We start from the raw sequence: 115,343 nt of genomic DNA on the forward strand, positions 1-115,343 counted from the left end.
TTACCGGTTGCGGTAGAAAGCCAGGTATTTTGCGCTGACAAATAACACCACTGCAGCGGCCACGGCCAACTCGATTCTCGCCAGGTATGACAGTTCCAGGATCAGGGTATCGGCCTGGGTGTGGGCAGCCAGCCAATCATGGGTTTTAAACAGGGCTGTGGCACCAATGACCATGGGAAAGGTAAAAGCTGCAAAACCCGGGCTGAAGGGCAGCCGCAGCAAATGGAAGAAGGCCAGATAGATGATGCTGGTCATCAGCAATGCCAGAGTCAGCAAGAGACCTACTATCACCACCGAAGGCTCCGGGATAAGACTCAGGTAACCTGCAAGAGACAGGCTGGCAGGCGCTGCGAGAATGGCCAGGGTTGGCTGGGCGGCCTGGGGGACGGCAGCGCGAAAGATAAGCCGGTACAACATCAGTGGCAGCATCACAAGGTAAGCCAGCATACCAAACCACAGCAGAGCCTCTGCCAGCACTCTTGGACCATGGGGAGGAAAGGCCACCGCCGCTACTATGATGCCAATGGGGGGCACGAACCAGCTGGGTACCATGCTATCCAGTGAAAAGTTGCGGGAACGGTGATAACAAAAGATGGCCAAAAATCCCAAATGTATGGCTACCGCCAACAGCCACAGGATTTCACCCGCGCCGGGAAAGTAATTGCCAACACAGCGGGATACCACCATCCAACCCATGGCATAGGTCGGGATAACACTGCCAAGCACTGGGTGGGCCAGCTCCTCGGCAAGGATTTTAGGGTGAAGGATAAATTTGAGGGTCAGCGCCATCAACAATATGGCGCCTGTTACGCTGCCCCAGAGCTGGGCCATTCCCTGTGCCGAAGGCAGGACATTCTCCAGCGTCCAACCCAGACTGGCAATAGCCAATGCCAGGCCACCAAGTGGGCTTGGCAATTTTGCGGCGCCTGCATGGATGCGTTTGGGCAGCCCTGCGTCAAAGGCTTGCGGTGTTGAGTTGGTTGGTATGGATTGCCTGTTCATATTGCACTCCTCATAAACAGTCAGTACCTGCATCTGGGTAAAGACAGTTTATGGCGGGGCCTTTGGTAATCATATTTGAATGTAATTATTCAAAAGATAAATTTTACTTAACCTTGCAACAGAGCAGGGTGTGGCCCAGACCAATATTGTGCTTCTGCCAGCCTATTGTGAGCCCGGACTCCGTCAGCAGCTGTTCAAACACGCTGGAGTGGTACATACGGCTGTTGCCATTGGCGATGGCGGTAAAGTACAGACTGGTGGCATTCACACAGTAAGCTGAGGCTTCGTTGGGCTGCTTATCCCAAAAGGTTTCCAGAATATAGAGTCGGCTATCTTTGCTCATGGCCTTGCGGGTATGAGCGAGCACGGAGCGGATTTGCGCTTCGCTGAAACAATCGAGAAACTGGCTCATCCAGTACAGATCTGCACCTTCCACGAAGCGTGGTGATTCGGTGAGCAAGTCAACCGGATGAAAGTCGATTCGCTCGCCAAAACCTGTCTCCCTGCAGGCATCTTGGGCCAAGGCCAGTTGCTGTGGCAAATCCATGATGGTGACTTTGAGGTCGGCCTGATAATGACAACAGGCTCTGGCCCATTTGCCGGTGTTGCCGCCGATATCGACCAGATGCGCAGGCTTATCTGCCAATACCAGAGGCAACAGGCTGTCGAAGGCGTGGTCTGAATAGAAATGATCGAAGGCAAACCAGCTTTCTTTGGCCGCTGAGGGCAGCGAAGACAGCGCCGGATACAGGGTGTCCCAATCGCCAAACTGGCTCAGTCCGGCAGGATTGCCGCTCAGTAATGACTCTTCCAGCTTAAACATGCCCTGATAACAGATATGATGCACAAACTCGAGGTTGGTCCGGCTCATGCCATCGTGCAGCAAAAAGTGGCCGGTTTTGTCCAGTTGATATGTGTCTTCTTCCCGCCACAGCAGGCCCATACTGAGGCCCATGTCCAGCAAGACACCCAGGGCGTAATGCGACAGGGGGGCGCCTGCGGCGCTCAGCATCTGGTGTATTTCGTTTGCGCTCGCGCCACTCGCCGTATCTATGACGTCGAGCACCCCAAAACGCAGCAGGCAGCGCGCTACCTGAAAGCTGATAGGGGCAAAAGCGATTTTTTGTGCTTCAAATTTGGCGTCGAATGCATGCAGTGCTTTTGGCTTGGAATAGAAAGACATAGCTTGGCCCTGAATTCAAAAAGGCCAGTTGTATCAGGCTTTGGCGGCCTGACTTATGATCTACGCCAAGGCTTGGGTGAAAAAGCCCGGACAGGCGCAGCAGCGATGCCGATTGTGGGTGCCAGCTCAAATCCTGGCAACAAAAAAGCGCCCGGAGGCGCTCTTTGATGTGTTCAGGGCAATCAGCACTGACTGAGGGCATAACCACCGGCCACATGGGCGATGGCGCTGAAACCAAAGCGCTCGAGCGCCCGTGCCGCGACCAGTGAGCGGCTGCCACTTCGGCAAATCAGTACCAACGGCTTGCTGCGTGCACCGGGCTCCCGGGCGACGAACCCAGCCAGACGGGTGAGGGGAACGTTCACACAGCGGCTTTCACGGTGGGAGAGCTGATACTCGTGGGGCTCGCGAATATCCAATACCAGGGCCTCGGGATTGCTGCAAAGCAGCTGCTCCAGGGTGTCGGCACTGTATTCTTCAACCCCTTTGGCCTGTTGGCATTGGCCGTAGGCGCCGCACATGATGGTCTCACCCTGTACGTCTTCCAGGGTGGCATCCATGGCATCTTTACGGGCAACAAAAGCGGCCTCATCCACCCCACCTGTGAGTGCCTCGTTAAGCAGCGCTGATTGCTTAAGCTCCACGCCAAAGTTGGTAAAGAAATCGTTGTGATAATCATGGGACGACAGCAGCAGGTTCTGATCACCCAGTACCCGGTACAGGCGCTTGAGCGTATGGAAGAGTGCGGCGCTGGAAGAAGAGGGGAAGTTGCTGCGGCCAATGCTGCCCGGCAACACGGTATCCCCGACAAAGGCAAACTGCGGCGCGTCTGTCTCGTCCAGCATGATAAAGCTGTGGCTGTCATCTGTGTGACCCGGGCTTGGCAGTGATACCAGGGTCTTATTGCCAACAACCAGACTCTTTACCTGTTCGCCCCGCCACATCTGGCCTTTGCTGCTCACAGGCCAACCGAGATGGTCGCACTCTTCAGTCAGTCCCAGGTCAGCTGTCAGTTCGGTGCGTATGCTCTGATGGTCGCCATGGCCATGGGTGTCCAGTACCGCCAGGACTTTCAGTTCCTGACAACGAACCAGATTGAGCAAACGCTTTTTCAGGGCGGGCAGCGGGTCGACAATCAGGGTTTCACGGCTGTCTTTGTCGGTATACACCCAGCAGCAGGCGCCGTCGTCTTTAAACTGCACCAGACCTTGCAGCGGCTCGCGATCTGCTTCGCTGCTGCGGGTGTCGCGGGTGAGCAAACAGGAATGGGTCAGGGACGATGCGGCAGCCACGATACGCTCGCAGGCGGCAACCAGCTCGGCCTCTGTCATGGCCGGTCCGAAGGAGAGGCGAATGGCCGACTCACTCTGCCAACGGGGTAATCCCATGGCATCCAGCACAAAACTGCGGGTGACTTTAGAGCTGCAGGCAGAGCCCGAACTGACGCGGATCCCGGCGGCATCAAAGAGATCCATGATTTCCTTGCTGGAAAATCCCGGAATAGCAAAGTTCAGGGTGGTTGGTACCGTGTTGTCGAGGCTGTGGTTCAGTGTCACTTCACCGAAGGCTTGCTTAAGTGCCGCAAGAAGCTTGAGGCGATAGCCTTTGAGCGTCTCTTTGGACTCAAAGCGCTCCGGGGCATCACCATTGAGCATGTCCAGCACTACCTTAAGCGCCGCCATGGCCGGCAGGTTTTCGGTGCCTGAACGCAAGCCGCCTTCCTGACCACCACCGGCGATAAAGGGTGTAAAGGGAGCGCCATCGCGAATATAGAGCATGCCAATGCCTTTGGGGGCATAGAGTTTATGGCCACTGAAGGGCGCGTAGTCAATGCCGCTGCTGGCCAAATCGATAGCGAGTTTCCCGAGGGCCTGTACGCAGTCGACCATCCAGAATACCGCGGGATTGGCCTGCCTGATGCAGCGCGAAAGGGCATCCAGGTCCTGATATACACCGGTTTCGTTGTTCACGGCCATGGTGCAGATAAGCAGCGCGTCGGGCGCCTTTTCACGGATAAACGCCATATCCAGACGACCTTCAGCATCCACCGGAATGGCAAGCACATCGGCGTTCAGTCCAAGCACCTTGTTCCAGTGTTTGAGGGATTCGGGAACGGCCTTGTGCTCTGTAGCGCCATACAGCAAACAGGCGCCTGCCGCGACGCCCTTGTCTCTGGCCGCTACCAATGCCGACAAGATGGCGGTTTGAATGCCTTCGGTTGCACCGCTGGTGAATACCAGTTTGCCAGTACCTGAACCCAGCTGCTTACGGGCCGCGGCGCGGGTTTGCTCCATCAGGGCTTTGGCCTGCAAACCTGTGATGTGGCTGCTGGAAGGGTTGCCGTAGATATGCTCCATGGCATCCATGGCAGCTTTGGCGGCGGCGGGTAATACGGGGGTGGTGGCGTTGGCGTCAAGGTAGATCAGCGGCTGTGACTGGCTCATGGCTTTTTCTGTGCTCGTGTTGAATTGTTATAATTATTGGTTATAAGAAATTCTGATGGATTATATTAGCAGTTTTTAGTGTAACGACAAGATGCCTGCTGGAAATTGGTATAAGCCTCGGCACAGATGCACATCGACAGCCAATCACGCCAACGGTTGCCCCATCATCGGGATGCCAGCTGGCTTTATCACTCAAAACAGGAATTTAATGCAGGCAGCAAAGGTGATAGCTTTAAGGGCAAAGGCGGTCAGGCCTAACGTCAGGAAGCGCGAATGTTACAACCCTTACTCTATATTGGCCGGCAAGCGAGTCGCAGTGATGGCCAGGCCCGCAGAATTGCCATTCTGGAAGCCACCCTTAAGTTGATAGTGGCTGAGGGGATCCGTGGTGTGCGTCACCGGGCGGTGGCCTCATTGGCACAGGTGCCACTGGCGTCAACCACATATTATTTCAGTGATATCAAAGAATTGATCCACGATGCCCTGACATTCCACGTGGAGAAAACCATGGCGGCCAATCTGGCGCTGGAAAAACAGAGTTTTGCGGCACTGGGAGATTTCAACGCGGCCTGTCTTAAGGACCGCAGCCGCCGTGCGAAACTGGTGACCATGTTGAGTGGCTTTGTCTGCGAACATATCAAGAGTCATGCGAAAGACAGGGAAGGACGGTTACTTGAACTGGCTTTCCATGAAGAGGCGCTGCGTAATCCGGCGCTGGCCCAGGCGATTGTGGCGCTCGATGATGCGATTTTCGGCCCCATGATGGGCTTTTTCAGCCAAATCGGTGCCAGTGCACCGCGGGCGCTGGCGTGTCAGATGCTGGGACTTATCAGACTCTTGGAGTATCGCTACACGGTGCGGCCATGGGATGAAGTTGAGTGCCAGAGCGCAGTCACTTCTCTGCTTGAATCCCAATTTGCCGCTGTTTCAAGTTAAAGCCCGAATGTGAAAAGCCCGCCCCCAAATTATTGGGGACGGGCTTTTGTGGGTATGGGCTGCTGATTCAGCAACCCATGGCAAGCTGTTTTGACTTTTATACTGTTTACTGCACGTTTTCCTGGTCGCCAAACTGACCCTGGAACAGTACAGAAGACAGGTAACGCTCGGCAGCCGATGGCAGCACAACCACGATGTTTTTGTCTGCAAACTCGGGCAGGGCAGCGATACGGTTGGCGGCAACCACAGCCGCACCGGAGGAAATACCCACCAGAATGCCTTCTTCTTTCATCAGACGATGGGCCATTTCAATGGCATCTTCGTTGCTGACGGTCTCAACCCGGTCGACCAGTTCAAGGTCAAGGTTGCCCGGAATAAAACCGGCACCAATGCCCTGAATTTTGTGTGGACCTGGCTGAACAGGCTGACCTGACAGGGTTTGGCTGATCACCGGCGAATCGGCCGGCTCAACTGCCACAGATACTATGGCCTTGCCCTGGGTCTTTTTGATGTAACGGCTCACACCTGTGATGGTGCCACCGGTACCCACACCGGCCACAACCACGTCTACCGCACCGTCGGTATCATTCCAGATCTCGGGGCCAGTGGTTTTCTCGTGGATTTCCGGGTTGGCTGGGTTGTCAAACTGCTGCAGCAGAACGTATTTCTCTGGGGCAGACTGACGGATTTCTTCGGCCTTTTCGATAGCCCCTTTCATGCCTTTGGCGCCTTCGGTCAATACCAGGTTGGCACCCAGCGCCTTGAGCAGCTTACGGCGCTCCAGGCTCATGGTGTTGGGCATGGTCAGGGTCAGCTTGTAACCCCGGGCTGCTGCCACGTAGGCCAGCGCAATACCAGTGTTACCGGACGTCGGTTCGATGAGTTCCTTGTCTTTGGTCAGCACGCCACGCTTTTCGGCATCCCAAATCATGTTGGCGCCGATACGGCACTTTACAGAGAAGCTGGGGTTACGGGCTTCAACCTTGGCCAGCACCTTGCCGTTGCTGACGCGGTTCAAACGCACCAGAGGGGTATTGCCAATCGTGTATGAATTGTCTTCAAAGATTTTGCTCATGGGAATGCAGCTCCTGTGACTTTATCGCATTTAAGCATAATCGCTGTGACGCCATTGAGAAGTGATTCTTTGTTCTTCGTTATTTCATTTAGTTATTAAAGCATTCCCTTTTATTCATAATGTCTGATTTGTTCGGCAATTGAATGTGATAACCTCGAAACAATAACAAGAGAGTTGTCATCCAAGGGTGTACAACCGCCGGACACAAGCATGACAGAGCCGCAAGCCAATCACACAGGCACCTTGCCCGGTGGCAAGGACCCGCGCACCATCATTACGCCCCACGCCTTCAGTGTGAATGAAGGCCTGCTCTACACGCCCCTGGCATCCCCCCTGAAACGGGCCCTCGCCATCAGCATCGATGGTTTGGTGATTTCCGTGCTTGCCGAGGAAGCGGGTGTAGTGTTTGTGCTTCTGGTATTGCTCGCTTCCTTATTGAATAAACGCCTCGCCCGCATTGGCCGTTATGCCAAGCTTGCCATTTATCTCCTGATGACGCTGGTGTTGGTCTATGTGGTGTCCGATAACATTCAAAACCGGGGACAGGACGTTACTGGTACCGGGACGTCTCAGACGGATGCGTTGTCGGCGACCCAACTCCTGACACTGCTGCCTGCCACCACCGCGCTTGCGCTTTGCGACAACCCAAGCTGCGCCGCGGAGCAAGCCGAGGTGCTTGCAACCAAACTGGCGGCGTCTTCTCTCTCCCGGGAAGAGGCCGAAGCACTGCTTTATGGCACTCTGGACGAAGTCTCACTCACCGATGCCGAGCGTACGGCATTGAAAGCAAGGCTTTCAGCGCATTTAACTCATCTGCCTGAACGCCGCGCCGGGATTGATGAGCCTGACATTCCCACGGCTACCCTGTCACCCGCCGCCGCTGATACGGCACAGACTGACGATACGCCCCTCGCCAACGAGAAGGTGTCTTATGGGCGTGATGGCGAAAACAAGCTGCCTGACCATACTTTCAAAAGTGCTGAGGCACCTTCCATGGGCAATTACAGCCTCATTGAATGGGTAAAAGGCATTTTGAACGATCTGGGTCTCGGATTCGGTTGGGCCGCGTTCTACTTCACTGTGTTTACGGCCTGGTTTGATGGCCAGACACTGGGCAAAAAACTCCTTGGGATCCGGGTGATTTCGTTGGATGGCTCCAAGCTGGGACTCTGGGCTGCTTTTGGTCGCTATGGTGGCTATGGCGCCGGGTTTGCCACCGGACTATTGGGTTTTTTGCAGGTGTGTTGGGATGCAAACCGACAGGCCATTCAGGACAAAATATCGTCTACCGTGGTGATTGATTTAACCAAACCACGGCAGATCCCGGATTCAGAAGGAAACCTAACATGACTCAGTCAATCGCTATTACCGGCACCGGCGTTTTTACGCCGCCGGAGGGAATAGACAATGATGCCCTGGTGGCCAGTTTTAACGCCTATGTCGACCTCTTTAACCGTGAACATGAAGGCCAGATAGATCTTGGTCACATCGAGCCGCTGGCCTATTCCTCCAGCGAATTTATTGAAAAGGCCTCCGGGATTAAGCACCGCTATGTGATGGTGAAAGACGGTATTCTGGATCCTGAAATCATGATGCCGCTTATTCCCGAGCGGCCAGCGGATGCCCTGTCACTGCAGGGCGAAATGGGGGTATTGGCGGCTCAGGAGGCACTGGCCAATGCCGGCTTACAGCCATCAGACATAGATTTGGTGATAGTGGCCTGCGCCTATACCCAAAGAGCTTACCCGGCCATGGCCATTGAAATACAGCAGGCCCTTGGCACATCGGGCTTTGGCTTTGATATGCAGGTGGCTTGCAGTTCTGCCACCTTTGGCCTGGCCGCAGCCAAGGGCTTGATTGCCCAGGGAAGCGCCCGGCGCGCCCTGGTCATTTGCCCCGAAATCTGCTCGGCCCAGGTGAACTATCGCGATCGCGACAGCCATTTCATTTTTGGCGATGTGGCAACGGCCATGGTGGTCGAGCCTTTGGCCGGCAGTCGCAGCCATCAAAGTTTCGAAATTATGGGGCATCGCTGTGTGACCGAGTATTCCAACAATATCCGCAGCAACTTTGGCTTTCTCAATCGCTGCGATCCGGCCACCGCCTATGACGCCGACAAGCTGTTCCATCAGCAGGGCCGAAAAGTGTTCAAAGAACTCTTACCCATGATCTATAGTCATCTTGATAGCCAATTTGCAGCGTCAGGCTTGACGCCAGAGGCGATGAAGCGTCTGTGGCTGCATCAGGCCAACATCAATATGAACCAGTTTGTAGTGAAAAAACTGCTTGGGGATAACGTGAGTGCAGACACGGCGCCTGTGGTGCTGGACCGTTATGCCAATACCGCGTCAGCCGGATCGGTCATCGCACTGCATCAGTACAGAGAAGGGCTTGATACTGGCGATCTTGGGCTTTTATGTTCCTTCGGCGCCGGTTATTCCATTGGCAGCTTTATTTTAAAGACAGTTTGAGGAGTTCTGGCTTTGAGAATTTTGTTAGTCGAGGACAGTAATATCGTCGTCAGGTTACTCAGACACATGTTGACTCAACTACATGATTGCACTGTTGACGTCGCCCCAAATTTGGCAGAAGCAAGGGAGTTGCTTGAGCAAAATACTTACTTTGCGGCGGTAACCGATCTGAACTTGCCTGATGCGCCCAATGGTGAAAGCGTCGAGTTGGTTCTTGGTCATGGCACGCCCTGTATTGTGCTCACCGGCAGTTTGGATGCCAAGCAGCGCAAGAAACTGCTGCATATGGGCATTGTAGACTACGTATATAAAGAAAATCGCTTTAGTTATGAGTATGTTGTCAAACTTATAGGAACCCTTGAACGCAATCGCAATACCAAGGTTCTGATTGCAGATGACTCGCTTGTCAGCAGGAGATTTGTTCGAAATTTACTGGAGTTGCACCTGTTTGAGGTGCTGGAAGCCGAAGACGGCCTCAAAGCCTTGGAGGTTTTGCAACGCGTACCCGGGATCCGCTTGTTGATAGCCGATTACAACATGCCGGGTATCGACGGTTTCGAGCTTATTCTGCGGGTGAGGGAAAAGTATGCCCGTGAGGACATGGCCATTATTGGCCTGTCCAATGACACCGATGAGACTCTCACCGCCCGCTTTATCAAAAATGGCGCCAATGACTTTCTGCAAAAGCCTTTCGTACATGAAGAGTTTCACTGCCGGGTCAGCAATACGCTTGAATCCCTGGAGATGATACGCAAGCTATGGGAGCAGGCTAACCTTGATTACCTTACCGGCGTGCACACCCGCCGTTATTTCTTCGATAAACTCAATCCCAGTTTGCAAACCTTCGTGAAGCAGGGGACTTGTCTGTCAATTGCGATGATGGATATCGATTTCTTCAAAAGAGTAAATGATACCCATGGACACGATATTGGCGATGAGGTTCTTAAAGAGTTTGCCCGCAGAATGCATGAAGCCTTTGGGCAACATTTCACCCTGGCGAGATTGGGCGGGGAGGAGTTTGTCGTTGCCATGAAAGGGCTGGATAAACAAAAGGCTCAGTCATTGATGGAGGGATTTCGTGCTAATGTGGAAGCCATTCCTTTTCAGTTTGGTGAGTTGAGTCTCATGCTCACAGTCAGTATCGGGGTGGCAGAGCTGGGAAATGAAACCTTGGACAGCCTGATGAAAAGGGCCGATATGGCGCTGTACGAAGCCAAGTCCCAAGGACGCAACCAGACAAGGGTTGCGCCCTGACTCTCTATGAATTGCATTACAAAATAAAGGCGTAGCTGAGTTTCATAAACAGGGTTTGCTCGGTGCGGTTTAAGCCGGGGTAATCATCATCTGCCCGCATACCATCGGCATAACCGAGATAAAACACACTGAGCGGATTGAGTTTATAGCCATACAGCAGCTCTGTGCCCAAATCTTTGCTGAGGTTGTCGGGGTTGCTGTAGAGGTACAGGCCCGGGTCGCGGCGGATATGGGTGTAGATCCCCGAAAACCGAATAAAGCTTTCCACACTCAGTTGCCAATTGATGCGGACATCCGTGAGGTTGGCGGTGATAAGCCGTCCTTCGTCCACATCAAGGGCATAGTAAGCGTGGCTTGCCTCAAACACCAGACCGTCGGTCAGCTTGAGCTCAAGCTCGCCACTGGCCCGTAAACTGGTGCCGGGGCGGTTGTTTTGCAGGTCTATCTCATCGCCCCAGGATGCCGCCAAGCCGCCGCCAGCCCAGGAAAGCGGATAAGCGCTGGCCTCAGCCCAGAAGCGGGTTTCGTCAAACAACGTGGTATTGCCGTCAATGGCGAGGGAGCTGGCATCGAGGCGGCGCCCCACCTTTTCCCGGGTTAACCAGCCACCGCCTACCCAGCTTTGCCAGCCACCTTCAGCCGAGAGCCAGCCTTCCAGCTCCTGCTCGATTTTCTCGCCATTCTGGTTCTGGGTCATGTCCCAGTCGCCACCCAGTTCCACTTCGTTAAACCAGCTGTCGCTGGGGTACCAGATATAGCCGCCACCCAGCACGGCTTTACGTTGGTCGACCTTTTCGATAAAGCCGAGATCGGCACGAAAATCCTCACCCACCGACTCGTAATCGGCCTTGAGGTAGTAGTTGCGGGTAGCATGCTTATAGCCAAGCCGGTACATCTCGCCGCGAAATGCACCGTCTTTGTGGGTTCGCAGCACCTGTTCATTGAGTTCGCAGTCGTTGAGATTGCAGGTATCCGCCGGCAGACAATCGTCAGCCGAGTTACAAAAGTCCCAATAAAAATCTTCAGGATACAGGGTGTCTGAGCTGGCAAACTGGCCGATAAAGGTGTCCTGGGCCGTTGGCTGGTATTTGATATCCGCCGACATCACCAGGTTATGATAATCGTCGCTGCGTTTGCCGGTGATGACAGCGCCTACGGCAAGCCGCTCGCTGCTGGTGTAGAGATAGCGGCCGGCAAGGTTGTGGCTCTCGCTGTCGATATTGGCAACCGATGACCCCAGATTTCCGGGCACCAGAAAGTGGCTGCCGCTGTCGTTGGCACCCAAAAAGGCGAAGGTGTGCGCTTCCGTCTTGTGGGTAAATTTCACCCCGTAGTCCGGGTCGACCAGGTTACGGGTATGCAGCAGCGAGACCTGTGAGTCGAAATACTCTTTGTTATCGAGGAAAAATGAGCGTTTTTCATCGAAAAACAAGGCGAAACTCGAGTTCACATCCAACTGGCCTGCATCGGCCTCAACCTGTGAAAAATCCGGGTTCAGGGTGGCATTGAGCAAGGACGAAGGGCTTAAGGCCCAGCGAACATCCACGCCCACATCCACATCCTGCTCATCCTGCCACTCACTGCCGGGGGCTTGCCCGCGATCCCTGTGGCCCTTGGCCACCAGAGAGGGCGTCACCTGAAGCCCCTTGCCAAGGTTAACTGTCCCCAAACCACTGGCCACTCCGAGCTGGCACAACTGACAGCTGTTTTGCCGCGAAATGGCATGGGTAGACAGTCTGTGCTCAGCGTCTCTGGGGTGGAAACGGATAAGCTCAAATCCCCAGGTTTTGTCACCCGGGCTGTCGTCAAAATTCAGTTGTGACAGCGGGATGGCCACCTCCACCTGATAACCTGTATCGGTCACACGTCCGGCACTTTGCCAGATGCCGTCCCAGGCTGCACTCTCGGTTTTGTTCAGCTCATTTTCGATGGAGTCGAGTTGTACTCCCAGCGGGTTAATAAAAAACTGGTAGGCCAGGCGGGCATTGTTAAAGGTATCCAGCTTGATGCCCACCATATCATCGCCCCAGATATCGTCTCTGGGTCTTAAGTGCGCCCGGATCTGCTGAGGATTTGGATCGTCAGCCTTGAATGCCACGTACAAAGTGGAGTCTGTGGCATAGACCCATGCCTGGGTTTGCACCCTGGCCGGGGTATTTTCTGCCGGGCGGGTTTCGAATGCGAGATAAGTACTGGCCGCCTGCTGCCACACATCATCGCTGATGTCACCGTCAATCTGTGCCTGGGCGACAAGGGAGGGAATGCGGATATCAAATTGGCTGGCACTGCCCGCCAGACTGAGTTGGGGCGATAAGGCACACAGCAGCGCCATCCCGGCGGCGGAGAAATGGGTGAGTTTCATTATGTTAGTTCTTGTAATTGTAATGATATTTTTTGTCGCAGAGTTTACACCAGTCCTGCTGCCCGGGTGAGGGGGATTTGTTACAAAGTCTGAACAGGTAAAATAAAACGCCCGCGTGCTGCGGGCGTCGTTTGCGGCTGAGCTTACCGTGTTACTCAGGGGCGATATGGGGATGGCGGTAGGCTTCGCGGTAACGGTCAACCCACATGGCGGTGGCGCCACAAATGGCCACCGGCATCACGATAAAATTCACCACAGGGATCATCGAAAACAGGGTGACTGCCGCACCAAAACTCATGCTGGTGCCCTTGGTTTGACGCAGGGCAAAACGCATGTCGTTAAAAGGCACCTTGTGGTTATCGAAGGGATAGTCGCAGTACTGAATCGCCATCATCCAACTGCTGAACAAAAACCACAGCACCGGGGCGACGGTTTGCCCAACCAGCGGCACCCAAAACAGCAGTAAAAACAAGATTGCGCGGGGCAGATAATATTTAAGTTTCAGCCATTCACGGCCAAGGATCCTCGGCAGGTCCTTGATTAAATCTTGGGTTGAGCCCGTGTACAGTGGTTTGCCGGTAAGCAGCTGCTCCACCTTTTCAGCCAAGAGGCCATTGAAGGGGGCGGCAAGCCAGTTCATAACAGAGCTGAAAATAAAGGCCATCACCACCAACATGGTCAACACTGCCAGGGGCCACAGCAAAAAGTTCAGCCAGGACAGGTATTCAGGAAGTTGGCCGCTGATATAGGCAAAAAGCTGCTCCAGCTGGCCAAAAGCCACATAAAAGGCACCGGCAAACAGCAAGAGGTTAATCATCAGCGGAATAAAAACAAAGGTTCGCAGGCCGGGGCGGCGGATAAGTTGGAAGCCTTCCATAAAGTAGTTAAACCCACTCTTGGCCTGGCGGGCGGATTCCCGGGTAGATGAAAGCGACGGTCGTGACATAAGGGGCTTTGCTCCAAACGTTTGTGTTTGCAGGCATTGTCAGCCAAGGCCTGCCAAGGTTGCAAGGTTGAAATTGTGGCGAAATACGTCCAGCTCGGCCACGGGTCATCGCATTGGCCTGTGTTTGTGTGGCCTGGCCCTCCTTTAGGGTGATAAAAACGTTACAAATTCAAATGGGCTTTGGTAAAGTTGGCAGCAAACAACAGGAATGAAGGCTCCCGCCCATCGGCGGGGCAATTTTATCATCGGCGCTACGGCTGTTTTGTCAGCCCCTGAAGCGATTTGACTGGCATTATGAGACTGAAACAAATAAAACTTGCTGGCTTCAAGTCGTTTGTCGATCCCACCAGGATCCCATTCCCCAATCCCTTAACGGCCATCATAGGCCCCAACGGCTGCGGCAAGTCCAATGTGATTGATGCCGTGCGCTGGGTGCTGGGCGAAAGCTCTGCCAAGCATCTTCGCGGCGACTCCATGACCGACGTTATCTTCAATGGCTCAAGTGCCCGCAGACCCGTGTCAGTTGCCGGAGTGGAACTGGTATTCGATAACCGGGAGGGGCGCCTTGGCGGCCAGTACGCCAGCTATGAAGAAATCGCGGTAAAGCGTCAGGTCAGTCGCGATGGCGAGTCGTTGTATTTTCTCAACGGCCAGAAGTGTCGCCGCAAGGACATCACCGATCTCTTTATGGGTACCGGTCTTGGGCCGCGAAGCTACGCCATTATCGAACAGGGCATGATTTCCCGACTGATTGAATCCCGGCCGCAGGAACTTAGGGTCTTTATCGAAGAGGCCGCCGGGATTTCCCGCTATAAAGAGCGGCGCCGTGACACCGAAAACCGCATCCGCCATACCCGCGAAAACCTGGAGCGTCTGGGCGATATTCGTCTGGAGCTGGGTAAACAGCTGGACAAACTTGCGGTGCAGGCCGAGGCCGCCAAACGCTATCGTGAATACAAACAGGCTGAACGGAGCACCCATGCCGAGCTGCTGGTGATGCGCTATCAGGAAATCTGTCAACAGGCCGAATCCCTTGGCCGCGAAATCGCGCAGCAGGAATTTTTATATCAGGGTGCCAAAACCTCGCTGGAAACCACCGCCGCCAGACTCGACGAGCAAAAGTTTTTGCTGGCTGGCCTGGTGGATGAAGAGCAGGATACCCTCGAGGCCTACTATCTGGCCGGTACGGAAGTGGCGCGCCTCGAACAGCAGCTGTCTCATTTGGAAGAGCGCAGTCACAGTCTGCGAAGTCGGGGCGCCAGCCTTGCCGACGAGATAGCGGCGCTCATGGCCACACGGGATACGTTGGAGGCATCGCGGCTTGAAGCGTCCGATAAGCTTGTCGGGCAAGAGGATGCGTTACTGGAGCTCGAAGAGACCCAGGAGGCATGGAGCCAGAGCGCTGAAGAAGCCGATGAGGTACTTGAGCAACTTAAAGATGCCCAGACCCTGGCAGAGCGCCGACATGCCGAGGCGAAGGCCAACCGTGAACTGACCGTCCAGCGGCTCATCCACCTTAAACAGGTCAGCCAAGAAAAGGCGCAGTCGCTGTCGGGATACCGCCAGCAACAACAGGCAGGGGGCGATGATGACGCAGAGGCCACAGCGCCGCCGTCGCCGCAAATTCTTACCCCTGTGATGGCCAAATTCGAGAGCGCCAAAGCGGCCGAGGCCCAGGTCAAGGCTGCGCTTACGGAGTGCGAGCAGGCCCTTGCACAGTGCCGTGGCCAGCAGAGCGAGGCTCAGGGGCGTTTTTCTGTACTCTCAAGGCTGCTCGAAAAAGACAAAGGTAACCAGGACCCGGCAGGACGTGGAGTGGCCAAACTCTGGCAGCGCCTCGATGTATCGGCGGGTTGGGAGACGGCTGCAGAGCTGCTGCTTGGGCATCTTCTGGAGCAGCCTTTGGCGGATAATACGGCCTGTGGCGAAGAGGCTTCCCAAGGCCTGGGATTTCGGTGTCAGGAAAGGGGCGACTGGGGCATCATGCAGGCGCCGGTCAATCTTGCGCCCTGGCTTGATGGTATTGGCTTTGCCGAGAGTTTTAATGAGGCTTTGGAACGCCTGGTCGGAACGGCTGACAGCACACTTTTCGCCACCAAAGATGGTTATCTGGTGGGCCATGGATTTGTACTGCAAAAACACGGTGCAGGTACCGACAAGGTGGCGCTTAAAGCCGAAGCCGAGGCGCTTGAGGCTCGCATTGGTCTTATAGAGGCAGAACTTGCTGAACTTGAGCGGGCGGTGACAGAGCAGCGAGATGCCCTGAACCTTGCCCGTATTCACCGTGAAGCTGTTGAAGCCGAACTCTATGAGGCCAAACAGGTTCTGGCGCGGCAGCAAACCCTGTGGGAGGCCAGTGTCGCCCATCAGGCCCAGCGCGCCAAACAACGTGCTTTCATCGATGAACAGATTCAGCGTTTGACCCAACAACACGAGCAGGCTTTGCTTGAGCTCGAAGTGGCAGACGAAGCCCTGATGCAGCAGGAAGAAGCATTGGAGCAGGCAGCCGATGCCCTGGCTGAGGCCCGCGAGCGGCTTATCCCAGCCAGACGCCTGGCTGAAGAGCGGCGTGCCTCGGTCGCAAACATCGAAAAATCGGTAGAAGTGGCAAAAGCAACACGTGCCGAACTCGCCACGTCTCTCGCCCTTATCACCCAGCAACTGACGTCGGGACAGGAGCAACTGTCAAAATTATTGACGCAAAAAGCGACCCTGGACGCCGAACTTAAAGCCCAGTCTGAGCACAGTGGGGACGCCGACCGTGACGCCTTGTCGGTGAAATTGCGGGAGCAGCTTGCCACTCAGCAGACAAGGCAAACGGCGCTGGCCGAAAACCGTAGCCGACAGGCGCAGGTTCAGGAACAGATAGATGCTTTACTATTGAAGCAAAAACAAGAAGTTGGCAAGATAGACCACTTGACTCATACCCTCGAATCGTTAAAGCTACGACGGGAAGGTTTAAAGGGGCAGGGCGACACCCAACTTGGGCAGTTGGCCGAGGCCAATATACGCCTCAATGAAGTGTTGCCAAGCGTACCTTCCGATGCCTCTGTGGAAGAGTGGCAGCAACGTTTGGAGAAGCTTCGCAGTAAAATCAGTCGCTTGGGCGCCATAAATTTGGCGGCGATTGAAGAGTACGATGAGGCAAAGGCGCGCAAGGATTATTTGGACGAGCAGGACAGGGATCTTGAGCAGGCACTGGAAAGTCTTGAAGAGGCTATCCGGAAGATTGACCGGGAAACCCGCAGCCGTTTCAAAGCGACCTTTGAGCAGGTCAATGCCGATCTCGGTACCTTGTTCCCCAAGGTGTTTGGCGGCGGCAGCGCTTATCTTGCGCTCACCGACAATGATTTACTGGAAACCGGCGTGACCATTATGGCGAGGCCACCCGGGAAAAAGAACTCCACAATTCACCTGCTATCGGGTGGTGAAAAGGCGCTGACCGCTTTATCATTGGTGTTCGCAATTTTCAGGTTGAATCCAGCCCCTTTTTGTATGCTCGACGAGGTCGATGCACCGCTGGATGATGCCAACGTTGACCGATTCTGCCGGCTGCTGCAGGAAATGTCGGCCAGCGTGCAGTTTATATACATCAGCCACAATAAGATAACCATGGAAATGGCTGATCAGTTGGTAGGTGTGACCATGCATGAGCCCGGCGTATCCCGCATCGTTGCGGTGGACATCGAAGAAGCCGTGGCCATGGCACACACGGAATGAATTCAGGAAAGACAGGGTATCCAATGGAAGATTTACAACTGGTTTTGTTTGTGCTTGGCGCCATCGCGATCGTGGCGGTGCTTGTGCATGGTTTTTGGTCTATCAGAAAACAGCAGCCCAGAGCCATTAAAGAACAACCCAGAACCCCCTACGCCATGTCTCCCGGGCGTCGTGATGCCGAAGGCTTTGACGCCGATGGCATAGGTGAAGTCAGGGTACGTAAACTGGCGCCGGACGATACAAAGCCAGAGGCTGCCAAAACGCCACACAATGATGCCTTTTCCCTGTCTGACGAGCCCAAGGTACGCCGTGTCAAAGAGCGTCATGAGCCTGTGATGGACACGCATCGTGCGGCTGCGCCAAGCCATGCAAACCATGACAACCGCGCCCATGTCGAGCCGGCGTCGCCCGCCGCCAGGCAGGTGCAGTTGGGGCTGCTGGATGACTTGGATCAGGAGCCTTCCCCGGAAGACTTGTATGAGGATCTGAACGACTTTGATGACGGCTACGATGCTGAGTATGACCCCTATGATAATCAGCAGTCGTCTGTGAGTCGTCCCGAGGCCGCGCAGGCTGCTGTCACTCAGGCTCAAACAACTCAGGCTCAGACCCAGGCCCAGGCCCAGGTAAAGACAGAAGAACCGCTGCCGGACCCCCGAGATGTGCTTGTGCTGCACGTTGTGGCCCGTGAAGGCCTGGTGCTGGCCGGTGCAGAATTGCTGCCATGCCTGCTTGAGCTGAATTTCAAATACGGTGATATGGAGATCTTTCACCGTCACGAAGATAACGCAGGTAACGGCAAGGTGCTGTTTTCGCTGGCAAATATGCTTAAGCCCGGCACCTTTGACCCCGACACCATGGAGCAGTTCAATACCCACGGCATAGTGCTGTTTATGACTCTGCCTTGCCACGGTGAAGCTGTGATGAATTTTTCCTTGATGCTGAACTCCGCCTGCCAGCTGGCGGACGACCTCGATGCGCTGGTACTCGATGGTCAGCGCCAACTCTGGAGCGATGCCACCAAGGCACAGTATCTCGCCCGAATTCGCGCCAGTGCATAACAAGTTATTGATTTACAAAGTGGGGCCGCATGAGCGGCCCCGCGCATTTCCAAGGTACCATCATGCAAGTCAAAGCCGAAATTCAACGTCTTACCGCTGAAATCAATCGCCACAACATTGCCTATTATGTGCAGGATGCACCCAGCATTCCCGATGCGGAATACGACAGGCTGATGAACCAGCTCAAAGCGCTGGAAGCCGAGCATCCGGAGCTTGCCGAGCCCGACTCGCCAACCCAGCGAGTGGGCGGGGCTGCACTCGATAAGTTCGAGCAGGTCAGCCACCTGAAACCCATGCTGAGCCTGGATAATGCCTTTAACGAAGACGACTTTGCTGCCTTTGATAAGCGGCTCACCGACAAGGTGGGCCCTCAGATCTACTGCGCCGAACCCAAACTCGACGGTCTGGCGGTAAGCCTTATATACCGCAATGGCCTGCTTGAGCGCGCCGCCACCCGCGGTGATGGCGCCGTGGGGGAAGACATCAGCGTCAATGTGCGCACCATCAAGTCGGTGCCATTGAGATTGCAGGGCGATGATATTCCGGCGCTTGTGGAAGTACGTGGCGAAGTCTTTATGCCAAGGGCTGCATTTGAGGCACTGAACGACAGGGCCCGTGCCAGAGGTGACAAACTCTTTGTTAACCCACGCAACGCAGCCGCCGGTAGCCTGCGTCAGCTCGACAGCAAGATAACCGCTGAGCGATCGCTGGCCTTTTATGCCTATGCCCTCGGCGTAGTGCAGGACGACAATGGCGACGATTTGGCGCTTGCCGGCACCCATAAAGGGCAGCTCGAACGCCTGTCGGCCTTTGGCCTGCCAGTGAGTAAAGAGGTCAAACTCTGTGAAGGCCTTGCTGAGGTCATGGCCTATTACGCCGATATCCTCAAGCGCCGCGATGAGCTGGCGTTTGAAATCGATGGCGTGGTTATCAAGGTAAACGATATCGGGGCGCAGCAGCAGCTCGGCTTTGTGGCCCGTGCGCCGCGCTGGGCCATTGCCTTTAAGTTTCCCGCACAGGAAGAAATGACCCTGCTGGAAGGCGTTGACTTTCAGGTGGGCCGCACCGGCGCTGTGACCCCGGTCGCCCGCTTAAAACCCGTGTTTGTGGGGGGCGTGACCGTGTCCAACGCTACCTTGCACAATGGTGATGAAATTGCCCGTCTCGGGGTGAAGATTGGCGATACCGTGATTATTCGCCGCGCCGGCGATGTGATCCCGCAGATTGTGGCCGTGGTGCCGGAGCGCCGCCCCGAGAACGCGCAGGACATTCTGTTCCCCGACAATTGCCCCGTGTGCGGTTCACTGGTGGAGCGGATTGAAGGCGAGGCGGTGGCACGCTGCAGCGGTGGGCTTTTCTGTGAGGCCCAGCGCCGTGAAGCCATCAAGCACTTTGCCTCCCGCAAGGCCATGTATATCGATGGCATGGGCGACAAGGTGGTTGAGCAGCTTATCGATAAAGAGCTGGTGGAAAGCCCGGCGGATCTCTTCAAGCTCAATGTGTCCAAGCTGACGATGCTTGAGCGTATGGGCACCAAGTCGGCCACTAATCTGGTCGCCGCCATTGAAGAAGCCAAAACTACCACCTTACCCAAGTTCCTGTATGCACTGGGTATTCGGGAAGTAGGGGAGGCGACCGCTGCCAACCTGGCAAAGCATTTTCTCACCCTGGATGCCATCAAGGATGCCGATGTTGACGCCCTGATGCAGGTAGAAGATGTGGGCACAGTGGTGGCTCAGCACGTGGCACACTTTTTTGCTCAGCCCCATAACCTTGAAGTGATAGATGCGCTTATTGCGGCCGGCGTGAACTGGCCTGCCATCGAAAAGCCCTCGGCGGATGCGCAGCCGCTTCTGGGCCAGACCTGGGTACTCACTGGTACTCTCACCAGTCTTAGCCGAACCGAAGCCAAGGCAAAACTCGAAGCCCTGGGGGCCAAGGTGGCGGGCAGCGTGTCCAAGAACACCCACTGCGTGGTGGCAGGGGAAGCTGCGGGCTCCAAGCTCGCCAAGGCCCAGGAGCTGGGTATCCCGGTATTGGATGAAGCAGGCCTGGTTGAGCTGATAGGTCTCTAATCTGCTTTAAAAACTTATCCAGTTGAAAAAACGTCAACTTCAGGTTGGCGTTTTTTTGTTGCCCGAATCAAGTAAATAAAATATACAATATCCTGCAACATAAATATAACAACCGGAGAAGACACATGCACTCATCCAGATCTATCATCGCCGCCAGTTTGCTGCTGGCACTCACCAGCACGGTTTCCTACGCCAAGGGCCGCCCCGGTACCAATCCCACCGAACCTGCCGATCCCGATGTGGTGTTGCCTGTCCGTGTGGCTTGCAGCGCCACTATCAATTTGTGGGCACAGGATATGACTGACCCGCAAGTTGCCGATACCTGCGCGCAGCTGTCAGCGCAGGAAACTGATTTCCACCAGAGGATGCAAACCTTTGGCGTGCCGGTAGCCGACGATTACAACGATAGCCTGCGGGTGGTGGTATTCGATGATTACACCCAATACGACAAATACGGCTATGAGCTTTTCAATATCAACACCAACAATGGCGGGATCTATATTGAGGGCAATCCGGCGGATGTGAACAATCAGGCGAGCTTCTACGCCCACGAAGCCGACTGGCTCAGACCTGAGTTTGAAATATGGAACCTGCGCCACGAATATATTCACTATTTGGATGGACGATTCGTGAGCTATGGCGGTTTTAATTTTTACCCCGGCAAGATGGTTTGGTGGTCTGAAGGCTTGGCCGAGTATCTGTCTCAGGGTACAGATAATGCGACTGCGGTAAATTTGGCAATCAATACCCGCGTAAGCCGCCGTCCTACCCTGTCCACCATCTTCTCCACCAGCTATCGCGACGGCACCGACAGAGTATATCGCTGGAGCTATCTGGCCATTCGCTTCCTGTTTGAAAATCATCAGGCGGAAGTGTTGGCGATGACCGAGCACCTTAAAAACAATAACTTTGCCGGCTATGAGGCCGCGTTGAACGATTTTTCAGCCAACTATCAGAGCGAGTTCGCCAACTGGCTAAATGGTCTGGCACCGCAAAAAGTCACCAGCCGTGACAGCAAGCGTGAAGAAATGCTGCAGCGCCATGCCGAGCGTCATGGCCGCAATCAGTAAGCCTGAAACTGTGGCAGCTGCTGCACACCTGTAACCTAATCAAGAAAGGTCCGCTTCGGCGGGCCTTTCTTATTCGAGGGGCTTGAATCGAGCCCTTGTCGCCCCCAATTCAACACAAAGCCATTACCGGACCATGAGTTGCTTAAGTTCGAACATATCCGCTGGGTCGATGAAAAGGGCCATATCAAACCACCACTGGGGCTGTATTTGCTGCTGACGTTTCTTGCCCGCGGCTGGGTGGTGTTTGTGGCGTCGTTGACTCAGTTCAGCGACAGGGCAGGCCTGGTGCGGCTGTTTTACCCACACAAGGAAAGTTTTTTGCTGGCCCTCGCGACCGGGTTTGGGGCTTTGCTGTGTTATGGACTGATTATCCTTGAGCGTAAGGCGCGGCCGGACTGGGCGATGAGCCTCTTCAGCCATTTGAAATGGCTGCTGTGGCCCTTGCTGGTGTTGGATGCCGCGATGCTCTGTGCCCGTTTGTTTTCCAGCGGCTTTTTATTTTCATGGACGGCGGCAGCCGATGCGGTACTGATTTTCTGGTTCGCCATTTACCTGCATAAATCCAGCCATTTAAGACTCTATCTGGCAGACTGGAAGCGTCCTGTCATTCATCAATGAGTGGCTTGTCCAGGGGCCTGTTGACCAAGCACCCGTTACCTGCTCAGCAGGTACGTAAAGATTCACAGGCGTTTTATGTATCGCAGATTCAGTCCGGGGCTGATGCAGCTTGATAGAGTGCGCTGAAAAAAAAAGCGCTGCCGGGGCAGCGCCAACATCTGAGGGCTGATAAGCCGAAACCTACCTTCGCCCCTTGACCAACAAAAGGAATGTAACCTGAGTCACAGGCGTGAACCTGTGGTCAGGGACAATTGACAGCAACACAATCCACCGCGGGGCTCGGGGTGTGCAACACCGCAGTGACAGTATCATTATGAATAAAGTGGATAATGTATACAATATGTAAATGCTGAAAACAATTCAACCAGAGTCGCTGGTGTCAAATAATGCTCCATTGGCCGTAAACTTGGCATATAAATATTTGCCTTATGCAGAATATGGATTTACGCTTTTAATTCATAGGATTGGCGCGCTGTAAACTGCCATTCCGTCACCGAGGTTTTTATACCCCTCTTCGGAGGCTTTGATTGGCCAAAAGCAACCCCATCTCCATTCCGGTCTCAGAACTCAGATTGGGACTCACAGTAAAGCTGCCGCTGTCCTGGACGGAGCACCCGTTTCTTATCAATCGAATTGAATTGAAAGAACAGGCCCAGATAGAAATGATCCGTGGCCTGAAAGTACAGCATGTGTTGGTACTGGCCGGGGCCGAGCTGCTGGATGAAGATGTGCCCAAAGAAGAAGTGCCAATCGAAGATGATGGCTTTGACGAAGACATGCCTGAGCGGGATGTTAAGCGGGAGGCGAGAGTCGCAATACGTAAAAGCCAGAAGCGTTTTTTGGACTGTGTTAACGAAAGCCGAAGCCTGGTGGGGAAACTTGGCAGCGACCCCGAAGGGGCTTATCGATTGTCTGCGACCCTGGTTGAGCAGATGCTGGAACACTTGTTTGAGCAAGAGGCTGCTTATCTCGCGCTCGTGAGTGCAGGTGAGCAAGGCGCGTCGGTTACCCAACATGGGATCAGCGTGGCAGTGTTGTCGCTGATCATTGCCAAAAGCATGGATATGCCCAAAAAGGACATGCGAGATATCGCCCTGGGTGCGCTGCTGCACGACATAGGTAAGCTCAGGGTACCTGACAACATCCGCCGAAAGCGGGGGCCGCTCACCACGCAGGAAATCAACTTTATGAACCAGCATCCCAATTATGGTCATGAGATGCTGAGCCGAAATGGCCTGTTTCCAGAAGAGGTGCTGCACATTATTCGTCATCATCACGAATTTATTGATGGTACAGGTTTTCCTGATGGTCTTAGCGCGAAAAAAATACCAAGAACCACGCAAATCGTGGCACTGGCCAATGATTTTGAAGATCAAATGACCAGTCACAGTATTGCCTCGCCCCAGGTTGCACTGGGCTATTTATTCAAACACAGAGTAGGCAAACACGACGAGGCCCTGATTTCTACTCTGGTGAAGGTCCTCGGCATTTATCCGCCCGGCACCCTGGTTCACCTCACCGACGGCTCTTTGGGCAAGGTGATGATGACCACACGGGAAGTAAAGCAGCCTCAGGTGTGGGCGTGCAATGCTGCCGGGGGCGATCCCGGACTCAGAATATTGATGAATGAAGACGTCAGTATCGACAGGGTTATCAAAATCGAAGAGCTTTCCGAAGCTGCGATTCGGGTGTTACAGGCCGATGCGCCCATCAGCTATTATTTTGCCGCGCTGGAAGCTTGAGTTTTCTGCACAGGTGCGTATTCTGAATCCCTCATGTAGCCTTACTGGGATTGACCTGTTACTTCATGTTTGATTTTAAAACCATTTCTATTATCGGCTGTGGCTGGTTCGGCTTACCACTCGCCAGGCTTCTCAAGAGTAAGGGCCTCACGGTTAAAGGGTGCAAACGTACTCCTGCGGGAGTGGACGTACTCACACAGGCAGGCATTGAAGGCTATTGTGTGGATTTGGACCAGGATGCAGCTCTGCCTGAAGGACTCCTCGATGCCGATGTGCTGGTGATTAACCTGCCTCCCGGCCTTCGCCGTGGTGATACAAGTTACCTTGAGCGTCTCGTCAAATTGAGGGATGCCATAAAAACGCCTCCCAAACGATTGATTTTTATCAGCTCTACAGGGGTTTATCCTGATCTTCCCCAACTGCTTGATGAAAAAGACAGCGGTGCACATTCGCCCACAGCCGCAATCTTGCTGGGCGCTGAAGCCCTGTTTGCCGGCTTTGACACTACTGTGGTGCGCTTTGCCGGACTGGTGGGGCCTTTGCGCCATCCGGGGCGCTTTTTTGCCGGTAAACAAGACATAGCAGGTGGTGCTGTGCCGGTTAACCTGGTGCATCTAACGGATTGCATTGACGGTGTCACTGCCCTCATCTTCGCCGATAAAGTGGCAAGTTGTTATAACCTGTGTGCACCTCAGCACCCCGCCAAGGCCGAGTTTTACCGAATGGCCGCACAGGCTGCCGGCTATGAGTTACCAGAGTTCATTGCCGATGACGACACCGACGGCAAGCTTATCGACGGCAGCTTGATTTGTCGCTTGCACGGTTTTGTCTATTCGTACCCCGATCCTCTGGCGATGCTCAATGCGCCGGGTGCGTTTTAATTGGTTAAAGGAGATTGTCCATGAAAGCTTCCTTGAAACTGTTGGGCCTCCTTGGCAGTTTGCTGCTGTCGTTGTCCTCCATGGCGACCACCTTTGAAGAAGGAAAGGACTACGTCAGGGTAGAGGGGTTCAATGAGAGCCACACACCTGTGCTGAGGGAGTTTTTCTCTTATAACTGCCCTCATTGTTACCGGATGGACCACACCATCGAAGAAACCGTGGGTTTGGTCGCCAACGAGGTTCGTTTCGAGCGAACACCGGTCGGGGCAGGGCGCAAACCCTGGCAAATGAGTCAGCTGGCATATTATCTGGCACAAACCTTCAAGGTGACCGCGCAGACCCACGGTGCCATTTTCAAGCAGGTGCAACAGGTCGCGCCGTTTCAGTCTGAAGCCGATGTGAAGCAGTTTTTTGTGTCCCAAGGGCTTAAGGCCGATGAACTGGATAAGGCATTGGCGTCATCCGACCGCAAGCTTGCCATGATGACCTTTGATACAGAAACACAGCTGTCGGGGATCCGTGGTGTGCCAAGCCTGCTCGTGAATGGCAAATACATGCTGAACATACAGGGACGCAGCAGCAGCGAAATAGCCGAGCTGGTGCAATACCTGGTCAAACAGTAAAAATACGCTGTAGAAGAAACGCCCGGCACTGCCGGGCGTTTTGCTTTGTTAGACCTAGGTCGGAATGGACGTGATAAATACGAATTGATGTATCGCGTTAGATTTTATTCAAGCTGTTGTTATTAAATTAAAATTTCTATTTTAGATGCGATAAGCAATCATCACTTAGACTAAGGTCGTGATTGAGGTCACACTCCGCCTTGTTAGATTAACCCTGACTTAACTTAATTATTACAAACACAGGGGAGTCACAACAATGGCATTCGAAAGCAACGAAAAGGCTCAAGGTTACTGGCGCGAGAATCTTCGCCTGGTGATCAGCCTGCTGGCAGTGTGGTTTGTCGTATCTTACGGATTCGGCATTCTGTTGGTGGATGTGCTCAATCAAATTACCTTCATGGGTTTCAAACTGGGATTCTGGTTTGCTCAGCAGGGTTCCATGTACGTGTTCGTGGCGTTGATTTTTATCTACGCAGCCAAGGCGAATGCACTCGATAAAAAATATAACGTTCACGAAGACTGAGGAGCACGGCAATGGATGTTAAAACTCTGACATACCTGATTGTGGGGCTCTCATTTGCCCTCTATATAGGTATCGCAATCTGGTCCAGGGCTGGATCGACCAAAGAATTCTACGTGGCTGGTGGCGGTGTGCCTCCTGTGATGAACGGTATGGCCACTGCGGCCGACTGGATGTCTGCAGCATCATTTATCTCTCTGGCGGGTATCGTGTCCTTCGTCGGCTACGATGGCTCTGTATACCTGATGGGTTGGACCGGTGGCTATGTGCTGCTCGCGCTCTGTATGGCCCCCTACCTGCGTAAATTCGGCAAGTTTACCGTGCCTGACTTTATCGGTGAGCGCTATTACTCTCAGGCGGCGCGCACTGTCGCCGTGGTGTGTGCCATCTTTATCTGCTTTACCTATATCGCGGGTCAGATGCGCGGCGTGGGTGTGGTGTTCTCACGCTTCCTTGAAGTGGAAGTCGATACCGGCGTCTACATCGGTATGGCAGTGGTATTCTTCTACGCCGTGCTCGGCGGCATGAAAGGTATCACCTACACCCAGGTGGCCCAGTACTGCGTGCTTATCTTCGCCTTTATGGTGCCCGCCATCTTCATCTCTGTGATGATGACAGGTCACGTTATTCCTCAGCTGGGTTTCGGTGCTGAGCTGATTGATGCGGCAGGTAACGGTACTGGCGTGTATCTGCTTGATAAGTTGGACGGCTTGTCCACCGAACTTGGCTTCTCACAGTACACCGAAGGCTCAAAGAGCATGATAGACGTGTTTGCTATCACTGCGGCCCTGATGGTGGGTACTGCTGGTCTGCCACACGTTATCGTACGCTTCTTCACTGTACCTAAAGTAAAAGATGCCCGTTCAAGTGCCGGTTGGGCGCTGGTGTTCATCGCAATCATGTACACCACTGTGCCTGCGCTGGCTGCTTTCTCCCGCGTGAATATGATTGAAACCATTAACGGTCCAGATGCCACTGGTGTGGCGTATGAAACCGCACCTGGTTGGATCAAAAACTGGGAAAAGACCGGTCTTATCAAGTGGGACGACAAGAACGGCGATGGCAAGATGTACTACACCAAGGGCGATGCCAACGAGATGAACATCGACCGTGACATCATGGTGTTGGCGACCCCTGAAATTGCCAATCTGCCAGCCTGGGTAATTGCTCTGGTGGCGGCCGGTGGTTTGGCTGCGGCCTTGTCTACTTCTGCGGGTCTCTTGCTGGTTATTTCAACGTCAGTGTCCCACGACTTGATGAAGAAAGGCTTTGCTCCCAATATCTCGGATAAACAGGAGCTGCTGTATGCCCGTATTGCCGCGGCTGTAGGTATCGTGATTGCCGGATATTTCGGTATCAACCCACCCGGATTCGTGGCAGCGGTTGTTGCGTTTGCCTTCGGTCTGGCTGCGTCGTCACTGTTCCCCGCCATCGTAATGGGTATCTTCTCCAAGAAGATGAACAAAGAAGGCGCCATCGCCGGTATGGTGGTTGGTCTGGGCTTTACTGCGGCTTACATTGTGTACTTCAAGTTCGTAAACCCAGCGGCTAACGTACCTGCCAACTGGCTGTTCGGGATCTCCCCTGAAGGTATCGGGATGATTGGTATGCTGATTAACTTCGGTGTCGCCGTGATTGTGGCCAAGCTGACGTCAGCCGTGCCTGTCCATGTGGAAGAGATGGTTGAAGGTATCCGCTTCCCTAAAGGTGCCGGTGGTGCTCAGGATCACTGATAACACCCAGAAGGGTTAACAAAAAACGGCGCTCATGCGCCGTTTTTCTTTTGAGAATCCCGCTTTTACTTAGGTCGAATGGTGACATTGAGAGCGGCTGCCTTATAGTGGAACCAAGACAAGATGCGTAATGCACTAAGCGGATGATTTGTATGGATGCCAGCGAAATTCAGCCCCTGACCCAGTTTCTCAGGCAATTGGTGCCCTTTGACTCTTTGCCGGAGGCATCTTTGCTGGCCAGTGTGCGGCATCTGAGTGTGGCTTATTACAGTAAATCCATGGGACATGTTCCCCTGGATGAATCCCATCCAAGGCTTTATATCGTCCGCAGTGGTGCCTTTGAGGTGCGTGATGAAGAGGGCGAATTGGTAGATCGCCTGGGGGAAGGGGACTTTTTTGGCTTCCCTTCGCTGCTTTCCGGTGAAGCCATTTCCAACAAGGTGGCCATTCTGGAAGACGGACTGGTGTATCAACTCAGTCCAGATATGTTCAACAACTTACGGCAGGAAAGTCGCGACTTTGACCGCTTTTTTAATCGCGCCTTTGCCAAACGCTTGCGCCATCAGGGCAGATTCAAAGCCAAGGAACTCACCACCACGAGCCGCATCAGTTCGCTGATGACGGGCTCGCCGCTCACCATAGATTGCAGTCACAGCATACGCCAGGCGGCGATGATGATGCGCGACGCCAGGGTATCGTCGTTGCTGGTGACTGATAATCACAAACTCTGCGGCATTCTTACCGACAGAGATTTGCGTAACCGGGTTTTGGCCGAAGGTTTTGACGGCACATTGCCGGTGCATCAGGCCATGACCCGAAATCCGGTAACCATAGGCGCAGGTGCTTTGGTATTCGAGGCCATGCTTGCCATGAGTGAGCGCAATATCCACCATTTGCCCGTGCTTGAGGGCGAGATGCCGGTGGGGGTGATATCCAGCACCGATATTTTAAGGAGTCAGGGCTCGCAGCCTTTGATGCTGATTGGTGAGATTGAACGGCAAAAGGATGTGGCCAGTCTGATTGGAGTGAGTAAAAAAATCCCCGAATTACTTCAGAGCCTTATCAGTGCCGATGCCCGTGCAGAAGAAATTGGCCGGGTACTGACATCGGTTACGGATGCGCTGACCAGAAGGTTGATACTGCTGAATCAGCAGATTTTGGGACAGGCTCCCATGGCGTTTTGCTGGCTCGCCTTTGGCTCTCAGGGGCGTCAGGATCAGGCTGCCTGCTCCGATCAGGATAACGGATTGCTGCTTGCCGGTGAGCCTGATGAGCATGCCGCCGGCTATTTTGAGGCGCTGAGCCGCGCCGTGTGCAGTGGTCTTGATGAGTGCGGATACCGCTTTTGTCCCGGTGATATCATGGCGCAAAATCCCAAATGGCGTATGTCACTTGAGCGCTGGCAGAAGGTGTTTGAGCACTGGGTTAAGGCTCCCGAACCCAAGGCCTTGATGCACGCATCGATATTTTTCGATATGAGGCCTGTGTTTGGGCCTCAGAGCCTGTTCGATGCTTTGCAGGACAAGGTGCTTGCCGGAACCAGGGACAATGACATCTTTCTCGCCGGCATGGCGGGAAACAGCCTCACTGAAGCGCCGCCTTTAGGGTTCTTTCGTAAATTTGTACTCGAGCGGGATGGAACGGAAGTCAAAGGCATTGATTTAAAACACAAAGGCAACGCCCTGATTAATGACATCGCCCGTGTATATGCCCTCTCGGCCGGCATTAAGGAAGTGAATACCGCCAAACGTATTCGGGCCCTGATGGAGCTGGGGGTGATTGGCCGAAAAGACGCGCTTAACCTCGCCGATGCCCATGAATTTATTGCCCATATGCGACTTGCCAACCAGGGTGTGCAATACCGGCAGGGGCAGGAAATCACTAACTATCTCAAGCCGCAGCAGCTGTCTTCCCTGGTGCGCCACCAATTAAGAGACGCCTTCAAGGTCGTGCATGATGCCCAGTCGGGGCTCAGGCTTAAATTTATGCGGAGCTTTTAATGGTTTCCCGGGCTTTTTTGCGCCCGCGCCTGTGGTGGCGCAGCCGTACCATAGAGGATAGTCTTGCCCGCGCCTTGGTCGACAGCCAAAGAGCGCTCCTGAGTGTTACAGCAGAGGCAGCTCCCATGCTGGCCCTTGATTTGGAAATGACCGGGCTTGACCCGGGGCGGGATCAGATCCTGGCCATCGGCGTTGTGCCCATCGACGGCGGGGTTATCCAGCTCCAGGACGCCGAGTCGATATTGGTGGAAATTCGGGGCAGCGTCGGACAAAGCGCGGTTATTCACGGGATCACCGACAGGGAGCTTCACAATGCGCTGCCGCTGGCCGAGGCCATGAACTGGCTGATGCAAAAAATGAGCGGCAGAATCCTGGTGGCCCACCATGCACCTTTGGATCTGGCGTTTATCCGCGCCAATATGAATCGCAGCCTGGGAATGAGCATGCCATTGCTTGCCATAGATACCCTGGCAATTGAGCGAAAAAGGCTGCTGCGGGTGCATGAAGTCATTCAGGAGGGGAGCCTTCGACTAGGCGCCAGTCGGCAAAGGTACGGCTTACCGGTTTACGATGCCCACAATGCACTGACCGATGCCCTGTCTTGTGCTGAACTCTTGCTGGCACAGCTTGCTGCTATCGGCGGCGCACGAACCTGTATTGCTGAGCTGGTCACCTTCTGCGATTAGTCATATTCATTTACAGATTTTCATTCTGTTTTTAGCGGCTTTGGTTCTACTCTTCAGTCAATGTCTATTCCCTTGGGAGCGCTTATGCCTTTACCCCTTCTCTGGATTGGTGGCGCCGCACTCGGCGCGTTGGCGTTGGCAGACGCCCGGGAGTCACGTCGACGCTTGCAGTATCAACGTGCCAGAGGCCAGACGGCTATCGAACATGGTGAAAAATCGGTGGTGCTATCGCCGAGTACCTGGCAAACAGGGGGCAAGCAAAGTACCCCGGTGCCCGGCGCTTTGATGTGTTGCCATGTGTTTGGCGTGATTGAACATACCGGTATTTACCTTGGTGATGGTCTGATTGCTGAGCTGCACGGCAGCGGCCTTATCCGCGCGGTTTCGGCAGAGCGGTTTCTCCATGGCCGCACTGGGAGCCGCATTTTTGTGGCGGCAGACGCCAATCATCGGCCACTGGCACACGAAATGGCCACCGAAAGAGCGGCCATGGCACTGTTTCAGTACCGGGATTACGACCTGCTCGAAAATAATTGCCATCGCTTTGTGTGGCATTGCATCAGCGGCGATGAAAGGGAAATAAAAGGCTTTGGCGAGCTGAATCAACTGGTGGCGGCTTTTTATGGCAAAGCCATCTATTGGGATGAGGCCAGGCTCTCTTATCCACGGGAATGAGCTATTCATGGCTGATACTGCAAGGTGCTTTCAAGCCAAATAGCCCCAGCATGGGTTACCGGGGGATTGGCGGTTTAAAACATCATGGGTTGCGGCGGTTATCTACACAGGCTTTCGATGCAATATCCAAATAGCAAAAAGCCACCCGAAGGTGGCTTTTTTAAATACCGCTTTTACTTGCAGAAGTAGTTCACGGCGCGGCTCACCAGCTCAATGCCGGTTTGGTCGCAGGGCGGCAGCTCGGCATCGCTGATGTTCACCGGCGTTATCCGCTCGCCCCATTTCAGTAGCAATGCCGCTGATGTCAGGCCTGCACCAAACGCGCAGGAAAGTATGGTGTCATTGGGCTTGATAAGGCCTTTTTCCAATGCGTCGCAAATGGCAATTGGAATGGTCGCCGCCGACGTGTTGCCGTAGTTGGCAATATTCACGAAGGCTTTTTCTTTCGGAATGCGCATTTTGCTGACCAGGGTATCGATAATGCGCTCGTTGGCCTGATGGGGGATAACCAAATCCACCGCATCCTTGTCTACGCTACATTTTTCCAGTACCTGGGCACTCAACTTACCCATACCGTTGATGGCACGCTTGAAGATTTCCTGGCCGTCAAACTGGATGTAAAAGTCCAGCGATTCTGCGCTGAATCTGTCCATGGCAGTACCAAAGCCAGCCTTGAGGATATCGCGGCCATCGGGGTCGTTATTGAGCTCATAGCCCAATACGCCGCCGGGAACGTCGCTGGCTTCCACTACCACGGCACCTGCGCCGTCACCGAAGAGTACAGCCGTTTCGCGGCGTGACCAGTCCAAATAGAAGGTCAGACGCTCGGCACCTATCACCAGTACTTTTTTGCACTGGCCGCTTTTGATTTGCGAGCTGGCAAGGCCAAGGCCATACAGGAAACCTGAGCAGGCGGCATTGATGTCGAAGGCTGCGCAGCGCGCGCCCACATTGGCCTGCACGGTGGAGGCAATGTTGGGGATCAGGGTATCCGGGCTCGCGGTGGCCAGAATAATCATGTCAAGTTCACTGCCATCAATACCGGCGGCGGCCAGGGCGCGCTGGGCGGCAACAGTGGCAAGCTCTGAGGTATTGACGTGGCTGATGTGGCGCTGACTGATCCCGGTTCTTGGCTTGATCCACTCATCTGAAGTGTCGATGAAGGTGGCGAGATCATGGTTGGTCAGCACGGCTGGGGGAACACATTTGCCCCAGCCGGTAATGGTGGCGTACTGCATTGATAATTCTCTCAAACAAAAAAGGCAGTGCCTTGGGACTGCCTTATATATCCGACAACAGTGCTCGGGATGAGAGCCTGTTGTCTTTTATCATTTGACCTGTTCGGCAACCAGATCGCGAATGGACTCTGCCGCGTGCAGAATGTGCTCGCGCAGCAGAACTACGGCCTTGTCGGTTTGTTTCTGCTTGCAATAAGTCAGCAGATCTCTGTGGTCTTGCTCGGCCCGCGGGATCCCGCCGGTCAGCAACAACTGCAGCCGGATATAACGGTCACAATTGGTATTTAAACCGTGAACCACTTCCAGTGTGTGTGGACGGTTGGCAGCCTGATACAGCGTAGTATGGAATTTGGTGTTGAGCTCGGCCCAGCTTCCAACGGCATCTTCCTGTTTAAAGGCAGATTCCAGTTGTTCCAGCACTTTCTCGGCCTGGATCAGGTCTTCATCTTGCAGATTCGGGATGGCTTTTGCAAGCAGATCTGTTTCAATCAGCGCCCTGAGTTCAAACAATTCGGTCACCTGTGCGACAGACAGCTCGGTAGCGGTGGCACCTTTGTGGGCCTCAAACTTCACCAAGCCTTCGGCTTCCAATTGCAACAGGGCTTCCCGGACAGGAATACGGCTCACGTTGAGCTCTTCGGCCAATGCGCTCTGGCGCAAGGGTTCTCCGGCAGCAATTTCCCCCGAGAGAATCTTCTCTCTGAGAACTTCTACCACGACCTGAGTGCGAGTTTTATGGACGATAGGCGTGTGTCGACTCATTTTTTATTCTTTATACCAAGACATTTTGATCGCCTAAGATTAACGCCAACTCAGGCATAAATAAAGGGAAACCATGGGTTTCCCTTCATCAATTTGCTCAATTTTCCGGTAGTTTAGAACATCATCAATCGGCTTGAACACCCTTTCAGGTCATCCGGTAACAGTGAGTCCGGCATATTTTGGTAACAAAGTGGGCGCATAAAGCGTTTCATCGCTTCGGTTCCCACCGATGTGGAGCGGCTGTCGGTACTGGCAGGGTAGGGGCCGCCGTGGTTCATGGCCCGGGCCACTTCAACCCCCGTGGGCATTTGATTGAACATGATGCGTCCCACTTTAAAGGCCAAACGCGTCACTATGTCACTGAAGTCGGCGACTTCGGATTCCAGCCCATGAACGCTGGCTGTCAGTTGCCCCGGCAGGCATTTCACCAGCTCAAACATCTCATTCTTTGTTTCACAAATCGCCACCAGAGCGAAGGGGCCAAAGACTTCTTCGAGCAGTTCGGGTTGCTTAGTTAAGGCGCTTGCCGCAATGCTGGCAATCATCGGCCGGCTTTGGTGCGCCGCTTCGGCCGCTTGCCCCTGAGCAATCACATTCACTTTTGGCACCACGGCACTGACGGCCTGATTAAAAGCATGGCAGATCCCGGCGCTTAACATGGCAGAGGCACTCTGACGGCTGGCAATATCCGATAAGGCCGCAAGATAGCTCTCAAGCCCCGGGCCTTTGATGGCGATGACAAGTCCCGGGCTTGTACAAAACTGCCCATGGCCCATCATCATGGAATTGACCTGTGCTTCGGCGAGGGCAGGCGCGTCCTTTGCCAGTTTGCCGGGCAGCAATAGTTGTGGGTTAACCGAACCCAGCTCGCCGTAAAAGGGAATGGGCTCGGGGCGCAGAGCGCAGCGGTCAGCAAGAAGGCGTCCGACCTTAAGAGACCCGGTAAAACCCACCGCTTTTACCAGCGGATGTTCAACCAGCGCCACCGACAGCGCGGGCTCGCTTCCCTGGATAAGTGAAAAGAGCCCCTTTGGCATACCGGTCAGGTCAATGGCTCTTGCCATTGCCCGAGCCACCCACTCGCTGGTGCCCGGATGGGACGGATGGCCCTTGACGATGACGGCGCAGCCCGCCGCCAGTGCAGACGCGGTGTCGCCACCGGCGGTGGAAAACGCCAGCGGGAAATTGGAGGCGCCAAACACGGCAACGACTCCCAGGGGCAGCTGGCCCAATTTTAACTCTGGCTTGGGCAGCGGCTGACGAGCCGGATTGGCTTTGTCCATCAAAAGCGGGGAATAGGGTTCACGAAGGACGCTGGCAAAGAGCCGCAGCTGGCCTGTGGAGCGGCCAAGTTCGCCCTTAAGGCGCGCCTCAGGCAGACCGGATTCCAGCATGGCGCAGGCAACAATGGCATCGCCGTCCCGTTCTATTTCGCTTGCCATTGTCTCCAGCAGGGTTGCCTTTTGGTCGGCAGACGTTTGCTGGAATTCCCAGAAGGCGGCTTCTGCGGCAATGGCCGCAGCTTCAACCTCAATAACTGTGCCCTGAGAGAACTCGCCGGGCAGTACCTTGTTGGTGCTGGGGTTGAAACGGGAAAAGGTGGACTCACTTCGTTGCCATTCATGGGCAATAAAATGCCGGCCACAGAGGTCGGTGGTCATAACGACTCCTTTCAAATATCTGGCTTGAGTAACCGGTTACACGACCTGGAACCCAAATGCGTAGGGGTCTGCGTCATCCACTGTGATGGCGTTTTGGCCAAACACACGGGCCCAGCCCTGAATACTGGGGCGGATTGCATCGTAGTCGCCCACCTTGGTGGCAGACTCGATGCGGCCGATAAACTGGCTGCCAATGATGCTCTCATGGGTATAGCTGTCGCCCACCTTGAGTTTGCCGCGGGCATAAAGCTGCGCGAGGCGGGCGCTGGTGCCTGTGCCGCAGGGAGAGCGGTCGATGGCCTTATCGCCATAAAACACTGCGTTGGCGCCATCTGACCCTTCACTGATGGTGTCGCCGGTCCAGAGCACATGGCTTACACCCCGCACTGTGGGGTCGTTGGGATGAATGCAGCTCAGGGTGTCGTGGGCCACCTGGCGCACAATCGGGCTCCAGCGCAGAATGTCCGCGGCGCTCCAGTGGCGCAGGCCAGGGAAGTTTTCCTGCGGGTCGACAATCACGTAGTAATTACCGCCGTAGGACACATCGACCTTGAGGGTGCCAAGACCGGGGATATCCAGAATCGCATCTTTGTGGGCCAGATAGGCAGGCACATTATAGATGCGTACCCAATCGACCTTGGCGCCGGTTTGCTGATAGTCAATTTCTATTTGCCCGGCGGGCACATCCAGCACCAGCTTGCCCGGGGTACGGGGCTTCAGCAGGCCGGTTTCGATGGCGGCCGTGATGGTGCCTATGGTGCCGTGGCCGCACATGGGCAGGCAGCCGCTGGTTTCAATAAACAGGATGGCGGCATCGGCGTTGTCTGAGCAAGGTGGGTACAGGAACGAACCCGACATCATGTCGTGGCCCCGGGGCTCGAACATCAATGCCTTGCGGATCCAGTCGTGGTTGGCGAGGAAGTCCTGGCGTTTTTCACTCATGGTGCGGCCCCGAAGGTGCGGGTGGCCACTGGTGACCAACCGTACTGGGTTACCGCAGGTATGAGCATCGACGCAGAAAAATGTACCTTTCATCATAGTCGTAGAGCTCCGGTAATCTTGTTCTTATCGCTCTTGGCTTATCAGTCCAGATTGTATTTGGACAAATCGATGCGGCTGGCCATGGCTTCACCCACGACTTTCTCAACGTAGGCTCGCTCATCGCCAATCAGCGTCATACGTGGCATGCGTACCTGTTCACTGCCCCGGCCGGCCAGCTGCTCGGCAAGCTTGATGCACTGGACCAAGGTTGGAATGGTATCGAGGCGCAGCAGCGGCATAAACCAGCGATAGATTTCACGGGCTTCTTCGATGCGACCGGCGCGTGCGAGCTTGTAAAGGGTGACCGACTCACGGGGGAACACGTTGGTCAGGCCGGAAATCCAACCGGTGGCACCCAGCAACAAGGATTCCAGTGCAATGTCATCCACACCGCAAAACAGGGTGAAACGATCGCCAAATCGGCTTTGCAACTCGGTGAGGCGGCGGGTATCTGTGGTGGACTCTTTAATGGCCACTATGTTTGGCTCATTGGCGAGAGTTGCGGTCATTTCCAGATTAATATCAACGCCATAGCTGACTGGGTTGTTATAAATCATGATGGGCAGTTTGGTGGCGCGGGCAACCATCTGATAGTGGGTCAGCACTTCGCGGTCGGTACCACGGTACACCACAGCGGGCAGCAGCATGACCCCATCCACACCAATGGCTTCCACATCCTGCACATACTGTATGGCTAACTGGGCGGTGTTTTCGGTACAACCGGCTATCACGGGGATACGGCCAGCCACGGTTTCGACAGTGTGTTTCAGGAAGGCGCGTTTTTCTTCGGCACTCAAAGAGGCGTTTTCACCTATGGTTCCCAGGGCGATGATGCCGTTGATCCCATCGGTGATCAGCTGCTCCAACATCCGGGTGTTGGAGGCGAAGTTGATAGAGCCATCCGCATTGAATTGGGTAGAAATCGCTGGATATACGCCTTGCCAGTTCACTTTCATTTTTAAACCTCAAAATAGTCTTGTTTTTATGTAACGCCGTCCGCTTTCTTAACGCGGACACAGTATGCGCTCGGCATTGCGTAAAGTTATAGTATATTGTATACAATAATGCAATCGAGAAAACATCAGATTTCAGATTATTTGAATCTCTGTCGCTCGTCACTATATATTGCATACATTATTACAATAGGAAGTCGTCAGATGGGACCCGTTCAGTTAAGCCCTGAATTACTTAGCCAATTTCGCCGGATCACCACCCTGGATGCCCACACGGAAGGAGAGCCTCTGAGGATTATTACCTCGGGTTACCCCGACGTGCCCGGGGACACCATATTGGAAAAACGTCAGTTTTTAACGACGCACCTCGATGAGTATCGCCAGCTGTTGATGTTTGAACCCCGAGGCCATGCAGACATGTATGGTGCACTCCTCACCGAGCCTGTGTCTGAACACGCCGACTTTGGCGTACTGTTTTTGCACAACGAGGGGTATTCCAGTATGTGTGGCCATGCGGTGTTGGCTCTTGCCACCGTTCTGTGTCAAACCGGTGCCATCGCCTTCGAAGGCAACCGCGCCGAAATAGGCATAGATGCGCCGGCAGGCTTTATCCGTGCCTTTGCTGAAAAAGACACAAATGGCCGCATTCAGGCCAGCTTTTTAAACGTGCCATCCTGGGCGGAGGCGCTGGATTTATCCATCGACGTGCCCGGAATTGGTAAAGTGAAGTTCGATATCGGCTTTGGCGGGGCTTATTATGCTTATGTGGACGCCGATGCCCTGGGGCTGGATTGCAGCGCAGATAACCTGAATCAACTGATTGATTGGGGGCGACGGATTAAGCAGGCGGTTATGGCGTCTTACCCCATTAAGCACCCCCTTGATGAAGACCTGAGCTTTTTATATGGCACTATCTTTACCTCAAAGCACACCGCGCTTATCGAGGCTCATTCGCGCCATGTGTGTATTTTTGCCGATGGTGAGGTAGACCGTTCCCCCACAGGAACCGGCGTCGCCGGGCGCATTGCCTTGCTGCGGGCCAAAGGGGAGGTCGGGCTGGCAGAGTCTTTGACCATTGAGAGTATTGTCGGCGGTAAAATGCAGGTCGAAGCCCTGGAGCAGATAGACTTTCACGGCAAGGATGCGCTGATCCCAAAGGTCTCCGGCCGGGCCTTTATGACCGGACAACACACGTTTTTGCTGCATCCTGACGATATTTTTCAAACCGGCTTTTTACTGCGTTGAGGGCAAGCATGTGGACACTGATTCAATAAAACAAGCAAACCCGATATCCGCCGGGTCAGGCGCGATGCAGGTAATAGTCATAGGTGCAGGTGTTGTTGGGCTTGCCAATGCAGTGGCATTAGCCCGAAGGGGCTTTCAGGTGACAGTGATGGATAAAGAAGGGGTTGCTGCCGGGGCGTCCTTTGGTAATGCCGGGCATTTCGCCACAGAGCAGGTATTTCCTCTGGCCGATCCGTCCCTTTTACCCAAGCTGCCGAGAATGCTGCTCGACCCCCTGGGGCCTTTTCGCATTCGTCCGGCTTACTTTCACCGGGCCTTACCCTGGTTTATTCGCTTTGTCGTCAATATGTTGCCTGCAAGGCGCAAACGCAATGGAGAAGCCATCAAAGCGCTCAATGCCCGCTCGATGGCGTCCACCAGAGACCTGTTGACGTTTTGCGGCCGGGCGGACTTACTGGTTGAGAATGGCTCCTTGCTGGTATTTGAAACGCCCGATGCCAGAGTCATGGCGCAGGAGCTGGCGCTGTATCGCGGTGCCGGGGTTGCGGTTACCTTGCTCAGTGGTGATGAAGCAAGGGCCCTTGAGCCCAGTTTATCCGATGCAATCACCGGGGCGCTGTGGTTTACAGAGGTTGGGCATACTCCCAACCCCCGTGCCATCTGTGAAGTATTGGCTGATACCCTTAAGGCGATGGGGGGACGCATTGAGATTGATTTGGTGAGCACCTTGCAGGGGGGCAATAAACCCTCAGTGACGACAGTGGGTGGTAAGGTCAGCACAGCCGATAAGCTGCTTCTTTGTGCCGGCGCATGGTCACGGCCGCTGGCGTCGAAGCTGGGGCACAGGGTGCCGCTCGACACAGAGCGGGGTTATCACTTAATGATGCCCCAGCAAAGCGGTCTCAAAAGACCAGTGGCCTCCTATGAGCGCAAATTTATTATCACGCCCATGGATGGCGGTACCCGTCTTGCCGGAACCGTGGAATTTGGAGGCCTTGATGCCCCCATGTCCAATGCCCGTGCCGACTGCCTGCTTCCCCACGCCAAGGCGCTTTTGCCCAGGGTCTTTGAGGGGGCTGATGTGTCCGACGGTGAGCGTTGGATGGGATTCAGGCCATCTCTGCCGGACAGTCTGCCGGTTCTTGGGGAAAGCAAAAGTCCGGGAGTCTATTTTGCTTTTGGGCATCAACACCTCGGGCTTACCTGGGCTGCGAGCACCGCAGAGCTGATGGGGCAGTTGGTGAGCGGCGAGACGCCGGCCATCGACATGAGTCCTTACAGCGTAAAGCGCTTTGACTGAGCGTTAATAGAGATACGAAAGGCGGCCGATTAGCCGACTTGGTCATAAAAGTCTGACTGGAATATGTAAACTATCTGCCGGAAGCCATAAAGGCTTCTATCTCATCGCAGCTGCGGGGGCAGGCTCCAGAGAGGTTCTCACAGCCATCTGCGGTGACCAGGATATCGTCCTCGATGCGCACGCCCAAGCCACGGTACTTGGGCGGTACATTGATGGCATCGGCCGGAATATAAATCCCGGGCTCCAGGGTAAACACCATCCCGGGTTCGAGCGTGCGCCAATCACCTCTTTCATCCTGATAGGGGCCCACATCGTGCACGTCCATTCCCAGCCAGTGGCCGGTCTTGTGTACGGTAAAGCGTTTATAGCTTTCGCTTTTCATTACCTCATCGAGCGAGCCTTCAAGCAGGCCAAGTTCAATCAGCCCTTTGGCCATCACCTCCATGCAGGTCTCATAAAGGACATTCCAGCGGGCGCCCGGGCGTACCCTGGCGATTGCCGCATCCAATGCGCTTAATACCAGAGTGTGGATCTGGCGCTGCGCGTTACTGAAAAGGCCATTCACCGGGAAGGTGCGGGTAATGTCGGCACTGTAATGGCTATACTCGGCGCCTGCATCAACCAGCACCAGCTCGCCCGCCTTAACCTCGCAGCAGTTGTCTTCGTAATGCAGGCAGCAGGCGTTGTTACCACTGGCCACTATGTTGGGGTAGCCCACATCCACACAGCCATGTTTGGCAATCTCCAGCATAAAGGTGGCGGCCAGCAGCCCTTCATTGATGCCCGGTGTGACCGTTTTCATCAGTGCCTTGTGCCCGGCGATGGAGGCATTGACCGCGTGACGGATAAGTGCAATTTCCGAGTCAGACTTAATCGCCCGCATGGGATGCAGCACTGCGCCCAAGGCTGACAGTTGCCGGTAGGCCTTGGGTACGTCGAACGGCGTGTGGAAACGCTCGTGATTAATCAGTTGCCACAGCGCTGGCAGGCGGTTGAGCTCATCACTTACATAGACATGGGTTTTACCTTTGAGCGCATCGAGTAACCTTGACTCAAACTCATCGATAACAAAGGCTTCATTGGCCCCAAACTGGGCCACAGCGCCTTCCGGGCCGGCGCGGTGGCCGAAACTGACCTCGGCCGCCTTGTCGCGAGGGCGACAAAAAAGGCTAAGGCAATCATGACTGGCCTCTCTATAGATGAGGGCAAAGGCGTCGGGCTCTGCGAATCCGGTTAAATACAAAAAGTCGTTGTCCTGCCGGAAATGATACTTGATGTTTTTACTGCGCACTTTTTGCTGATATCCGGCGAGCACGACGAGGCTCTCGGGGGGCAATCGGTCCAAGAGTGCACTGCGACGGGCAGCATAAAGCGTGGTATCTGTGAGGGTGGCCATAGTCTACTGCTGTTAAGGAGCTAATCGGTGGAGAGGTGGGTAAAAGAATATGTGTATGCAATATCCAAAACAAGTGAAAAACTTGCGTGCTGTCACCAAGTTCGCGGTGCAATTCCAAAACAGGAGTGAAATAATAGCGCCACTTGCAAAACCGGAGTGATAGAAGTGAAACGAGCAGTGTTTCTGGATAGGGATGGTGTCATCAATAAAGACCATGGTTATGTTCATACCGTCGACGATTTTGAGTACATCGAAGGTGTGTTTGAAGCCTGTCTTGCCCTGAAAAACATGGGTTACAAGTTGGTGGTGGTAACCAATCAGTCAGGCATTGCCCGCGGCATGTATTCTGAAGACGACTTTCACAGTCTGACGGAATGGATGGATTGGAACTTTGCCGACAAAGGTGTGGATCTCGACGGCATCTATTACTGTCCACACCATCCAGAAAAGGGCGTCGGGGAATATAAGCAGGATTGTGATTGCCGCAAACCCAAGCCAGGCATGCTGGAATCCGCAGCCAAATTCCTGAAACTGGATTTGGCCAATTCGGTTATGGTGGGTGACAAGGCTGATGATATGCGCGCCGCGCAAGCTGCGGGTATCCCTGCCAAAATTCTGGTGAGAAGCGGCAAGGTAGTTGACAGCGAAGGCGAGAAATTGGCCACCGTAGTATTGGACAGTATTGCTGACGTGCCGGCTTACCTGAAATCCCCAAACTGAAAGCCGTACACCTTAAGCAAATAGACATTGGCTATCGGTCGTAGCCAGATCCAAAGGTTAGCCAGGGTTTAACTTGGGTTTTCAGTGGCAAGAAATGCACTGGCGGCTAAAATATATCCACTTGATGGATTGATTCGATAAAAGGGCTTGCGCTCGCTGACCAAGCCCCTATAATGCGCCCCCATCGACCGACGGCAAATGCCAAACAAGGTCACGCTCTTTAAAAATTTATCAAGCAATCTGTGTGGATACTCGCAGGTTGATGAAGTCGACAAAACGATTTTATCAATGAAGGAGTTTTCATGCAGAGCATGACAGCAGAAATTCATTGAGACCAAAACTTTAATTGAAGAGTTTGATCATGGCTCAGATTGAACGCTGGCGGCAGGCCTAACACATGCAAGTCGAGCGGCAGCACAAGGGAGTTTACTCCTGAGGTGGCGAGCGGCGGACGGGTGAGTAATACCTGGGGATCTGCCCAATCGAGGGGGATAACAGTTGGAAACGACTGCTAATACCGCATACGCCCTACGGGGGAAAGAAGGGGACCTTCGGGCCTTTCGCGATTGGATGAACCCAGGCGGGATTAGCTAGTAGGTGAGGTAATGGCTCACCTAGGCGACGATCCCTAGCTGTTCTGAGAGGATGGACAGCCACACTGGGACTGAGACACGGCCCAGACTCCTACGGGAGGCAGCAGTGGGGAATATTGGACAATGGGGGCAACCCTGATCCAGCCATGCCGCGTGTGTGAAGAAGGCCTTCGGGTTGTAAAGCACTTTCAGTGGGGAGGAAAGGTTGATGGTTAATACCTATCAGCTGTGACGTTACCCACAGAAGAAGCACCGGCTAACTCCGTGCCAGCAGCCGCGGTAATACGGAGGGTGCAAGCGTTAATCGGAATTACTGGGCGTAAAGCGTGCGCAGGCGGTCTGTTAAGCGAGATGTGAAAGCCCCGGGCTCAACCTGGGAACTGCATTTCGAACTGGCAGACTAGAGTCTTGTAGAGGGGGGTAGAATTCCAGGTGTAGCGGTGAAATGCGTAGAGATCTGGAGGAATACCGGTGGCGAAGGCGGCCCCCTGGACAAAGACTGACGCTCAGGCACGAAAGCGTGGGGAGCAAACAGGATTAGATACCCTGGTAGTCCACGCCGTAAACGATGTCTACTCGGAGTTTGGTGTCTTGAACACTGGGCTCTCAAGCTAACGCATTAAGTAGACCGCCTGGGGAGTACGGCCGCAAGGTTAAAACTCAAATGAATTGACGGGGGCCCGCACAAGCGGTGGAGCATGTGGTTTAATTCGATGCAACGCGAAGAACCTTACCTACTCTTGACATCCAGAGAACTTTCCAGAGATGGATTGGTGCCTTCGGGAACTCTGAGACAGGTGCTGCATGGCTGTCGTCAGCTCGTGTTGTGAAATGTTGGGTTAAGTCCCGCAACGAGCGCAACCCTTATCCTTACTTGCCAGCGGGTAATGCCGGGAACTTTAGGGAGACTGCCGGTGATAAACCGGAGGAAGGTGGGGACGACGTCAAGTCATCATGGCCCTTACGAGTAGGGCTACACACGTGCTACAATGGTCGGTACAGAGGGTTGCGAAGCCGCGAGGTGAAGCTAATCCCAAAAAGCCGGTCGTAGTCCGGATTGGAGTCTGCAACTCGACTCCATGAAGTCGGAATCGCTAGTAATCGTGGATCAGAATGCCACGGTGAATACGTTCCCGGGCCTTGTACACACCGCCCGTCACACCATGGGAGTGGGCTGCACCAGAAGTAGATAGCTTAACCTTCGGGAGGGCGTTTACCACGGTGTGGTTCATGACTGGGGTGAAGTCGTAACAAGGTAGCCCTAGGGGAACCTGGGGCTGGATCACCTCCTTACCTAAGCGACACATTACCCTGCTGAGTGTTCACACAGATTGCTTGATAGACGAAAAGAGACAAATGCGTGAGAGTTTGATTGCGCAGTTAATTTGCGTCAGGCCAAGGCGCTTGAGAGACGAGTGAGGCGGTGTAGCAGCGCTACATAACGAGCGAGTCCCGAAAGCAACGACGGCATGACACAAAGAAACCAGCAAGTGGGTCTGTAGCTCAGGTGGTTAGAGCGTACGCCTGATAAGCGTAAGGTCGGTAGTTCGAGTCTACTCAGACCCACCAAATCTCATTGATGCGTCGTTGGAAACGTCGTCGTTTACGCGAGTAAACTTCCTTCGTTCCCGCCTTGCCTGAATGAGATTTTTAGTCAACGCATTTGTGTCAGACTGCATATTGCAGAAACGGGGCTATAGCTCAGCTGGGAGAGCGCCTGCTTTGCACGCAGGAGGTCTGCGGTTCGATCCCGCATAGCTCCACCACTATCAATATGTGAGTCTCAGGACTTAGGTCCCAAGGATAGAGACGCCAAAGATAAGTGATGAATTTATCTTTGGCTTTTTTAAGCCCGCTCTTTAACAATTTGGAAAGCTGATAGTAGAAACTGGATCTTCGGATTCAGTTAATACAAAAATTGAGTTCTCAAACACTTCAATCAAGTGTTTTGGAAATTCTTCAAGGCGAGTTCAGTAAAATGAACTATCGAAAAACCAGCTGGTTGCAATACAGCCGGTGAGGAAACTCATCCGGGTTGTATGGTTAAGCGACTAAGCGTATACGGTGGATGCCTTGGCAGTCAGAGGCGATGAAGGACGTAGTAACTTGCGAAAAGCGTTGGTGAGGTAGTAACAACCGTTATAGCCAGCGATGTCCGAATGGGGAAACCCGGCAGCATAAGCTGTCATCACTACATGAATACATAGTGTAGTGAGGCGAACGAGGGGAACTGAAACATCTAAGTACCCTCAGGAAAAGAAATCAACCGAGATTCCCTCAGTAGCGGCGAGCGAACGGGGATTAGCCCTTAAGTCTTCGGGGTGTTAGTGGAATGGTCTGGAAAGTCCAACGGTACAGGGTGATAGTCCCGTACACGACAACTAACCAAAGATGAAATCGAGTAAGGCGGCACACGTGATATGTTGTCTGAATATGGGGGGACCATCCTCCAAGGCTAAATACTCCTGACTGACCGATAGTGAACCAGTACCGTGAGGGAAAGGCGAAAAGAACCCCTGTGAGGGGAGTGAAATAGAACCTGAAACCGTATACGTACAAGCAGTGGGAGCGGTTCTTGAGACCGTGACTGCGTACCTTTTGTATAATGGGTCAGCGACTTACGTTTTGTAGCGAGGTTAAGCGAATAGCGGAGCCGTAGGGAAACCGAGTGTTAACTGCGCGTTTAGTTGCAAGGCGTAGACCCGAAACCCGGTGATCTAGCCATGGGCAGGTTGAAGGTTGAGTAACATCAACTGGAGGACCGAACCGACTAATGTTGAAAAATTAGCGGATGACTTGTGGCTGGGGGTGAAAGGCCAATCAAACCGGGAGATATCTGGTTCTCCTCGAAAGCTATTTAGGTAGCGCCTCGGACGAACACCTTTGGGGGTAGAGCACTGTTAAGGCTAGGGGGTCATCCCGACTTACCAACCCTTTGCAAACTCCGAATACCAAAGAGTGCTATCCGGGAGACAGACGGCGGGTGCTAACGTCCGTCGTCAAAAGGGAAACAACCCAGACCGTCAGCTAAGGTCCCAAAGTAATTGCTAAGTGGGAAACGATGTGGGAAGGCTTAGACAGCTAGGATGTTGGCTTAGAAGCAGCCATCATTTAAAGAAAGCGTAATAGCTCACTAGTCGAGTCGGCCTGCGCGGAAGATGTAACGGGGCTAAGCAATTCACCGAAGCTACGGGTGTGCACGATAACGTGTACGCGGTAGAGGAGCGTTCTGTAAGCCGTTGAAGGTGAAGGGGTAACCCACACTGGAGGTATCAGAAGTGCGAATGCTGACATGAGTAACGATAAAGGGGGTGAAAAACCCCCTCGCCGAAAGACCAAGGGTTCCTGTCCAACGTTAATCGGGGCAGGGTGAGTCGACCCCTAAGGCGAGGCCGAAAGGCGTAGTCGATGGGAAACGGGTTAATATTCCCGTACTTCTGCTAACTGCGATGGAGAGACGGAGAAGGCTAGGCCAGCACGGCGTTGGTTGTCCGTGTTTAAGGTGGTAGGTAGTGTGCTTAGGCAAATCCGGGCACACATATACCGAGAGCTGATGACGAGGTGCTACGGCACTGAAGTGGTTGATGCCATGCTTCCAGGAAAATCTTCTAAGCTTCAGGTTAGCAGGAATCGTACCCCAAACCGACACAGGTGGTCGGGTAGAGAATACCAAGGCGCTTGAGAGAACTCGGCTGAAGGAACTAGGCAAAATGGTACCGTAACTTCGGGAGAAGGTACGCTGCTGTTGGTGACGGGACTTGCTCCCTGAGCTGACGGCAGTCGCAGATACCAGGTGGCTGCAACTGTTTATCAAAAACACAGCACTGTGCAAACTCGCAAGAGGAAGTATACGGTGTGACGCCTGCCCGGTGCCGGAAGGTTAATTGATTGGGTTATCGCAAGAGAAGCTCATGATCGAAGCCCCGGTAAACGGCGGCCGTAACTATAACGGTCCTAAGGTAGCGAAATTCCTTGTCGGGTAAGTTCCGACCTGCACGAATGGCGTAATGATGGCCACGCTGTCTCCAGCCGAGACTCAGTGAAGTTGAAATTGCGGTGAAGATGCCGTATACCCGCGGCTAGACGGAAAGACCCCGTGAACCTTTACTATAGCTTGGCACTGAACATTGACCCTACATGTGTAGGATAGGTGGGAGACTTTGAAGCGGGAACGCCAGTTCTCGTGGAGTCGACCTTGAAATACCACCCTTGTAGTGTTGATGTTCTAACCTCGGTCCGTGAATCCGGACTAGGGACAGTGCCTGGTGGGTAGTTTGACTGGGGCGGTCTCCTCCCAAAGAGTAACGGAGGAGCACGAAGGTTGGCTAAACACGGTCGGACATCGTGTGGTTAGTGTAATGGCACAAGCCAGCTTAACTGCGAGACAGACACGTCGAGCAGGTACGAAAGTAGGTCATAGTGATCCGGTGGTTCTGCATGGAAGGGCCATCGCTCAACGGATAAAAGGTACTCCGGGGATAACAGGCTGATACCGCCCAAGAGTTCATATCGACGGCGGTGTTTGGCACCTCGATGTCGGCTCATCACATCCTGGGGCTGAAGTCGGTCCCAAGGGTATGGCTGTTCGCCATTTAAAGTGGTACGCGAGCTGGGTTCAGAACGTCGTGAGACAGTTCGGTCCCTATCTGCCGTGGGCGTTGGAAGATTGAGGGGGGTTGCTCCTAGTACGAGAGGACCGGAGTGAACGAACCGCTGGTGTTCGGGTTGTCATGCCAATGGCATTGCCCGGTAGCTACGTTCGGAATCGATAACCGCTGAAAGCATCTAAGCGGGAAGCGAGCCCCAAGATGAGTCTTCCCTTGGACCTTGAGTCCACTGAAGAGCCGTCCGAGACCAGGACGTTGATAGGCAGGGTGTGTAAGCGTTGTGAGGCGTTGAGCTAACCTGTACTAATGACTCGTGCGGCTTAACCATACAACCCAGATGGGTTTTGACTGATGGTTAAAGTAGATAGTCTTGAAGAAACCAGACTTGATTGAAGTGATAACTCAAGCTCGATAAGCGCATCAGCTTTCTAAATTGCATGTTCTTGCTGATAAGCGAGGGCATAACGAATTTGCTTGGTGACAATAGCATTGTGGAACCACCTGATCCCATTCCGAACTCAGAAGTGAAACGCAATCGCGCCGATGGTAGTGTGGGGTCTCCCCATGTGAGAGTAGGTCATTGCCAAGCGCCTAATAAGTGAAGAGGCCACCCATGCGGGTGGCCTTTTTGCTTTATATGCGGTTTTACAGAATCTGGCGGTTTTTTGATTTCGCCCGGGCTTTATAAGAGTTTCTTAACAGAACTGATTGAATGCTTGGGGTAGACTATGGGCATTGCCGAGAGGGATTTGCCATGTTGCTGAAAATACTGCTGACTCTAGCCGTCATTGTTGTGGTTTTTATCAAGTTTCAAAAGCGTAAGCCTGTCATGCCCTCGGTGAGTGCCAATAGTCTGCTGGTCCGCTATCTCGCCCTTGGCATTCTGTGTACGACAGTTCTTTTAAGCTCTGTGTGGCTCGGCTGGCGCTGGTATGACGGCAATCGTGTGCTCTCTGTTACCATTATTTCGCCAGATCGAGGTGACGAACGCATTTTCAAGGTCCGAAAGCGCGACCTTGGCCAGTCGGAACTTGAAACCTTGGATGGTCTTAAAATCAGGCTATCATCTCAGGAGCGGATAATGATCTCCAGCTCCGACCAGCACTGAATCAATACCTTAAAGCAGACCATAATACTTTTCATTCGAAGGTTATCAGGTAAACTAGCCGCGGTTTAACGTTACTCCCCGTGTGAACGGGTAAGGAAGGCTCGATGATCACTGCTTATGTTTATGAAAATCGTCAACTGACTGTTCTTGAACTTGGCATTGAGGACAGCCTTCCCCCTTCGACGCTATGGCTGGATCTTTATAAACCCGAGGATGAAGAACGCGAGTGGCTTGCCAGGTTCTCGGTGGAAGAGTTGCCGGACGAGGAAGACATTAACGAAATCGAAGCGTCCGCCCGTTTTTATCAAAACAGTGACGGTTTGCACATCAACTCCCTGTTCCCACAGCGGGTTGGGCAGGACGTCCGCGCGGTGAACGTGTCTTTTAACTTAAGAACCAAATTTCTGCTCACCATCCGTGAAGAGGATGTGGGCCTTATCCGACTGCTTCGAAACTATCTGCGCCTTGGGCGGCTTGAAGTGTCTACACCTCAGGAGCTTTTTATCGAGCTTTTCAATCTCAAGGTGGATTATCTCTCTGACTTGATTGAAGACGTTTACACGGTGCTCGAAAACGTGGGGGAAGAAGTATTTGAAAGCCAGGAGCTGGATGATGTCTTTAAACTCATCACGATTCAGGAAGATGCCAACGGTAAAATCCGTTTGAGTTTGCTCGATACCCAGCGTTCACTGAGGTATATGCAGCGCTATTACCGCGGGCAACTCTCAGATGAAGATATGAAAGACTTGCGGGAGATGCTCTCGGATATCGAGTCTTTGATGCCCCACAGCCAATTTATCTTCGATAAACTCAACTTTCTGCTTGATGCGGCCATGGGTTTTACCAGCCTGCAGCAAAACAAAATCATTAAAATTTTCTCGGTTGCCGCCGTGGTGTTCCTGCCTCCCACGCTTATTGCATCCAGCTACGGCATGAACTTTACCACCATGCCCGAACTCGAATGGCAGTACGGCTATCCCATGGCCATTGCCATGATGCTGGCGAGTGCCGCCGGTACCTATTTCTTCTTTAAGCGCAAACGTTGGTTGTAAGCCTCAGGCCTTGAACAGGGGAATTACTTCGGCACAGGAGCGCTCGAGAAAGTCGGGTTCATTGATGACGCATTGCAGGGTGTGAAGTTTATTTCGCATCATGCCAGTGGCGATGACACACCTGTGGTAGGGGTTGGTGCAGCGGGAAAGTTGCCGGTCGAGGTCGTAGATAAGGCATTCGAGTTGTGCTTTGTTGGATTCAGAGCCGTCGATGACTTCCCGGTTAAGTTTATCCCGTAATTCGTCGAGGGCTTGCGGCTCGTTGTCCGCCATCCACCTTAAGGTATCGAAATCGGGTAAGGGTGTCATGGTGCCCCCTTTCGCGTGTGCGGCAAAGGAATACACTTTCACACTAGACAAAGGGGCGGGTAGGGGCAAGACCAGTTGCGTATAAATGCGAAAGTCTTGGCTCTCGCAGGTTATAAGCCAATCAGCGCTTGCTCTCCTGACCAAAGAAGTACGTCACGCGCTCCCTTGGATTCAAATAGTTAAAGATTTTTTCCGGCAGGGCTGCTGGTGGCAGGCAGCGCACTATGCTGAGTCCTTCCGCTTCCAAATCGATGATGGGAGCCTGATCTTTGGGCACCAGTGCGTCGTAAACCATGATGCGCGGGAAGAGCAGCTTACTGATGTTTACCGCCATGACCATTCCAAACTGGCCGCTGGTCAGCTCTACCACCGACCCGGGCGGGTAAATCCCCAGCATGCGAATAAGCTGGCCGACGAACTCAGCGTTGAGTTTGCCCTTGTAGTTTTTAAATAGGTAACCCAGCGCTGCATAAGGAGTTTTGGCTTTGCTGAGGTTGTCGGGGTGGCACAGGGTATCGTATTCGTTTACGACAGCAACCAGTTGTGAAAGTGGGCACAAATCTTTTCCCTTGAGACCTTTGGGGTAGCCGCTGCCATCGAGAAATTCATGATGATTGGTAATGACCGGGAGTGCCGACTCAGGAAAGGTATCGGTCAATTTCACAAACTCTACGCCAAAGTTTGGGTGCTGTTTGATGAAATTGATTTCCGGGGTGGTTAAATCGGCCTGTTTTTTAAGAATTTGCGCGGGCACCTTCAGTTTACCCACATCATGAAACAATGCCCCCAAACCTATGGCCTCGATATCGGCCCTGTCCCAGCCAAGCTCCTTGGCCAGTAACATGCAAAGCACTGCCACGTTGAGCGAATGAAAGTAAAAGCTATCGTCTTTTTTGGCATCGCCCATCAGATGTAATACGAGGTTATCATTGGCGAGCAGCTGGCGGGTGATGTCCTGAATCAGCTCTTCGGCTTCCTGGATGGCGTTCAGGGGGCGGCTTCTCAGTTTATTCATGAGGTTGCGCATTTTTGCCAGGGAGCGGTCAAACTCCTGCTCGGTTTTTCCAAGCTCCCGGCGCATCTTTTTCAGCTGCTCAATTTGTTCCTGTTTTTTCTTTTCCAGCTCATCAATAAGCGGGGCGAGATCCTTTGCCGGCGCAGACATGGAGACAGGTTGCTCCTGCAGCGGCATTACGTCACTGCGGTCCAGATCGACGAATACGTGCTCTATGCCGAGGCTGCGGATAAGTTGAATTTGCGCTTCTTGTTTAACGCGGAAACTGTTGAATAAAAAAGGGTGATCCTTCCAAGCAACAGGCAGGCGAACAAAATTTCCAACCTGAAGTTGGTTGACGTGAACCTTACAACTTTTACTCATAGTGGGTCTGCGAGAGTCCGGGTGGGGTTAGTCTAGCCCAATGGTAATACTTTACAATTACTTAACTGGCGTGTCAGCATAGCAAACCACAAGAAATTACTCTGAGTGTGACATGGATTTTATTGAAGTCTACCCCCATGCGATACCCGACGAACTGTGCGACCGTTTAATCTCCACTCTGGAGCAACATCCCGGCGTCGTGGATGGCCGTACCGGCAATGGTGTGGATATCGAAAAAAAGCGGAGCCGGGATCTGACACTGGACTCTTTTGCTGATCTTATCCCGCTTCGCAATGAATTGCTGACCCATGCCCTGAAGGGTACCGTTGAGTACTTTGATAAATATTCCATGGCGCTGATGGGAGCGGTGGCGGTCAAGGTGGCCGACGAGAAAGGCCAGCCGGTTACCCTGAATCCAGACAATTACGCGAAGCTGGGGCATCCCAGAGCCGATGCGCTGGTGAAGTATCTCTACCGCAGTGGCACCATCAATGTGCAGAAATACCCCAAAGGAAAAGGTGGCTATCCCCATTGGCATTCTGAGCAATTCCCACAGGCTGGGCATAACGAAGCTTTGCACAGGGTGGTGCTTTACATGTTTTATCTCAACGATGTGGAAGCGGGCGGCGAGACGGAGTTTTTCTATCAGGGCCGCAAGCTTATGCCTCAGAAAGGCACCATGGTGATCGCCCCCGCCGGTTTTACCCATACCCACAGAGGCAATATTCCTGTCAGTGGCGACAAATATATCGCCACTTCCTGGGTCATGTTCAACCGCGCCGAACAGCTCTACGCCATGGGGTAAACGTCAGAGATCCAATTCACCGCTTACAGTGGGATGCGGATCCTGAACATGGCCCCCTCAAGGTTTGATTCTTCGATGGTCAGGATGCCGTTGTAGCTTTGGACAATTTCATGGCATACCGCAAGGCCGATGCCCTGTCCGGGGCTTCGGGTGTCGGCGCGCACGCCCCGCTCAAGGATTTTTTGCCTCAGGCTTTCTGCCACGCCAGGACCATCGTCTTCAACCCTGAGTTCAAATTCGCCATTGTCATTGATTTCTGCGCTCACGCGCACAGTCGAAATACAGAGCCGGAATGCGTTTTCCATCAGGTTGCCACACAGCTCCATCACATCCCCTTTATCCCCGGGGAATTGCAACAGGGGCAGGATCCGCGCCGAAAACTGCACGTCTTTATCGCGGTAGATTTTGAACAGCATCTGCGACAGCTGATTGACCAGCGGCAGCAATTGGGTTTGTTCCTGCTTCAGGCCTTTCCGGCCCAGCATGGCCCGCTTTAACTGATACTTCACCAGGTGATCCATTTGGCTCACCTGCTCCATGACTTTCTCGCTCACTTCCTGTTGATCTAATGCCCTGTCATCCAAAATGGCATGCACGGCGGCGAGGCGGGTTTTCAGACTGTGCGCAAGGTCGTTCATCGCATTCTGGTAACGCTCCTGCTGGGCCGAAGATTGCTGCAGCAACTGGTTCAGTGCCTGAGTCACCCCTTCGAGCTCCACCGGATAACCGTCAGACAGCGATTTGGCCTTGCCATCGGCAATGGACTTGAGTTCTTCACGCATCCTCACCAGAGGGCGCATCCCCCAATAGGCTGCGCTGACAAGCAGGATCAGGGCCAGTACCAGCACCAGGGCCAGGCGGATATAGGTACGGCGGCTGAATTTATCGTACTCCTGCTCCAGCTTTTCCGCGTCTTTCATCACCAGCAGGTTGTAATGAATTTTGGCGATTTCCACCGACAGCATGTAGATGTAGTAGCCACGATTGTCGGATAAGGTCAGATAGTAGGGCGGGGAGTCGTTTTTGATGTCGGCGAAGCGTTCACAGGTATCAAACAGGCCTCTGTCTACCGCCATGGCCGAGGTCCATACCTGCTTGAATCTGTCATCGCAGCTTGCCATCACGTAGCGCTCGCCTTTGCGGTTCTCTTCAAGCCAGGCGCTGGTGTCAGGAATGAGATCATGCTCGCGAAGCTCGGCCGCCACCTGGGGGATTTCGGCAATCAGCTGGGCGGTTTCTTCGTTGTAAGAGTTTTGCGCATGCAGAATGTTAACCATCCACGCCAGACCAAAACCCACCAGAGTAATAATTGACAGGGATGTAAGGTACATCCTTGTCAGCAGGCGGCGTTTGGGTTTTAACTTAAAGCGCATCGTCAGCTACAGGGCAGGTTGAATTTATAACCCTGGCCGCGGATGGTCACTATGGGATTATCCATGCCATCCCGGGTCAGCTTTTTACGAAGTCGGCTGACCATGACTTCGATGGTGTTCGGGTCACCCTCTTTATCACCGTAAATTACATCCAGCAGCCGTTGTTTGGCAACGACCTCGTGGCTGTGTCGCATAAGGTATTCCAGGATAAGGTATTCAAATGCTGTTATTTCAAGCACTTCGGCATCAAGTGTGACCTGCTTGGCGGCAAGATCCAGCTCAAGGGAGCCCGAGGTAATCCGCGGCTTCACAAACCCGGCACTGCGGCGCACCAGGGCATCGAGGCGGGCAACCAGTTCTTCTTTCTGGAAGGGTTTGACGAGATAGTCATCGGCACCGGCATTGAGGCCTTCGACCTTATCCTGCCAGTTCACCCTGGCCGTCAGAATAAGGATGGGCGCCTTGAGTTCGGCATCCCGCAAACGGGTAATGAGTTCTATGCCATCCTGATCAGGCAATCCCAAATCGATGATGGCAACGTCTATGGGGTAATTGGTGGCCTGATAAAAGCCTTCCTGCGCGGTATTGGCAACCTGCACCTGATTGCCCAGTTCACTCAGTTGAACCTTAAGGTGATGCGACAGTAAAGGATCGTCTTCGACAACCAGAATTCTCATGGATAACTCCCGAACAAATTTGGGTCAGTGTACGCGCTAACGAATTGACTGTAAAAATTTTACCTGATTCTATGACGAATATTCTTAATGAACGCTGACCGGTATCGGCAACAGTTTTGTCTGTGCCTGCAGATACGTTACAATCCGCGCACTGTCATTACCCGGATAAAGAAGATGAAACGTCTGCCGAAATACCTGGCGCTGCTCCTTATTGCGCTTACCCCTGCCGCCATGGCTGAAACCTTTACGTTTACCGCCATCCCTGACGAGGATGAAAGCCAGTTGCGTACCCGATTTGAAAAGGTGGCCGATTACCTCGAAACCCAGCTCGGCGTCGAGGTGAAATATGTGCCGGTAAAATCTTACTCGGCGGCTGTCACGGCGTTTCGTAACAATCAGGTCCAGCTGGCTTGGTTTGGTGGCTTATCCGGCGTACAGGCGCGCCGTCTGGTGCCCGGTTCCGAAGCCATTGCCCAGGGCTTTGAGGATCAGTTTTTTAAAAGCTATTTTATTGCCCACCACAGCACTGGCCTTGAGCACAGCGCTAACTTCCCGGCTATTGGTGGCTATACCTTTACCTTTGGTTCAAAAGATTCGACTTCCGGCCGTTTGATGCCGCAATTTTTCCTTGAGCGCAATCTGGGCAAACGTCCTGACGATGTGTTCAAGCGCGTTGGCTTTTCGGGCGATCACAGCCGCACTGTTGCACAGGTTGAGGCCGGTGTGTATCAGGTGGGTGCGGTTAATTACAAGGTGTGGGACGCCATGGTCGAAGCCGGCAAGGTGGATACCAGCAAAGTGAAGGTAGTGTGGGAAAGTCCGGTTTATCCCGACTACCAGTGGACAGTACGTGGCGATGTGGACAAACGCTTTGGCGAAGGCTTTAAAGCCAAGGTGACACAGGCGCTTTTGGAAATGAAAGACCCTGAGCTGCTGGCGTCTTTCCCCCGTCAATCTTTCGTACCTGCCGACAATGAAGACTTCCAGCCGGTGGAAGACGTGGCCAAGGCTATTGGACTGATTGACTGATCATGTTGGTTATTGACCGGCTTTCGCTGGATTACGGCGGCCGGGAGGTGATTAAAGACCTCTCGGTCGTTTTACATTCCGGGCAAAAGGTTGCGATTCTTGGCGCCTCGGGTGCCGGGAAGTCGACCTTACTCGCGCACATTCATCGCCAGTTGAAAGACACTGCGGCGCTTTGTGCCCAGTCACAGGGATTGGTTGAAAACCTCAGCCTGTATCACAACATCTACATGGGAGCGCTCGGGCGCCACCATGGGCTATACAACCTTGCCAACTTACTGTGGCCTTTTAAGGCGCCATTGGCCGAGGTGAACGCGCTTTGTCGCACCCTTGAACTTGAGATGTCACCCTCGACATTGGTGAGCCGCTTATCGGGTGGGCAGCGGCAGCGGGTTGCCATTGGTCGTGCACTTTACCAGCATCAACCGATTTTTTTGGGCGACGAGCCCGTGTCGGCACTCGACCCCGCCATGGCCGACCGTATCATCCGCCACATCACCGCCAGCCATGCAACTGTGGTCATGGTGCTTCATAACCGCCATCAGGCATTGACCCACTTTGACCGTATTCTCGGGCTTAAGAAAGGCCAACTGGTACTGGATGCAGATGCCTCTGCGTTGACGCTGGCCGACCTTGATGCCTTTTATGGCGATGTGGAAAAGGATGATGTTGTCAAATGCTGAAACTGGCATTTATCGGCCGCTGGCAGCGGTTGACGCTGGGCTTGTGGCTGGTGTGTTTTTGCGCCTTTTGGCTGGCGGACACTGAAGTCATCGCCCTTGAGCCCTGGCATGAACTGGGACGCATGCTCAAGGGCTTTATGACGCCGGACTTTTTTGCCACTGAGCATTTAGTGGATGCACTCTGGCAGACGGTGAGCTTTGCGCTCCTGGGTATCGGCCTTGGCCTCTTTATCGGTCTGCCGCTGTCGCTGGTATACCACCACCCGCTGGTGGCGGCTGGTAGCGCTTTTATCCGGGCTATTCATGAGATTTTCTGGGCGCTGCTGTTTTTGCAGCTGTTTGGTTTGTCTCCCGTCACCGGTGTGCTGGCCTTGGCGCTGCCCTACGGCACCACCTTTGCCCGGGTCTTCCACGATATCCTCTGCCGCGCCCCTAAAGACACGGCTCATACGCTGCCGGGCGGAACCGACGCTCTGAGCCGGTGGCTCTATGGCAAGGTCGCCCACGTGTTGCCTGAGCTTCTGGCCTATACCCGTTATCGATTCGAATGTGCCTTAAGAAGCAGCGCTGTGCTCGGGTTTGTGGGCATGCCAACCCTGGGATTTCATCTGGAAAGTGCCTTTAAGCAGGGCCACTACTCAGAGGGCGCCGCACTCCTGCTGCTGTTTATCTTGCTTGTAGGTACCCTGTCTTATTGGTGCAAGCGTTGGCTTATTCCCTTTTATTTACTGGCGGCGGTGTATTTTTTGCCGCCTGTGGCGGGGCTCGATGGCAGCCTTATCTGGCGTTTTATCAGCGAAGATATCTGGCCCCACAGTGTGCGGCAGTGGCAACTGGGTGAGCTGGGGCTTGGGGCCGCACTTGCCGATACCCTGAGCTGGCTGCAAGGCTTAACCCTGTCTCAGGCACTGCCGGGCATCATGGCCACGCTGGTGCTGGCACTGGGGGCGCTTGGGATAACGCATTTACTGGTGTTTTTCTTACTGCCGCTGGCTTATCGGCCCTTGACCGGCAGTCTGGTGTCCGGCGCCAGCACCCTGTCACTGTTGCTGATGCGATCCATCCCTGAATACATCCTCGCCTTTGTGTTTATGCTGCTGCTCGGGCCCTCGATGCTACCCGCGATGTTGGCCCTTGCCCTGCACAACGCCGGTCTTATTTTGTTTTTAACCGCAAGAAGCGCGAGCCGAGTGCCACTGCGAGAAGAAGACAAAGGGGGACTCGATGGATTTGGTTATCGGGTATTGCCGGCTATCTATCCGGGCATGATGGCACTGCTTTTTTATCGCTTCGAGGTGATCCTGCGGGAAACCGCCATTCTGGGGATGTTGGGTGTTGCGACCCTTGGGTTTTATATCGACAGTAACTTTTCGGAAATTCGCTTTGCCGGTGCGCTGGTGCTGATGGGGATTACCGCCTTGGTGAATGTAGCGGTAGATGCTGCGGCCCGCCGTGCACTGGGGCAGGAGCACCATCGAACAGAGCGTTGCTGAGGTGGGCAAAGGGAAAACGACAAAGGAATAAAGGGATAAAGGGAATGGCGCGTCAGCCAAAAACGCCATTCCCTCAGATGATACCAAGGCAATGACCAACCCGATGAAGAGCCGGTCACAGTGTCAGCCTGATAATGTTCAGCGGTACAAGCTGCGTTGCCTTTTTTTGGCAATCAGTCCTTCAATGCTCCAAACCGCAATGCCAACAAACAGGATCACCGCCGACATGATGGCAAGAAGCCGCAGCCAGGGGGCGTCGGCAGCCAACCGCAGGCTGACATAATCAAAGGTTGCCACACCCCAAACCAACACCAGTGCTGCCGCCAGCACGAGTTGCAAAGCCCTCAGGGCCAGCACACGGCCAAAGCAAAGCAAGGGGGCCAGGGCAAAAGCGGCTGCTGCCAAATGATTTCCGTAACGTAAAAAGTGAGCCCCAGTCAATAAACAGGCCAACACAATCAGTATGATACGCCACCACATGGGAATACCTTAACAAATCAGTATGGATTGTGATGCAAGCTTAACCCCATCACCCGGAGGCGTCTTTAAGCTGCATCACATATCCATGATTTATCTTGCATCTCGCGCTGCGGCTGACGGCTCAGTTGCCGAGCATGGTTTTGAGTTCTTCGCGCTGCTCATCTGTCAGTTCGCTGTCACTCAGCAGTTCCTTGAGCATTCTGAATTGAATCGCCTGGCTGTCGACGCTGTGAAGCTCCATCGCCAGGTCGTTGTCGCCGGCATGATGCAGCACCATGACTCTGTGGCCATCTTCATCCAAATCAATTTGTTGCACGCTTGACATCACGATTTCAGCAATGGTGTTTCCAATTTTGGACATCTCTTCAGCCCGCACTGACATCGCTTCGCTGCGGGCTGCTATTTCCGCTTCACGGGCCTTGAGCTCTACTTTCAGCGCCCTGAGTTCGGCAATGTCGCCCTTGCTTATCACCCGGGTTTTGCCGCTGCGAATGGATTGCAGGGTTTTGATGATGTCGGCGCGGCTTTCGTTATCGAGGGCCGACAACTTGTTATCAATCAGTGCCGTGTCAGTGAGCTCGTCTCCTTCCAGGGTGAAGTTCGTACTTTCGCCATCCTTAACTACGGTAATAAACACCTTTTGGGGAGACTCTGCTTCCAGCGTCACCCGTTCCACTATATCGACCGGGGCTGGAGCCTGGCCTGTCGAGACTTCGCTGTCCGAAGGCAGGCTTGATGGTGCAGCTAAAAGCTCACCGCAGAGGAGAGTGGTTGAAAGCATTACAGAAACGGCGAGACGCGAAGCCAGCAACGCAGGGTTTTTCATGGCAATGATCCTTTTGTTGAAAACAGAAATTGACCTGGGGTCCATCCCGATTAAGGCGATTAGCGTGCCAAAGCAGCAAATTTCATGTAAAACAAAAAGATGTGAAAGTTCCTGCCCAACATGAGCGGGGTGGTCCACCCGATTTCGGGATACAGGTTTTCTGATTTGGGGAAATTCTGCCGACGCTTTGCTGACAATGTTTGGCGTTATCAAGGTGGAAGTGATTTTAGTGGCTGATTACTAAAAGATTTTACTGAGAATGACGATGGCCTCTGAATGGGCGTAACTGGCACGGTTTTTGTTGATTATCTTCAGCGTTCAGCCGTTGTTGCATTGGTGAAGGGGACTGGCGCGCCCAGTGGGGCGTTCAGCGCGAGACATGCACAGCTGATTAACGCCATGCAGGTTAGCAAACAAATTTGAGTAGCGAGACAGGACTGGCGGATGTCGATAAAACACTATCTGTTCGCCCTCTTCGGGGGGCTTATCCTGCTGCTGGGGCTCAGCCAATTATTGATTGGGGAAGCCCTCAAGCAGCAGCTTGACGAAGATCTGCGCAAGGACTCGCTGGCACTGTCTCGCCAGCTGGTGGACATTGTTGTTGAGGATCTGGGCGATAATTTGCAGTTTGTGCAGCAGGTGCAAATCAAGCGCGAAAATGGCGAACTGCCCAAGCAGGACAGCGCCAGTCTCTCCGAACATGACAAGGCGCTTCTGGAGTCCCTTAAGGTGAAGGTGCCCAGTCAATCGGAAATCATCGAACTGCAGCAGTTGGAGGTGGGACGCGCCTTGGCGGAAGTGGAGGCCAAGCTTGAGCAGCGGGCTGAACTCGAGAGCGAAAATGACTCAGAGCTGCACCGGCAGCAGGATGCCTACATCCGCGAGGCCCTCTCCAGGGAGCTGGAAAACCTGTCCCGAATGCAGGAGCTGTTGACCCGTGAGTACCAACAGGCGCTGCATCAGTCGCTGGATACCCTCACCATCAATACCCGGGAAACCGCAGAGGGTGGCCGTGTGATGGTGGTTCGCACCGGCAGCGGGGTTCAGATGGAGTCGAGACATCTGGAATTTGGGCAAAACAATGTCTCAGAGGCCCTGAGCCGTTTTCGCGAATGGATGGCGGCGCTGATTCTGGTCTCTTCCCTGCTGGCGCTGATTTTTGTGTACTGGCTCAGTCGTCGGGTAAGTGGCCCCTTGTCTGAACTTGCCACAGGCCATCGCAAGCTGGGGGAAGGGCAACTCGGATATCAGGTGACCCCTCGGGGTGTGGATGAAATTAAAACCATGCTCGAAGGTTTTAACGCCATGAGCGAAAAACTGGCGCAGCTCAGCGCCCGCGAGCAGCAAATTGCCAGTCAGCAGCATTTGGTGGAGCTTGGCGAAATCACCCGCGGCATTGCCCACAGTTTGCGTAACCCGCTGCATACCCTGGGACTGCTGGCCGAAAACCAGAGTCAGACCGACGATGCGTCGTTGAGAGCCCTGCAGCTTGGCCAAATTCAGCAAAAAATTGCGATGATGGACAAACACATACAATCCTTGTTGACGCTCTCATCCAGCGAAGTGGACCGTAGCCGTCCCATTCCGGTTAATGCGGTGGTTCAGGACATCCTGCTGGAGCTTTCGGTGGCGGGGGTGAAACCCCAGCTCAGTTTATCGGGATTCGAGACCGAACACTGGCTGCCGGGAATGGAGTCAGAAATTCGCAGTATCCTGCATGCGGTCATCATCAACGCCGTTGAAGCTCAGGCAGGCAACGACGCGCCATGGCTGGGTATTGATGTGAGCGCAGGGCAGGGCCAGCTGTGCGTTACGGTGACCGATAAGGGCGTGGGCATGGACGAGCATTTGATTGAAAGGCTCGGTCAGCCCCATGTCACCACCAAACCCGAGGGCACCGGCATGGGGCTTTACATTGCCAGCAGACTGCTGACGAGCCATTATGGCGGCAGCCTGACCTTTACCCGTCCCAAAGACGGCGGCACGCGGGTTGTGGTGCATTTTAAGCAGCAGGAGGATTGATGGCGCTCAGTATTTTGGTGGTGGAGGACGAGCCCGGTCAGCGTGAGCTCATCGTGGGCATGCTGAAAACGGAAGGCTATCGCCTGCGCGAGGCCGACTGTGTGGAGGCGGCCATCGTATCCATTAAAGCCGATACCCCGGATCTGGTGTTTTCTGACTGGAAGCTGGGTCAGCTCAGCGGGATGGATTTACTCAATTACGTTAAACGTGAATTCCCGGATGTCGGTTTTATCATGGCAACCGCATACGGCACCATCACCCACGCGGTGGATGCCATTCAGGCGGGGGCCGATGATTACCTTACCAAGCCCTATCAGCGCCAGGCACTGCTGCTTGCCATATCCAAGGTGGCGCGCTCACAGGCGCTCAGAAAAGAAAACAAGGCCCTGAGCCTTGCCTTGTCAGAGCAGCAATCCCTGGTGGGCTTGGTGGGCAAGGCTCCCTGTATGCAAGGGGTGTTTGACCGCTTAAGCCGCATCAGCGGCACCGATGCCACTGTGCTGATCGGCGGTGAGAGTGGCACCGGTAAGGAGCTGGCCGCCCGGGCATTGCATCAATTGTCCCGCCGCGCCCATATGCCTTTTATTGCCATCAACTGCGGCGCTATTCCTGAAAACATTGCCGAAGCGGAGCTTTTTGGTGCCGAGAAGGGGGCTTTTACCGGCGCCACAGCGCTTAAGCTGGGTAAGCTTGAGGCGGCCCATGGCGGCACTGTGTTTCTGGATGAAATTGGCGAACTCCCCCTGCTGCAGCAAACCAAGCTGCTGCGCTTTTTACAGGAAGGCACCATTACCCGGGTGGGCGCCCAAAAAGAGTTGCAGCTCGATGTGAGGGTGATTGCCGCCACCCACAGGGACTTGCGTCTTGAAGTCGCCGAAGGCCGTTTTCGGGAAGACTTGTTTTACCGCTTGAACGTGGTGCCTGTGCTGATGCCGCCTCTTCGAGAGCGTCGCGAAGACATAGGCCGGCTGGTGGAGCACTTTCTCAAGCTTCATGCCAGCCAATACGGATTCGAGCAGCCCAAGATCAGCCCCACCGCCATGCGGTTTTTACTGGACTACCGCTGGCCGGGGAATGTGCGAGAGTTGTCCAACCGTATCGAGCGCTTTGTGCTGCTGGGCGATGAACAGGAGCTGATGCAGGAAAGTGATCATTCGGCCAGGGAGCAGGGACTTCAGCTCCCCGATGAAGGTATCGAGTGGGAGTCCTTTGAGGCCCGCTGTTTGGCGCAGGCCATGGGCAGGTTCGATGGCAATCGCACCAAGGCCGCCAAATGGCTGGGCATGAGTTATAAAGCCTTTTTGTACCGACTGGAAAAGCACCGTTTGGTCTAATCCATGATGAAATTGCGTGAGCCGGGGTAAACACGTCCCGGCTCGGCCATCACAGGGTTTAAGTGCCTGCGCCTGATGCGAGTTAGTGCTTGTCTTCCAGCCTTGGCAGCTCTGGCAGAACAGGCAGCTCTGGCTGTCAGGCTTCGCAATCAGCAAGTTGATTCATAAGGGGCATGCTACCCCAAATACTCGGCCGCCAATCCGTAGAGAATGGCCACGCTCACCATCAAAAACAGTACACCTGTCAGCAGGTCGATGACAGGCCCCATGCGTACCAGCGCACGCTGACTGCTGCTTTTGGTGAGCAGCACTGCCAGCAAGCCAAACCAGGCGAAGGACAGGGTAAACATCAGCACCAGCAACGCGATGCGGGTGGGGCCGCCCACCTCGGGGCCCACCATGGCAGAAAACAATGTCAGGAAAAACACCAGCGCTTTGGGGTTGAGCAAGTTAGTGTAAAGTCCCAGCCGAAACCCCTTTGCTGTGCTCAGCATCGGCTCTGCGTTTTGCGGCATATCCTTTGGCGCTGACTCCGCTGACAATGGCAGCGCCCTTCGCAATAGAAATTGCTTTCGCACCGACATCAGGGCTCCCATCCCCATATATCCCAGATAACTGGCGCCGAGCGCCTGTACGGCGCCAAATAGCCAGGGCGTAGTGTGGATAAGCAGGCTAAGACCGGTAAGGCTCGCCACAGTGTGGGCCAAAATGGCCGCGGCAATGCCCAATGCGGTCATCATGGCGACAGCCCGGGTTTGATGGCGCGACACCTTGAGCATAATGGCAAAGTCCGGCCCGGGGCTTGCCAGCGCTATGATATGAATGATGGCGATGCTGCCAAGGAGGGTGAAATCGAACATCGGTTAATTCCTGATAGCGCGACGATAGGCGCTGGGTGTGGTTAAAAAGGCCATGCGAAAGTGGCGATTAAAATGGCTCAAGTCGCTGAAACCATGCAAATGGGCGATATCGGTCAGAGAGCTGTCATCATTGTGCATCAGGCTCTTTTTGGCCCGCTCGAGCCTGAGCCTCAGTTGCCATTGATGGGGGCTAAGACCTGTGTGAGTCCTGAAATGGCGCAGCAACCGGTAGCGACCAAGCCCCGTTGCGTCACCGAGAAGGTCAAGGGTCACTGGCTCTGGGCTGTCAGCCATGAGGGCTTTTGCCAGGCGAATTTCGCGGCTGTCCCCGGTAGCGCCTTTCCCCCTGTTGCTGATGTTTTCCGACTGAGGACCATGACCAATCAGGCGCTGAAAAAAATCCAGCAGCGCGGTTTCTTCCACAAGGGGGTTTTGGCCTTGGTAAAGCAGCTGATGCAGAGATATAAAGTCCTTGTAAAGCACCATATCCATGCGCTTTGGTTCATGAAATCCCCCAAAGGCCACGCCCAGATCTGCCGCTATCCGGTCAAGATGCCATTGTGGTAGCGACAACACCAGTACGTCGTAACCTGCGTCGGATGCGGCAACACCATCGTGGCACTCATCGGGGCTCAAGGTGGAAAGCTCACCCGGGCTGAGGGTGTGCCCCGAGCCCTTGTGATTGAACGCCTGGGCTCCGCGAATAACGGCGCCCAAGTGTATGTCTTCATGGACATGGCGACCAAAGTCAAAATGCCGATAACAGGCTCGGCTGAGCTCTGCGCCTGCCAGCAACTTGCTTTGCCTGAAATCAATAATTTCCTGTTGCATCTGCCACCTGATATGAAACAATTTACCCCAGTTTACGGGGCGGTCCCGGCCGTGCGCTAGAAAAATATTGCAGCGGATCCGGGCTTGGTTTGCGACAGCGGAGTGAAGTGTGAAAGGACAAATTTTGCGTGAAATGCGGGTACTCAAAGCCATTACGCCGGACTTTGAAGTGCAGCGCCGGGTAGCTTTTATCAAGGCCAAGCTGCGCGAAGCCCACAGTAAAACGCTGGTACTGGGGATCAGTGGTGGGGTGGACTCATCGGTAACCGGTCGCCTGTGCCAATTGGCGGTAAACGAACTCAACGAGGAAACCGACAGCCAGCAATACCGTTTTATCGCGGTCCGTTTGCCTTATCTGGTGCAAAAAGATGAGCACGAAGCGCAGATGGCCTGTGAATTTATTCAGCCAAGCAAGCTGGTTACGGTGAACGTGGGCAGCGGCAGTGATGGCATACACACTGAGACCCTGACGGGGTTTAAAGCTGCAGGCCTCGAATTGCCTGCGCCCGAGAAGGTGGATTTTGTAAAAGGCAATGTCAAAGCCAGAATGCGCATGATTGCCCAGTACGAAATCGCAGGTCTGATCGGTGGCCTGGTGGTGGGCACTGACCACAGCGCCGAAAATATCACCGGCTTTTATACCAAGTGGGGCGATGGAGCCTGCGATTTGGCGCCACTTTTTGGCCTCAATAAGCGTCAGGTAAGGCAGATAGCGCGTCATCTTGGGGCCCCTGAAGTGCTGGTGGTCAAGGCGCCGACAGCGGATCTGGAGTGTGACCGTCCTGGACTGGAAGATGAAGTGGCGCTGGGACTGACTTACGACCAGATTGATGATTTTCTCGAAGGCAAAGAAGTGCCCAAGTCGGTGGAAGACAAACTGGTGGGTATTTACAAGGCTACCCAGCACAAGCGTCAGCCAATACCTACAATTTACGACTGAAGAAAATGCCGGCCTGTGCCGGCATTTTTGTCTGGCATAAGGAAATCCACCAATGAAAACCGTACTGCTGAATACGTCAAGACATCTGCTGATAGCCGCCGTGTACGGCACTTTGGGAGTGTGTATTACGGCTTTGGGTTTTGGCGTCTGGTTTCTCAACAGCCGTCCCGATCTGGATATTTGGCATACCACGGAATTACAACATAGCTTCAGCCGTCATGGTGAGGTAACAGATTTTGCCGGCTACCTCGCCCTTGAGGTAAATCTTAAGGACGAAATTGAAAGGCGTATCTATACCAATACTGTGGCCATGGACTCTCCGCTCAACCGCTATATACGCGGCAGCTTATCGGATCCCCGCCGCTGGTCGCAGGATTGGAACTGGAGCTACGAATGGCCAAACGAGAAGGCAGAATATGGGGTGTTATTACTTCATGGTATGTCTGACTCGCCCTATGCATTGTCAAATCTGGCACAAGACTTAAGAGGCAGTGCTCATGTGCTCGGACTCAGGTTGCCCGGTCATGGCACCTTGCCCTCGGGGCTGGTTCGACTCGAGTGGCAGGATATGAGCGCAGCGGTAACGCTCGCAGTGAAGCACCTTAAGGCGCAGCTTGGCGGGCGGCCGCTTTATATTCTGGGGTTTTCTACAGGGGCTGCGCTGGCGCTGCACCACGAGCTGGAACGCATTGTGGCGGGCGAGACGCCAGACAGCCAGGCCATGGTATTTTTGTCACCTGCTATTGGGCTTGCGCCAGTGGCGCGCGGCGCATACTGGCAGGCACGTCTTGGTGAGTGGCTTGGGCTGGAGAAGCTTGCCTGGAATGCCCTTGGTACCGAATACGACCCCTTCAAGTATGTGTCGTTTGCGGTCAATGCCGGCGACATGGTCTACCGTCTCGCCGAATCCAATCGTTTGCAGCTGAATGCCTTAACCCAGGCGCAGCTGCAATCACTGCCGCCCATTTTATCGTTTCAGTCGGTGGCTGATGCCACAGTGTCCAGTCGTGCTGTGCTTGCAGACCTTTATCTCAGGTTACCGGACAGCCGGCACCAGCTGGTGCTTTATGATGTTAACCGAACCCGGATTAATCAGACTCTGATGCGTAAAGACCCATTGCTGGAACTGGCGGCTCTTTATCGGTCACAGGCCCTAAGGGCCCGGGTGGGAATTTTGAAAAACCGGGCTGATGAAGCCCTGGTGCAACTCGTTGATGTGGCGGATGAACCGTTACCCTGGCCTGAGACCATGGCATTCAACACAGGGCCAATATCCCAACAGACTGGTGAGGCAGGGGGGGGCACTGGCACACTGGGCTGGCCTGCCAACGTGGTTTCCCTCTCCCATGTGGCGTTGCCGTTTTCGGTTCGCGATCCCCTCTACGGGATGATGGCGGCACCAAATCCAGACCGTATTCAAATAGGCAGTGCCGCATCCCGCGGTGAGCGTGGCATTTTCGCCGTCAGTGCCGATGAGATGCTGCGCCAGAAGTGGAATCCATTTTATGAATTCCAGCTTAATGTCATCAAGGACTTGTTTGATATGCAGCTAAGAGTGAGTGAAGCAGAAAGTGCGTCATAACCGTGGCGACCATACAAATCTCATTTAATCAGGCCCCCGACGTATGCTCAGTGGCCTGTTGGTTATCACTTGGCCTCAGGTGTGGGTATTTCGTCATTGATTAACGTGCAGATTACCCGGTTGCGGCCTTCGGCTTTTGCTTGATACAGGTTGTCATCGGCGACTTTGAGCCAGGCTTCCAGAGAGTCAGAGAAACTGGCATTGGCCACAACGGCACCGACCGAAACAGACATGTGAATTGGTTCATCGGCGCTGGGGTTATTCACAGGATGCTTTGCCAGCCGCTCGCGGAACAGGTTGAGGTGATGCTCAACGTTCAGTGCATTGGTCATTGGCAGGATAAGTAAAAATTCTTCCCCGCCGTAACGGGCGACTAAATCCGAATCCCGCTTGAAGTTTTGCGCGAGCAGATTGGCCATCTGACGCAGGCACTCGTCGCCGGCCAAATGTCCGTGGTTATCGTTGATGGCTTTAAAAAAGTCGAGATCCAGCAGTACCACCGCGATGGCCTCGCCGCTGCGCTCGCACATGGCTTGCAAAGGCGCAAAACCTGCCGTGGCATGGCGACGATTGTATAGACCCGTCAGTGCGTCGCGCTCTGCAAGCGCCTGCAGCTTCTGATTGGCCTTTTCAAGCTCGAAGGTTCGAATGGCGACCTTTTCTTCCAGCTCCAGCTGATGGCTCATCAATTGTCGCTGACTCGCTTTCAGGGTTTGATACAGGGTCTGTACTTCGGCTGGCGCATCCGCGGGCAGTGGCAGTCGTTGTTCACTTGGATTGCTGAATTCGTTTGCGATGGTTTCGAGGGAGCCGGTCAGCATCCGGCTTATCAGTCGTGCCAGATAGAAGCTTACCACCATGCTGAAAATAAGCAGTATGCAGGTTCGTAAAAACTGGGTTTCGGCCAGTTGCATCAGCGGAGCGAAAGGCGACAGCACCAACAGACGCCAACGATTTGGCAACAGCTCCTCGGCATATATGTACTCAGGGCTTGGGTTTTTCAGATCGTGCAGGTTAATCAACTGCAAACTGGTTCGATACTCAAGGCCACTCTTGGCAGACGCAAACTCACTCAGTGGGGGAATATTCAGTGGCGCCGATGCGTAAATCACCCGGTTACTGTCGTCGGTCAGGAGCAGAAATTGCTCGGAATGATGACGGTTTTGCCTGTCGATAAGCACGAAGCGATTCAAATCCAGCGAGCCTTCCAGAATGCCGGATGGGTGACTGGAACGACCCTGGCCGTAAACGGGGGCGCTGATAGCGACTATGGGGTCGCTGCCAAAACCTCTGCCAAGAAACACCGGTGAGATAAACGACTTCTGGTTATAAAAGGATTCTTGAAAGTAGTGGCGGTCGGCGACGCTGTACTCACCTTTTTGAATCGCGTCATCCATCATGCGCGCGGCAGGGCTGGCTGCCACTATGTTACCTCTATCATTGGCAATCAACATGGTTAAAAAGGCGGGGTATCCCTTGTTGAACTGAGTGAGCCAATCCTGCTGCTTCTCAGGTTCATCCCCCATCATTGACAGCCACAGGGCGCCCTGATCAATAGCCGTTTGATGCTCGCGCAGGTAATCAAAGGTCGATTGCGACAAATGTACCGCATTGTCCTGCAGATTCTTTTTGATAAGCATTTGCTGCCGCGCAATAAAAAACTCGCTGAACAGCAAGGCAGCAACCAGCAGCGCCAGCGAGATAAACAGGGTAAAGCTGTAAGTGAGTTTGTCGCTGAAGCGCACCGGCGCCTTGGTGTGACTGCCGGTGTTTTGCATCTGCGCGGGTAGCATCAGTAACAGCACCGCCCCCAAACCAATGTAAAACAGGCCGTTAATTGCTTGTTTAACGGCGATAAAGGGCAGGTGAGTTGTGGGCAGTGTGGTGAGAGTCAGGCCGTAAAGGTAGAACAGTGGCATACCAATCAGCAGCCAGAAGCCCACCCCGGCATAAAGAGAGTAAACACCGCGTCGTTTGGCCAGTGCCAACACCAGCGCCTCGAGTGGGAATAGCAAAAATACATGCATAGTATCCCAAATCAAAAACAGCCCGGCAGCGCAGACCAGCGCCACGGCTACGGCATATCGTGGCCCGAGAATAACGGCGGCAATCACATAGGCGGCGTTACCCAAAATCAGCTGCACGTTGGCAAACAGCGGCAGCGGATACAGGTTTAATAAAAAGCCGCAAATGGCCAACATGATCGCAGTGCGCGGCGGCGATGCAGAAAAAAAAGACAGCAAGAATAATTCCCTAAAAATCAGACGGGTTTCTGATACTTACTTTAGAGTGTTAACGTTTTGTTCACAACAGGCGGCAAAGAAAAACGGCTGAAAGTGATGTGAAATCAGTGTGAGGCGGGGCACTTGTTCGTTAACAGGGGAGAGTCGGCTTGGTATGGGAGAAGGCGATTGGATGTCACACGGGTCAGACATTCGGCCGATGGCCCCTGACACCCCATCCGCTTTGGTTTCAATATGACGTAAAGAACATCACTAAAACAAAAAAGCCCAGCATTGCTGCCGAGCTTTTTTGTTGAATTTGGTCGGTATGAGAGGAGGCGATGGTCCGACAGTCGGCCGATGGCCCCTGACACCCCATCCGCTTTGGCTTCAATATGGCGTCGAGAACATCACTAAAACAAAAAAGCCCAGCATTGCTGCCGAGCTTTTTTGTTGAATTTGGTCGGTATGAGAGGAGGCGATGGTCCGACACTCGGCCGATGGCCCCTGACACCCCATCCGCTTTGGCTTCAATATGGCGTCGTGAACATCACTAAAACAAAAAAGCCCAGCATCGCTGCTGAGCTTTTTTGTTGGATTTGGTCGGTATGAGAGGAGGCGATGGTCCGACACTCGGCCGATGGCCCCTGACACCCCATCCGCTTTGGCTTCAATATGGCGTCGTGAACATCACTAAAACAAAAAAGCCCAGCATCGCTGCTGAGCTTTTTTGTTGGATTTGGTCGGTATGAGAGGATTCGAACCTCCGACCCCTGACACCCCATGACAGTGCGCTACCGGGCTGCGCTACATACCGAATATTTTGAGCGGCTTGCGCAGTTCTGTGCCGTCTCAACGAGGCGAACTTTATCAAGAGCCGCCAAGCAGTGCAAGCCTTGATAACAACTATTTGGTTTGATTGCTTAGTTTGTGTCCTAAGCAGTCATTTTGTCATCAATTGCCGCGTGCACGGCGGTTTTACTGATGATAAAGCCTTCTGCCTTCTCGCATTACCTGAATAAGATCCGGCGCACTGAGCTTCTTGTTTAATCGGGTCTTAAAATCGCTGCTGTAAATATCGTACTTGCCGTGGCGGTCGATTACCGTGATTTCATCATCCTGATAAATGGCAAAAAACCGATTGTCGCCCACATACACCCAAGGCTGCTCGCTTGGCATCAGCAACTGGCGTCCGGCGCTGTAGTCTGTGATGGCATTGGTGCAGCCCAGTACTCGTGTCATCAGCGTGGGGGCCAGACCGTGATGGCTGGTGGTGTAGTTGACCCGGGCCTGTTCGCCACCCGGCCAATGAATAATGAAAGGCACCCGAACGCTTTGGGGGGAGAAATCGCGTCTGGCTTCTGTCTCGTTACTGGTGAAGGCCTTGCCACTGGTGCCGGTAATGATCACCAGGGTATCGGCAGGCAGATGTTCGATAAGGCTTTTCAGCTCGCCATCGATAAAATGCAGCGATTGACGATATTGGCTGAAGAGTACCCGTTGAGCCGGAGCCATGCCCTGAGGCGCTTTGATGGTTTCAATACCGGCAAAGCCCACCGGGGTGTCGTAGGTTTCCGGTGCGCCCAGGTTGACCAGGGAAAACCAGGGCGACTTCTGCTGCCTGCGCCAGTCTTCAAAGGCTTCGCGGCTTTGGATATCGGCCAGTGCGCGGGATTCGCTGTCATCCATCAGCGCAGCTTCAAAGTCGTTAAAGAGCGCCAGCGGACGCTGATTAATGTCGTTGGAGGCAGGGCCGAAGCGCTTGAGGGTATATCCTGAAGCGGCAAATCCCTGGGTTAACAAGGGTGAAATCGTTTGGAAATCGGCCGCGCCCATGTAGCTGCCCTGCAGTCCATACAGGAGCGAGAACATGCTGCTTTGGAATTGGTTGCCACCGCTCAAATGTTTGTCGAAGGAGTGATTGGCACTGCCGTAGCTACTGAGAAACGGCATGGTTTGTGGGTTCAGCATATCTGCCCTGAGGGCATCAATGGCCACAATCAGCACATTGGGCTGGCTTTGGGCCTCGCAGCTTAACGCGTTCAGTGAGTATCCCAATTGCTGTTGTTCCCCAAGCTTTGAGAGACCTCCGGCGGAGTCGAGTCCATGGGACTCCATAAAGCTTTTTGCCGTAGCGGGATAAAACAATGGGTAAGCATCATCGTAACGGGTGATGTCCTTCACCTGGGCGGCATCAGCCCAGATATGCACCAAATGGCTGGCAATAAAACAACTGCCCACCACGGCCGCAACCTTGCCGCCGATGCGCCATCTTTCGATTTTAACGATGCGCTTCCACAGGAAATTGGCCGCTGTGAGTTCCAGTGCCAGAATCCCTAGCGGGGTTACTATGTAGGAAGTGCCGCTGAGCAGCGACGGTAAATCGGCCCAGGCCACATCGAAGGCGAAGGGGGACAGGTGCACACCGTAGTCGTCGTACACTATGGTGTCATACAGCAGAATACACAGGCCAAGGGTGGCCACGGTGGCGGCAAGCCCCCTCAATATTTTTGAGTAGGGCAGCAGCAGTGTCACCGGGAAAATCAGCAGCAGATACAGCAAAAAGGCGAGAAAGGAAAACTGGCCTATACTCGCCAATGCGAGATAGCCCCAGCCGGTGAGGGTCTCGGGAAGACCAACGGTTTCCAGATAACGGCTGCCAACAATCAGTGCCAGAAAGCCGTTGAACAGGGCAAACCAGTGGCCCCAGTTAACCAGCCGTGACACCTTGTCACGCTCCAGTTGTTGTTTCCTCTCAACCATTCCGTTCGCTCTTATCCTTGGGACAGGTTAACACCTTGGTATCTTAAGCACTTTTCCCGTGTGGGTGCCAGCTTTATCAGGCTTTTGACACCGACTGATTAAGCGCTTTGGCAAACTGTTCGGCTACAGCGGCGCGGCTGGCAACAGGCACCTTGGTTTCCAGCAGGTGGCTGACGCAGTTGCCCAGTACCATCAGGCCAAGATCGGTGGGGGCCTGGTGTTTTTCCAGCACGGCCAGCACTTCAGCAATCAGGGTTTCCACTTGGGTATCGGTGTATTTGGATTGAATAGCCATAGTCAAAAAATGTTTCACAAAGGATTGGGTTAGCGGCATATAATACCGGATTTCCACGGCTATCACTATCAAGGCGTATGACGATTAAAGTAGAACAGGCAATCATCCATGAAATCGCCCAAACCCATGAGGGTCAACTCAGCTGCCGTCTTCGCCCGCAGCCGCTGCTGAACAGTCAGGCGGTTGAGCTGATGCTGGACGAGCTGCATCAGTCTTACACCAGCAAATCAGGTAAGGGATTTGGCTTTTTTGGTATCCACGGTGAAGACGGCGAAGCCAATCCCGCCTTTGCCAATGGGCTGAAAGACTACCTCGATGGTGGGCTGGGCTTTGTGGAATTCACAGGCCAAGCCAGCAAGCTGCTGCAGGATGAACTCGGTAAATACGATTTCAGCCAGGGCGGATTTTTGCTGCTTGCCTGCTACAGCCATATGGCAAGCGACTATCTGTTTGTGGCGCTGCTCAGTGCCAAGTCTTCCATGACAGTATTGGATGATATGGAGCTGACCCAGGTGAACCATCTGGATTTAAACAATATTCAGCTGGCGGCCCGCATCGATTTGACTGAATGGCAGGCCGATAAAGAAAGCCGTAAGTACATTTCCTTTATCCGCGGCCGCGCCGGACGTAAGGTGGCGGATTTCTTCCTCGACTTTATGGGCTGTGTTGAGGGCATTAACCCCAAGGCGCAAAATAAGAGCCTCATGATTGCGGTGGAAGACTTTGTGGCCGGCAGCGAGCTGACCAAGGATGAACGCCAGGCCTGTCGCGACAAGGTGTTTGAATATTGCTCTGAGCGTTTCGATGCCGGCGCCGAGGTGGATATTAAGGATCTGGCCGATGAACTGGCCGATTCGGGCATGGACTCTTTCTACGATTTTGCCACCACAGGCAACTACGATCTGGAAGAAGAGTTCCCGGTGGACAAGTCTACTTTGAGGCAGCTGAAAAAATTCTCAGGTACCGGCGGTGGTGTCACCATCAGCTTCGATGGTCATCATCTGGGCGAGCGGGTGATTTACGATCCTATTTCAGACACCCTGCTGATCAAGGGCGTGCCGGCAAACCTGAAAGACCAGCTCCACCGCCGCTTAAAGGGCGAATAACCCTGAAGCAGATGTAAAGAAAAGGCGACCCTGTGGTCGCCTTTTCTATTTTATCCCATCATCAGTCTGTGCCCTTGATAGCACCCTGTCAGCATTTTATCTTCGCTTTCCAACATATTGGCTGCAATGTGCTATCTGCCCTCGTTGGTACTTGCTGCGGTGCGCTACGCGTTTGTCGTTTCAGTCCGCCTCAAGCCGACCCAGCTGAATGAGCGCTCAATAAAGGCCATGGCATCCTGATGCACACATTCGCCGTGGGCGAGTATGAGATGCTGTGGCTGCCAGCGGTGAAACTGGGCCACTGCTTCTTTAGCCTTGTGGCGCCCATTCATAAAAGACAAGCGCCAGTCCAGCGGTGTTTTACCGTTGGGGGACAGTATGCCTGTGATACGGGCCAGTGGTCGCTGCCAGGCGTTGAAATGCTCCGGGCTGAAATTTTCAATCAAATCGGTGAGGATAAGGGTGCGCGAGCCTTTGTGGAAAAACACGACTTCCTCCATCACCGGCGAGCCTTTGAATATGCATTGCTCAATTTCACCGCGCCACTCGGCAGGCACCTTGTCGGTGAGGTCGGCATCAAAGTGCAGGTGCGGGCATTTATTGGCAAGACCCGGGGCCACAAAGGCCGTGGCATCTGGCCAGCGAGCTTGCCAGGAGGCAATATAGAGGTGGTGTAACTTGTTGGGGGCAATCAGATAGGCGACTTCACCCAGGGTTTCAACCTGACGTATCAGCTCATCATTGAGTTCAATGGGGGAGTGCACCCACAGTTTGCTATTGTTAAGCCGTACTATGGTCATGCGGGTGGTATAGGGCATGCCGTAAAACGATACGGCAGGACCATCAAACACAAAGATGTTGGCACCGAAGCTTTTCATGTCATCTCCTTTGACTGCATGGGATAGCTTCAGGATTGTACGTTGAGACCGGTAAAAGAGGCATAGGTGAATAGTGCGACCTGCAGCCGGAACCCAACAACAGGCACAAGCCGTTGGCGAGCGGCGTAAATTTAGCCCTGTTCGCACCATTGAGGCTCGCCGGGGGCGAGTGAATTGTTTAGAATTGACATCTGAATGACCGCCTTTCGGCTATTGCCCGTCAGGCGGTGTTGCGGCCCGGCCGCTAATCACGGCAGACTGTTTCTCTGCCCGGGAGTGTTATGCAACTGTTTGTTAAAGATTTAACGGTTCTCGATTTTTCTTACCTTTGCGCCAAACGTGGCATGGTGGGCGAGAGCTGGATAGTGGATGTGGTCCTCGAAGGGGGACTGGACAGCCAAAACATGGTGCTGGATTTTGCCAAGGTAAAACGCACCATCAAAGACACCATCGACAGAGTGGCCGACCACCGTCTGCTTATCCCGACTGCCTCATCCAATGTGCGCTGGCAGCAGCAGGGCGACAGAGTATGGATGGACTTCCAAAGTGAAGTGGGCAACATACATCTGGCGTGCCCCAGTCAGGCTTTTGCGCTTATCCCTGCCGAAAATGTCGACTTTGAAGCCGTGAATGCCTTCCTGCGCAAGGCGCTGCGCGAAGCGTTGCCAGACAATGTCGATGGCATCCATCTGACCCTTAGAACCGAGTCACTGAGCGGCCCCTTCTACCATTACAGTCACGGGCTTAAAAAGCACGATGGCAACTGCCAGCGTATCGCCCATGGCCATCGCAGCCCGGTACAGATCTTCGAAAACGGTGAAAGTGCCCCTGACTGGGACGCGTATTGGGCCAAGCGCTGGAAAGATATCTACCTCGGCACCGAAGAAGACGTGGTGCCGGTGGCCGAGCTTGAACTGTCGGCCCAATGCCGCATCGATGACAACTCCCACATCGGCTTTCGTTATCAGGCGCCCCAGGGGGATTTCCAACTCGCCATGCCCAGGGCTATTTGCGACATCATCCCCCACGACACCACGGTAGAGTTGCTTGCGGACTTTATGGCAAAGACCCTCGCCGAAAAGGTGCCCGGCAGCCACTTTAAGGTGATTGCCTACGAAGGCATTGGCAAAGGTGCTATCGCGGCCGCTGAAATTGCCGCCAACTGAACCATTTCGACTGATTAATGCCCTTAACGTGGAAAACCGAATGATACTGAAGCCTTGGATAGCCGCCCTGTTACTGACATTCACCCATGGTGCGATGGCGCAGATTGAACTCAGTGGCAAGATGGAGCAGGGCTCGCTTATTCGTGGCAAGGTGCCGCCAGGCGCGAATGTCAGCCTGAACGGCACACCGCTGAGAGTCACTCCCGAGGGTGACTTTGCTTTCGGGGTTGAGCGTGAAGGGGAGCTTAAGCAGACTCTGGAAGTGGTTTATGCCGATGGGCTCACTGAAATCAAACCCCTGACCTTCGCCAGGCGGGAATACCGGATTTCTGAGGTCAATGGCATCGCTCAGAAAATCATGAAGCCCGACCCTGCCGCGCAGGAACGTGCCGCCAAAGACAGCGCCATGACCAAGGCTGCAAGGGCAATCGACTCGGATATTACCGCCTTTGCCAAGCCCTTTATCTGGCCCTTAACCGGCCGTATCTCGGGGGTGTATGGCAGTCAGCGGGTGTACAACGGCGTGCCCGGCAATCCGCATTTTGGTGTGGACGTGGCGGCCAAAACCGGCACTGTGGTGGTAGCGCCCGCAGATGGTGTGGTGACGCTGGCGGTACCGGATATGTTCTATTCCGGTGGCACCCTGATTATTGACCATGGCTATGGTGTCAGCTCAAGCTTCCTTCATTTATCCAAGCTCTATTTAAACGTAGGTGACAGTGTAAAACAGGGCGACAAGATAGCCGAGGTGGGGGCCACTGGCCGTGCCAACGGCCCACACCTTGATTGGCGCCTTAACTGGTATCAGATGCGCCTCGACCCGGCTACCCTGGTGCCATCCATGAAAGAGGTACTGGCCCAAAAAGAGGCCGCGAAGGCAAGCAAGCAGTAAGCCAATTGCCGCGCAGGCAAGTCATGGTTCGCCCAACAAAAACGCCGCAGATGAGTTGCGGCGTTTTTGTTTCTGGTGAATGCTTTTTTCAGCGTTTAATGCTCATGGGCACAAAACGAACACCATTTTTTTGCGCTTGCGGGCCAGTAGGGAAAAAGCCCAGGTGCTGGTAAAAGCCCACGGCATTGACAGAGGAGCACAGGCTCACCTCACTGGCCTCAGTGCTCTCAAGCAGGGTGCTCAGCAGCGTTTTTCCAAGCCCACTTCCTTGCACGCTTTTATCGACAAAGAGGTGAGTGAGGAAGTTGCCTTCCCGAAGCGCAGCAAAGCCGACAAGTTTACTGCCTTGAGATGCTTTTAAGGCGATGAATTTACTGCTGTCGAAGGTTGTTTCAACATCTGGCAGAACCCGATTTAAAAAGGTTTCTTGCCCCTCGTGACTAAACAGAGGTAACACATCTTGCTGCGCAACCTCGCGCACCAACTGCATAACGGCCTCCAAATCCGCTTTGGTCACCGGGGCTATATCGGTATTCATACTCTGGCTCATGGCTATTTCCACATTGTCGAAGCTTTATGATTTAGTCGCGGCATTCCGGGCGCAGGCTTTCACCAGAATGATGATTTGCGTGGCAATTGCTGGCTCGAATGAAGCGTCTTAGCCAGTTCCTGCTTGAAAGTCTTGTTTGGTGGACTTGAACTATGCCGGCAGTCCATCGTAACGCGGCAAATTCTCCAAATCATGCTCCCAGGCGGCGCGGCTGGCCATATACAGGTGTGCGTTGGGGGGAATGGTAATGGCGCTGTCGAGGCTTGCTGCCGGGACGACCAGGAGATTACCGGTCGATTGCTGTGGAACCGGTGAGCCACAAACAGCACAAAATGCTTTGGTATGGCGCGTTGAAGGCAGGTTGAAAACGGTGACTTTATCAAAGCCCGATAACCACTTCAGCGTCGCCGAGGTGCTGAAGAGGTTTGCTGCGTGTGCAGAACCCGTATCTTTCTGACAATAATGGCAGTGGCACAGGACGAAACGCTCAAAATCGCCATCAATCTCATATCGCACTTTACCGCAAAGGCAAGAACCAGAATGCTTTTTACTCATAATCTGCTCTCAACTGGTTTGACACTTTTACTATGCATTAAATGCTGGGCTAAGGCACGGCTCCTTTCTGACTGACTTATTTCGGCACCGGTTGAGAGAGCCGATACTCATAAAACACCAGGCTGTTTTCACTCTGAGGTTGTGCTGTAAAGCCCAACTTTTCAAGCAGTTTAGCTGATGCCGTATTGGCCTTGTCAACGCCGCCCACAAGGGTTAACCATGACTCAGTGCTGGCAGCTGCGCCAATGAATCCCTGCAGTAATTCAGTGGCCAGGCCCTTGCCCCAATACGCCTGTGCAAGCAAATAGCCGATGTGGGCATGGTGCTCGTTCTCTACGCAGATAAACAGGAAACCCACTATTTCGTTTGTTTTGGATGTGACCTGAAGTAACCGGCTTTCTCGCAACATGCGTTCAAGCCACATGTCTGCCGAACCGCGGGAATTAACGCCGTGGAAGTAGGGGGGAAGATGTTCAACTACTGCCGGGGTTAAAATTGCGGGCACTCGCTCAAGTAAGTCAGAGCGTTCAGACAATGCAACGCTATCCACTATTTCAACCACGTTCAGTCTTTGAGTCTCAAACGACATTGTCATGTTAACTACCTGATTAGATAATGATAATTACCCTGTAAAAACCGGCTGAGAATCGATTGTGACCTATTCTGACTGATTCTGATGGAGCTACGCTGCTGCGCTGGCTTGTCATCGTTTTGCATCGGCTCCTGCCAGTGCCAATGCCCCTATGCCGGCACTGGGTCAGGACACAGGGTCAGAGCTCTGGGTTTGGCTCGCCGGAAAAATAAGGTGTGGAGCCAGAGTAACTGACTGCAACGTTTTTTGCTGAAAGTTTCCCAAAAATAATCACTTTGATGCAGCTTATGGATTTAGCGTGTTTCCTGACAATGCAGCTTTTAACCCCATTGAATGGAAGAGGGATGACAGGGGCAAACCCGCTTTGTATCAGGGGAGTTTAGTCTCTGGTAAAAAGCATGTTTATCTGCGGCTCACCCGCTGCCAGGCTAGTAAAAAGGCGCCGGGGGCGCCTTTTTAACGGGTCACTGAAATTTGCAGACAGTGATTACTTGGTCAGATCGATGCGATAGACGGCATAACCCAACTCGTCTTTGCCGACCTTGGTCATGGCGCGCTGCTTGTATTGCTCGATAAAAGCATCGGCCTTGGCGCTGTCCTGGGTCTCGAATCGCACATCCAATGCCACGGCACTGTTAATGGTCACAAAGTCCCAGTTGTAGTCGGCGGTGGGGTTAACCATGCCCTCGTACTGGCCGGTGGCGTCGTTATACTTCGACTCGGCAGTGATATAGGCCGCCAGCGCCTCGCGGTTGGTGTCCGGGAGTTCCAGCACTACATGGTCGCTGCCGGTACCGGCAAACTTGCCACCAAAGGCGCGGTAGTTGTTGGAGGCGACAATGAACTCTTTGGTCATCAGCTCTTCGCCGCTGTAAACGGTGCCGTCGGCGTCTTTAAAGGCCAAATCCACGATGCGGTTGGCGTTTTCATTCACGACCTTGCAGTCGCGGTCGAATTTGCTTGGCTGGGTGACGTCAATCTTGTAGGTCATTCCGTCAAGGACATCGAAGTTATAGGTTGGATGGCCTGCCCAGTTGATGAGGAACTGTGGCTCGCTCTTGGCGGGGTCAATCTGGTTGAACTGATTGGCTGAGCACTCGAGCCAGTCTTTCAGTTCGGCGCCTGTGGCCTTCACCGCCACCATGGTGTTGGGGTAGAGGTATAGGTCGGCGGCGTTTTTAAAGGTTAACGCGCCCTTGTCCACCTGCACGTACTGGTCGGCATCTGATGTGGTGCCGTGGCGGCCACCGGCCTTGAAGGGGGCTGAAGCCGAAATTACCGGCAGGTGTGCAAGAGATGCTGGCAGCTTGGCCTTTACGTTGGCGATTTGGGCGTCAGAGACGATTTGCACCGTGGGGTCGTCCTGCACCAGGGTGAGGAAGCTGTACATGTCGGCAGCGGCCACACCGATTGGCTCATCCACGAAGGCGAGGGTACCCTGATGCTCAAGCTCAACCGCATCATGGATATCCTTGTCGGCTTCTACCAGCGGGGCTTTGTTGGCGCCGTCGTAGATGGGGCGAGCTTCGGTTTTAACGTCCAGTACTGTCCACTTACCGTCTTTGCGGGCGAGTGTAAAGTCGACCACGCCGAGGTTATCGCCCCAGCGGCCTGGCATCACAGCGGCAACGCCGTTCAGCAGGCCCTTTTCCACATCTGTGTTTGGCAGGTTGCTGTAGCGCGCATCCGGGAAGATGGAGTGGCTGTGGCCAAACATGATGGCATCGATGCCTTCTACGCGGGTGAGGGCATAGGTGGCGTTTTCAGCCATGGGATCGCCCGGGTTTTCCACCGAGCCAATGCCTGAGTGGGGAATGGCGATAATGATATCGGCACCCTTGGCTTTCATTTCAGGCACATACTTTTGCGCGGTTTCGAGGATGTCCGCAGGCTCAACCTTACCGGTGAGGTTTTGTTTGTCCCACAGCATAATTTGCGGCGGTACAAAACCGATATAGCCGATGTTCAGGGTGTGCTTATCGCCGTTTTGGTCGATAACTTCTTTGTCTTCAATCAGGTATGGGGTGAACAGATGCTCACCTTTTTTAATACCTTTCCAGCAACCGTTATCGTCGGCGCAGTAAACGTTGGCATTGATATAGGGGAATTCGGCGCCGGCGAGGGATTTTTCTAGGAAATCCAATCCATAGTTGAATTCGTGGTTACCTATGTTGCCTACACTGTAACCCAGCAGGTTCATGGCCTTGTAGGCGGGATGCACGGCGCCATCGGCAATACCGATTTTGGCCATATAGTCGCCCATGGGGCTGCCCTGCAGCAGGTCGCCGTTATCCACCAAAACGTGGTTGGGGGCTTCATTGGCAGCGGCCTTGATAAGGCTGGCGGTACGCGCCAGTCCGATAGTTGGGTCCTCTTTGCCGCTGTAGTAGTTGAAGTCCATGATGTTGGTGTGAAGATCCGTGGTTTCCATCACCCGCAGGTCCACCAGAACCTCTTTTTCCACTTTGTCATTGTCTGAGCCGCAGGCGCTGACGCCCAGTGCAGCGGCAATGGTTACCGCCAACAGATGTTTTTGATTCATATCCGTATCTCTTGAAATTAGCGGGAAGGTGCGAACACGTCCTCGTACCTTCCCTTACCCCGGGCGCACCTCTGTGGGCGCGCTCCATCATCCAACCCAACGCGAGGGCGTTGGGGTTGGCAAGAGTATCAGCTCTATAGCTTGCAAAAATGTGACCGAAGCGTAGAAAGGGCGTATCACATTGTGTCTTGCCTCACGGCCGCTGAATTTCTGACCGGATGCGTAAAGGCGGTTTAACTCATGGCAATAAAAAAGGCGCCCCGGAGGGCGCCTTTAAAACGGTGCTCTGAAAACGGCAATTACAGCAGGCCGCGGCTCTTGAGCAGTGGTTCGATGCTGGCTTCTTTACCACGGAATTCGCGGTAGAGCTGCATCGGATCTTCGCTGCCGCCTTGAGACAGCACAGTGTCACGGAAGGCCTTGGCGGTTTCGGGATTAAAAATACCCTTCTCGCGGAAGGCCTCGAAGGCATCGGCGCCGAGAATATCGGCCCAGATGTAGCCGTAGTAACCGGCCGAGTAGCCGCCGGCGAAGATGTGGCTGAAGTAGGTTGAGCGATAGCGCGGTGCGATTTCTTCAATCAGACCCATTTTCTTGAGGCTGGCGGCTTCAAAGGCGGCTGCATCCTGCACGTCGCTGGTTTCCAGAGTATGCCAGTCCAGATCAAGCTTGGTGGCGGCAAGGTATTCAACGGTGGCAAAGCCCTGATTGAACTTGCTGGCGGCCTGAATTTTTTTCACCAGCTCATCGGGGATGACTTCGCCGGTCTTGTAGTGCTTGGCAAACTGAGACAGCACTTCGGGCTGAGTCATCCAGTTTTCGGTAACCTGGGATGGGAATTCCACATAGTCCCGTGGCACAGACGTACCTGACTGGGCCTCGTACTGCACGTTGGAGAGCATGCCGTGCAGGGCATGACCAAACTCGTGGAACAGGGTGCTGGCTTCATCGAAGGTCAGCAGTGATGGCTCGGTTGCGGTTGGACGCGGGTAGTTGAGCACGTTAACAATAATGGGCACCACGCGCTCGTCGCCAAGGCCACTTTGTGAGCGGTAGGCGTTCATCCAGGCGCCGCCGCGTTTGGAGTCGCGCACGTAATAGTCGCCGAGGAAGATGGCGAGCAGCTTGCCGTCTTTGTCGAACACTTCCCAGGTACGCACATCTTCGTGGTACTTGGGCAGGTCGCTGCGCTCTTTAAAGGTCAGGCCAAACAAACGGTTGGCGGTGTAGAACACGCCTTCGATGGTGGCATCCAGTGAAAAATAAGGGCGGGTATCCTGCTCGTTAAAGCTGTATTTGGCGACGCGGATTTTGTCGGCGTAGTAATCCCAATCCCATGGCGCCAGCTTGAAGTTGCCGCCTTCGGCGTCAATCAGCTTTTGCATCTCGGCTACTTCAGACTTGGCCTGATTGATGGCAGCAGGCCATACCTTATCCAGCAGGGCATAGACATTGGCTGGGTCCTTGGAGGTGTTTTCTTCTAGCACATAGTGGGCGTGGGTCTTGTACCCCAGAAGCTTGGCACGCTCGGCGCGCAGGGCAGCGATTTCGGCCAGCGCCTTTTTGTTGTCGTGGGCATCGTTGTGATTGGCGCGCTCAACATAGGCGGTGTAAAGCTGCTTGCGCAGCTCGCGGTTGTCGGCGTAGGTCAAAAACGGCGTGATGGATGGACGGGAGGTGGTAAACACCCATTTGCCTTCCTTGCCACGTGCTTTGGCAGTCGCGGCGGCCACATCAATCACGCTTTGGGGCAGACCAGACAAATCGTCTTTGTTTTCTACCACCAGTTCAAAACCGTTGGTTTCGGCGAGCACATTGTCGCCAAACTCCAGGCTCAGCTTGCCGATTTTCTCGTTCAGTTCACGCAGCTTGGCTTTGCCTGCGTCATCCAGGTTGGCGCCGCCGCGGCTGAAGGCCTTGTAGGTGTCTTCCAGGAGGCGGCTTTGTGCGGTATTCAGGCCAAGGGTTTCACGTTGCTCGTAAACAGCCTTTACCCGGGCAAAGAGTTTGTCGTTAAGAAAAATATCGTCCCGGGCTGACGAGAGCATGGGGGAGACTTCTTTGGAAATCGCCTGCAGGCCAGGGGTGGTGTCAGCCGAAGTCAGGTTATAAAACACAGAAGAGACGCGGCTTAGCAGTTTGCCGCTTTGTTCCATGGCTTCGATGGTGTTGGCGAAAGAGGGCGCCTCAGGATTGTCGATAATGGCCTGAATTTCTGCTTTTTGGCGCTTGATACCTTCTTCATAGGCGGGCAGGTAGTGGGCTTCTTCAATCTTGTCGAAGGCCGGGATGTCCTGATAGGTGTTGTAAGGCTCAAAGAAGGGGTTGACGGCGGCAACCGGCGTTTGCTCTGCTGCCGTGGTTACCGCGCTTTCAACAACGGCGGCGGATGCCGGGGCCTTGGCCACTTCGGTACTCTTGCTTTCTTCGTTGCCACAGGCCGTGAGACCCAGAGCGAATGTCATGGCCACAACAAGCGGCTTGAGGGTTTGTCCCTTCATGGTGCGTTTCCTGTATTGAGTGTGTGTGAGATGGCGGCGTGAAGTATGTTTGAATTTTGCGCCCAAGCAGTAAGACTTTACCTTCCCGGCGGCCGCCATCCGGCGTCAGCCACTTGTTTAACATGTCAGCTGGTGGTCGCCAAGATCCTTGGCAAATTTGTTGTAACAAAGCATGAGTAAATGGTTATTTCCTGTGCCTTGGCTGTGGCACACTGAACATCGGAGCCGCTGGCGGGGCCAGAGCGCGTGGTTCCTTTTTTAAAACCAAAAACAACAAATGCCGACAACGAACATGACAAAAAAACATTCCACATCCTTTAGCCTGAGCCGCCTGTCCGCCCTTATCCCCTTGATGCTTGCCATGCCGGGTGTGGCCGCAGTGCCCTCACAGGATGCCCAAAAGGCGGCCGACTATGCGGTGGCTCACTACCAGCAGGCACAAATCGACACCCTGAAAACCCTGGTCGGCTACGATACCCGAGCCCGTGAAGGCCTGACGCCGGACACCGATCCTGTGTTTGCCGATTTTAAGCGGGCGCTCGGGGTTAAAGCCCGGATGCTGGGGCTCGATGTGGAGGACCACGGCTACGTGATGCTAATAAGCCTGTCCCCCGAAGGCGCTGGGGCAAACATCAAAAAGGTCGGGGTGATCACCCACGGCGACGTGCAGCCGGCAGACCCCAGCCTGTGGCCTCAAAGCCCCTATGAATTGACCGAAACGGCCGATGGCAAGCTGGTGGGCCGCGGCGCTGAAGATGACAAGGGGCCTATCGCTACGGCGCTCTATGCCATGAAAGCCATCAAAGACAGCGGCGTAGTGCTTAAACGCCGCATCGAGCTTCTGGTGTATATGGCAGAGGAGTCGGACTGGGATCCCTTGAAGGCGTTTTTGAAAACTTACCAGAGCGCCGATATCAATATCACCCTGGATGCCGAGTATCCGGTGGTGACGGGCGAGAAGGGCTGGAGCCAAATCAAGCTCACCTTGCCACGCGTCATGGTGAAAGTGGGCGCCGATACCCCGGTATTACAGTATTTCGCAGGTGGCAGCTTTGCCAGCCAAATCCCCCAGCAGGCCAGGGCCGTTATTCAAAACCCCAATCCCGAGCTGGTAGCAGCTCTCAAGGCCCGCGCCAAAGCCTTGCCTATCAAGACAGACTTTGTCGATGAGCCTTTGGGGCTCACAATCCATGCCACTGGCAAGGCTGCGCACTCCTCCACGCCGGAAGATGGTATCAATGCGGTGGCGTATCTGGCTGCGCTTTTAACGCCCACCGCTGATGGCAGCATTCCCCAGTGGCCCATGACCACGGCAGCGGTTACGGTAGACTTTTTGAATTCGCTGGTGGGCACAGGGCTCTTTGGCGAGCGCTTTGGCAAGCTTGGCTACAGCGATGAGTTTATGGGGCCAATGACGCTGGCACCGACCCTTATCACAGACGCTGGAGATGGCGTACAAGTGACCCTCAATCTTCGCCGCCCGGTGGGACGCACACCTGAAGCGCTGGACAAGCTTGCCATGGCCGCCATTCAGGGCTGGCAGGAAACAAAGGGGACACAGGTCACTGACATAGAGACGTACTGGGGCACCCCGATGCTGATTGAGGATGCGCCCCATCTGGATACCCTGCTTGGGGTCTATGGCCACTACACCAATACCCCGGATCCCAAGCCCATCGCCATTGGTGGCTCTACCAATGCCAAACTTTTCCCCAATGCCTTAAGCTTTGGCCCGGCCATGCCGGGGGTGGAGTACACGGGTCACAGCGAGTATGAATTTATCACCAGGGACCAGCTTAAGCTGAATCTGGAAATGTACACCGCCGCGCTGGTGGAACTGGCGATGCGCGAGTAATGCAGCCAGGGTTTGAGGAAACAAAAAAGCGCCTCTAAGGCGCTTTTTTATTGTCATCCCTAAACCACCGCCTAAGGCGGTGGTGATTGTTCCTTGAGGCTATAGCCTGAATAACGCCCATGCTAAAAGAGACCTTCTTATTCACCACAAGTAAGAGGTAACTAGAAGCATGGGCGATTACAGAAGTTCATCACATGTTTACTGGCGTTGTAAATATCACACCGTTTGGACTCCGAAGTACCGTTTTAAAATGCTCAAAGGCAATCTTGGCAAGGAGCTGTATAGGTCTATTTATATCCTATGCAATATGAAAGGTTGTGAGGTTTTGGAGCTGAATGTTCAGGTAGATCATGTGCATTTGGTGGTGATAATTCCACCGAAGCTTTCGATATCGACTCTGATGGGTGTATTAAAAGGTAGAAGTGCGATTAGGTTATTCAATAAGTTTCCGCATGTACGTAAACGACTATGGGGCAACAAATTTTGGGCCCGTGGCTACTTTGTCGATACGGTTGGTGTAAATGAAGCCATCATAAGGCGTTATGTAAGACATCAAGACAAACAAGACTTAGAGCATGAGGCTCAGTTATCGTTGCAGATGGGTTAGAAGATAGCGATAGCCCCTTCTAGGGGCGAATTAAAGCCGCCTTCTAAGAAGGCGGATTCTTTACTAAAGGTGCGATTCAACGCGCTTCAGTAAGCGTGTTTTAACGCACGTCAGTAACCCAGGGTTTCGCTGGCGCTCTGACGCGGGTCGGAGGCGCCATAGATGCCTTCTTCAGTCACTACAATGGATTGGGTCGAGCCCATGGCATGTTTGACGTTGACCTTGTGGCCCATGGACTCCAGCAATCGGCGGGTGTCGAGGTTCAGGCTGCGCTCTGTGCGGATTTCATCGGGATACCACTGATGATGGATGCGCGGCGCAATGCTGGCCTCGGCGATGTTCAGGTCGTGATCCACCACGTTCATGATGATTTGCAGCACAGTATTGATGATGCGTGAACCACCTGGGCTGCCTGTGACAATAAAGGGCTTGCCGTCTTTCATCACAATGGTGGGGCTCATGGACGACAGCGGCCGTTTTTGTGGCTCAACTGCATTGGCGTCACCGCCGAGCAGGCCGTAACCGTTGGGACTGCCGGGTTTGGCGGCAAAATCATCCATCTCGTTATTGAGCAGGATACCGGTGCCCTTGGCCACCATGCCTGAGCCGTAACTGAAGTTCAGGGTGTAGGTGTTGGAAACCGCATTGCCCCATTTATCGACCACCGAATAGTGGGTGGTCTGGTCGCTCTCGTAGGGGGCAAGTTTACCGGGTTTGATGTCATCGGATGGGGTGGCCTTATTGGCCGCAATGGTCTTGGCAATGGCCTCACCATAGGCCTTGCTGGTCAGCGCGTTAACCGGCACCTTCACAAAGTCAGGATCGCCCAGATATTCACTGCGATCGGCATAGGCGCGCTTCATGGTTTCGGCCATAAAGTGAATGCTCTGGGCACTGTTGTGGCCAAGCTCGCCCATGGGGAAGTGTTCAAGCACATTGAGCATTTGAATGATGTGAATACCGCCGGAACTTGGTGGTGGCATGGAGACCACTTCAAGGCCGCGGTAGCTGCCGCGTACCGGCTCGCGCTCCATCACCGTGTAGGCCTTGAGGTCCTCCAGCGTCATGATGCCGCCGGCTTCCTGCACCGCGGCCACCAATTTTTCGGCGGTTTCGCCTTCATAAAAGCCCTTACTGCCAGATTTGCTGACGCGTTTTAAGCTTTCGGCTAAATCTTTTTGTACCAGGCGCTGGCCCACGGTGAGATTTTGTCCTTCGTTGGGGTAAAAAATCTCGGCAGACGTGGGCCATTTGGCAATCCAGTTATGCAGCCCGGCAAGGGAGCTGGCGAGTTCGGCAGTCACTTCCACGCCGTCTTCGGCAAGCTGTATCGCCGGGGCAATGACCTCTGAGAGGCTCATGGTGCCGTATTTTTCCAGCGCCAGCTCCATCCCCATTACTGTACCCGGTACACCCACGGCAAGACCGTGGCTGCGGCTCAGTTCATCCACTGCGTTGCCAGCTTCATCGAGGAACATGTCGCGTCTGGAGGCCTTGGGGGCCGTCTCACGATAATCGATGGCGATGGTTTTATTGTCTTTGGCCAGATGCACCAGCATAAAACCGCCGCCGCCGAGATTACCGGCGCGGGGCAGGGTGACGGCCAGGGCAAAACCCACAGCAACGGCGGCATCTACGGCATTGCCGCCTTTTTTGAGGATATCCACGCCGATGCGGGTGGCCAGTGCTTCCTGACTTGAGACCATGCCGTACTTGCCAAAAATGGGCTGGGCGGTGGCCATTTCACTGAAAATGGCACTGTCATCCAGCGCAGGCTTGGTGGGCAGTTTGGCTTGTGCGGTGAATGTGGCCGCAAAGGGCAGTGATATGGCAAGGGCGAGCGTCAGCCCCTTTAAGGTAAAGGCACCGGGCCGTGGTTTCATGTTGGTTCCCCCAAAAACGTGTTCTTTGTGTTGTATTTTTTACATTTTATGAAGTTGTCACTGTGCCTGCTGTGGTTTGGCTTTGCAACGGTTTTGGCGCCTTTCCCGTGGCGCATGCGGTCCAATCAGTCGCCAAAGGCAAGCCAAAGACCAACAAACGCCATCAGGCTGCCGGCAATTCGGTTGAGTAAGGTTAAATTGTCACCCCGGCTTAAAAGCGCTTTAAGGCTTTTTCCGCCACCGGCGTACAGCAGCAAACAGGCAAACTCAGTGATAAGAATAATGGACAGCAGCGCCATTAACTGCGGCGCCATTGGCCGCTCAACATTAATAAAAGGTGGCAGCAGTGACACCATAAAGGCCCAGCCTTTGGGGTTGGCGACGGCAGTTACAAAGCCCTGACTGATGAGCGCCATGGGATGTGGCCTGGGGCCGGGCTCACTTGTTAGGGCAAACTTGCCCCGGGAGCGCCACAGATTAATGCCAAGGTAGACGAGATAAGCGCCGCCCACGTACTTGAGCGCGGCAAACAGCGATGGGTAGTTCAGCATGATGGCGGCAACCCCGAGCACGGCTGCCAGCGCCACCAGGCCCACACCGACCAGTTCGCCGGCCATCATCCACAGGCTTCTGCGCACGCCAATGCTCATGCCGAGGGTCATGGCCAGGGTCATACACATGCCGGGTGTGATGGAGACAAATAAAAAGGTGGGAATAAATACGGCTAACAGGGTGAAATCAGGCATGGGTTCAGGGTCAGGATGCAGGCGTTAAGAACAGGGTTATGCAGTGTAAATTAAGCCCTGTGTATGACACAAGTCGCATTAAGGGCCCTGAAGTCACTGCCCCGATGCCAATTCACTCATAAATAACAAAGGCCGCACGGGGCGGCCTTGTGTCATGAAAACCTGGTCAGGTTCGATGGCTGACTTACAGCACGCCGCGGCGTACCTGATCGCGTTCGATGGACTCGAACAGGGCCTTGAAGTTACCTTCACCGAAGCCCAGGTTGTTCTTACGCTGAATGATTTCGATAAAGATAGGACCAAACAGGTTTTTGGTGAAAATCTGCAGCAGATAGCCGTTTTCATCGCCATCCACCAGAATCTGGTGATGCTTGATACGCTCACGATCTTCGGTCACCTGGGGCAGTTTTTCAAAGATGGTGTCGTAGTATTCAGGGATGATGTCCAGCGTCTGGATAGACGAGCCTTCCATTGCATCCAGCGAGGCGACGATATCGCGGCTACGGAACGCCAGGTGCTGTACGCCCGGGCCATTGTATTCGCGCAGGTATTCATCAATCTGGTTACGATCGTCGCCCTTGCCTTCGTTGATGGGGATACAGAAGCTGCCGTCAGGTGAGCGCAGCGCGTAAGAAATCAGTGCAGTCTGCGAGCCCTTGATGTCGAAGTAACGCACTTCGGTAAAGCCAAACACATCTTTGTAGAAGTTTGACCACTGCTCCATGGTGCCCTTGTAGACGTTGTTGGTCAGGTGGTCGACTTCCATAAAGCCTTTTTCCTGAACAATCACAGGCTCGTCAAGGTCAACAAAGTCGGTGGCGTAAATGTTGTCATCGCCGAAACGGTCGATGAAATAAATCAGGCTGTCGCCGATGCCATAAATGGCTGGGTAGGGCAGGTCTTTCACGCTCTCCGGTGCTGCCTTGGCACCGCGCTCAACGGCATGCTTGTAGGCGTACTCGGCATCTTCTACACGCCAGCCCATGGAGGTGATGGCCGGGCCGTGTGACTTGGCAAAACCAGCCGAGAAACCGGCGCGGTCACGGTTCATCAAAAAGTTGATGTCGTTTTGCTGGTAATAGTAGATGTCTTTTTCCTTGTGCTTTTTCAGCATGGAAAAACCAAAGTCCAGAAACACCTTGTGCATGAAATCGTTATCGGGCGTTGCAAACTCGGTAAATTCGATGCCGAGCAGGCCCAGTGGATTGGTTTCGCTTGCCATTGTCTTGTCCTCTTTCAATGGATTGCTGCCTGGAATTGTTGTGATTAGTCTTCGAGCCAGGAGCGGTTGTAATCGGGTGCCATGCAGTTTTTCACGTGTTCGGTCAGCTGCAGTGGCGCAAAGGTGTCTACCATCACGGCGTACTCGTAGGTGTCCTTCTTGCCGATGGACGCCTCGGTGCGGCCGGGCTGCGGGCCATGGGCCACGCCTTTCTGATGCAGTGTGATGTAACCGGCTTCAATGCCAGTACGGCTCATAAAATCACCGTCGACGTAGTAGAGCACTTCGTCGCTGTCGATGTTGTTATGGTAGTACGGGGCCGGGATCGCCTGCGGGTGGAAATCGTAGGGGCGCGGCACAAAGTTACAGATAACGAAGTTTCTGGCCACAAACACCAGGTGATCCGACGGCGGCAGGTGGATTTTGCCCACCTTGGGCGCGTATTCGGTGATGTTGAAGGCCCAGGGGTATACAAAGCCGTCCCAGCCCACCAAATCGAAGGGGTGCCATTCCAGCTGAGTCAGTTGATATTTGTCGCCAAACTTGCATACCAGCGGAAAGTTTCCGCGCTCAACCACGGCGTCTTTCAGTTCGGGCACGCGGATGTCGCGCTCGCAGTAAGGGGAAGATTCCAGCAGCTGGCCGTATTCGTTACGAAAGTGCTTGGGGATTTCCACCATGGTGAAAGACTCAATCACGAACAGGCGCACATTGCTGTAATCATTGAATTTAAGCTGATAGGTGGTGCCGCGCGGGATAACCAGATAGTCCCACTTTTTGACTTCAAGCTCGCCATATTCAGACAGCAATACGCCGTCCCCTTCGTGGACAAACACCACTTCATCGGCATAGGCGTTACGGTAAAACTCGTCGGTGTCTGCAGTCACCTTGGCGGTGTACAGGGCAACGTCGGCGTTAAAGAAAATTTTGTTGCGGGCAGAGAAGAAGTTGCCTTCGCTATCGGCCAGACGTGAGTCCAGTTTATAGTTCTGTACCAGAGAATCGACCCAGGTCTCGCCGTGGGTCAGTGACATGGGGGCCACTTCCAGCGCCTTGGTGGGCATATTGTGGTGGTACTTGTTGGAATAGATGTTCGAAAACCCGTGGGTAGAGAACAACTCTTCGCGGTAAAGCTCTCCATTTTCCTTGGCAAACGCGATGTGGCGCTTGTGGGGGATCTGACCTTGTTTCACATAAAATGGCATTTGTTTTTATCCTCTGTAGGGCTCAATCAGGCCCATTCACCCGCCGATCTGGCGCTATATGTGATCTGGGTATCAATTTAGTTGCCAACTTGTACAAAAAAAAGAATAATTAATCGGTAATCATCATCTAAAAATTAGATGGTAACGAAGGCGTTACGCTTTTGTTCATTGTCTGACCCGGGAGAGGGCCGATGCGCATCGATGTGGATGCCTTTAAGGTATTGGAAGTGCTGGTGGAAGAGGGCAGTTTCGCCAAGGCGGCGGAGCGCTTGCACAAGGCACAATCGGCGGTGAGCTACCAGATTAAAAAGCTTGAGCAGCATCTGGGGGTGAGCCTTTTATCCCGTGAGCAGTACCGCGCTGAGCTGACCGCCGAAGGGCGGGTGATTTTGGCCGAAGGCCAGCGGCTCTTATCCCACCTTGCCAATATCGAGCATTTGGCGAGCCGTTTCAGCGAAGGCTGGGAGCCCAAGCTTGAGCTGGTGATTGACGGCGCACTGCCCATGGAGCCGATTATGACGGCGCTCAAGCGCATGGCCGAGCACCAAATTCCCACTAAAATTCAGCTCAATATGGAGTTCCTTGGCGGGGTGCAGCACAGATTCGAGCGGGACAATGCCGATTTGATGCTGGTAAAGGACTATCGTACCGGCCCCTATTATTACGCCAAGCCATTACCCGCCATCACCAGTGTGCTGCTCGCAGCGCCCCATCATCCGCTGGCGGGGCGTAAAGCACTCACCCTCACCGAGCTACAGCAGCACGTAGAGCTGACTATCGAAGACTCATCGCCGGTGAAAACCTACCGCGACGAACTCCAGTTTGGTGGCGACAAGGTGTTTTATCTCTCCGGCTTTATTATGAAAAAGAATGCTTTGTTAAAAGGCCTGGGCTTTGGTTGGATGCCCGACTTTTTGGTGCGCGACGAGCTCAAAAGTGGTCTTCTCACTGAAATCGACTTTGTGGGCGGCAGCCGTTACACCTTCGTGCCGCAGCTGGTGTCTACGCTGGAGCGACCGTTGGGCCGCGCCGGCAGGCTCTTTACCGAGCTCATTTTGGAAGAATTTTCCAAAGAGCCCATGGGGATACCGGAGGGACTGGGTTAAGGCTTGGTTCAAGCGTTTGACACAGTTGTTTACATTTTGACTCTGACAGGTGACATATTATGTCGTATGTTGAGCCACATCCGTAAAACGTCAGATGGGGAAAAGGATGATGAGACGTTGTCACGAAGTGGACTATGAAATTCGCGGCGAAAGCATGCAGCTGGTGGAAGTGGAGCTGGATCCCGGTGAAACCGTGATTGCTGAGGCCGGCGCCATGACCTACATGGAAGAGGGCATCCAGTTTGAGGCCCGCATGGGCGATGGCTCTGAGCCTGAGTCCGGCTTTTTCGGCGCCTTGATGGGGGCGGGCAAGCGTATGCTCACGGGCGAGAGCCTGTTTATGACGCACTTTACCAACCAGGGCCATGGCAAGCGACGGGTGGCGTTTTCGGCCCCTTATCCCGGCACGCTTCTCGCGCTGGACATGGCGGAGCTTGGCGGCGAGTTGATATTGCAAAAAGACAGCTTTCTGGCGGCAGCCCTTGGCACCCAAATCACCATGACATTCAACAAACGCCTCGGAACCGGCTTTTTTGGCGGTGAAGGCTTTATCATGCAAAAGCTCAAAGGTGATGGCATGGCCTTTGTGCACGCCGGTGGCACCCTTATCAAAAAAGAGCTTAAGGGTGAGACGTTGCGGGTGGATACCGGCTGTTTGGTGGGGTTTACCTCCGGCATCGATTACGACATCCAGCGAGCAGGTTCCCTTAAATCCATGGTATTTGGTGGTGAAGGTCTGTTTTTGGCCACGCTGCAAGGTCATGGCACCGTATGGCTGCAAAGCCTGCCGTTCTCGCGCATGGCCGACCGTATCATTGCCCATGCGCCTTCGGCGGGTGGTTCCAGCCGGGGTGAAGGCTCGGTGCTGGGCGGCATAGGCCGCATGCTGGATGGCAATTGACATCATGACATCAGACTAAGGTGGCCTTTAAGCCGCTGTGTCTGAAGCGTGCAATAAAAAGGGAGCCGGATGGCTCCCTTTTTACGAGGAGTCATCGATATTACTCGTTGATAATATCCATGATTTTGCGGGTCTTATCGTGAATTTTAAACAGTGAGTCTTCGATGCGGAGAGTCACTTCACCACCAGTCCCAATCGGGCCAACTCGTACTCCACGGTCGTAAATATCCCGGTCCAGGATATCGCCACGGCGATACTTTTTTTGCCAGCCGGGAGGCAGGGGCTTACCATTAGCCACCTTCTTTTGCAGGCCCGGTGGTAAGTCTTTTCCGTCTGAACGGTTCTGGTGATAGGACTTGTCTTTGTAGTCTTTGTAGTCTTTGTAGTCTTTGTAGTCTTTGTAGTCTTTGTGGTCTTTGTAGTCTTTGTAGTCTTTGTGGTCTTTGTGGTCTTTGTGGTCTTTGTGGTCTTTGTGGTCTTTGTGGTCTTTGTGGTCTTTTTGCTCTTTTTGCTCTTTTTGCTCTTTATGCTCTTTATGCTCTTTATGCTCTTTGTCGTTTTTGGCCATTGCACCAGTGCTCAGTGCTGCCGCCAGCATCAAAAACAGCCATTTATTTTTCATTGGACTCTCCTAACCTCACTCGGGGTACACATCAAAGGGATTCACCAGCCATCTGGTGGATGAGTTTCCAGTGTATATCATCTACTGGCTGTATGCTTAACCGTGAACCTTTTTGCACCAACAGCATATCAGCAAGCCCCGGGTGGCTCTTGATGGCTGTCAGGGTTACAGGTTTGGCAAATTCTTTCACAAAACGTATGTCAAGTTGTAGCCAGCGGGGCGCATCAGGGCTGGACTTGGGATCAAAATAATCCGACTCAGGATCCCAGGCACTGCTGTCGGGGTAGACGTGGCTTGCCACTTCCGCTACCCCGACAATGGCGGGAACCTTGCAGCTGGAATGGTAAAAAAACACCCTGTCTCCTACCTTCATCTCATCCCGCATGAAGTTGCGGGCCTGATAATTGCGGATGCCATGCCAGCCTTCCGTTTGTTGCGGTCTGGCGGCAAGGTCACGGATGCTGAACTCATCGGGTTCCGATTTCATTAACCAATAATTCATTGCATTTCCACTTTTTTGCAAGTGCTGCCAGTGTAAGGCCAACTGGGCGTACTGCAAAGCATGGCGGCAGTTCACCGAATACAAAGCATTCAAACTTTCCATTGGCTGAGCAGAGCCATCTGGCTGTCAGGGATTGCTATACTTGATTCTGAATTTAGTCAGAGGTCGGCCATATCGCCAAGATACTCGTTATGCTGCCAAGACAACTGTTATCGGGTCCCGTGCGCTTGTTAAAGTCAATGTGGTTGCTATTGATTCTCTTGACTGCAGGGCTTGGTGTTCCCAACGAGGTGAACGCCACCGTGGTGCGGCTGACGTCACTGCACTGGCCGCCCTATTCGGGACAAGGTTTACCATCAGAAGGGGCTTCTGTGGCTGTGGCAAAGGCCGCCTTTGCTGCCATGGGTTATCAACTGGAGGTGGATTTCTATCCCTGGAGCCGGGCCGTGAAGTTGGCACACCAAAGCAATACGCCCTATGTCGGCTATTTCCCCGAATACTATTTCGATACCGTGCAGTTTGTGTTTTCCCACCCGATGGGGATGAGTCCTCTTGGGCTTTTGGAGCACAAAAACCGTCCTATCAGCTGGGTATCGGTCAAAGATCTTCGCAATTACCGTCTTGGTGTTGTGCAGGATTATGTCAATACCGAAGAGCTGGACAAAGCCATTGCCGACGACCTTCAACCTGCTGAAAAGGTGACATCTGATGAATTCAATATCAAAAAGGTTGCAGCGGGCCGCATTGACGCCGCTGTGATTGATGTTTACGTAATGCGTTATTTGCTCAAACAAAACAGGCTGCAAGGCGTTGCCGATAAGGTTCAGATGAACAGCCAGCTATTGGCAAACAAAAATCTCTATATTGCCTTCAAGAATACGCCGGAGGGGCTTCGCTGGCAGGCTATCTTTAATGAAGGCCTGCAGCGAATCGATGCGGCTGAAGTAATGGCCAATCACTTGCCGGAATAAGGGATGTGTCACGCTCGAGCGACTACCGTGCGTCCAATCGGGGTTAGGCTGAGCAGGGCCAGTTTCAGGTGTTGAATGCCAAATGGAATGCCGATAATGGTAATAAAACAGGCCAGGGCGTGGCCTATGTGCCCGATAGCGAGCCAGATCCCAAACAGCAAGAACCAGATGATATTGCCTACCATCCCCAGAGGGCCTGTACCCAGATCTTCCAGCCCGGTCAACTCCCGGCGCGAGACATGATCCTGTCCAAATGGCCAGAACGCCATTTCCCCAATCACAAAGCAGGCCCGTCCAAATGGAATACCGACAATACTGATAAAGCAGAGCAGCCCTGCGAGCCACCAGGCAAGCCCCATGACAAAACCGCCAAGTACAAACCACGCGATGTTAAATATAAGCCTGAGTAGGGCCATATGTTCTCCTGTAAAATATGCGTCTATCTTCGATTGGTAGATGCTAAGCAAAATCAAGGCCATTTATTTATTTTCATTAATATCAAAGACATACGGCCTTTCCTTGCTGGGGGGTTGGTGTGTTTCACCATCCGGTTGACATAAATGACCAGCTGTAAGCTGAAAGTCGGGTCAAGTCGCGTTAGACTTGGCGCCTGTTTGTCACCTTATCCCTGTCTGAGAAGCGCTTACCCATGCATAGCCCAAGCCCAGTCGAGCCCTTTTCGTTTTTTGGCCACAGTTTGTGGCTCAAACGGGACGATTTATTGCCAGAACCCTTCAGTGGCAATAAGGGGCGTAAATTTGCCAGCTTGCTGACCGACCGCTTTGATGGGGTGCAAACCCTGATTGGTTATGGTTCGCCGCAGTCCAATTCGCTCTATTCCCTGGCGGCTTTGGCGAGCAGGCGTGGATGGCAACTGGAGTTTTATGTGGACCACATTGCCGCCAGCATCTACGCCGATGAAGAGGGAAATTATGGCGGTGCCCTGGCACTAGGTGCCAAGGTAATGCGGGTACCCGACCCGGGCATGTTGCCACGGGAATACATTGAGTCCATTCGTTTGAAGCAGATGGACGCAAACGCTTGTCTCTATGTGCCGGAAGGTGGCCGATGTGCCCTGGCGCGCACGGGTGTGCACACTCTTGGTCGCGAAATTGCGGATTGGGCAGCCGCCAGGGGCATGGCTGACCTAAAGGTGTTTCTGCCGTCGGGCACAGGCACCACGGCACTTTACCTCAGTGAGTATTTTCATCAGCAGCATAGCGATATCAGGGTGGTTACTTGTCCTGTGGTGGGGGATGGCAATTATCTTATCGCCCAGTTTGCCGAATTAAGTGCCGACAGTCACATTTACCCCGAGGTGGTTGGCGGCGCCCATCATTACGCCAAACTCAAGCGTGATGAGCTGGAGATTTGGCTGGCGATGCGTCGCCAGGGGCTGGAATTTGAGCTTTTGTATGACCCTTGCGGGCTGCTGGTGCTAAGGTCACTGCTGGATGCCAACGCAGAGGGAAACTGGCTCTACCTGCATCAGGGAGGGCTGAGAGGCAATGTGTCTATGCTGCCCCGATATCGGCGCAAGTTCGCGCAGTTTTTTGAAAAGGATAGCGCCTGAGCGGAAAGCACCCGTGAAATCGTGCTTCCTGCGCAGGCGTCAGGGATGTTTGCTTGGGAAAGTGAGAGGAAAGGGGAAATTCCCAGCGAACTGTTACTTATTGCTGCTCAGCAGCCACTTCATGAATCTCAGCGCTTCGGTACGCTTCGAGAAGGTTTGCCTGTTCTTGCCGTGTTTATCGGTGAAGGCGATTGAGCTCTTGTTAAGAGAGATGGAATCTACTGGAAATGCCACGCTGATTTCATGGCCATCTAATTTGTATGACATAAGCCACACTCCTTGTTTCTTTGTCGCCATTTAAGGGCGAAATTAATCTAACTATAAAATATCCTTAGCAAAAATATGCAAAAGACGGATGTGAGGACCGCCGAGAATAACGTATTGATGCCAGGTTTGCAAGTTAGTCGCTCCGATGATGCCAATCGAAACTGTCTGACGCGGAGCGATTCAGTGTATTTGAGCAGAGTCAGATGACGCTGGGATGACAGTCAGGCGAAATTCAGGTCCGTATCCGGCATCCGGCTGTCACACCGAACAGTTGTTGACTCTGACCTTTAGACACCTTGGTTTCAGCACTGTGAAAATATTGTCCCGGTGATAATATTCATGGGTTACCCGCGTGATGGAATCGTACTATGAAACGGATTTATAGGGTTTTTATCCCTTTTGTGTTCTCCCTGTTCTGCGGCCCGAGTATGGCCAATTCCTCCCTGACCTTGATGCAGGCATTGGATAAGTCCAGTGAAATTGAGCAGGAACAGGTACAGACTCCCGAGCATTATCAATACCGTGATCCGCTCTCCCGCGATACCCCAAGAGGCGCTTTGCAGGGTTTCTTCAAGGCGGCCTGGGAGCAGGATTATCTCCTTGCAACAGAGTATTTGGACCTGCGGTTTTTACCCGAGGGGATGAGCAGCACCAAGGGTGAGAAATATGCCCGGGATTTGCAGGCCATTTTGGATCGTAACCTCTGGATTGACCTGGACACAGTGAACGATACCCCCCAGGGGAATGAGCTGGATAACCTGCCCGCCTATCGCGATGCGTTTGCCCGCATCCAGGCAGGCAACAAGGACGTCGTGTTTTATTTGCAACGTGTTCCCGATGCGGGTATTGGCAGTATCTGGAAAATATCCAATGCCACACTGGCACAGGTGCCGGCGCTATATGAAAAGTTAGGCTATGGCCCTTGGGTCGAATGGTTTATTGCCCATGTACCCGAAGGACGGTTGTTTAAATTTACCTTGTGGGAATGGGCCTTTATGGTGGCATTCCTGGCGGTATCGTTATTGCTTGCGCTGCCGGTTACCTGGGTGGTTAAGTGGTTACTGCTCAGAACACCATGGCAGCACCGCGAGGAAGCGGCCAAAATAGTCACCGGGCCAATGCGCTTTTTTCTGGCGGTGCTGCTGAACAAGGCCGCCATTCTGCATACAACCTTGCCGGTGATGACCAAAGAGCTGATTGATACTGGCGTGTTTTTAATGCTGACCTTGGTATGGCTGCTTTGGTCGCTGATGGGACTCATGCAAAGTGTGCTCAAAGCCAGGTGGACAGAAAGGGGAAGTAAGCAAGCGGCTTCTCTGCTGCGACCTTTGACCAACTTTTTTCGGATTTTAACGCTGGTTTTGGCGTCGCTGATTTGGATGCAGCACCTTGGCTTTAATGTGGGTGCCATCCTCGCCGGCATGGGCATTGGCGGCATCGCACTGGCGCTGGCCTCCAAGCAGTCCATTGAAAATTTTATTGGCACTGTGACCCTGTACTCTTCTGCGCCACTCAAGGTGGGTAATCTGTGTAAACTCGGCAGCTTGCGGGGAACCGTGGAGGAGATTGGTCTTCGTTGCACCCGTATTCGCACTCTCGACCGCTCCGTCATCCATATTCCCAATGCAAAACTGGCTGAAATGGAAATAGAAAATATCTCTGAACGCGAAAAAATCCGCTTTAAAACCGACATTCGCCTCGATTACAACACCAGCGCAGAACAAATCAAGCAAATAACAGATGATATCAAAGCCTTACTTGAAACCACCGATAAGGTCAACGACAAGCCCCTGCGTGTAACTTTCAGTGGTTTTGGCTTGCATGGGCTTGAAATCAATGTGTTTGCCTATGTGGGTACAACAAGTTTGCCCACCTACCAACAGGTGGCACATGAACTCAATCTCGGGATCATGGAGATAGTGGCCAAACATGGCTCCAGAGTGGTGCCAGCCATGGCGCCGGTGGCGCCCTGAGTACAGGTGAAAGCCCGTTATATGAAAGGAATGTCAGTGACAAAGACTATCAGGTGATGCCTATGAGTCTGCTCGCCTCTTTGGCACGCCGCGGCGTGATCTTTATCTGGCATAGCAGTTATCAGCATTAATGAAAAAGGTCGCCACAGGCGACCTTTTTACTTGGTTTTGCTTTTTCGACTGCGTGTGGTCTCAGGTCATTGGGGAGACCAAACCAGCCAATCTTCATGGGCCTCGGGATACAGCACAAAGCGGCTGCCATTGCCAAGCTGGTTGCCGGCAGCGGTGACGGAACGGGTTGCGACCCCAATACCGCCGACGAGAATGGTTTCCAGCGAGCCGGTTTGTACCTTGGCGCCAGAGAAGAGTCCGAATTCAAAATTCACGCCGGAGAGATCGAAAAATACGCTGCTGGCATTGACCAGATGTCGGTATTCGGCATCGATATGGACAAAGAGCTCCACCTGGCTGCCACTGCTGTTGAGCGCATAGCCATCGACGCCGCCAATGGCAACGCCACGGTAGAAAATTTGGCTGCCTGCTTTTATCGAGCCCAGAGATGGCCTCTCGAGCGTCAGCTTGAGTGCGTCCGTGGCTACGTTGGCATAATGTGGCGCGCGGCCAACGACCTCAAAACGATGAGTTCGCTGTGGTGCTTTGCCCGGCAAAACAGAGATGAAAGGGCCGGTTATAATGGCTTCCGGCGCCTTGATACCCTGCAATGAAATCTGCACATCCTCCAGCAGATAACGGCTGTCCTCACGGCTGAAATTATCCGCATATTCTCCGTAGAGATACGCGCGGGCAACAAGCTTATGTAAATCTGACGACAGCTTCACTTCCGTGACTTCACCTATTTGATGCCCCTGATAGCGAATGGGAGCGCCGGCCGCGATGCGGGATTCAGCACCCATAATCAGCTCCACCGGTTGTGCCTGTGCCATAGCCAGGGTTTCGGACTCATAGAGGCGTCCCGGATTTTTGGCTTCGCCCTGTGGGAGCAGACCAATTGCGATGCCACCGCTGATAAGACCGGGCAGGGTAGCAACATCCACTTTCAGCCCTTTAAGGCTGGCATCCACTGAAATGGCACTGTGTTTCCAATACAACGTATTGGGGCCAATCAGACGCTTAAAGGTGCCGTCGATGGCAAGCTCAATGTCAAACACGTCCAACTCGGGCTGCCAACTGACATGGGTGACTTCACCAATGTGCATCTTCTTGTAATAAACCGGACTGGATACCTCAATACCCGCGCCTTCAGTGCTTTGCAGTTTAATCTTGATACGTTGGTTTGTGGCTTTGGCCGCCAGGGCATCTTCCTCTGACGCGTAGAGTCGCAGTTCATCTTGTGCGCCCAGAGCCGTGCCGCTGCCGCTTACCAGCTTTATTGAGCCTTTGAGCAGGGCTGAGGTATCACCAACGGCAAATTTTACACCTTTGAGGGAAGCATCCAGGCTTACCGGAGCTTCAGCAACCAGATAACTGCCTCGGGTCAGAAGACGTTTAAACTCGGGCTGTATTTCTGCCAGATATTCCACTGAGCCCAAGTCCTCAGCAAGTTTTACCTGTGTCACTTCTCCAACAGGCAAATTGCGATAGCGTATTTCGGCGCCAACCTGCGCGCCCTGGCCGGTATCACTGCGAATAAGCAGATGGGCCTTTTCGGCATACATAAAATCAGGTGCTTTGCTTTCGAGGATATAGCTGCCTTCCATGGGGCCTTCGCCGGGCAGCATGGCAATCACATCGCCGGTAATCAGCCTTGCCGCATGTTTTATCCCATCAAGTGAGATATCCGCGCCTTCTCGCCAGAAGCGACTGTCTTTACCAATCAAGTGGCCCTGGGCGTGGTTGATAAAAACGCTTAAGCTGACGCCTGAATCAGTCAGTCTGGTATTGGTGACCTTACCGATTTCCAAACCACGATACATGACAAGGCTTCCTACACCGAGGCCATCGGCATTGTCTGTGGTCAGCTCCAGTAAATAACCACCCAGCGCATCGGTTTCACTGCCATGAAGCACAAAACTGTCGCCATGGCTGGCGCTGATACCGGCATCAGAGCTGCTGAAGCTGATCCCACCGGCAAGCAGCGCCGCCAAACTTTCGCTCTCAACCTTGATACCTTTCAGGGACGCGTCGATGCTCATGCCTGAGACATTCCAGAAACGGCTGTCTTTTTTCACCAGGTGGGCATATTGCTCCTGAATAAAAGCGCCTATGACGATTCTCTGATTGCCTTCGAGGCGATAGCTCACCACGTTACCTACTGGAATTTGGCGAAAATAGACACCGGATCCCACATCCAGTGAGCCAAGCTTGTCGGTACTCAGCTCCACCAGTATGCCTTCGTTGCCCGGCGCCATGGGGGGAGCCTCCCGCAGTGCGTCAAAACGGGTGACTTGCTCGCCGTCACCTGGCTGTACTGCGATGTAGTTTCCAGAGAAGAGCGCATCCAGACCTGAGACGCCGGTAATGGAGGCCTTTGGGGATACCAGCCAAAACTGAGTGTTTTCTCTGAGGTAAGGTGCCGCTCGATAATCCATCATCACAGTGACGTTGACCCCCTTGAGGTCCTCATCCATGGCGATGTCGGTCACCTTACCGACGGTGAGCCCCTGATATTTGACCAGGGTTTTGCCCACGTCAATCCCGGAAGCGCTGGGAAAATGGACAAAGATTTCTACTCCGGACTCGCGGATACTCTTGATACCCAGCCAGGCCGCCAGCGCCAGGGCGACCAGAGGCAGCAGCCACACCGGCGAAAACAGTTTCTTTTTGACTACCTTGGGTGCTTCAATGTTTGTCATTTTCTAAGTCCAATCGATCCCAGAGTAAACGCGTATCCAGTACCTTGGCGGCAAGCTGTGTCAGCAAAATCACCAAGGCAAATGCGGTTGCAGCCGGTGCGGGTTTGGCATCCAGCAATTGCCCCATATTCACCAGGGCAACGGTTAATGAAATTACAAATAAATCCAGCATGGACCAGCGGCCAATCCACTCAATAATGTGGAAGCCAGCCATCAATCTGCGTTTGGACACCGGCAGGGAAAAACTGATGGCGGTAAGGTAGGTAGCCAGTCCGATGATCTTTAACCAGGGCACCAGAATGCTTGCAGTAAAGACAATAATCGCAATTGGCAACATATCGGAATGCACCAAATGCTTGATACCGCTGAAGATAGTGTCGTGGGTTACCTTGCCTTGGTTTACCAGGGTGGTGATGGGGTAGACGTTTGCCGGAATAAGCAGAATGGCGGCAGTGATGAGCAGTGCCCAGCTTTTTTGAAGACTGCCGTAGTCCCGTGCCTGATTGTCTGCGCCGCAGCGGCTGCAGTTTGTCACATTCACTGGGTTGGTTTTTCTACACACGGGGCAGAGGCACTGGCCCATTTCCTTTCCGGTGGTCTGGACATTGTCAGTCATTCAGGCGACTCCACATGTGTTCTATATTGTATTCCCGTTGCAAAAACAGGGTCACCAGGAACAGCATGGTGAAAGAAAAGGTGCCAACGCCAAAGTAGATATCTGAAAAGTCAGATAATTGAAATGCAGAAACCAAAAAGCTGATCACATAGATTTCCAGCATGGTGATTTGGCTGAATAAACCGTGACGGCGAAGCAGCCATTTATACAGATCCCGTTGCCATCCTGGATTGAGGCCCATTTTAACAAGCAGGATCTGCGACATAATTGACAGCAGCAGCAAGCCGGGGCCTATAACGGCGGCGACGAGCACGGCAATACCCACTACCCAGTAGCCCAAATCCATCACTGCCATGGCGCCCTGAAACACCGTTGCAGTGCGCACGGACCCCAGAAAATGCAGTTCGAGTACGGGGAAAAGATTGGCCGGCAGAAACAGCGCCACAGCAGACAGGCAAAGCGCCAACATGCCGTTGATAGAGCAGAAGGGAGTGTCATACAGCGCCGTGTGACAACGGGGGCAAAGCGCCCTGACCCCACTGGGTAAGGCACGGCGCCGCACCGCCAAATCGCAGGCATGGCACAGGATCACCGAATTGTCGATATCGTCATGATGCATAGAAGCGTATTGCAGATCCATGGCTGACAGGTACCCCAGCCGGGGTGATGCCTGACTCTGCCTCCTTTGGAGGCGGTTTCAGCGTACGAGTGTATCAGATCATGTTAAACACTTGCATCCCCTGAAAAAAACTGTGACACTTCGTCACTGTATAAATAAACAGTATGAGGGCTATCATGGCGGTAATCACTCAATTTGTGGTGGTCAGAGATGGGGTTGAGAAGATGACATTTACATCGAAAAAGGAGGCGGATGCCTACGACAAGATGCTGGATATCGCTGACAGCCTGATCCCATTTATCGACAATGCAGAATGCGGTCTCGATGAAGCGACAACGGAAAAGTTGGCCTTCTATTTTGCCACCCATAAAGATGATTTATCATCGCTGCTCAAGGGTGCGTCGCCCGGCGTGGCGACGGCACCGGTAAAAAAGGCAGCCCGCAAGGCTGCAGAAAATGACTGAATATCGGCAGGAAATTGCATGAAACACGCGTTTTACGACACCTTAAACCGCCAGGCTGAGGCTTTGCTTGCCGGGGAAGACGACATGGTTGCCGCCATGGCCAATTTCTCGGCGCTATTGAATGAACATATGGACGACTTGAATTGGGTTGGTTTCTATGTTCGCCGTGACGATACTCTGGTACTTGGTCCCTTCCAGGGCAAGGTTGCCTGTACCCGTATTCCCTGGGGCAAGGGGGTGTGTGGCACCGCAGCCGCCACCGATACGACGCAGCGTGTGGCCGATGTACATCAATTCGAAGGTCATATTGCCTGTGACTCGGCATCAAACTCAGAAATTGTGGTGCCGGTAAGGCATCAGGGCAGTGTAATAGCTGTGCTCGATATCGACAGTCCCAGTTTTTCCCGCTTCGATGAGACAGATCAGGCAGGGCTCGAGACCCTGGTGAGAACCCTGGAAAAGGCCTTGTTCGGTCAATAAGTCGCCAGTTTTCGTCAAATCCCAGTCGCATTCGCCCAAGCGGTCACTATAATAGGCTGCTTGTGCGTCTGCCTCGGGAGTCACTTCCCGGCGAATAGTAAAAATTGTTAACAATAGTTATTAACGCTTTGGCAAGCGCTCGGAAGATGCTAATTTGTGTGTTGGCCCCCGGGCTAACGTATAGAGAATAACCTATGTCCCGCAATCGCTTGCAATAAACCGGGCATACATACCTAGTAACTGTGGAAGTAAAGATGGAATCAACAGAAAAGTTGACCGACACCAATGCGATTCTCGCGTATTTATATGAAACCTTTCCTTTGTGCTTCGTGGCCGAGGGTGAAACCAAGCCACTGAAAATTGGATTGTTTCAAGATTTGGCTGAAAGGTTGGCTGATGATTCTAAGGTCAGTAAAACACAATTGCGTGTTGCCCTGCGCCGATACACCAGCAGCTGGCGCTATCTGAAGTGCATCAAAGCCGGTGCGGTACGCGTTGATTTGGACGGCAACCCCTGCGGTGAGCTGGAGCAGGAACACATAGACCACGCACAGGCTACACTGAAAGAAAGCCAGGACAAGGCAAAAGCAAAGCGTGCAGAGCGCAGCAAGGATGAAGGCGATGCCGACAAAGCGCCTCGCAAACCTAAGCGCAAGCCTCAGCCTCAAGCGCGTCGTGACGCCAAGCCTGCAGCCAAAGATAAGCCCAAAGCCGCAGCGCCCAAGGCGCCGGCCGTTGCCGTTAACCTGGTGCCAGCGAAGCTCGAAGAGCTCAAAGTCGCCCAGCGTGTTAACGTGAAATTGGGCATGTCTCCAGTGGCAGGTTCGATTGTGGACATCAATAAGGGTGATGTGCATGTACAGCTGGATTCAGGCTTGACAGTGAAAGTCCGCGCCGAGTATATACTGCTGTAATTCATTGAAGTTTAAGGAGTAGCTTGTTGATGCGAAAACTATCTTTGGCGGTATCCATCGCCGGGATCCTGATAGGATCCTCAGCGTGGGCCATAGCGCCTGCCATTCAAATCGATGAGCTGCCCTCTCTGGTACAGGAGCCACAGCACAAGGTGGCCTCCAAGCGGGTGGCAGATCTCTTTACCCGCTCGCACTACCACAGATTCAGCCTGGACGATGCCTTCTCTGGGCAGATTTTCGACCGTTACCTTAAACAGTTGGATTACCGACGCAATGTGCTGACGCAAGCCGATGTACAGAGCTTTGAGAAGTATCGTCATCAATTTGATGACATGCTTAAAAACGGTGATATGACCGGCGCCTACGACATGTTCGATCTGGCCCAAAAGCGCCGTTATGAAGGTTTTGTGTACGCACTGAGCCTGCTGGATAAAGAAATGGATTTTTCCCAGGCGGGCGATAAGTACGAGTACGATCGTGAAGACGCACCCTGGGCTAAAGACGAATCTGAAATACAGGAGCTTTGGCGTCAGCGTGTTAAGTACGATGCGCTGAACCTCAAACTGACCGGCAAAAACTGGACAGAAATCGTTGATGTGCTGCAAAAACGCTACAACAACGCCATCAAACGCCTGGGGCAAACCCAGAGCGAAGATGTCTTCCAGACAGTAATGAATGCGTTTTCCCGCAGCATCGAACCCCATACCAGCTACCTTTCTCCACGCAATGCTGAACGTTTCCAGATGGAAATGAACCTGAGCCTCGAAGGCATAGGGGCCGTGTTGCAGATGGATGATGACTATACAGTTATCAAGAGCATGGTGGCCGGTGGCCCGGCTGCCAGCAGCGAAAAATTGTCACCGGATGATCGCATTATCGGTGTTGGTCAGGAAGGCGGCGCCGTGGTTGACGTGATTGGCTGGCGTCTCGATGACGTTGTCGACCTTATTAAGGGCCCCAAAGGCAGCAAGGTTACCTTGCAAATTCTGCCGAAGAAGGGCGGCTCCAATGCCAAGCCGGTAGAAGTGACTCTGGTCAGGGACAAGATTCGCCTGGAAGACCGCGCTGCCACCTCTAAAGTGATTGAGCCCAGTGACGGTCAGTATGCCAACCGCAAGGTCGGTGTTATTCAAATCCCGGGTTTTTACATGAACCTGTCTCAGGATGTGGCTAAAGAGCTGCAAACCCTGAAAGAGGCAAAAGTTGAAGGTGTCATCATTGACCTGCGTGGCAACGGTGGTGGAGCCCTGACCGAAGCCGTACTTCTGACCGGTCTTTTCATCGATATGGGGCCGGTGGTTCAGGTGCGCGATGCCAATGGGCGTGTATCCCAGCACAGGGACAACGACGGCAAGGTGACCTACTCAGGACCCTTGACTGTGATGGTTGACCGTTACAGTGCTTCAGCCTCTGAGATTTTTGCTGCCGCGTTGCAGGACTACCAGCGAGCACTGATCGTGGGCGAGTCCACCTTTGGTAAAGGCACAGTCCAGCAGCATAAGGGCTTGGCTCGCATTTACGATCTGTACGAGAAGCCAGTAGGCCATGTGCAGTACACCATTCAGAAGTTTTACCGTATCAACGGTGGCAGCACTCAGCTCAAAGGGGTCACACCGGATATCCCGTTCCCAAGCGCGCTTGAGCCCGGTGAATATGGCGAGGCGGAAGAAGATAACGCGCTGCCATGGGATAAAGTGCCTGTTGCGCAATACAGTACCGTCGATGCAATCAGCTCTCCTCTGATTGCTGAACTCGAAGCCAAGCATCAGGGACGTATTAAGTCAGATGTAGAATTTGGCTATATCTATCAGGATATTGCAGAATACAAAAACCTTCACGATCAAAAGTCCGTGTCGCTGGTGGAAAGTGAGCGTATCGCTGAACGTGAAGCCGATGACAAGAAGCAGCTCGATCGCACCAACGAGCGACGTATCCGTGCCGGCATGGATAAGGTGGCAAGCCTGGATGATATCGAAAAAGATATCGAAGCGCCGGATCCGCTCCTTGATGAAACCGCCTACATTACGTTGGATCTGGTGGATGCGGGCAAACTTGCTGCAACCAGCAAGCACTGACGTACGACTTTGATGTAAAAAACGCGCTCCGGCGCGTTTTTTTTCAGGACAAACCACAAGACCTGAAACCCCATTTTTAGAACACTTTCGAAAAGGACCTGACATGTCTGAATTACAGGCCAAACACTTAAAAGATTACCAGTCCCCGGCTTTTACCATTACCGAGCTGGATATGTTGGTGGATTTGTACCCCGATAACACCCGCGTCATTGCTGTTAGCCAGGTGACCCGTTGTCGAGATAATGAAGCCCTGCTGCTTGATGGAGAAGGCCTTGAACTGAAGTCGGTCAAGGTAAACGGCACGGCTCATCCACATCAGGTTGTCGATGGTCAGCTAAGACTGGAAGGCCTGCCAGCAACCTTTGAGCTTGAGATTGAAACCCTGATAGACCCTGTGGGCAATACCAGCCTCGAGGGGCTGTATATGTCAGATGGGGCTTACTGTACCCAGTGTGAAGCCGAAGGCTTCCGCCGCATTACCTATTTCCTGGACCGTCCGGATGTGCTTGCCAGGTACCGGGTACGTATTGAAGCCCCAAAAGCCGGATTCCCCTATTTGCTCAGTAACGGTAACAAGGTCGAAGCCGGTGACGTGGGTGAAGAACGCCACTTTGTTGTGTGGGAAGACCCGTTCCCCAAACCGGCATATCTGTTCGCTCTGGTTGCAGGGGATTTCGACCTGCTGGAAGACAGCTTCACTACCCAAAGCGGCCGTAAAGTCGCGCTCCAGGTCTTTGTGGATAAGGGCAATCTGCACAAAGCTCACCACGCTATGGCAAGCCTTAAAAAGTCTATGGCATGGGATGAAAGTCGCTTTGGTCTTGAGTACGATCTCGACATCTACATGATTGTGGCCGTTGACTTTTTCAACATGGGTGCCATGGAAAACAAGGGCCTGAACATATTTAACACCAAGTATGTTCTTGCCGACACCGAAAGCGCCACCGACGATGACTTCCACGGTATTGAGTCTGTGGTGGGGCACGAATACTTTCACAATTGGACCGGCAACCGGGTGACCTGCCGAGACTGGTTCCAGTTGAGCCTTAAAGAAGGCTTGACGGTATTTCGCGATCAGGAGTTCAGCTCCGATGTTGGCTCTCGTGCGGTTAATCGCATTCAGGCTATTAAGGTTATTAAAAATCAGCAATTTGCCGAGGACTCTGGTCCAATGGCACATCCGATCCGCCCGCAAAGTGTGATTGAGATGAATAACTTCTATACCGTGACCGTGTACAACAAGGGCGCCGAAGTCATTCGGATGATGCACACCCTGCTTGGAGAGGCCGGTTTCCAGGCTGGGATGAAGCTGTATTTCCAGCGCCACGATGGTCAGGCAGTCACCTGCGATGATTTTGTCGCGGCCATGGAAGATGCAAGCGGCGTGGATTTGCGTCAGTTCCGTCTGTGGTATAACCAGGCCGGTACCCCAACGCTCAAGGTCTCTGACAGCTTTGATGTCAAAAGTGGAGAATACCGCCTTGTCGTGGAGCAGCTTTTGCCGCCACAGGCAGGTGAGGATGCCAAGCCGATGCACATTCCCTTTGATGTGGAGCTTATCGGTGAAGATGGCAAGTCGCTTGTAAACAAGGTGCTTGACGTTAAAGAAGCCCGTAACGAGTTTGTGTTCGAGGGACTGAGCGCCAGGCCGGTGCCATCACTGCTGCAAAACTTTTCGGCGCCGGTGAAGCTTGAGTACGACTTTACCACGGCTCAGCTAATCAGTTTGATGCGTCACGCAAGCTCTGAAGTAGCGCGGTGGGAAGCGTCGGTCAGCCTTATCAGCCGAGCCATTTGGGGTAACGTGAATACCCTTATTGCCGGCGGTGATATGGCGCTTGATACCCGAGTGGCCGATGCCTTCCGTGCCGTGCTGCTGGATGCCCAGCTTGATACTGAGCTTGCCGCCGAAATTCTCAATATTCCGTCTGTCAACGCCTTGATTGAGCAGGTCGACAGCGTCAACTTCGATGCTCTGGTCTCGGCCCGGGCTTTTGTGCTGGAAGAGTTGTCGGCCAATCTGGAAGACGAGCTGCTGGTTCGCTACAGAGAGCTTTACAACGTCGACTCAGCGCCGGCGCGGGCCCTCAAGAACGCCTGTCTTGCTATGCTTGCCCGGGGCGGTTTGTGCCCGGAAGAGATGGTGGAAGCGCAGTTTAAAGACAGCCGCAATATGACTGACTCCCTCGCTGCACTTGCTGCCGCCATGGCCGGTGAGCACGACTGCCTTGATGCGCTTCTCGAGCGGTTTGAACAACGCTGGGTGGATACGCCACTGGTAATGGATAAGTGGTTTATGCTGCAGGCCAGCCGTCAGGACGATGCTGTTCTGGGTCGTATCGATTCGCTCGTGTCCCATAAGGCGTTCAGCCTCAACAATCCAAACCGGGTGCGTTCATTGATTGGCTGTTTTGCGGCCAACAATCCTGTGCAGTTTCACCGGGAAGACGGCGAGGGCTATCGCCTGTTAACCCGTTATCTGAAGCAGCTTAACAGCGTCAATCCTCAGGTGGCGGCGCGGATCATCACGCCACTCATTCAGTTTGGTAAATTCGATGAAGATCGTAAGCAGAAGATGAGAGCCTGCCTTGAAGAGCTGATTGCATTGCCTGATTTGTCCCGGGATCTGTACGAAAAGGTATCCAGAGCCCTGTCGCAGTAGTGGTTAACCTTTCAATGGTCGGAGCCTGTGCTATTACATCTTCAGGTGTAGTGCACAGGTACACCGTATAGAAGCTTAGGTGTTTATTGGGGCATGCGTCCAGAATCGCGCAGCCCCCCCATTCGCGGAGTGATACGTTGGAACTCTTTTTTCGGCTTAACGTCGGCTTTAATGACTTTTTAAAATATTATCAAGGCGATGCGACCATGGTCGAGGTCAAGGATATTGAGGGCAGGGTGCTTTGGATCAATGCCAGGCATTTTCGTCCCTATGTTACCCGTAATGGAATACAGGGACTTTTCCGCATGGAACTCGATAAACAGGGTGAGTTGCAGTTGTTACAAAAATTAGAGTAATAACTTAAAACGTTTGATTTATTCGAGTTTGGCGAATTAGCCCATTCGCAAGCGGCTAAGCTATTGAAAAAAGCTGACTAATCCTACCAGTTGTGAGACACAATTCTGACAACTCAAAAAAATTCAAATTCACACCTTTCAGTTTGGCTGCCAATAGCACCTAAGTGCTCAATTCTTTAGAAAATTTTCTCCATACCCGCCTTGCCGTGAACCCGTAATTGCTGTAACAATGGTGTTACCTGTAGGCTAACCACATGTTGGTTGCAATACCTATAAAAAAGAATCCAGCAGGTTACGGAGAGAAGCTAACATGAAAAGTGTTAAAAAGGGTTTTAACAAGACGGCGCTTTCTTTGGGGGTTGCGTCAGCCCTGAGTCTGGGAAGTATTCCTGCTCAGGCCGTATCGTTTGATTGGGGCGAAGTGCAAGGGTCTTTCGATTCTACCTTCACCTTGGGTGCCAGCTGGCGCGTGGAAAAACGCGACTGGGATGGCCAAATCGGTAAGGTCAATCACCCCAGATTCGATTGGTCCAACTATTCTGCATTTGGCAACACCAAGTACACCTCGGCAGAGATCTGGGCTCAACCCGGGTCTTACTCAAGTAACAACGATTTGAGTAACTTGCTTTATTCTCAGGGCGATACCACGTCCGAAATATTCAAAGGCCTGCACGAACTGTCGCTGAAGTATGAAAACTTCGGTCTGTTTGCCCGTGGTATGTACTTCTACGATCGCAAACTCAATGATGGCAGCTTTGGCTATTCAGACCCTATCACCGGCAAAGAGTTTGACCCTTGTGCCGACAAGCAGGCCAAAGAATTACAGTGTAAAGACATCCGTCTGCTGGACGCCTTTGTTTATGCCAACTTTGACTTTAATGATGGCCAGAATCCGCTGACTGTTCGCGTGGGTGACCAGGTCGTCTCCTGGGGGGAGAGCACCCTGATTGCCCACGGCATAGGTGTAATTAACCCCGTCGACCTGAACATTCTCAATGCCCCGGGAGCTGAGCTCAAAGAAGCCTTCCGCCCTCAGGGGATGGTGTGGGCCTCATTGGGGGTAACCGAAAACCTCAGCCTCGAAGCCTTTTACCAGTATGACTGGCAGCCTATTTGGGTTCCTACACCGGGCTCGATTTTTGCGACCAACGACTTTGCCGGTTACGGTGGCTATCAGCAAAATGCTCAGCTCGGCTTTAACGCCAACCCTGACATTAACCTCGACTTTATTCAGGCCGAATACGAAAAACTCGCGCAAATGATTGTATCAGGTGCGTTTTCGTCTCCTGAAGGCACTCAAAGCCTCATCCGCGCTGCCCTGGCATATCCAACCAAGGTAACGCTGATCGAAGACGAAGCACAGGCGAGCGATGATGGTCAGTATGGTATTAAGCTTGGCTACTATGCCCCTGAGCTGGGTGAGACCGAGTTTGGTCTTTACTACATGAACTACCATAGCCGTCGCCCACTCATCAGCGGTACCGCGGCCAACTTCGATCTGGTTCCACTGCTGACTGACATGACCACAGTGGGCATGAATGCCGGCAATATCGATCGCGACCTTATTCTGGGACTCGAGAGCTTCTCCAAGGCTCAAATCGTATATCCCGAAGACATTCAGCTTTACGGTTTCAGCTTTAACACCCTGATTGGTGATACGTCGGTAGCCGGTGAAATAGCTCACCGTCAGGACGAGCCACTGCAAATAGACGACGTAGAACTCCTGTTTGCCGCTATGCCGCAGCAACTGGCAAACTCAAACGTGGTTGGTGGCAGTTATGAGTTCTTTGATGGCCTGTCCCAGTATCCTGAGTACTTCGGTAAAGAAGTTAAGCCAGGCGATTATGCCGAAGGCTTTATCCGCGTTGATACCACTCAGGCGCAATTCACGCTGACTCACCTGTTTGGGCCGACGCTGGGTACCGATAACCTGACAATGTTGGCGGAAGTGGGCGGCATTTGGATCCACGATATGCCATCCCATGATGAACTGCGCCTCAACGGCCCCGGCACTGCCCGCAGCGGCGGCCGGGATGGTTACGAAGGGGTATTGCAGATTGTTCATAATGGCCCCGAGACCAATCCGTTCCCAACTGATTTCGCCTGGGGTTACCGTATCGTTGCCAAGGCCGACTACAACAACCTCTTTGCGGGCATCAACGTGTCACCACGGGTGATTTGGTCACACGATGTTGATGGTATCACGCCAGACCCACTGTTCCTGTTTACCGAGGGACGTAAATCAGTGGCCTTCGGCATCAACTTTGATTACCAGAGCCGTTGGGGCGCCGATCTGTCTTACAACAGCTTCTTCGGTGGTGTAGGTACCACCAACGCCATGAGCGATCGCGATTATGTGTCGTTCAATATCAAGTATTCTATCTAAAGGACAATAACAATGAAGAAACTTGCGATATTGTCTGCAGCGGTAATGTTTGCCTTGGGTGGCGGCGCTGCAGTGGCGAAAGTCTCCGAGGCCGAAGCGGCCAAATTGGGCACCAGCCTGACCCCCATGGGCGGCGAAATGGCGGCTAACGCCGATGGCTCCATCCCAGCCTGGAATGGTGGTATCACAGCTGCGCCAGCGGGTTACCAAAAAGGCGATCACCATCCTGATCCCTATTCGGCCGACAAGATTGAATACACCGTGACCAAGGCCAATCTTGAGCAGTACAAGAGCCTGTTAACCCCCGGTCAAATCAAGCTGTTTGAGCTGTACCCAGATACTTTCAAGATGAACGTCTACAAAACCCAGCGCAGCGCTTCTGCACCGCAGTGGGTGTATGACGCTACCAAAGCCAACGCTACCCGCGCCGAACTGGTTCAGGGCGGCAACGGTGTTCTGGGTGCCGCCGTGGGTATTCCATTCCCCATTCCTCAAAATGGTCTTGAGGCTATCTGGAACCACATACTGCGTTTCCGTGGTGTCGACATCGAAACCCAGCGTAACCAGGCTGCCCCAGCCAAAGGCGGCGGCTACACCCTGGTTGAACTGTCTGAACAGCTGCGCTTTGAGTATTCTCAGCCCGACATGACACCCGAAAAGCTCAAAGAAGCCAACACGCTTGCGCTTTTCAAGCAGGTTGTTACCCAGCCTGCGCGTTTGGCCGGTACTGCGCTTTTGGTGAAAGAGACCCTGGATCAGGAAGCCCTGCCTCGTCAGGCCTGGACTTACAACACCGGGCAGCGCCGCGTGCGCAAGGCACCTAACGTGGCCTTTGATACTCCGGGTACCGTATCAGACGGTCTGCGTACCACTGACGACTATGATATGTTCAACGGCTCACCAAGCCGCTACAACTGGGAGCTTGTCGGTAAAAAGGAAATCCTTATTCCTTACAACGACTACAAGTTGCACTCTGACAAGGTCAAGTACGATCAGATCCTGACGCCCGGCCACATCAATCCTGATTTGGTACGTTGGGAGAAACACCGCGTGTGGGAAGTGAAGGCAACCCTGAAAGACGGCATGCGCCACATTTACAAGACCCGCGTGTTCTTCCTGGATGAGGACTCCTGGCAGGTGTCAGCCACCGACATGTACGACAATCGTGATGAACTCTACCGTGTGGCCTTCGCCCATGGTCTGAACTATTACGAAGTGCCTGCGCACTGGAGTACGTTGGAAGTGTTCCACGACCTGCAATCACGCCGTTACCTGGCCATTGGTCTGGATAACGAAGGCAGCATGTACGATTTCGATGCCAAGCTGTCTGCTTCCGACTTCACCCCGGACGCGCTGCGTCGTGAAGGCGTGCGTTAATTCTCATCAGCCAATAAACCGGGGCGCGTTATGCGCCCCGAATTTTCAGCATTAGGATGTTTTTATGTTGCTGCGAGCCTTGTTGCCACTCTCGTTTCTTTCCCTTGCCCTGATCTCTGTCCAGGCGGCAGATAGTCCAAGGCACCAGCTACAACCCAATGCGGTCAACAGTCTGTTACTGGATGTCGTCAGTACCGGTGAGCACTTGGTTGCTGTGGGCGAGCGTGGGCACGTACTGCTCGGTAACGGCAGTTGGCAGCAGGTTGAAACCCCAACGGATGCACAGCTCACCAAGGTATTTTTCCTCAATGACCAACTGGGCTGGGCTGTTGGACATGACGCGACCATTATTCATACCCGGGATGGCGGGAAAACCTGGGAAAAACAGTTTTCAGCCCCGGAACGTGAACGCCCCTTCATGGATCTGTTGTTCGTGGATGACAAGCGAGGGTTCGCGGTAGGCGCCTATGGTCTTTTCTTTACCACCTATGATGGTGGGAAACAGTGGCAGGAAGTTTTTCATCAGGAGCTCCTGTTTGAGGAAGACCTGGCTTATCTGAATGAACTCAAAGACTCAGATCCCGAGGCCTACGCCATTGAGCGCGCTTCTTTGTTGCCCCATTTCAACCGTTTGCTGCGCCTTGAAGACGGCCGGCTGTTAATGGTGGGCGAACTCGGGTTAGTTGCCGTATCAGATAATAACGGTGACAGCTTTACCCGTTTACCATTCGACTATGAAGGCTCGATGTTTTCTGCCATTCAACAGGGCAACAGCGTGTATGTGATGGGCCTCAGAGGCCACGTGTTTGAAGCCGGTCTGGCGCTGGATGACTGGCAGCAGCTTGATTTGCCCGTTGAATCCAGTATCAACGGCGCCCTTGCAGATGAGAAGGGCACGATTTACTTTGTGGGTAATGCCGGTGTCATACTCAGCAAAACAGGCGGAGGTGAGGTTGCGTTACTGGCGCGCCGTCAGGGCGAAAACCTGGTTGCTGCGGCCAAAGACAGCCGCGGTAAAGTATGGCTTGTGGGAGCCAAGGGCGTCTTTGCGCTCGAGGATGCCCAAAAACACTAATCAATGCGTCTATAACGATAACAACAGGACCTAAGTGATGTTGGAAAAACTGGTCAATGGGTTTGAAAGTTTTCTCTTTCGCCATCGTGGTTGGGTAATCAGTGTCTTCGTGGTGCTGACAGCCTTTTTGGGCTATCAGGCAAGCCAGCTCAAGATGGATGCGGCATTTGTCAAAAACATTCCCCTCAACCACAGCTACATGCAAACCTACCTCAAGCATCAGAAGGACTTTGGCGGCGCCAACTCCATTATGGTGGCCGTGGAGGATACCAGCGGTAATATCTTTAATCCGGTATTTTTTGATGCACTTAAGAATGTGCATGATCAACTGTTTTTTATTCCCGGTATCGAACGCTCCCAGGTGAAATCCCTGTTTTCTCCGTCAACCCGTTTTACTGAAGTGGTGGAAGACGGCTTTGCAGGAGGCCCCGTGATCCCCGCCGATTATGTCAACGACGACATGGGCCTGGCGGTGGTGCGAGACAACATTGAAAAGGCGGGCATTGTTGGCCGCCTTATCGCCGAGGACTATAGCGCCGCCATGGTGTCGGCCCAGCTGATGGACTTTGACCCGCAAACCGGCGAGCCGCTTGACACCATTGCCCTTGCCGCCAAGCTGGAAAACGAACTGCGCGGCAAATATGAAACCGACACCATCAAGGTGCATATTATCGGTTTTGCCAAAATGGCCGGTGATGTGGCCGATGGTGCCAAGGGGGTGCTGCTGTTCTTTTTGATAGCCATCGCTATTACTGCAGTGATGGTGTTCCTCTTCAGCCGCTCGCTGGTGCTGACTTTGTTGCCCTTAAGCTGCAGTCTGATTGCCGTGGTGTGGCAGTTGGGGTTACTGACCGTGGTCGGCTTTGGACTGGATCCCATGTCGATATTGGTACCGTTTTTGGTATTTGCCATCGGGGTCAGTCACGGGGTTCAAATCATTAACGCTGTGCGTCAGCGGGTGCTGGATGGGCAGCAAACCAAGGCGGCGGCCGCGTCGGCATTCCGCAGTCTGCTGGTGCCCGGCGGTGTGGCGTTGCTGTCTGACACTGTCGGTTTTATCACCCTGCTTGCCATCGATATCGGCATCATCCGTGAGCTGGCTATCTCGGCGTCATTGGGTGTGGCAGTGATTATTTTCACCAACCTGATTTTGTTGCCGATAGTAATTTCTTTCTTTGAAATCAACACCAAAGAAGACAACGGCCGTGCTGCGCGCAGCAAGGCGTTCTGGCAGCCATTCTCACGTTTTGCCGACATTCGGGTTGCCGCCGTGGTCCTGCTCGTCACCGCTGGTATTTATGCACTGGGGCTTAAGGGCGCCAATGAGATGAAAATCGGCGACCTGCAGGGCGGGGCGCCGGCGCTTCACGCCGATAGCCGCTACAACCAGGATACCTTTTTTATTACCGATCATTTCAGCATCACCACCGACGTGATGACCATCATCACAGAGGCGTACCCGGAAGCCTGTACTTACCATGATGCACTTGAGCGTATTGGTGAGTTCGAGTGGCAGGTTGGCAACACGCCGGGTGTGGAGTCCACCGCGAGTCTTGCCTCCATCGCCCGTAAGGTGAATGCCGGTTTTAACGAGGGTAACCCCAAGTGGGAGGTATTGCCCCGCAACACCTCGAGCCTGGTGCAGGCGGTGGGACAGATCCCAACTACCTCAGGTTTGCTCAACGGCGACTGCTCAGTTATGCCCGTGTATCTGTTCCTCAAGGATCACAAGGCCGAAACCATCGAAGCTGTAGTTGCCAAGGTAAAGGCGGTCTCGGCCGAGCTGAATACCGATAAAATCCAGTTCAAGCTGGCCTCTGGTCCGGTTGGGGTGATGGCCGCCACCAACGAGGCGGTTGCCGAGGCGCAAACGCCCATGATGCTTTATGTGTATGGCGCCGTGTTTGTGCTGTGTCTGGCGAGTTTCCGCTCCTTAAGGGCGACAATCGCTGTGATTTTGCCACTGTACGTGGTTTCCACACTCGCCCAGGCGCTGATGACCAAGCTGGAAATCGGTCTTGCGGTCAGCACCCTGCCTGTGATTGCGCTCGGTGTGGGGATAGGCGTGGATTATGGCATTTATATTCTGTCCACCATGGCGGTAAAACTGCGTGATGGTATGGCAGTTCAGCAGGCTTACCTTGAAGCATTACAGGAGCGGGGCAGTGCGGTTATCTTTACCGGTCTTACTCTGGCCATTGGGGTGAGCACCTGGTTTTTCTCCGCACTTAAGTTCCAGATGGACATGGGAATTTTGCTGACCTTTATGTTCCTGGTAAATATGCTCGGCGCCATAATTATTTTACCGGCGCTGACGGCTGTGTTCTGGCCCAATCGTCGATGAGCATTGAATTCGGGGAGCCTGGCTCCCCGATTGTTTTAAACACTGAACTGCATACTTACTCTTGTTATCTGAATCCTTGTTCTTAACATTCCGTTAAAGTCCCGTCGTTACTGGATTTCCACAGGATCTACCACTAAAATTTTCCTCGAAAATCGCCCGCTTTAGTAATAAACTGCGCGCCATGACCTTGGTCACAAAATTCCGCCCGGGGTCATACGTCGGAAGCATCCATAAAATGAATAAAGCGCTGCCATAGACGCTTAAGGAAACAGCAACATGGCCTTGAAAGATGCAA

General features: G+C 53.6%; 91 protein-coding genes, 3 tRNA genes and 3 rRNA genes (1 of these 97 only partly in view). 56 read left to right on the forward strand and 41 right to left on the reverse strand.

What is annotated here, in order from left to right; genetic code table 11:
- The 3 genes from JQC75_RS07390 to JQC75_RS07400 form a co-directional block, all read right to left on the reverse strand.
- Positions 1-1,002: a TDT family transporter gene (locus JQC75_RS07390; RefSeq protein ID WP_203326773.1), complete on the reverse strand. Its 1,002-nt coding sequence runs from the start codon at positions 1,000-1,002 to the stop codon at positions 1-3.
- A gap of 103 nt (positions 1,003-1,105) precedes the next feature.
- Positions 1,106-2,185 carry a methyltransferase gene (locus tag JQC75_RS07395; RefSeq protein WP_203326774.1) on the reverse strand — a complete coding sequence of 360 codons (1,080 nt, stop codon included), beginning with the start codon at positions 2,183-2,185 and terminating at the stop codon, positions 1,106-1,108.
- 182 nt (positions 2,186-2,367) lie between these two features.
- On the reverse strand, positions 2,368-4,629 hold the full coding sequence (locus JQC75_RS07400; RefSeq protein WP_203326775.1) for an aminotransferase class V-fold PLP-dependent enzyme: 2,262 nt from the start codon (positions 4,627-4,629) through the stop codon (positions 2,368-2,370).
- 273 nt (positions 4,630-4,902) lie between these two features.
- Here JQC75_RS07400 and JQC75_RS07405 point away from each other — a divergent pair, with 273 nt between their 5' ends.
- Complete coding sequence (locus JQC75_RS07405) at positions 4,903-5,565, forward strand: TetR/AcrR family transcriptional regulator (protein WP_203326776.1); 663 nt, start codon at positions 4,903-4,905, stop codon at positions 5,563-5,565.
- Positions 5,566-5,671: 106 nt separating this feature from the next.
- Here the strand turns inward: JQC75_RS07405 and cysK are convergent, their stop codons facing one another.
- Positions 5,672-6,640, reverse strand: a complete 969-nt coding sequence (cysK, locus tag JQC75_RS07410; RefSeq protein ID WP_203326777.1) for a cysteine synthase A — start codon at positions 6,638-6,640, stop codon at positions 5,672-5,674.
- Positions 6,641-6,850: 210 nt separating this feature from the next.
- Here cysK and JQC75_RS07415 point away from each other — a divergent pair, with 210 nt between their 5' ends.
- The 3 genes from JQC75_RS07415 to JQC75_RS07425 are packed head-to-tail and all read left to right on the forward strand — an operon-like array spanning position 6,851 to position 10,365.
- Positions 6,851-7,990, forward strand: a complete 1,140-nt coding sequence (locus tag JQC75_RS07415) for an RDD family protein (protein ID WP_203326778.1) — start codon at positions 6,851-6,853, stop codon at positions 7,988-7,990.
- The gene (locus JQC75_RS07420; RefSeq protein ID WP_203326779.1) at positions 7,987-9,111 is read left to right on the forward strand and encodes a beta-ketoacyl-ACP synthase III; all 1,125 of its coding nucleotides are present in this window, start codon (positions 7,987-7,989) and stop codon (positions 9,109-9,111) included. Before JQC75_RS07415 ends, JQC75_RS07420 begins: the two co-directional genes overlap by 4 nt.
- A 12-nt stretch (positions 9,112-9,123) precedes the next feature.
- Positions 9,124-10,365 carry a response regulator gene (locus tag JQC75_RS07425; protein WP_203326780.1) on the forward strand — a complete coding sequence of 414 codons (1,242 nt, stop codon included), beginning with the start codon at positions 9,124-9,126 and terminating at the stop codon, positions 10,363-10,365.
- 16 nt (positions 10,366-10,381) lie between these two features.
- Here JQC75_RS07425 and JQC75_RS07430 read toward each other — a convergent pair whose 3' ends face one another.
- A complete protein-coding gene (locus tag JQC75_RS07430; RefSeq protein WP_239002106.1) occupies positions 10,382-12,727 on the reverse strand; it encodes a carbohydrate binding family 9 domain-containing protein in 2,346 nt (781 codons plus the stop codon).
- A gap of 151 nt (positions 12,728-12,878) precedes the next feature.
- A complete protein-coding gene (gene cysZ / locus JQC75_RS07435; protein ID WP_203326781.1) occupies positions 12,879-13,673 on the reverse strand; it encodes a sulfate transporter CysZ in 795 nt (264 codons plus the stop codon).
- Between the two features lie 294 nt (positions 13,674-13,967).
- On the opposite strand from cysZ, the gene JQC75_RS07440 reads away from it, so the two are divergent.
- From JQC75_RS07440 to JQC75_RS07500, 13 genes are all read left to right on the forward strand, one after another.
- Complete coding sequence (locus JQC75_RS07440) at positions 13,968-17,393, forward strand: chromosome segregation protein SMC (protein ID WP_203326782.1); 3,426 nt, start codon at positions 13,968-13,970, stop codon at positions 17,391-17,393.
- Positions 17,394-17,416: 23 nt separating this feature from the next.
- A complete protein-coding gene (gene zipA / locus JQC75_RS07445) occupies positions 17,417-18,454 on the forward strand; it encodes a cell division protein ZipA (RefSeq protein WP_203326783.1) in 1,038 nt (345 codons plus the stop codon).
- Positions 18,455-18,516: 62 nt separating this feature from the next.
- Complete coding sequence (gene ligA / locus JQC75_RS07450; protein WP_239002107.1) at positions 18,517-20,529, forward strand: NAD-dependent DNA ligase LigA; 2,013 nt, start codon at positions 18,517-18,519, stop codon at positions 20,527-20,529.
- A gap of 125 nt (positions 20,530-20,654) precedes the next feature.
- Positions 20,655-21,599, forward strand: a complete 945-nt coding sequence (locus JQC75_RS07455; RefSeq protein WP_203326785.1) for a collagenase — start codon at positions 20,655-20,657, stop codon at positions 21,597-21,599.
- A gap of 138 nt (positions 21,600-21,737) precedes the next feature.
- On the forward strand, positions 21,738-22,217 hold the full coding sequence (locus tag JQC75_RS07460) for a DUF2919 domain-containing protein (RefSeq protein WP_203326786.1): 480 nt from the start codon (positions 21,738-21,740) through the stop codon (positions 22,215-22,217).
- A 527-nt stretch (positions 22,218-22,744) separates the two neighbouring features.
- Positions 22,745-23,959 (forward strand): HD-GYP domain-containing protein, encoded by a 1,215-nt coding sequence (locus JQC75_RS07465; protein WP_203326787.1) that lies wholly within the window; start codon positions 22,745-22,747, stop codon positions 23,957-23,959.
- 65 nt (positions 23,960-24,024) lie between these two features.
- Positions 24,025-24,840: an SDR family oxidoreductase gene (locus tag JQC75_RS07470; RefSeq protein WP_203326788.1), complete on the forward strand. Its 816-nt coding sequence runs from the start codon at positions 24,025-24,027 to the stop codon at positions 24,838-24,840.
- Between the two features lie 20 nt (positions 24,841-24,860).
- Positions 24,861-25,463 (forward strand): thiol:disulfide interchange protein DsbA/DsbL, encoded by a 603-nt coding sequence (locus tag JQC75_RS07475; RefSeq protein WP_203326789.1) that lies wholly within the window; start codon positions 24,861-24,863, stop codon positions 25,461-25,463.
- 256 nt (positions 25,464-25,719) lie between these two features.
- Positions 25,720-25,986, forward strand: a complete 267-nt coding sequence (locus JQC75_RS07480) for a DUF4212 domain-containing protein (RefSeq protein WP_011759637.1) — start codon at positions 25,720-25,722, stop codon at positions 25,984-25,986.
- 11 nt (positions 25,987-25,997) lie between these two features.
- Complete coding sequence (locus JQC75_RS07485) at positions 25,998-27,716, forward strand: sodium:solute symporter family protein (protein ID WP_203326790.1); 1,719 nt, start codon at positions 25,998-26,000, stop codon at positions 27,714-27,716.
- A 152-nt stretch (positions 27,717-27,868) separates the two neighbouring features.
- Entirely contained in the window at positions 27,869-29,716 is a 1,848-nt protein-coding gene (locus JQC75_RS07490; RefSeq protein ID WP_203326791.1) for a DUF294 nucleotidyltransferase-like domain-containing protein, read from the forward strand.
- Positions 29,716-30,402, forward strand: a complete 687-nt coding sequence (locus JQC75_RS07495; protein WP_203326792.1) for a 3'-5' exonuclease — start codon at positions 29,716-29,718, stop codon at positions 30,400-30,402. The genes JQC75_RS07490 and JQC75_RS07495 overlap by 1 nt, the downstream gene beginning before the upstream one ends.
- Positions 30,403-30,486: 84 nt before the next feature.
- Positions 30,487-31,077 (forward strand): lecithin retinol acyltransferase family protein, encoded by a 591-nt coding sequence (locus tag JQC75_RS07500; protein ID WP_203326793.1) that lies wholly within the window; start codon positions 30,487-30,489, stop codon positions 31,075-31,077.
- 173 nt (positions 31,078-31,250) lie between these two features.
- Here the strand turns inward: JQC75_RS07500 and JQC75_RS07505 are convergent, their stop codons facing one another.
- From JQC75_RS07505 to dapA, 5 genes are all read right to left on the reverse strand, one after another.
- Positions 31,251-32,315 carry a ketoacyl-ACP synthase III gene (locus JQC75_RS07505; RefSeq protein ID WP_203326794.1) on the reverse strand — a complete coding sequence of 355 codons (1,065 nt, stop codon included), beginning with the start codon at positions 32,313-32,315 and terminating at the stop codon, positions 31,251-31,253.
- Positions 32,316-32,405: 90 nt separating this feature from the next.
- On the reverse strand, positions 32,406-33,077 hold the full coding sequence (locus JQC75_RS07510; protein ID WP_203326795.1) for a GntR family transcriptional regulator: 672 nt from the start codon (positions 33,075-33,077) through the stop codon (positions 32,406-32,408).
- Positions 33,078-33,190: 113 nt separating this feature from the next.
- The gene (locus JQC75_RS07515; protein WP_203326796.1) at positions 33,191-34,738 is read right to left on the reverse strand and encodes an aldehyde dehydrogenase (NADP(+)); all 1,548 of its coding nucleotides are present in this window, start codon (positions 34,736-34,738) and stop codon (positions 33,191-33,193) included.
- A gap of 36 nt (positions 34,739-34,774) precedes the next feature.
- On the reverse strand, positions 34,775-35,776 hold the full coding sequence (locus JQC75_RS07520; RefSeq protein WP_203326797.1) for a 4-hydroxyproline epimerase: 1,002 nt from the start codon (positions 35,774-35,776) through the stop codon (positions 34,775-34,777).
- Between the two features lie 44 nt (positions 35,777-35,820).
- Positions 35,821-36,735, reverse strand: a complete 915-nt coding sequence (gene dapA, locus JQC75_RS07525; protein WP_203326798.1) for a 4-hydroxy-tetrahydrodipicolinate synthase — start codon at positions 36,733-36,735, stop codon at positions 35,821-35,823.
- Between the two features lie 201 nt (positions 36,736-36,936).
- On the opposite strand from dapA, the gene JQC75_RS07530 reads away from it, so the two are divergent.
- Together JQC75_RS07530 and JQC75_RS07535 are read left to right on the forward strand one after the other, a co-directional pair.
- On the forward strand, positions 36,937-37,977 hold the full coding sequence (locus tag JQC75_RS07530) for a proline racemase family protein (RefSeq protein WP_203326799.1): 1,041 nt from the start codon (positions 36,937-36,939) through the stop codon (positions 37,975-37,977).
- Positions 37,978-38,041: 64 nt separating this feature from the next.
- A complete protein-coding gene (locus tag JQC75_RS07535; protein WP_203326800.1) occupies positions 38,042-39,277 on the forward strand; it encodes an NAD(P)/FAD-dependent oxidoreductase in 1,236 nt (411 codons plus the stop codon).
- Between the two features lie 70 nt (positions 39,278-39,347).
- On the opposite strand, the gene JQC75_RS07540 is transcribed toward JQC75_RS07535, so the two are convergent.
- Complete coding sequence (locus JQC75_RS07540; protein WP_203326801.1) at positions 39,348-40,673, reverse strand: aminopeptidase P N-terminal domain-containing protein; 1,326 nt, start codon at positions 40,671-40,673, stop codon at positions 39,348-39,350.
- Positions 40,674-40,838: 165 nt separating this feature from the next.
- Here JQC75_RS07540 and gmhB point away from each other — a divergent pair, with 165 nt between their 5' ends.
- The 8 genes from gmhB (at position 40,839) to corA (ending at position 48,753) form a co-directional block, all read left to right on the forward strand.
- The gene (gene gmhB / locus JQC75_RS07545; RefSeq protein WP_203326802.1) at positions 40,839-41,393 is read left to right on the forward strand and encodes a D-glycero-beta-D-manno-heptose 1,7-bisphosphate 7-phosphatase; all 555 of its coding nucleotides are present in this window, start codon (positions 40,839-40,841) and stop codon (positions 41,391-41,393) included.
- A gap of 343 nt (positions 41,394-41,736) precedes the next feature.
- Positions 41,737-43,279 (forward strand): 16S ribosomal RNA (locus tag JQC75_RS07550).
- Positions 43,280-43,478: 199 nt separating this feature from the next.
- Positions 43,479-43,555: transfer RNA gene (locus JQC75_RS07555), tRNA-Ile, on the forward strand.
- A gap of 121 nt (positions 43,556-43,676) precedes the next feature.
- Positions 43,677-43,752, forward strand: a tRNA-Ala gene (locus JQC75_RS07560).
- 275 nt (positions 43,753-44,027) lie between these two features.
- A 23S ribosomal RNA gene (locus tag JQC75_RS07565) occupies positions 44,028-46,921 on the forward strand.
- A gap of 145 nt (positions 46,922-47,066) precedes the next feature.
- A 5S ribosomal RNA gene (gene rrf, locus JQC75_RS07570) occupies positions 47,067-47,182 on the forward strand.
- The 16S, 23S and 5S rRNA genes sit together here with 2 tRNA genes alongside, the layout of an rRNA operon.
- A gap of 165 nt (positions 47,183-47,347) precedes the next feature.
- Positions 47,348-47,701, forward strand: a complete 354-nt coding sequence (locus tag JQC75_RS07575; protein WP_203326803.1) for a hypothetical protein — start codon at positions 47,348-47,350, stop codon at positions 47,699-47,701.
- Positions 47,702-47,805: 104 nt separating this feature from the next.
- Complete coding sequence (corA, locus tag JQC75_RS07580) at positions 47,806-48,753, forward strand: magnesium/cobalt transporter CorA (RefSeq protein ID WP_203326804.1); 948 nt, start codon at positions 47,806-47,808, stop codon at positions 48,751-48,753.
- Positions 48,754-48,756: 3 nt separating this feature from the next.
- Here the strand turns inward: corA and JQC75_RS07585 are convergent, their stop codons facing one another.
- The gene (locus tag JQC75_RS07585) at positions 48,757-49,062 is read right to left on the reverse strand and encodes a DUF3135 domain-containing protein (RefSeq protein ID WP_203326805.1); all 306 of its coding nucleotides are present in this window, start codon (positions 49,060-49,062) and stop codon (positions 48,757-48,759) included.
- A gap of 121 nt (positions 49,063-49,183) precedes the next feature.
- Positions 49,184-50,440, reverse strand: a complete 1,257-nt coding sequence (locus tag JQC75_RS07590; RefSeq protein WP_203326806.1) for an HD-GYP domain-containing protein — start codon at positions 50,438-50,440, stop codon at positions 49,184-49,186.
- Between the two features lie 112 nt (positions 50,441-50,552).
- On the opposite strand from JQC75_RS07590, the gene JQC75_RS07595 reads away from it, so the two are divergent.
- Positions 50,553-51,245, forward strand: coding sequence for a 2OG-Fe(II) oxygenase (locus tag JQC75_RS07595; RefSeq protein WP_203326807.1), 693 nt, complete (start codon positions 50,553-50,555; stop codon positions 51,243-51,245).
- Positions 51,246-51,268: 23 nt separating this feature from the next.
- Here JQC75_RS07595 and JQC75_RS07600 read toward each other — a convergent pair whose 3' ends face one another.
- Positions 51,269-52,618 (reverse strand): ATP-binding protein, encoded by a 1,350-nt coding sequence (locus JQC75_RS07600; RefSeq protein WP_203326808.1) that lies wholly within the window; start codon positions 52,616-52,618, stop codon positions 51,269-51,271.
- A gap of 2 nt (positions 52,619-52,620) precedes the next feature.
- Entirely contained in the window at positions 52,621-53,295 is a 675-nt protein-coding gene (locus JQC75_RS07605; RefSeq protein ID WP_203326809.1) for a response regulator, read from the reverse strand.
- A gap of 174 nt (positions 53,296-53,469) precedes the next feature.
- On the opposite strand from JQC75_RS07605, the gene JQC75_RS07610 reads away from it, so the two are divergent.
- From JQC75_RS07610 to JQC75_RS07620, 3 genes are read left to right on the forward strand one after another with little or no spacing between them, the layout of a single operon-like run.
- Complete coding sequence (locus JQC75_RS07610; RefSeq protein WP_203326810.1) at positions 53,470-54,324, forward strand: putative selenate ABC transporter substrate-binding protein; 855 nt, start codon at positions 53,470-53,472, stop codon at positions 54,322-54,324.
- Between the two features lie 2 nt (positions 54,325-54,326).
- A complete protein-coding gene (locus JQC75_RS07615) occupies positions 54,327-55,004 on the forward strand; it encodes an ATP-binding cassette domain-containing protein (protein WP_203326811.1) in 678 nt (225 codons plus the stop codon).
- Entirely contained in the window at positions 54,998-56,497 is a 1,500-nt protein-coding gene (locus JQC75_RS07620) for a PhnE/PtxC family ABC transporter permease (protein ID WP_203326812.1), read from the forward strand. The genes JQC75_RS07615 and JQC75_RS07620 overlap by 7 nt, the downstream gene beginning before the upstream one ends.
- A gap of 138 nt (positions 56,498-56,635) precedes the next feature.
- Here JQC75_RS07620 and JQC75_RS07625 read toward each other — a convergent pair whose 3' ends face one another.
- Both JQC75_RS07625 and JQC75_RS07630 read right to left on the reverse strand, forming a co-directional pair.
- Positions 56,636-56,977 carry a hypothetical protein gene (locus JQC75_RS07625; protein ID WP_203326813.1) on the reverse strand — a complete coding sequence of 114 codons (342 nt, stop codon included), beginning with the start codon at positions 56,975-56,977 and terminating at the stop codon, positions 56,636-56,638.
- 121 nt (positions 56,978-57,098) lie between these two features.
- Positions 57,099-57,803 carry a hypothetical protein gene (locus JQC75_RS07630; RefSeq protein ID WP_203326814.1) on the reverse strand — a complete coding sequence of 235 codons (705 nt, stop codon included), beginning with the start codon at positions 57,801-57,803 and terminating at the stop codon, positions 57,099-57,101.
- Between the two features lie 444 nt (positions 57,804-58,247).
- On the opposite strand from JQC75_RS07630, the gene JQC75_RS07635 reads away from it, so the two are divergent.
- The gene (locus JQC75_RS07635) at positions 58,248-59,825 is read left to right on the forward strand and encodes a sensor histidine kinase (RefSeq protein ID WP_203326815.1); all 1,578 of its coding nucleotides are present in this window, start codon (positions 58,248-58,250) and stop codon (positions 59,823-59,825) included.
- Positions 59,825-61,159, forward strand: coding sequence for a sigma-54-dependent transcriptional regulator (locus JQC75_RS07640; protein WP_203326816.1), 1,335 nt, complete (start codon positions 59,825-59,827; stop codon positions 61,157-61,159). The genes JQC75_RS07635 and JQC75_RS07640 overlap by 1 nt, the downstream gene beginning before the upstream one ends.
- A 176-nt stretch (positions 61,160-61,335) precedes the next feature.
- On the opposite strand, the gene JQC75_RS07645 is transcribed toward JQC75_RS07640, so the two are convergent.
- Entirely contained in the window at positions 61,336-62,019 is a 684-nt protein-coding gene (locus JQC75_RS07645; RefSeq protein ID WP_203326817.1) for a LysE family transporter, read from the reverse strand.
- A 3-nt stretch (positions 62,020-62,022) separates the two neighbouring features.
- A complete protein-coding gene (locus tag JQC75_RS07650; protein WP_203326818.1) occupies positions 62,023-62,850 on the reverse strand; it encodes an AraC family transcriptional regulator in 828 nt (275 codons plus the stop codon).
- A 109-nt stretch (positions 62,851-62,959) separates the two neighbouring features.
- Here JQC75_RS07650 and nadE point away from each other — a divergent pair, with 109 nt between their 5' ends.
- On the forward strand, positions 62,960-63,790 hold the full coding sequence (nadE, locus tag JQC75_RS07655; RefSeq protein ID WP_203326819.1) for an ammonia-dependent NAD(+) synthetase: 831 nt from the start codon (positions 62,960-62,962) through the stop codon (positions 63,788-63,790).
- A 52-nt stretch (positions 63,791-63,842) separates the two neighbouring features.
- Positions 63,843-65,372 carry an alpha/beta hydrolase gene (locus JQC75_RS07660; RefSeq protein ID WP_203326820.1) on the forward strand — a complete coding sequence of 510 codons (1,530 nt, stop codon included), beginning with the start codon at positions 63,843-63,845 and terminating at the stop codon, positions 65,370-65,372.
- Between the two features lie 65 nt (positions 65,373-65,437).
- Here JQC75_RS07660 and JQC75_RS07665 read toward each other — a convergent pair whose 3' ends face one another.
- The 4 genes from JQC75_RS07665 to JQC75_RS07680 all read right to left on the reverse strand — a co-directional run bounded on the left by JQC75_RS07665 (position 65,438) and on the right by JQC75_RS07680 (position 70,652).
- Positions 65,438-67,615 carry a sensor domain-containing diguanylate cyclase gene (locus tag JQC75_RS07665; protein ID WP_203326821.1) on the reverse strand — a complete coding sequence of 726 codons (2,178 nt, stop codon included), beginning with the start codon at positions 67,613-67,615 and terminating at the stop codon, positions 65,438-65,440.
- A 719-nt stretch (positions 67,616-68,334) separates the two neighbouring features.
- A tRNA-Pro gene (locus tag JQC75_RS07670) sits at positions 68,335-68,411 on the reverse strand.
- 161 nt (positions 68,412-68,572) lie between these two features.
- Positions 68,573-70,357 carry a DUF3413 domain-containing protein gene (locus JQC75_RS07675; RefSeq protein WP_203326822.1) on the reverse strand — a complete coding sequence of 595 codons (1,785 nt, stop codon included), beginning with the start codon at positions 70,355-70,357 and terminating at the stop codon, positions 68,573-68,575.
- 76 nt (positions 70,358-70,433) lie between these two features.
- Entirely contained in the window at positions 70,434-70,652 is a 219-nt protein-coding gene (locus JQC75_RS07680; protein ID WP_203326823.1) for a YejL family protein, read from the reverse strand.
- A gap of 77 nt (positions 70,653-70,729) precedes the next feature.
- Here JQC75_RS07680 and yejK point away from each other — a divergent pair, with 77 nt between their 5' ends.
- Positions 70,730-71,758, forward strand: a complete 1,029-nt coding sequence (yejK, locus tag JQC75_RS07685; RefSeq protein ID WP_203326824.1) for a nucleoid-associated protein YejK — start codon at positions 70,730-70,732, stop codon at positions 71,756-71,758.
- 164 nt (positions 71,759-71,922) lie between these two features.
- On the opposite strand, the gene JQC75_RS07690 is transcribed toward yejK, so the two are convergent.
- Entirely contained in the window at positions 71,923-72,636 is a 714-nt protein-coding gene (locus JQC75_RS07690) for a DUF4336 domain-containing protein (RefSeq protein WP_203326825.1), read from the reverse strand.
- A 281-nt stretch (positions 72,637-72,917) separates the two neighbouring features.
- On the opposite strand from JQC75_RS07690, the gene JQC75_RS07695 reads away from it, so the two are divergent.
- Entirely contained in the window at positions 72,918-73,802 is an 885-nt protein-coding gene (locus JQC75_RS07695) for a 6-carboxytetrahydropterin synthase (protein WP_203326826.1), read from the forward strand.
- A gap of 94 nt (positions 73,803-73,896) precedes the next feature.
- On the forward strand, positions 73,897-74,694 hold the full coding sequence (locus tag JQC75_RS07700) for a M23 family metallopeptidase (protein ID WP_380797476.1): 798 nt from the start codon (positions 73,897-73,899) through the stop codon (positions 74,692-74,694).
- A gap of 88 nt (positions 74,695-74,782) precedes the next feature.
- On the opposite strand, the gene JQC75_RS07705 is transcribed toward JQC75_RS07700, so the two are convergent.
- From JQC75_RS07705 to JQC75_RS07725, 5 genes are all read right to left on the reverse strand, one after another.
- Positions 74,783-75,184, reverse strand: coding sequence for a GNAT family N-acetyltransferase (locus JQC75_RS07705; protein WP_239002109.1), 402 nt, complete (start codon positions 75,182-75,184; stop codon positions 74,783-74,785).
- 210 nt (positions 75,185-75,394) lie between these two features.
- Positions 75,395-75,799 (reverse strand): GFA family protein, encoded by a 405-nt coding sequence (locus JQC75_RS07710; protein ID WP_203326827.1) that lies wholly within the window; start codon positions 75,797-75,799, stop codon positions 75,395-75,397.
- A 76-nt stretch (positions 75,800-75,875) separates the two neighbouring features.
- Positions 75,876-76,394: a GNAT family N-acetyltransferase gene (locus JQC75_RS07715; protein WP_203326828.1), complete on the reverse strand. Its 519-nt coding sequence runs from the start codon at positions 76,392-76,394 to the stop codon at positions 75,876-75,878.
- 484 nt (positions 76,395-76,878) lie between these two features.
- A complete protein-coding gene (locus tag JQC75_RS07720; protein WP_203326829.1) occupies positions 76,879-78,933 on the reverse strand; it encodes a bifunctional 2',3'-cyclic-nucleotide 2'-phosphodiesterase/3'-nucleotidase in 2,055 nt (684 codons plus the stop codon).
- A 299-nt stretch (positions 78,934-79,232) separates the two neighbouring features.
- Positions 79,233-81,434: a M3 family metallopeptidase gene (locus JQC75_RS07725; RefSeq protein WP_203326830.1), complete on the reverse strand. Its 2,202-nt coding sequence runs from the start codon at positions 81,432-81,434 to the stop codon at positions 79,233-79,235.
- Positions 81,435-81,726: 292 nt separating this feature from the next.
- On the opposite strand from JQC75_RS07725, the gene JQC75_RS07730 reads away from it, so the two are divergent.
- Together JQC75_RS07730 and tnpA are read left to right on the forward strand one after the other, a co-directional pair.
- Positions 81,727-83,289: a dipeptidase gene (locus JQC75_RS07730; RefSeq protein WP_239002110.1), complete on the forward strand. Its 1,563-nt coding sequence runs from the start codon at positions 81,727-81,729 to the stop codon at positions 83,287-83,289.
- 169 nt (positions 83,290-83,458) lie between these two features.
- A complete protein-coding gene (gene tnpA / locus JQC75_RS07735) occupies positions 83,459-83,896 on the forward strand; it encodes an IS200/IS605 family transposase (RefSeq protein ID WP_203325554.1) in 438 nt (145 codons plus the stop codon).
- Between the two features lie 110 nt (positions 83,897-84,006).
- Here tnpA and ggt read toward each other — a convergent pair whose 3' ends face one another.
- The 4 genes from ggt to JQC75_RS07755 all read right to left on the reverse strand — a co-directional run bounded on the left by ggt (position 84,007) and on the right by JQC75_RS07755 (position 88,952).
- Positions 84,007-85,779 (reverse strand): gamma-glutamyltransferase, encoded by a 1,773-nt coding sequence (ggt, locus tag JQC75_RS07740; RefSeq protein ID WP_203326832.1) that lies wholly within the window; start codon positions 85,777-85,779, stop codon positions 84,007-84,009.
- Between the two features lie 125 nt (positions 85,780-85,904).
- Complete coding sequence (locus JQC75_RS07745) at positions 85,905-86,525, reverse strand: LysE family translocator (protein WP_203326833.1); 621 nt, start codon at positions 86,523-86,525, stop codon at positions 85,905-85,907.
- A 184-nt stretch (positions 86,526-86,709) separates the two neighbouring features.
- Entirely contained in the window at positions 86,710-87,747 is a 1,038-nt protein-coding gene (gene hppD / locus JQC75_RS07750) for a 4-hydroxyphenylpyruvate dioxygenase (RefSeq protein WP_203326834.1), read from the reverse strand.
- 44 nt (positions 87,748-87,791) lie between these two features.
- On the reverse strand, positions 87,792-88,952 hold the full coding sequence (locus JQC75_RS07755) for a homogentisate 1,2-dioxygenase (RefSeq protein WP_203326835.1): 1,161 nt from the start codon (positions 88,950-88,952) through the stop codon (positions 87,792-87,794).
- 191 nt (positions 88,953-89,143) lie between these two features.
- Between JQC75_RS07755 and JQC75_RS07760 the strand changes: the two genes are divergently transcribed.
- Positions 89,144-90,058, forward strand: coding sequence for a LysR family transcriptional regulator (locus JQC75_RS07760; protein WP_203326836.1), 915 nt, complete (start codon positions 89,144-89,146; stop codon positions 90,056-90,058).
- A gap of 106 nt (positions 90,059-90,164) precedes the next feature.
- A complete protein-coding gene (locus JQC75_RS07765; protein ID WP_203326837.1) occupies positions 90,165-90,959 on the forward strand; it encodes a TIGR00266 family protein in 795 nt (264 codons plus the stop codon).
- 100 nt (positions 90,960-91,059) lie between these two features.
- On the opposite strand, the gene JQC75_RS07770 is transcribed toward JQC75_RS07765, so the two are convergent.
- Positions 91,060-91,581 (reverse strand): hypothetical protein, encoded by a 522-nt coding sequence (locus JQC75_RS07770; protein WP_203326838.1) that lies wholly within the window; start codon positions 91,579-91,581, stop codon positions 91,060-91,062.
- A 31-nt stretch (positions 91,582-91,612) separates the two neighbouring features.
- A complete protein-coding gene (locus tag JQC75_RS07775; RefSeq protein WP_203326839.1) occupies positions 91,613-92,083 on the reverse strand; it encodes an EVE domain-containing protein in 471 nt (156 codons plus the stop codon).
- A gap of 191 nt (positions 92,084-92,274) precedes the next feature.
- Between JQC75_RS07775 and JQC75_RS07780 the strand changes: the two genes are divergently transcribed.
- A complete protein-coding gene (locus tag JQC75_RS07780; protein WP_203326840.1) occupies positions 92,275-93,054 on the forward strand; it encodes a substrate-binding periplasmic protein in 780 nt (259 codons plus the stop codon).
- 8 nt (positions 93,055-93,062) lie between these two features.
- Here JQC75_RS07780 and JQC75_RS07785 read toward each other — a convergent pair whose 3' ends face one another.
- Positions 93,063-93,470 carry a YccF domain-containing protein gene (locus JQC75_RS07785; RefSeq protein ID WP_203327158.1) on the reverse strand — a complete coding sequence of 136 codons (408 nt, stop codon included), beginning with the start codon at positions 93,468-93,470 and terminating at the stop codon, positions 93,063-93,065.
- Between the two features lie 233 nt (positions 93,471-93,703).
- On the opposite strand from JQC75_RS07785, the gene JQC75_RS07790 reads away from it, so the two are divergent.
- Entirely contained in the window at positions 93,704-94,627 is a 924-nt protein-coding gene (locus JQC75_RS07790; RefSeq protein WP_203326841.1) for a pyridoxal-phosphate dependent enzyme, read from the forward strand.
- 93 nt (positions 94,628-94,720) lie between these two features.
- On the opposite strand, the gene JQC75_RS07795 is transcribed toward JQC75_RS07790, so the two are convergent.
- Positions 94,721-94,894 (reverse strand): hypothetical protein, encoded by a 174-nt coding sequence (locus JQC75_RS07795; RefSeq protein WP_203326842.1) that lies wholly within the window; start codon positions 94,892-94,894, stop codon positions 94,721-94,723.
- Positions 94,895-95,262: 368 nt separating this feature from the next.
- Between JQC75_RS07795 and JQC75_RS07800 the strand changes: the two genes are divergently transcribed.
- The gene (locus JQC75_RS07800) at positions 95,263-96,867 is read left to right on the forward strand and encodes a mechanosensitive ion channel family protein (protein WP_203326843.1); all 1,605 of its coding nucleotides are present in this window, start codon (positions 95,263-95,265) and stop codon (positions 96,865-96,867) included.
- 197 nt (positions 96,868-97,064) lie between these two features.
- Here the strand turns inward: JQC75_RS07800 and JQC75_RS07805 are convergent, their stop codons facing one another.
- From JQC75_RS07805 to JQC75_RS07815, 3 genes are read right to left on the reverse strand one after another with little or no spacing between them, the layout of a single operon-like run.
- Entirely contained in the window at positions 97,065-99,680 is a 2,616-nt protein-coding gene (locus JQC75_RS07805) for an MlaD family protein (RefSeq protein WP_203326844.1), read from the reverse strand.
- Positions 99,667-100,296 (reverse strand): paraquat-inducible protein A, encoded by a 630-nt coding sequence (locus tag JQC75_RS07810; RefSeq protein WP_203326845.1) that lies wholly within the window; start codon positions 100,294-100,296, stop codon positions 99,667-99,669. Before JQC75_RS07810 ends, JQC75_RS07805 begins: the two co-directional genes overlap by 14 nt.
- Positions 100,289-100,936, reverse strand: coding sequence for a paraquat-inducible protein A (locus JQC75_RS07815; RefSeq protein WP_380797362.1), 648 nt, complete (start codon positions 100,934-100,936; stop codon positions 100,289-100,291). Before JQC75_RS07815 ends, JQC75_RS07810 begins: the two co-directional genes overlap by 8 nt.
- Positions 100,937-101,091: 155 nt before the next feature.
- Here JQC75_RS07815 and JQC75_RS07820 point away from each other — a divergent pair, with 155 nt between their 5' ends.
- From JQC75_RS07820 to JQC75_RS07870, 11 genes are all read left to right on the forward strand, one after another.
- Positions 101,092-101,379: a YebG family protein gene (locus JQC75_RS07820; RefSeq protein WP_203326846.1), complete on the forward strand. Its 288-nt coding sequence runs from the start codon at positions 101,092-101,094 to the stop codon at positions 101,377-101,379.
- A gap of 18 nt (positions 101,380-101,397) precedes the next feature.
- A complete protein-coding gene (locus JQC75_RS07825) occupies positions 101,398-101,859 on the forward strand; it encodes a GAF domain-containing protein (protein WP_203326847.1) in 462 nt (153 codons plus the stop codon).
- A gap of 254 nt (positions 101,860-102,113) precedes the next feature.
- Positions 102,114-102,773, forward strand: coding sequence for an RNA chaperone ProQ (gene proQ / locus JQC75_RS07830; protein WP_203326848.1), 660 nt, complete (start codon positions 102,114-102,116; stop codon positions 102,771-102,773).
- 29 nt (positions 102,774-102,802) lie between these two features.
- The gene (prc, locus tag JQC75_RS07835; protein ID WP_203326849.1) at positions 102,803-104,848 is read left to right on the forward strand and encodes a carboxy terminal-processing peptidase; all 2,046 of its coding nucleotides are present in this window, start codon (positions 102,803-102,805) and stop codon (positions 104,846-104,848) included.
- Between the two features lie 103 nt (positions 104,849-104,951).
- A complete protein-coding gene (pepN, locus tag JQC75_RS07840) occupies positions 104,952-107,510 on the forward strand; it encodes an aminopeptidase N (RefSeq protein WP_203326850.1) in 2,559 nt (852 codons plus the stop codon).
- A 137-nt stretch (positions 107,511-107,647) separates the two neighbouring features.
- The gene (locus JQC75_RS07845) at positions 107,648-107,866 is read left to right on the forward strand and encodes a DUF2835 domain-containing protein (RefSeq protein ID WP_203326851.1); all 219 of its coding nucleotides are present in this window, start codon (positions 107,648-107,650) and stop codon (positions 107,864-107,866) included.
- 310 nt (positions 107,867-108,176) lie between these two features.
- Positions 108,177-110,252, forward strand: a complete 2,076-nt coding sequence (locus JQC75_RS07850; RefSeq protein WP_203326852.1) for a DUF1302 domain-containing protein — start codon at positions 108,177-108,179, stop codon at positions 110,250-110,252.
- A gap of 12 nt (positions 110,253-110,264) precedes the next feature.
- Positions 110,265-111,629, forward strand: coding sequence for a DUF1329 domain-containing protein (locus JQC75_RS07855; RefSeq protein WP_203326853.1), 1,365 nt, complete (start codon positions 110,265-110,267; stop codon positions 111,627-111,629).
- A gap of 64 nt (positions 111,630-111,693) precedes the next feature.
- The gene (locus JQC75_RS07860) at positions 111,694-112,704 is read left to right on the forward strand and encodes a YCF48-related protein (RefSeq protein ID WP_203326854.1); all 1,011 of its coding nucleotides are present in this window, start codon (positions 111,694-111,696) and stop codon (positions 112,702-112,704) included.
- 37 nt (positions 112,705-112,741) lie between these two features.
- Positions 112,742-115,048: an efflux RND transporter permease subunit gene (locus tag JQC75_RS07865; RefSeq protein WP_203326855.1), complete on the forward strand. Its 2,307-nt coding sequence runs from the start codon at positions 112,742-112,744 to the stop codon at positions 115,046-115,048.
- Between the two features lie 276 nt (positions 115,049-115,324).
- A protein-coding gene (locus tag JQC75_RS07870; protein ID WP_203326856.1) for an NAD-glutamate dehydrogenase crosses the window boundary here: on the forward strand, positions 115,325-115,343 show its 5' portion. 4,823 nt of this gene lie beyond the right edge of the window; only the first 19 of its 4,842 coding nucleotides appear in the window; its start codon is at positions 115,325-115,327; its stop codon lies beyond the right edge, outside the window.

This window comes from Shewanella litorisediminis, assembly GCF_016834455.1.
In the GTDB taxonomy this organism is placed as follows: Bacteria; Pseudomonadota; Gammaproteobacteria; order Enterobacterales; family Shewanellaceae; genus Shewanella; species Shewanella litorisediminis.

Coding starts and splice junctions, on each gene's coding strand:
- JQC75_RS07390 (WP_203326773.1), bottom strand. CDS start 1,002: ATGAACAGGCAATCCATACCAACCAACTCAACACCGCAAGCCTTTGAC.
- JQC75_RS07395 (WP_203326774.1), bottom strand. CDS start 2,185: ATGTCTTTCTATTCCAAGCCAAAAGCACTGCATGCATTCGACGCCAAA.
- JQC75_RS07400 (WP_203326775.1), bottom strand. CDS start 4,629: ATGAGCCAGTCACAGCCGCTGATCTACCTTGACGCCAACGCCACCACC.
- JQC75_RS07405 (WP_203326776.1), top strand. CDS start 4,903: ATGTTACAACCCTTACTCTATATTGGCCGGCAAGCGAGTCGCAGTGAT.
- cysK (WP_203326777.1), bottom strand. CDS start 6,640: ATGAGCAAAATCTTTGAAGACAATTCATACACGATTGGCAATACCCCT.
- JQC75_RS07415 (WP_203326778.1), top strand. CDS start 6,851: ATGACAGAGCCGCAAGCCAATCACACAGGCACCTTGCCCGGTGGCAAG.
- JQC75_RS07420 (WP_203326779.1), top strand. CDS start 7,987: ATGACTCAGTCAATCGCTATTACCGGCACCGGCGTTTTTACGCCGCCG.
- JQC75_RS07430 (WP_239002106.1), bottom strand. CDS start 12,727: ATGAAACTCACCCATTTCTCCGCCGCCGGGATGGCGCTGCTGTGTGCC.
- cysZ (WP_203326781.1), bottom strand. CDS start 13,673: ATGTCACGACCGTCGCTTTCATCTACCCGGGAATCCGCCCGCCAGGCC.
- JQC75_RS07440 (WP_203326782.1), top strand. CDS start 13,968: ATGAGACTGAAACAAATAAAACTTGCTGGCTTCAAGTCGTTTGTCGAT.
- zipA (WP_203326783.1), top strand. CDS start 17,417: ATGGAAGATTTACAACTGGTTTTGTTTGTGCTTGGCGCCATCGCGATC.
- ligA (WP_239002107.1), top strand. CDS start 18,517: ATGCAAGTCAAAGCCGAAATTCAACGTCTTACCGCTGAAATCAATCGC.
- JQC75_RS07455 (WP_203326785.1), top strand. CDS start 20,655: ATGCACTCATCCAGATCTATCATCGCCGCCAGTTTGCTGCTGGCACTC.
- JQC75_RS07470 (WP_203326788.1), top strand. CDS start 24,025: ATGTTTGATTTTAAAACCATTTCTATTATCGGCTGTGGCTGGTTCGGC.
- JQC75_RS07475 (WP_203326789.1), top strand. CDS start 24,861: ATGAAAGCTTCCTTGAAACTGTTGGGCCTCCTTGGCAGTTTGCTGCTG.
- JQC75_RS07480 (WP_011759637.1), top strand. CDS start 25,720: ATGGCATTCGAAAGCAACGAAAAGGCTCAAGGTTACTGGCGCGAGAAT.
- JQC75_RS07485 (WP_203326790.1), top strand. CDS start 25,998: ATGGATGTTAAAACTCTGACATACCTGATTGTGGGGCTCTCATTTGCC.
- JQC75_RS07490 (WP_203326791.1), top strand. CDS start 27,869: ATGGATGCCAGCGAAATTCAGCCCCTGACCCAGTTTCTCAGGCAATTG.
- JQC75_RS07495 (WP_203326792.1), top strand. CDS start 29,716: ATGGTTTCCCGGGCTTTTTTGCGCCCGCGCCTGTGGTGGCGCAGCCGT.
- JQC75_RS07500 (WP_203326793.1), top strand. CDS start 30,487: ATGCCTTTACCCCTTCTCTGGATTGGTGGCGCCGCACTCGGCGCGTTG.
- JQC75_RS07505 (WP_203326794.1), bottom strand. CDS start 32,315: ATGCAGTACGCCACCATTACCGGCTGGGGCAAATGTGTTCCCCCAGCC.
- JQC75_RS07510 (WP_203326795.1), bottom strand. CDS start 33,077: ATGAGTCGACACACGCCTATCGTCCATAAAACTCGCACTCAGGTCGTG.
- JQC75_RS07515 (WP_203326796.1), bottom strand. CDS start 34,738: ATGACCACCGACCTCTGTGGCCGGCATTTTATTGCCCATGAATGGCAA.
- JQC75_RS07520 (WP_203326797.1), bottom strand. CDS start 35,776: ATGATGAAAGGTACATTTTTCTGCGTCGATGCTCATACCTGCGGTAAC.
- dapA (WP_203326798.1), bottom strand. CDS start 36,735: ATGAAAGTGAACTGGCAAGGCGTATATCCAGCGATTTCTACCCAATTC.
- JQC75_RS07530 (WP_203326799.1), top strand. CDS start 36,937: ATGGGACCCGTTCAGTTAAGCCCTGAATTACTTAGCCAATTTCGCCGG.
- JQC75_RS07535 (WP_203326800.1), top strand. CDS start 38,042: ATGCAGGTAATAGTCATAGGTGCAGGTGTTGTTGGGCTTGCCAATGCA.
- JQC75_RS07540 (WP_203326801.1), bottom strand. CDS start 40,673: ATGGCCACCCTCACAGATACCACGCTTTATGCTGCCCGTCGCAGTGCA.
- JQC75_RS07575 (WP_203326803.1), top strand. CDS start 47,348: ATGTTGCTGAAAATACTGCTGACTCTAGCCGTCATTGTTGTGGTTTTT.
- corA (WP_203326804.1), top strand. CDS start 47,806: ATGATCACTGCTTATGTTTATGAAAATCGTCAACTGACTGTTCTTGAA.
- JQC75_RS07585 (WP_203326805.1), bottom strand. CDS start 49,062: ATGACACCCTTACCCGATTTCGATACCTTAAGGTGGATGGCGGACAAC.
- JQC75_RS07590 (WP_203326806.1), bottom strand. CDS start 50,440: ATGAGTAAAAGTTGTAAGGTTCACGTCAACCAACTTCAGGTTGGAAAT.
- JQC75_RS07595 (WP_203326807.1), top strand. CDS start 50,553: ATGGATTTTATTGAAGTCTACCCCCATGCGATACCCGACGAACTGTGC.
- JQC75_RS07600 (WP_203326808.1), bottom strand. CDS start 52,618: ATGCGCTTTAAGTTAAAACCCAAACGCCGCCTGCTGACAAGGATGTAC.
- JQC75_RS07605 (WP_203326809.1), bottom strand. CDS start 53,295: ATGAGAATTCTGGTTGTCGAAGACGATCCTTTACTGTCGCATCACCTT.
- JQC75_RS07610 (WP_203326810.1), top strand. CDS start 53,470: ATGAAACGTCTGCCGAAATACCTGGCGCTGCTCCTTATTGCGCTTACC.
- JQC75_RS07615 (WP_203326811.1), top strand. CDS start 54,327: ATGTTGGTTATTGACCGGCTTTCGCTGGATTACGGCGGCCGGGAGGTG.
- JQC75_RS07620 (WP_203326812.1), top strand. CDS start 54,998: ATGCTGAAACTGGCATTTATCGGCCGCTGGCAGCGGTTGACGCTGGGC.
- JQC75_RS07625 (WP_203326813.1), bottom strand. CDS start 56,977: ATGTGGTGGCGTATCATACTGATTGTGTTGGCCTGTTTATTGACTGGG.
- JQC75_RS07630 (WP_203326814.1), bottom strand. CDS start 57,803: ATGAAAAACCCTGCGTTGCTGGCTTCGCGTCTCGCCGTTTCTGTAATG.
- JQC75_RS07635 (WP_203326815.1), top strand. CDS start 58,248: ATGTCGATAAAACACTATCTGTTCGCCCTCTTCGGGGGGCTTATCCTG.
- JQC75_RS07640 (WP_203326816.1), top strand. CDS start 59,825: ATGGCGCTCAGTATTTTGGTGGTGGAGGACGAGCCCGGTCAGCGTGAG.
- JQC75_RS07645 (WP_203326817.1), bottom strand. CDS start 62,019: ATGTTCGATTTCACCCTCCTTGGCAGCATCGCCATCATTCATATCATA.
- JQC75_RS07650 (WP_203326818.1), bottom strand. CDS start 62,850: ATGCAACAGGAAATTATTGATTTCAGGCAAAGCAAGTTGCTGGCAGGC.
- JQC75_RS07660 (WP_203326820.1), top strand. CDS start 63,843: ATGAAAACCGTACTGCTGAATACGTCAAGACATCTGCTGATAGCCGCC.
- JQC75_RS07675 (WP_203326822.1), bottom strand. CDS start 70,357: ATGGTTGAGAGGAAACAACAACTGGAGCGTGACAAGGTGTCACGGCTG.
- JQC75_RS07680 (WP_203326823.1), bottom strand. CDS start 70,652: ATGGCTATTCAATCCAAATACACCGATACCCAAGTGGAAACCCTGATT.
- yejK (WP_203326824.1), top strand. CDS start 70,730: ATGACGATTAAAGTAGAACAGGCAATCATCCATGAAATCGCCCAAACC.
- JQC75_RS07690 (WP_203326825.1), bottom strand. CDS start 72,636: ATGAAAAGCTTCGGTGCCAACATCTTTGTGTTTGATGGTCCTGCCGTA.
- JQC75_RS07695 (WP_203326826.1), top strand. CDS start 72,918: ATGCAACTGTTTGTTAAAGATTTAACGGTTCTCGATTTTTCTTACCTT.
- JQC75_RS07700 (WP_380797476.1), top strand. CDS start 73,897: ATGGCGCAGATTGAACTCAGTGGCAAGATGGAGCAGGGCTCGCTTATT.
- JQC75_RS07705 (WP_239002109.1), bottom strand. CDS start 75,184: ATGCAGTTGGTGCGCGAGGTTGCGCAGCAAGATGTGTTACCTCTGTTT.
- JQC75_RS07710 (WP_203326827.1), bottom strand. CDS start 75,799: ATGAGTAAAAAGCATTCTGGTTCTTGCCTTTGCGGTAAAGTGCGATAT.
- JQC75_RS07715 (WP_203326828.1), bottom strand. CDS start 76,394: ATGACAATGTCGTTTGAGACTCAAAGACTGAACGTGGTTGAAATAGTG.
- JQC75_RS07720 (WP_203326829.1), bottom strand. CDS start 78,933: ATGAATCAAAAACATCTGTTGGCGGTAACCATTGCCGCTGCACTGGGC.
- JQC75_RS07725 (WP_203326830.1), bottom strand. CDS start 81,434: ATGAAGGGACAAACCCTCAAGCCGCTTGTTGTGGCCATGACATTCGCT.
- JQC75_RS07730 (WP_239002110.1), top strand. CDS start 81,727: ATGACAAAAAAACATTCCACATCCTTTAGCCTGAGCCGCCTGTCCGCC.
- tnpA (WP_203325554.1), top strand. CDS start 83,459: ATGGGCGATTACAGAAGTTCATCACATGTTTACTGGCGTTGTAAATAT.
- ggt (WP_203326832.1), bottom strand. CDS start 85,779: ATGAAACCACGGCCCGGTGCCTTTACCTTAAAGGGGCTGACGCTCGCC.
- JQC75_RS07745 (WP_203326833.1), bottom strand. CDS start 86,525: ATGCCTGATTTCACCCTGTTAGCCGTATTTATTCCCACCTTTTTATTT.
- hppD (WP_203326834.1), bottom strand. CDS start 87,747: ATGGCAAGCGAAACCAATCCACTGGGCCTGCTCGGCATCGAATTTACC.
- JQC75_RS07755 (WP_203326835.1), bottom strand. CDS start 88,952: ATGCCATTTTATGTGAAACAAGGTCAGATCCCCCACAAGCGCCACATC.
- JQC75_RS07760 (WP_203326836.1), top strand. CDS start 89,144: ATGCGCATCGATGTGGATGCCTTTAAGGTATTGGAAGTGCTGGTGGAA.
- JQC75_RS07765 (WP_203326837.1), top strand. CDS start 90,165: ATGATGAGACGTTGTCACGAAGTGGACTATGAAATTCGCGGCGAAAGC.
- JQC75_RS07770 (WP_203326838.1), bottom strand. CDS start 91,581: ATGAAAAATAAATGGCTGTTTTTGATGCTGGCGGCAGCACTGAGCACT.
- JQC75_RS07775 (WP_203326839.1), bottom strand. CDS start 92,083: ATGAATTATTGGTTAATGAAATCGGAACCCGATGAGTTCAGCATCCGT.
- JQC75_RS07780 (WP_203326840.1), top strand. CDS start 92,275: ATGCTGCCAAGACAACTGTTATCGGGTCCCGTGCGCTTGTTAAAGTCA.
- JQC75_RS07785 (WP_203327158.1), bottom strand. CDS start 93,470: ATGGCCCTACTCAGGCTTATATTTAACATCGCGTGGTTTGTACTTGGC.
- JQC75_RS07790 (WP_203326841.1), top strand. CDS start 93,704: ATGCATAGCCCAAGCCCAGTCGAGCCCTTTTCGTTTTTTGGCCACAGT.
- JQC75_RS07795 (WP_203326842.1), bottom strand. CDS start 94,894: ATGTCATACAAATTAGATGGCCATGAAATCAGCGTGGCATTTCCAGTA.
- JQC75_RS07800 (WP_203326843.1), top strand. CDS start 95,263: ATGAAACGGATTTATAGGGTTTTTATCCCTTTTGTGTTCTCCCTGTTC.
- JQC75_RS07805 (WP_203326844.1), bottom strand. CDS start 99,680: ATGACAAACATTGAAGCACCCAAGGTAGTCAAAAAGAAACTGTTTTCG.
- JQC75_RS07810 (WP_203326845.1), bottom strand. CDS start 100,296: ATGACTGACAATGTCCAGACCACCGGAAAGGAAATGGGCCAGTGCCTC.
- JQC75_RS07815 (WP_380797362.1), bottom strand. CDS start 100,936: ATGGATCTGCAATACGCTTCTATGCATCATGACGATATCGACAATTCG.
- JQC75_RS07820 (WP_203326846.1), top strand. CDS start 101,092: ATGGCGGTAATCACTCAATTTGTGGTGGTCAGAGATGGGGTTGAGAAG.
- JQC75_RS07825 (WP_203326847.1), top strand. CDS start 101,398: ATGAAACACGCGTTTTACGACACCTTAAACCGCCAGGCTGAGGCTTTG.
- proQ (WP_203326848.1), top strand. CDS start 102,114: ATGGAATCAACAGAAAAGTTGACCGACACCAATGCGATTCTCGCGTAT.
- prc (WP_203326849.1), top strand. CDS start 102,803: ATGCGAAAACTATCTTTGGCGGTATCCATCGCCGGGATCCTGATAGGA.
- pepN (WP_203326850.1), top strand. CDS start 104,952: ATGTCTGAATTACAGGCCAAACACTTAAAAGATTACCAGTCCCCGGCT.
- JQC75_RS07850 (WP_203326852.1), top strand. CDS start 108,177: ATGAAAAGTGTTAAAAAGGGTTTTAACAAGACGGCGCTTTCTTTGGGG.
- JQC75_RS07855 (WP_203326853.1), top strand. CDS start 110,265: ATGAAGAAACTTGCGATATTGTCTGCAGCGGTAATGTTTGCCTTGGGT.
- JQC75_RS07860 (WP_203326854.1), top strand. CDS start 111,694: ATGTTGCTGCGAGCCTTGTTGCCACTCTCGTTTCTTTCCCTTGCCCTG.
- JQC75_RS07865 (WP_203326855.1), top strand. CDS start 112,742: ATGTTGGAAAAACTGGTCAATGGGTTTGAAAGTTTTCTCTTTCGCCAT.